Annotated in this window: 108 protein-coding genes and 1 tRNA gene (1 of these 109 running past the window's edge); 63 read left to right on the top strand and 46 right to left on the bottom strand. The window is 28.0% G+C overall.

The features are described from left to right. Nucleotides 1–992: the 3' portion of an aminotransferase class V-fold PLP-dependent enzyme gene (locus KO506_RS08760; RefSeq protein ID WP_215994527.1), read on the top strand. Its footprint begins 223 nt before the window's first position; only the last 992 of its 1,215 coding nucleotides appear in the window; its start codon lies off the left edge, out of view; the stop codon is at nt 990–992. Between the two features lie 59 nt (nt 993–1,051). On the opposite strand, the gene KO506_RS08755 is transcribed toward KO506_RS08760, so the two are convergent. After that, nucleotides 1,052–2,551 carry a G-D-S-L family lipolytic protein gene (locus KO506_RS08755; protein ID WP_215994526.1) on the bottom strand — a complete coding sequence of 500 codons (1,500 nt, stop codon included), beginning with the start codon at nt 2,549–2,551 and terminating at the stop codon, nt 1,052–1,054. A gap of 19 nt (nt 2,552–2,570) precedes the next feature. After that, complete coding sequence (locus tag KO506_RS08750; RefSeq protein ID WP_215994525.1) at nt 2,571–5,369, bottom strand: TonB-dependent receptor; 2,799 nt, start codon at nt 5,367–5,369, stop codon at nt 2,571–2,573. 189 nt (nt 5,370–5,558) lie between these two features. Between KO506_RS08750 and KO506_RS08745 the strand changes: the two genes are divergently transcribed. Together KO506_RS08745 and serS are read left to right on the top strand one after the other, a co-directional pair. Further along, the gene (locus tag KO506_RS08745) at nt 5,559–6,497 is read left to right on the top strand and encodes a bifunctional riboflavin kinase/FAD synthetase (protein WP_215994524.1); all 939 of its coding nucleotides are present in this window, start codon (nt 5,559–5,561) and stop codon (nt 6,495–6,497) included. Nucleotides 6,498–6,619: 122 nt separating this feature from the next. Continuing rightward, complete coding sequence (gene serS, locus KO506_RS08740) at nt 6,620–7,894, top strand: serine--tRNA ligase (protein ID WP_215994523.1); 1,275 nt, start codon at nt 6,620–6,622, stop codon at nt 7,892–7,894. Between the two features lie 60 nt (nt 7,895–7,954). Here serS and KO506_RS08735 read toward each other — a convergent pair whose 3' ends face one another. Continuing rightward, nucleotides 7,955–8,098 (bottom strand): hypothetical protein, encoded by a 144-nt coding sequence (locus KO506_RS08735; protein ID WP_215994522.1) that lies wholly within the window; start codon nt 8,096–8,098, stop codon nt 7,955–7,957. Between the two features lie 126 nt (nt 8,099–8,224). On the opposite strand from KO506_RS08735, the gene KO506_RS08730 reads away from it, so the two are divergent. The 5 genes from KO506_RS08730 (at nt 8,225) to mgtE (ending at nt 13,714) form a co-directional block, all read left to right on the top strand. Continuing rightward, on the top strand, nt 8,225–10,033 hold the full coding sequence (locus tag KO506_RS08730) for a tetratricopeptide repeat protein (protein ID WP_215994521.1): 1,809 nt from the start codon (nt 8,225–8,227) through the stop codon (nt 10,031–10,033). A gap of 72 nt (nt 10,034–10,105) precedes the next feature. Further along, a complete protein-coding gene (locus KO506_RS08725; protein ID WP_215994520.1) occupies nt 10,106–10,435 on the top strand; it encodes a DUF4286 family protein in 330 nt (109 codons plus the stop codon). A gap of 12 nt (nt 10,436–10,447) precedes the next feature. Continuing rightward, the gene (locus KO506_RS08720) at nt 10,448–11,569 is read left to right on the top strand and encodes a tetratricopeptide repeat protein (RefSeq protein ID WP_215994519.1); all 1,122 of its coding nucleotides are present in this window, start codon (nt 10,448–10,450) and stop codon (nt 11,567–11,569) included. A 2-nt stretch (nt 11,570–11,571) separates the two neighbouring features. Then, the gene (rsmA, locus tag KO506_RS08715) at nt 11,572–12,375 is read left to right on the top strand and encodes a 16S rRNA (adenine(1518)-N(6)/adenine(1519)-N(6))-dimethyltransferase RsmA (protein ID WP_215994518.1); all 804 of its coding nucleotides are present in this window, start codon (nt 11,572–11,574) and stop codon (nt 12,373–12,375) included. Continuing rightward, nucleotides 12,365–13,714 (top strand): magnesium transporter, encoded by a 1,350-nt coding sequence (gene mgtE / locus KO506_RS08710; protein WP_215994517.1) that lies wholly within the window; start codon nt 12,365–12,367, stop codon nt 13,712–13,714. The genes rsmA and mgtE overlap by 11 nt, the downstream gene beginning before the upstream one ends. Before the next feature lie 126 nt (nt 13,715–13,840). Here mgtE and KO506_RS08705 read toward each other — a convergent pair whose 3' ends face one another. Continuing rightward, the gene (locus KO506_RS08705; RefSeq protein ID WP_215994516.1) at nt 13,841–14,374 is read right to left on the bottom strand and encodes a TrmH family RNA methyltransferase; all 534 of its coding nucleotides are present in this window, start codon (nt 14,372–14,374) and stop codon (nt 13,841–13,843) included. Between the two features lie 124 nt (nt 14,375–14,498). Between KO506_RS08705 and mutS the strand changes: the two genes are divergently transcribed. Together mutS and KO506_RS08695 are read left to right on the top strand one after the other, a co-directional pair. Next, a complete protein-coding gene (gene mutS, locus KO506_RS08700; protein ID WP_436836411.1) occupies nt 14,499–17,072 on the top strand; it encodes a DNA mismatch repair protein MutS in 2,574 nt (857 codons plus the stop codon). Further along, nucleotides 17,072–17,533, top strand: a complete 462-nt coding sequence (locus KO506_RS08695) for an RNA methyltransferase (protein WP_215994514.1) — start codon at nt 17,072–17,074, stop codon at nt 17,531–17,533. Before mutS ends, KO506_RS08695 begins: the two co-directional genes overlap by 1 nt. 142 nt (nt 17,534–17,675) lie before the next feature. Here the strand turns inward: KO506_RS08695 and KO506_RS08690 are convergent, their stop codons facing one another. Beyond that, nucleotides 17,676–18,173, bottom strand: a complete 498-nt coding sequence (locus KO506_RS08690) for a hypothetical protein (RefSeq protein ID WP_215994513.1) — start codon at nt 18,171–18,173, stop codon at nt 17,676–17,678. 270 nt (nt 18,174–18,443) lie between these two features. Between KO506_RS08690 and KO506_RS08685 the strand changes: the two genes are divergently transcribed. After that, entirely contained in the window at nt 18,444–18,725 is a 282-nt protein-coding gene (locus KO506_RS08685; protein WP_215994512.1) for a Sec-independent protein translocase subunit TatA/TatB, read from the top strand. A 1-nt stretch (nt 18,726) separates the two neighbouring features. Here KO506_RS08685 and KO506_RS08680 read toward each other — a convergent pair whose 3' ends face one another. The 4 genes from KO506_RS08680 to KO506_RS08665 all read right to left on the bottom strand — a co-directional run bounded on the left by KO506_RS08680 (nt 18,727) and on the right by KO506_RS08665 (nt 20,842). Beyond that, a complete protein-coding gene (locus KO506_RS08680) occupies nt 18,727–19,368 on the bottom strand; it encodes an O-methyltransferase (RefSeq protein WP_215994511.1) in 642 nt (213 codons plus the stop codon). Nucleotides 19,369–19,500: 132 nt separating this feature from the next. Continuing rightward, the gene (locus KO506_RS08675; protein ID WP_215994510.1) at nt 19,501–19,764 is read right to left on the bottom strand and encodes a hypothetical protein; all 264 of its coding nucleotides are present in this window, start codon (nt 19,762–19,764) and stop codon (nt 19,501–19,503) included. 3 nt (nt 19,765–19,767) lie between these two features. Further along, nucleotides 19,768–20,334: a sigma-70 family RNA polymerase sigma factor gene (locus tag KO506_RS08670; protein ID WP_215994509.1), complete on the bottom strand. Its 567-nt coding sequence runs from the start codon at nt 20,332–20,334 to the stop codon at nt 19,768–19,770. Nucleotides 20,335–20,362: 28 nt separating this feature from the next. Next, entirely contained in the window at nt 20,363–20,842 is a 480-nt protein-coding gene (locus KO506_RS08665) for a nuclear transport factor 2 family protein (RefSeq protein ID WP_215994508.1), read from the bottom strand. A gap of 137 nt (nt 20,843–20,979) precedes the next feature. Between KO506_RS08665 and panB the strand changes: the two genes are divergently transcribed. From panB to KO506_RS08635, 6 genes are all read left to right on the top strand, one after another. Further along, nucleotides 20,980–21,798: a 3-methyl-2-oxobutanoate hydroxymethyltransferase gene (gene panB, locus KO506_RS08660; RefSeq protein ID WP_215994507.1), complete on the top strand. Its 819-nt coding sequence runs from the start codon at nt 20,980–20,982 to the stop codon at nt 21,796–21,798. A gap of 339 nt (nt 21,799–22,137) precedes the next feature. Beyond that, nucleotides 22,138–23,076, top strand: coding sequence for a 2-hydroxyacid dehydrogenase (locus tag KO506_RS08655; RefSeq protein WP_215994506.1), 939 nt, complete (start codon nt 22,138–22,140; stop codon nt 23,074–23,076). 24 nt (nt 23,077–23,100) lie between these two features. Next, entirely contained in the window at nt 23,101–23,556 is a 456-nt protein-coding gene (locus KO506_RS08650) for a DUF1801 domain-containing protein (protein WP_215994505.1), read from the top strand. 6 nt (nt 23,557–23,562) lie between these two features. Next, nucleotides 23,563–23,949 (top strand): VOC family protein, encoded by a 387-nt coding sequence (locus KO506_RS08645; protein WP_215994504.1) that lies wholly within the window; start codon nt 23,563–23,565, stop codon nt 23,947–23,949. Between the two features lie 38 nt (nt 23,950–23,987). Beyond that, nucleotides 23,988–24,347 (top strand): hypothetical protein, encoded by a 360-nt coding sequence (locus KO506_RS08640; protein ID WP_215994503.1) that lies wholly within the window; start codon nt 23,988–23,990, stop codon nt 24,345–24,347. A 4-nt stretch (nt 24,348–24,351) separates the two neighbouring features. Further along, on the top strand, nt 24,352–24,750 hold the full coding sequence (locus tag KO506_RS08635; RefSeq protein ID WP_215994502.1) for a DoxX family membrane protein: 399 nt from the start codon (nt 24,352–24,354) through the stop codon (nt 24,748–24,750). A gap of 144 nt (nt 24,751–24,894) precedes the next feature. Here KO506_RS08635 and KO506_RS08630 read toward each other — a convergent pair whose 3' ends face one another. From KO506_RS08630 to KO506_RS08610, 5 genes are all read right to left on the bottom strand, one after another. Then, nucleotides 24,895–25,752, bottom strand: a complete 858-nt coding sequence (locus KO506_RS08630) for a class I SAM-dependent methyltransferase (RefSeq protein WP_215994501.1) — start codon at nt 25,750–25,752, stop codon at nt 24,895–24,897. Nucleotides 25,753–25,865: 113 nt separating this feature from the next. After that, nucleotides 25,866–27,743 carry a tRNA uridine-5-carboxymethylaminomethyl(34) synthesis enzyme MnmG gene (gene mnmG, locus KO506_RS08625; protein WP_215994500.1) on the bottom strand — a complete coding sequence of 626 codons (1,878 nt, stop codon included), beginning with the start codon at nt 27,741–27,743 and terminating at the stop codon, nt 25,866–25,868. A gap of 29 nt (nt 27,744–27,772) precedes the next feature. Beyond that, on the bottom strand, nt 27,773–28,195 hold the full coding sequence (ybeY, locus tag KO506_RS08620) for an rRNA maturation RNase YbeY (RefSeq protein ID WP_215994499.1): 423 nt from the start codon (nt 28,193–28,195) through the stop codon (nt 27,773–27,775). Next, complete coding sequence (locus tag KO506_RS08615) at nt 28,192–29,667, bottom strand: hypothetical protein (RefSeq protein ID WP_215994498.1); 1,476 nt, start codon at nt 29,665–29,667, stop codon at nt 28,192–28,194. The genes ybeY and KO506_RS08615 overlap by 4 nt, the downstream gene beginning before the upstream one ends. Nucleotides 29,668–29,669: 2 nt before the next feature. Continuing rightward, nucleotides 29,670–33,053, bottom strand: a complete 3,384-nt coding sequence (locus tag KO506_RS08610) for a DUF4175 family protein (RefSeq protein WP_215994497.1) — start codon at nt 33,051–33,053, stop codon at nt 29,670–29,672. 161 nt (nt 33,054–33,214) lie between these two features. Between KO506_RS08610 and KO506_RS08605 the strand changes: the two genes are divergently transcribed. The 5 genes from KO506_RS08605 (at nt 33,215) to KO506_RS08585 (ending at nt 38,237) form a co-directional block, all read left to right on the top strand. Next, nucleotides 33,215–34,069, top strand: a complete 855-nt coding sequence (locus KO506_RS08605) for a hypothetical protein (RefSeq protein WP_215994496.1) — start codon at nt 33,215–33,217, stop codon at nt 34,067–34,069. A gap of 99 nt (nt 34,070–34,168) precedes the next feature. Further along, a complete protein-coding gene (gltX, locus tag KO506_RS08600; protein WP_215994495.1) occupies nt 34,169–35,689 on the top strand; it encodes a glutamate--tRNA ligase in 1,521 nt (506 codons plus the stop codon). 3 nt (nt 35,690–35,692) lie between these two features. Next, nucleotides 35,693–36,235: a hypothetical protein gene (locus KO506_RS08595; protein WP_215994494.1), complete on the top strand. Its 543-nt coding sequence runs from the start codon at nt 35,693–35,695 to the stop codon at nt 36,233–36,235. 160 nt (nt 36,236–36,395) lie between these two features. Beyond that, nucleotides 36,396–37,319, top strand: a complete 924-nt coding sequence (locus KO506_RS08590; RefSeq protein WP_215994493.1) for an SPFH domain-containing protein — start codon at nt 36,396–36,398, stop codon at nt 37,317–37,319. A gap of 117 nt (nt 37,320–37,436) precedes the next feature. Further along, a complete protein-coding gene (locus KO506_RS08585; RefSeq protein ID WP_215994492.1) occupies nt 37,437–38,237 on the top strand; it encodes a LytTR family DNA-binding domain-containing protein in 801 nt (266 codons plus the stop codon). Nucleotides 38,238–38,746: 509 nt separating this feature from the next. Here the strand turns inward: KO506_RS08585 and KO506_RS08580 are convergent. The 4 genes from KO506_RS08580 to rnr all read right to left on the bottom strand — a co-directional run bounded on the left by KO506_RS08580 (nt 38,747) and on the right by rnr (nt 42,349). Beyond that, entirely contained in the window at nt 38,747–38,941 is a 195-nt protein-coding gene (locus KO506_RS08580) for a Sec-independent protein translocase subunit TatA/TatB (RefSeq protein ID WP_289851794.1), read from the bottom strand. 42 nt (nt 38,942–38,983) lie between these two features. Continuing rightward, on the bottom strand, nt 38,984–39,673 hold the full coding sequence (locus tag KO506_RS08575; protein ID WP_215994491.1) for a head GIN domain-containing protein: 690 nt from the start codon (nt 39,671–39,673) through the stop codon (nt 38,984–38,986). Between the two features lie 123 nt (nt 39,674–39,796). After that, entirely contained in the window at nt 39,797–40,120 is a 324-nt protein-coding gene (locus tag KO506_RS08570; RefSeq protein ID WP_215994490.1) for a YbjQ family protein, read from the bottom strand. Nucleotides 40,121–40,129: 9 nt separating this feature from the next. Next, nucleotides 40,130–42,349 (bottom strand): ribonuclease R, encoded by a 2,220-nt coding sequence (rnr, locus tag KO506_RS08565; RefSeq protein ID WP_215994489.1) that lies wholly within the window; start codon nt 42,347–42,349, stop codon nt 40,130–40,132. 538 nt (nt 42,350–42,887) lie between these two features. Here rnr and KO506_RS08560 point away from each other — a divergent pair. From KO506_RS08560 to KO506_RS08550, 3 genes are all read left to right on the top strand, one after another. After that, a complete protein-coding gene (locus KO506_RS08560) occupies nt 42,888–43,061 on the top strand; it encodes a hypothetical protein (RefSeq protein WP_215994488.1) in 174 nt (57 codons plus the stop codon). 675 nt (nt 43,062–43,736) lie between these two features. After that, nucleotides 43,737–44,165 carry a ribose 5-phosphate isomerase B gene (rpiB, locus tag KO506_RS08555; protein ID WP_215994487.1) on the top strand — a complete coding sequence of 143 codons (429 nt, stop codon included), beginning with the start codon at nt 43,737–43,739 and terminating at the stop codon, nt 44,163–44,165. Between the two features lie 157 nt (nt 44,166–44,322). Beyond that, entirely contained in the window at nt 44,323–44,769 is a 447-nt protein-coding gene (locus KO506_RS08550; protein WP_215994486.1) for a GNAT family N-acetyltransferase, read from the top strand. Here KO506_RS08550 and KO506_RS08545 read toward each other — a convergent pair. From KO506_RS08545 to KO506_RS08535, 3 genes are read right to left on the bottom strand one after another with little or no spacing between them, the layout of a single operon-like run. Beyond that, the gene (locus KO506_RS08545) at nt 44,766–47,255 is read right to left on the bottom strand and encodes a TonB-dependent receptor (protein ID WP_354667550.1); all 2,490 of its coding nucleotides are present in this window, start codon (nt 47,253–47,255) and stop codon (nt 44,766–44,768) included. The genes KO506_RS08550 and KO506_RS08545 overlap by 4 nt on opposite strands. Nucleotides 47,256–47,283: 28 nt before the next feature. Continuing rightward, nucleotides 47,284–48,198 carry a FecR family protein gene (locus tag KO506_RS08540; protein ID WP_215994484.1) on the bottom strand — a complete coding sequence of 305 codons (915 nt, stop codon included), beginning with the start codon at nt 48,196–48,198 and terminating at the stop codon, nt 47,284–47,286. Between the two features lie 57 nt (nt 48,199–48,255). After that, nucleotides 48,256–48,765, bottom strand: coding sequence for an RNA polymerase sigma factor (locus KO506_RS08535; protein ID WP_215994483.1), 510 nt, complete (start codon nt 48,763–48,765; stop codon nt 48,256–48,258). Nucleotides 48,766–48,930: 165 nt separating this feature from the next. Here KO506_RS08535 and KO506_RS08530 point away from each other — a divergent pair, with 165 nt between their 5' ends. Next, nucleotides 48,931–49,983, top strand: a complete 1,053-nt coding sequence (locus tag KO506_RS08530) for a hypothetical protein (protein WP_215994482.1) — start codon at nt 48,931–48,933, stop codon at nt 49,981–49,983. 94 nt (nt 49,984–50,077) lie between these two features. Further along, nucleotides 50,078–50,860 (top strand): membrane metalloprotease, encoded by a 783-nt coding sequence (locus KO506_RS08525; protein WP_215994481.1) that lies wholly within the window; start codon nt 50,078–50,080, stop codon nt 50,858–50,860. A gap of 175 nt (nt 50,861–51,035) precedes the next feature. Here the strand turns inward: KO506_RS08525 and KO506_RS08520 are convergent, their stop codons facing one another. From KO506_RS08520 to KO506_RS08510, 3 genes are read right to left on the bottom strand one after another with little or no spacing between them, the layout of a single operon-like run. Then, nucleotides 51,036–51,605 (bottom strand): pseudouridine synthase, encoded by a 570-nt coding sequence (locus KO506_RS08520; RefSeq protein WP_252726824.1) that lies wholly within the window; start codon nt 51,603–51,605, stop codon nt 51,036–51,038. A 32-nt stretch (nt 51,606–51,637) separates the two neighbouring features. After that, nucleotides 51,638–53,092, bottom strand: a complete 1,455-nt coding sequence (locus KO506_RS08515; RefSeq protein WP_215994480.1) for an ArnT family glycosyltransferase — start codon at nt 53,090–53,092, stop codon at nt 51,638–51,640. A gap of 46 nt (nt 53,093–53,138) precedes the next feature. Beyond that, nucleotides 53,139–53,930, bottom strand: coding sequence for an aldose 1-epimerase (locus KO506_RS08510; RefSeq protein ID WP_215994479.1), 792 nt, complete (start codon nt 53,928–53,930; stop codon nt 53,139–53,141). Nucleotides 53,931–54,042: 112 nt separating this feature from the next. On the opposite strand from KO506_RS08510, the gene recA reads away from it, so the two are divergent. Together recA and KO506_RS08500 are read left to right on the top strand one after the other, a co-directional pair. Then, the gene (gene recA / locus KO506_RS08505; RefSeq protein WP_215994478.1) at nt 54,043–55,050 is read left to right on the top strand and encodes a recombinase RecA; all 1,008 of its coding nucleotides are present in this window, start codon (nt 54,043–54,045) and stop codon (nt 55,048–55,050) included. A gap of 74 nt (nt 55,051–55,124) precedes the next feature. Next, entirely contained in the window at nt 55,125–55,664 is a 540-nt protein-coding gene (locus KO506_RS08500; protein ID WP_215994477.1) for a GNAT family N-acetyltransferase, read from the top strand. Between the two features lies 1 nt (nt 55,665). Here the strand turns inward: KO506_RS08500 and KO506_RS08495 are convergent, their stop codons facing one another. The 4 genes from KO506_RS08495 to KO506_RS08480 are packed head-to-tail and all read right to left on the bottom strand — an operon-like array spanning nt 55,666 to nt 57,519. Next, nucleotides 55,666–55,818, bottom strand: coding sequence for a PspC domain-containing protein (locus KO506_RS08495; protein ID WP_215994476.1), 153 nt, complete (start codon nt 55,816–55,818; stop codon nt 55,666–55,668). Nucleotides 55,819–55,843: 25 nt separating this feature from the next. Further along, nucleotides 55,844–56,209, bottom strand: coding sequence for a hypothetical protein (locus KO506_RS08490; RefSeq protein ID WP_215994475.1), 366 nt, complete (start codon nt 56,207–56,209; stop codon nt 55,844–55,846). Nucleotides 56,210–56,212: 3 nt separating this feature from the next. Beyond that, nucleotides 56,213–56,644, bottom strand: a complete 432-nt coding sequence (gene dut, locus KO506_RS08485) for a dUTP diphosphatase (protein WP_215994474.1) — start codon at nt 56,642–56,644, stop codon at nt 56,213–56,215. Between the two features lie 2 nt (nt 56,645–56,646). After that, complete coding sequence (locus KO506_RS08480; RefSeq protein WP_303436420.1) at nt 56,647–57,519, bottom strand: alpha/beta hydrolase; 873 nt, start codon at nt 57,517–57,519, stop codon at nt 56,647–56,649. Between the two features lie 98 nt (nt 57,520–57,617). Between KO506_RS08480 and KO506_RS08475 the strand changes: the two genes are divergently transcribed. The 3 genes from KO506_RS08475 (at nt 57,618) to KO506_RS08465 (ending at nt 60,710) form a co-directional block, all read left to right on the top strand. Continuing rightward, entirely contained in the window at nt 57,618–58,613 is a 996-nt protein-coding gene (locus KO506_RS08475) for an NAD(P)H-dependent glycerol-3-phosphate dehydrogenase (RefSeq protein WP_215994473.1), read from the top strand. A gap of 148 nt (nt 58,614–58,761) precedes the next feature. Beyond that, nucleotides 58,762–59,421 carry a hypothetical protein gene (locus KO506_RS08470; RefSeq protein WP_215994472.1) on the top strand — a complete coding sequence of 220 codons (660 nt, stop codon included), beginning with the start codon at nt 58,762–58,764 and terminating at the stop codon, nt 59,419–59,421. Nucleotides 59,422–59,423: 2 nt separating this feature from the next. After that, nucleotides 59,424–60,710, top strand: a complete 1,287-nt coding sequence (locus KO506_RS08465; RefSeq protein WP_215994471.1) for an MFS transporter — start codon at nt 59,424–59,426, stop codon at nt 60,708–60,710. A gap of 19 nt (nt 60,711–60,729) precedes the next feature. On the opposite strand, the gene KO506_RS08460 is transcribed toward KO506_RS08465, so the two are convergent. Then, the gene (locus KO506_RS08460; protein ID WP_215994470.1) at nt 60,730–61,491 is read right to left on the bottom strand and encodes a DUF547 domain-containing protein; all 762 of its coding nucleotides are present in this window, start codon (nt 61,489–61,491) and stop codon (nt 60,730–60,732) included. Nucleotides 61,492–61,513: 22 nt separating this feature from the next. On the opposite strand from KO506_RS08460, the gene KO506_RS08455 reads away from it, so the two are divergent. Both KO506_RS08455 and KO506_RS08450 read left to right on the top strand, forming a co-directional pair. After that, on the top strand, nt 61,514–62,218 hold the full coding sequence (locus tag KO506_RS08455; RefSeq protein WP_215994469.1) for a TIGR04283 family arsenosugar biosynthesis glycosyltransferase: 705 nt from the start codon (nt 61,514–61,516) through the stop codon (nt 62,216–62,218). A gap of 9 nt (nt 62,219–62,227) precedes the next feature. Beyond that, nucleotides 62,228–62,875, top strand: a complete 648-nt coding sequence (locus KO506_RS08450) for a CPBP family intramembrane glutamic endopeptidase (protein WP_215994468.1) — start codon at nt 62,228–62,230, stop codon at nt 62,873–62,875. 46 nt (nt 62,876–62,921) lie between these two features. Here KO506_RS08450 and KO506_RS08445 read toward each other — a convergent pair whose 3' ends face one another. The 4 genes from KO506_RS08445 to glpK form a co-directional block, all read right to left on the bottom strand. Continuing rightward, the gene (locus KO506_RS08445; RefSeq protein WP_215994467.1) at nt 62,922–63,260 is read right to left on the bottom strand and encodes a hypothetical protein; all 339 of its coding nucleotides are present in this window, start codon (nt 63,258–63,260) and stop codon (nt 62,922–62,924) included. A gap of 142 nt (nt 63,261–63,402) precedes the next feature. Continuing rightward, complete coding sequence (locus KO506_RS08440; RefSeq protein WP_215994466.1) at nt 63,403–65,049, bottom strand: glycerol-3-phosphate dehydrogenase/oxidase; 1,647 nt, start codon at nt 65,047–65,049, stop codon at nt 63,403–63,405. Between the two features lie 4 nt (nt 65,050–65,053). After that, complete coding sequence (locus KO506_RS08435) at nt 65,054–65,596, bottom strand: pyridoxamine 5'-phosphate oxidase family protein (RefSeq protein ID WP_215994465.1); 543 nt, start codon at nt 65,594–65,596, stop codon at nt 65,054–65,056. 14 nt (nt 65,597–65,610) lie between these two features. Beyond that, entirely contained in the window at nt 65,611–67,095 is a 1,485-nt protein-coding gene (gene glpK, locus KO506_RS08430) for a glycerol kinase GlpK (protein WP_215994464.1), read from the bottom strand. 79 nt (nt 67,096–67,174) lie between these two features. On the opposite strand from glpK, the gene KO506_RS08425 reads away from it, so the two are divergent. Beyond that, complete coding sequence (locus KO506_RS08425; RefSeq protein ID WP_215994463.1) at nt 67,175–68,650, top strand: Na+/H+ antiporter NhaC family protein; 1,476 nt, start codon at nt 67,175–67,177, stop codon at nt 68,648–68,650. Between the two features lie 44 nt (nt 68,651–68,694). Then, nucleotides 68,695–69,183: a hypothetical protein gene (locus KO506_RS08420; protein WP_215994462.1), complete on the top strand. Its 489-nt coding sequence runs from the start codon at nt 68,695–68,697 to the stop codon at nt 69,181–69,183. Between the two features lie 21 nt (nt 69,184–69,204). Here KO506_RS08420 and KO506_RS08415 read toward each other — a convergent pair whose 3' ends face one another. Together KO506_RS08415 and pheS are read right to left on the bottom strand one after the other, a co-directional pair. Next, nucleotides 69,205–69,600, bottom strand: coding sequence for a hypothetical protein (locus KO506_RS08415; RefSeq protein ID WP_215994461.1), 396 nt, complete (start codon nt 69,598–69,600; stop codon nt 69,205–69,207). Between the two features lie 134 nt (nt 69,601–69,734). Beyond that, on the bottom strand, nt 69,735–70,754 hold the full coding sequence (gene pheS / locus KO506_RS08410) for a phenylalanine--tRNA ligase subunit alpha (RefSeq protein WP_215994460.1): 1,020 nt from the start codon (nt 70,752–70,754) through the stop codon (nt 69,735–69,737). 207 nt (nt 70,755–70,961) lie between these two features. Here pheS and gdhA point away from each other — a divergent pair, with 207 nt between their 5' ends. From gdhA to KO506_RS08340, 14 genes are all read left to right on the top strand, one after another. Then, nucleotides 70,962–72,305 (top strand): NADP-specific glutamate dehydrogenase, encoded by a 1,344-nt coding sequence (gdhA, locus tag KO506_RS08405; protein WP_215994459.1) that lies wholly within the window; start codon nt 70,962–70,964, stop codon nt 72,303–72,305. Nucleotides 72,306–72,391: 86 nt separating this feature from the next. Then, nucleotides 72,392–73,015, top strand: coding sequence for a LysE family translocator (locus KO506_RS08400; protein WP_215994458.1), 624 nt, complete (start codon nt 72,392–72,394; stop codon nt 73,013–73,015). Between the two features lie 107 nt (nt 73,016–73,122). Continuing rightward, nucleotides 73,123–73,962, top strand: a complete 840-nt coding sequence (locus KO506_RS08395; RefSeq protein ID WP_215994457.1) for an alpha/beta hydrolase family protein — start codon at nt 73,123–73,125, stop codon at nt 73,960–73,962. Between the two features lie 150 nt (nt 73,963–74,112). Then, complete coding sequence (locus KO506_RS08390) at nt 74,113–74,874, top strand: YHYH protein (protein WP_215994456.1); 762 nt, start codon at nt 74,113–74,115, stop codon at nt 74,872–74,874. A gap of 17 nt (nt 74,875–74,891) precedes the next feature. Beyond that, nucleotides 74,892–75,572 carry a toxin-antitoxin system YwqK family antitoxin gene (locus KO506_RS08385; protein ID WP_215994455.1) on the top strand — a complete coding sequence of 227 codons (681 nt, stop codon included), beginning with the start codon at nt 74,892–74,894 and terminating at the stop codon, nt 75,570–75,572. 85 nt (nt 75,573–75,657) lie between these two features. After that, the gene (locus KO506_RS08380; RefSeq protein WP_215994454.1) at nt 75,658–76,626 is read left to right on the top strand and encodes a YHYH protein; all 969 of its coding nucleotides are present in this window, start codon (nt 75,658–75,660) and stop codon (nt 76,624–76,626) included. Nucleotides 76,627–76,635: 9 nt separating this feature from the next. Then, nucleotides 76,636–77,268 carry a hypothetical protein gene (locus tag KO506_RS08375; RefSeq protein ID WP_215994453.1) on the top strand — a complete coding sequence of 211 codons (633 nt, stop codon included), beginning with the start codon at nt 76,636–76,638 and terminating at the stop codon, nt 77,266–77,268. A 93-nt stretch (nt 77,269–77,361) separates the two neighbouring features. After that, nucleotides 77,362–78,444 carry a DNA polymerase IV gene (gene dinB, locus KO506_RS08370; protein ID WP_215994452.1) on the top strand — a complete coding sequence of 361 codons (1,083 nt, stop codon included), beginning with the start codon at nt 77,362–77,364 and terminating at the stop codon, nt 78,442–78,444. Nucleotides 78,445–78,524: 80 nt separating this feature from the next. Next, complete coding sequence (locus tag KO506_RS08365; protein WP_215994451.1) at nt 78,525–78,977, top strand: GNAT family N-acetyltransferase; 453 nt, start codon at nt 78,525–78,527, stop codon at nt 78,975–78,977. After that, a complete protein-coding gene (locus tag KO506_RS08360; protein WP_215994450.1) occupies nt 78,978–80,087 on the top strand; it encodes an NAD(P)/FAD-dependent oxidoreductase in 1,110 nt (369 codons plus the stop codon). It abuts the gene before it with no gap. Nucleotides 80,088–80,106: 19 nt separating this feature from the next. After that, the gene (locus tag KO506_RS08355) at nt 80,107–80,643 is read left to right on the top strand and encodes a YceI family protein (protein WP_215994449.1); all 537 of its coding nucleotides are present in this window, start codon (nt 80,107–80,109) and stop codon (nt 80,641–80,643) included. Between the two features lie 234 nt (nt 80,644–80,877). Then, nucleotides 80,878–83,280 carry a chondroitinase-B domain-containing protein gene (locus tag KO506_RS08350; protein ID WP_215994448.1) on the top strand — a complete coding sequence of 801 codons (2,403 nt, stop codon included), beginning with the start codon at nt 80,878–80,880 and terminating at the stop codon, nt 83,278–83,280. Nucleotides 83,281–83,291: 11 nt separating this feature from the next. After that, a complete protein-coding gene (locus KO506_RS08345) occupies nt 83,292–83,744 on the top strand; it encodes a GreA/GreB family elongation factor (RefSeq protein WP_252726823.1) in 453 nt (150 codons plus the stop codon). Between the two features lie 38 nt (nt 83,745–83,782). Next, entirely contained in the window at nt 83,783–84,658 is an 876-nt protein-coding gene (locus KO506_RS08340; RefSeq protein WP_215994447.1) for a helix-turn-helix domain-containing protein, read from the top strand. Nucleotides 84,659–84,834: 176 nt separating this feature from the next. Here KO506_RS08340 and KO506_RS08335 read toward each other — a convergent pair whose 3' ends face one another. From KO506_RS08335 to KO506_RS08325, 3 genes are all read right to left on the bottom strand, one after another. Next, nucleotides 84,835–85,773: an ABC transporter ATP-binding protein gene (locus KO506_RS08335; RefSeq protein WP_215994446.1), complete on the bottom strand. Its 939-nt coding sequence runs from the start codon at nt 85,771–85,773 to the stop codon at nt 84,835–84,837. A 6-nt stretch (nt 85,774–85,779) separates the two neighbouring features. Next, nucleotides 85,780–86,262, bottom strand: coding sequence for an ABC transporter ATPase (locus tag KO506_RS08330; RefSeq protein WP_215994445.1), 483 nt, complete (start codon nt 86,260–86,262; stop codon nt 85,780–85,782). Between the two features lie 88 nt (nt 86,263–86,350). Next, nucleotides 86,351–86,962: a thioredoxin family protein gene (locus KO506_RS08325; RefSeq protein ID WP_215994444.1), complete on the bottom strand. Its 612-nt coding sequence runs from the start codon at nt 86,960–86,962 to the stop codon at nt 86,351–86,353. A gap of 214 nt (nt 86,963–87,176) precedes the next feature. Here KO506_RS08325 and KO506_RS08320 point away from each other — a divergent pair, with 214 nt between their 5' ends. Next, on the top strand, nt 87,177–87,830 hold the full coding sequence (locus tag KO506_RS08320; protein WP_215994443.1) for a hypothetical protein: 654 nt from the start codon (nt 87,177–87,179) through the stop codon (nt 87,828–87,830). Then, on the top strand, nt 87,827–88,345 hold the full coding sequence (locus KO506_RS08315) for a nuclear transport factor 2 family protein (protein WP_215994442.1): 519 nt from the start codon (nt 87,827–87,829) through the stop codon (nt 88,343–88,345). The genes KO506_RS08320 and KO506_RS08315 overlap by 4 nt, the downstream gene beginning before the upstream one ends. Here the strand turns inward: KO506_RS08315 and KO506_RS08310 are convergent. After that, nucleotides 88,342–88,812, bottom strand: a complete 471-nt coding sequence (locus KO506_RS08310) for a regulatory protein RecX (protein WP_215994441.1) — start codon at nt 88,810–88,812, stop codon at nt 88,342–88,344. The genes KO506_RS08315 and KO506_RS08310 overlap by 4 nt on opposite strands. Before the next feature lie 116 nt (nt 88,813–88,928). Here KO506_RS08310 and KO506_RS08305 point away from each other — a divergent pair, with 116 nt between their 5' ends. Continuing rightward, nucleotides 88,929–90,344 (top strand): hypothetical protein, encoded by a 1,416-nt coding sequence (locus tag KO506_RS08305; protein ID WP_215994440.1) that lies wholly within the window; start codon nt 88,929–88,931, stop codon nt 90,342–90,344. A gap of 11 nt (nt 90,345–90,355) precedes the next feature. Continuing rightward, nucleotides 90,356–92,341, top strand: coding sequence for a caspase family protein (locus tag KO506_RS08300; RefSeq protein WP_215994439.1), 1,986 nt, complete (start codon nt 90,356–90,358; stop codon nt 92,339–92,341). A 1-nt stretch (nt 92,342) separates the two neighbouring features. On the opposite strand, the gene KO506_RS08295 is transcribed toward KO506_RS08300, so the two are convergent. Further along, nucleotides 92,343–93,269: a hypothetical protein gene (locus KO506_RS08295; RefSeq protein WP_215994438.1), complete on the bottom strand. Its 927-nt coding sequence runs from the start codon at nt 93,267–93,269 to the stop codon at nt 92,343–92,345. 104 nt (nt 93,270–93,373) lie between these two features. Here KO506_RS08295 and KO506_RS08290 point away from each other — a divergent pair, with 104 nt between their 5' ends. The 3 genes from KO506_RS08290 to KO506_RS08280 are packed head-to-tail and all read left to right on the top strand — an operon-like array spanning nt 93,374 to nt 99,273. Next, on the top strand, nt 93,374–94,486 hold the full coding sequence (locus KO506_RS08290) for a CHASE2 domain-containing protein (RefSeq protein ID WP_215994437.1): 1,113 nt from the start codon (nt 93,374–93,376) through the stop codon (nt 94,484–94,486). Then, nucleotides 94,462–95,184 (top strand): hypothetical protein, encoded by a 723-nt coding sequence (locus KO506_RS08285; protein WP_215994436.1) that lies wholly within the window; start codon nt 94,462–94,464, stop codon nt 95,182–95,184. Before KO506_RS08290 ends, KO506_RS08285 begins: the two co-directional genes overlap by 25 nt. A 12-nt stretch (nt 95,185–95,196) precedes the next feature. Beyond that, a complete protein-coding gene (locus KO506_RS08280; protein ID WP_215994435.1) occupies nt 95,197–99,273 on the top strand; it encodes a caspase family protein in 4,077 nt (1,358 codons plus the stop codon). 12 nt (nt 99,274–99,285) lie between these two features. Here KO506_RS08280 and KO506_RS08275 read toward each other — a convergent pair whose 3' ends face one another. Both KO506_RS08275 and KO506_RS08270 read right to left on the bottom strand, forming a co-directional pair. After that, nucleotides 99,286–100,995 (bottom strand): DUF6531 domain-containing protein, encoded by a 1,710-nt coding sequence (locus KO506_RS08275; RefSeq protein WP_215994434.1) that lies wholly within the window; start codon nt 100,993–100,995, stop codon nt 99,286–99,288. Then, on the bottom strand, nt 100,992–104,024 hold the full coding sequence (locus KO506_RS08270; RefSeq protein ID WP_215994433.1) for a tetratricopeptide repeat protein: 3,033 nt from the start codon (nt 104,022–104,024) through the stop codon (nt 100,992–100,994). Before KO506_RS08270 ends, KO506_RS08275 begins: the two co-directional genes overlap by 4 nt. Before the next feature lie 145 nt (nt 104,025–104,169). Between KO506_RS08270 and KO506_RS08265 the strand changes: the two genes are divergently transcribed. Both KO506_RS08265 and KO506_RS08260 read left to right on the top strand, forming a co-directional pair. Then, nucleotides 104,170–104,565 carry a hypothetical protein gene (locus KO506_RS08265; RefSeq protein ID WP_215994432.1) on the top strand — a complete coding sequence of 132 codons (396 nt, stop codon included), beginning with the start codon at nt 104,170–104,172 and terminating at the stop codon, nt 104,563–104,565. A gap of 10 nt (nt 104,566–104,575) precedes the next feature. Further along, a complete protein-coding gene (locus KO506_RS08260; RefSeq protein WP_215994431.1) occupies nt 104,576–105,124 on the top strand; it encodes a hypothetical protein in 549 nt (182 codons plus the stop codon). Nucleotides 105,125–105,207: 83 nt separating this feature from the next. On the opposite strand, the gene KO506_RS08255 is transcribed toward KO506_RS08260, so the two are convergent. Genes KO506_RS08255 through KO506_RS08240 form a run of 4 tightly spaced genes read right to left on the bottom strand, consistent with a single transcriptional unit; the run spans nt 105,208 to nt 111,822 of the window. Continuing rightward, complete coding sequence (locus KO506_RS08255; RefSeq protein WP_215994695.1) at nt 105,208–108,693, bottom strand: efflux RND transporter permease subunit; 3,486 nt, start codon at nt 108,691–108,693, stop codon at nt 105,208–105,210. Nucleotides 108,694–108,699: 6 nt separating this feature from the next. Continuing rightward, entirely contained in the window at nt 108,700–109,875 is a 1,176-nt protein-coding gene (locus KO506_RS08250; RefSeq protein ID WP_215994430.1) for an efflux RND transporter periplasmic adaptor subunit, read from the bottom strand. Between the two features lie 10 nt (nt 109,876–109,885). Beyond that, nucleotides 109,886–111,217 carry a TolC family protein gene (locus KO506_RS08245; protein WP_215994429.1) on the bottom strand — a complete coding sequence of 444 codons (1,332 nt, stop codon included), beginning with the start codon at nt 111,215–111,217 and terminating at the stop codon, nt 109,886–109,888. A 5-nt stretch (nt 111,218–111,222) separates the two neighbouring features. Beyond that, nucleotides 111,223–111,822 carry a TetR/AcrR family transcriptional regulator gene (locus KO506_RS08240; RefSeq protein ID WP_215994428.1) on the bottom strand — a complete coding sequence of 200 codons (600 nt, stop codon included), beginning with the start codon at nt 111,820–111,822 and terminating at the stop codon, nt 111,223–111,225. A 127-nt stretch (nt 111,823–111,949) separates the two neighbouring features. Between KO506_RS08240 and KO506_RS08235 the strand changes: the two genes are divergently transcribed. The 4 genes from KO506_RS08235 (at nt 111,950) to KO506_RS08220 (ending at nt 114,986) form a co-directional block, all read left to right on the top strand. Next, the gene (locus KO506_RS08235) at nt 111,950–112,921 is read left to right on the top strand and encodes a polyprenyl synthetase family protein (RefSeq protein WP_215994427.1); all 972 of its coding nucleotides are present in this window, start codon (nt 111,950–111,952) and stop codon (nt 112,919–112,921) included. 62 nt (nt 112,922–112,983) lie between these two features. After that, nucleotides 112,984–113,057: transfer RNA gene (locus KO506_RS08230), tRNA-Ile, on the top strand. 247 nt (nt 113,058–113,304) lie between these two features. Further along, nucleotides 113,305–114,543 carry a site-specific integrase gene (locus KO506_RS08225; protein ID WP_215994426.1) on the top strand — a complete coding sequence of 413 codons (1,239 nt, stop codon included), beginning with the start codon at nt 113,305–113,307 and terminating at the stop codon, nt 114,541–114,543. A 182-nt stretch (nt 114,544–114,725) separates the two neighbouring features. Then, nucleotides 114,726–114,986: a helix-turn-helix domain-containing protein gene (locus tag KO506_RS08220; RefSeq protein ID WP_215994425.1), complete on the top strand. Its 261-nt coding sequence runs from the start codon at nt 114,726–114,728 to the stop codon at nt 114,984–114,986. Nucleotides 114,987–115,343 lie beyond the last annotated feature (357 nt).

The following is a 115,343-nucleotide window of genomic DNA, read 5'->3' as shown; positions in this document are numbered from 1 at the left end:
TACAAAAACATTTTAATGCCAAAGAAGCGTATGAAATCATTTTAACTTCGGGTACAACACATAGCATAAATATGGTTGCATCAGGATTTGCATCTCTTTTAAACAAAGGCGATGAAATTATTGTTTCTGCCTTAGAGCATCATTCTAATATTGTGCCTTGGCAAATGTTATGCGAAAAAACTGGAGCCATTTTAAAGGTGATTCCTATGACTGATGAAGGTAGTTTAGATATGGAAACTTATCATAAATTATTGAATGATAACACAAAATTGGTTTTCTCAAATCACGTTTCTAATGCCTTAGGAACCGTAAATCCTATTGAAGAAATTATAGAAGCTGCACATAAAATTGGTGCTGCTGTTTTAATAGATGGTGCACAAGCAACACCACATATAAAACCAGATGTACAAGCCTTAAATGTTGATTTTTACGTGGCTTCTGCTCATAAATTATGTGGCCCAACAGGAGTTGGAATGTTGTATGGAAAACAAGAATGGTTAGAGAAATTACCTCCTTATCAAGGTGGAGGCGAAATGATTGCTACAGTTTCTTTTGAAAAAACTACTTATGCAGGTTTGCCTCATAAATTTGAAGCAGGAACGCCTAATATTTGTGGTGGAATTGCTTTTGGAGCTGCAATTGATTATATGAATTCTGTTGGTTTTGATGCTATTGCAAAATATGAAAATGAGCTTTTAGAATATGGAACATCAGAATTATTAAAAATTGATGGTTTAAAAATCTATGGAACATCCGCAGAAAAAACAGCAGTTATTTCTTTTAATGTTGATGCTATTCATCCTTATGATATTGGTGCAATTCTAGATAAATTAGGTATTGCTGTAAGAACTGGGCATCATTGTGCGCAACCTATTATGGATTATTATAAAATACCTGGAACAATAAGAGCTTCTTTTTCTTTTTACAATACTAAAGAAGAAATTGATATTCTAGTTGAAGGAGTTAAAAGAGCAAAAATGATGCTCTCATAAATAAGAAAAGGTTGAGAAATTTTCTCAACCTTTTTTTGTGTATAACTATTAAGTAATTTTTATCTTAACTCTGGAGAGTAGTTTGTAGGATAATCTCCTGCAACTGCCAAACCACCTGTAGCAGATGTAAAATTAGAACCAAATTCAGCATCCATAACTGCTAAAATTTTATTTGCCATTAAAGCATATCCTCTAGCTGTTAAGTGCACACCATCTAAACTAATTAAACCACCTGTAACAAGACTTGTAGTTAACGTATAATCATCAAAAGCAATTCCAATAGACGCTTCTTCTAATATGGCTTTAAAATCTACTAAAGCAATGTTTGGATTTGCAGAAGCAATACCAGCAATTGTTGTATTATATGCATCTGTTGCTGTTTTAATAGCAGCTTGTTCTTCTGGTGTAATTACCCATTGATCTGCTAATGGAATAGCAACTCCATTAACTGTTAAAGGATTTCCTGCAACTGCTTCTGTACCTATAAAAGACGCTCCTGCAAGTACAAATAAATCATCTGCAGTACCTTGTCTGTAATTTGGTAAACCTAAGCTCGATAAGTCTGTCAAATATTCATCTTCTATAACAACTGAATTTGTTTCAGATGCTGTAAAATTTATAGTTCTTTTAGCTACTTCATCAGCAGAAATTAAGCCATAAGAAAAAGCTAATTGTAAACCTCCATTATAAGCTGCATAAGCTCCATTTACTGTTGCTGCTGTTGTAGCATCTAAAGGAATAACATCGTGAGTTACAGTTGTAAAATTAGCTAAATTTGTTATGTATGGCACATTGGCTACAACACCTTTTGCTCCATTTGCTGTTAAAGTGGTAATCATTGTATTGAAAATATTAGCAAAAACTACTGGATCTGTAATATCTGAAGTACCATAAGTAGAAGGGTCGTAATTACCTGTTTGATCTACACCAGAACCACCAGAAAGCGCATAACCTAAAACATCATTTCCTCCTATTTCTGATAATGTGAAAAACGTTGGAGCTTGAGCCATAGCATCACCTAAAACTGTTGCAGAAGCACTAGAAGCAATTCTTGCAAAATAAGGATTTGCTAACTGTAATGGCACTCCTTGTAAACTACCATAACCAGAAGCTACAAAATGAAAACTTTTAGCACCTGGTATTCCATAATTATGAACACTACTTGTTATTACATTTGTAGTTTCTGTAGTAGGTGTTGCTGGTAAAGTTGCTGGTCCTGATCCATCAAAATAAAATCGAGGTCCTTGAATTTGTGTTCCACCATATAATAACCCTCCAATATTATCATTCATTAATGGTTGATTAAAAGTAGAACCAAACTTACTCGCTAAAATATTTGGAAACGAATTTTCTTGAGCAGCTATAAAAAGCGCATTATCTGTAAAACCTGCTGTAAATGATGCTCCTATAGAAACATAAGAAGAAAAATCTAATCCGTTTGTATTTAATGCAACTTCTGCTGCAATTTCTTCTGGTATGGCATCTAAATCATTATTAACATCACAAGAAGCAATGCTTAATGATAAAACAAACAAACCTATATATTTAAAATTTTTCATAAAGTATCTTAATTATTTTTTAGTTATTAAATGTCCAAGAAATATAGTACTGAGAACCAATAGCTCCAACACCTGGTGCACTAAAGTATTCTTGACCTGTTAAATTAGCACCTCCTAATTTTACTACTGATTTCCATTTTGGAATAGTATAATTTACTTGAGCATCTAAAACTGTTCTATCTTCTATTACTGTATCGTGAAAACTAGATTCCCATAAATACTCATCTTGCCATCTTAAGTTAACATTAAAGCCAAAGTTCTCAAATAAATCAGTTTTACCAAATTGAACTTTTACTTTATGTTCTGGAGTATTAAAACCTGCTTCAAAATCTGGGTCTGTAGATTGATCGAAATCAAATTTAGCGTAAGTATAATTTAAACCTAAACTAAATCCGTTTAAAACTTTTGTATTTAAACCAATAGAAGCACCATAAGAACTAATATCTGCAGCAGAATTAGTATATGCAGAAAATACAGCTCTATCTCCATTTTGTAATGCTAATAAAGAAAGAGTATTATCACCAACTTGACCATATAAAGGAACAATAACATTTTTAGATGAAATAAAATCTTCATAACTGTTATAGTAAGCACTTAAATCTACTGTTATATTAGATTCTCCTGTATTTACTAAACCTCTATACCCTACTTCATAGGCAGTTACTTTTTCTGGTTTTACTAAACCTGTTTGTGCAACTTCAGGAGCGCCTGCTAAAACAGAGGCTAAAGAAAATGCATTTTCGTAAGCTGCTCTACCCACAATTGTAGCTGTTGTAGAGCCTGTTGTAGCTTGTCCTACACCACTTAAAGTAATAGCTGGGGTAGAATAACGATCTAAATTGTCTGGTGCAGAACCTACTAAATAAGCACTACCTGCATTTAAACCAATGTATTGATCTTGTGTTGTTGGGTTTCTAAAACCTGTTTGAAAAGAAGCTCTAAAATTTTGATTTTTATTTTCGCCTGCTGCAAAAGCTAAAGAAATTCTTGGAGAAAAATTACCATCAAAATTTTGTGCTTTATCATAACGTAATGAAGCTGTTAATTTTAAACGATCTTCTTCTAAAAATTTCTTTTGCATTTGAGAATATACACCATATTCATCATAATCAATTGGCCCATCGTAATCTGTAAAAATACTTCCCATTGAATTTAAAGAATATCTTCTATAAGAACCACCAACTTGTACCTCTGCCCAATCTACAACATCTTGAAAGTTATAATTTGCATCTGCATGATATAATTTTGTTTGATCTTGAAACTTAGATCCTGTAACTAAGTCTGGGTCTGAAGTAACTTTATCAAAAGCAGCTTTAAATTCTGGAGTTCCAGGCTCATACCTACCTGTTTCTGCTGTTTGTCTTGCCACAGCATGTGCTTCATCCGAAGTTAAACCTCCTAAAGTACCTAAAGCATAAGCACCTACATATTCACCAAACCAAGTATTATCATCTTTCCACTCTCTGTTGATGTTAATTGCTGCAAAACGAGTATCAAAAGAATCTCCAGCATCTTCACTTGTTAAATACCCTCTAACAAAAAAGTTTTTACCCCTAAATTCTAATTTGTGTTGTTCCATTAAAAAGTTGGTAATATTATATCTATTTAAACCTTGATAAATAGTGTTACCTATACCAACTTTCGAGTTCCAAATAATCTCTAAACGATCGTTACCAAAAGGTCTATAATTAAGAGAGGCACCAACCTTAATGCTCTCTGCATTATAGGTCATTAAATCTTTTTCATCATAACCAGTTCTACTAATATTTTCACTTGGTACTAATGCTGCTGCACCACTTGGTAAAACTCCTAAAGTTTCTAAGGCTTGAGCAACACCATTTATGTTTGTAGAAACCTCATCTCCATAAACATTTAAACCATCGTAATTTCTATCAGAATTTCTATCTCCAGCAATGTACTTACCATTAGATGTATTTCTATAATCTGTAGCATACCATTCTGTACCATCTAAAGCAGAAAACGTAACTTTAGCCGCAAATTTTTCTGAAAAAGCATGTGCCATTCTTAAATTAAAATCTGTGTAAGAATTGTCTCCTGCTGCTTCTTGACTTGTTAATCCAGTTTTTAAAGAAATACTAATTCCTTGATCATCGAAAGGACTTTTACTAGTCATAAACATAATACCATTAAAGGCATTTGCTCCATAAAGTGCAGAAGATGCTCCAGGAAGTAATTCTACAGTTTTTACGTCTAACTCAGACATACCCAATAAATTACCTAATGCAAAATTTAAAGCTGGTGATGAATTGTCCATACCATCTACCAACTGCATAAAACGTGTGTTTGCAAATGTTGCAAAACCACGAGTATTTACAGACTTAAAAGTTAAACTGTTAGTATTAACATCTACCCCTTTTAAGTTTTCTAAACCATCATAAAAAGAAGGTGCAGAAGTATTTTTAATAGCTCTACTATCCATTCTTTCTACAGTAACTGGAGACTCCATAATACGTTCTGGTGTTCTTGATGCAGAAACAACAATTTCATCTAAAGAAGTTTCGTTTTCTGTTAAACTAACTTCTACTTTTTGATTGTTTTTTGTAATCTCTACATTTACTTTTTGAAAACCTAACATAGAAATTTCTATTGTAAAAGGAGGAGTATCTGTAACTTTAAGCGAAAAATTACCATCAAAATCTGTAGTTGTACCTACTGCTTTTCTAGAAATTTTAATGTTTGCTCCAGGAAGTGTTTCTCCTGTTTTTGCGTCTTTAACTGTCCCAGTAACAGTGGTTTGACCCACCATTGCTAAACTACCAAAAGCTATAAACGCAATAAGTAAAATCTTTTTTATCATAATTTGAATTAATTTGTTAACTAATATGCAAAATACGATTTTTTTTGAATTTCTGAATAAATCGTTAAATATTTTATCATTTTAACAAATTCGCTCTACATTAATTATCATATAAGCACATTAAAACAAATTTTTTATTTGCTTTTTTCACTTTGCAATATTGTACATTTGTAGTATAAATTTTTGTTTTTGAAAATAGTACAAGACATATTAAATTTTACCTCTACAACACAAACTTTTGTTACAATTGGTACCTTTGATGGTGTACATTATGGTCATCAAAAAATAATTGAAAAACTAGTTTTAGAGGCTAAAAAAGCGAATAAAAAATCAGTACTACTTACCTTTTTTCCTCACCCAAGAATGGTGTTACAAAAAGATGCATCTATTGAGTTGATTAACACCATAGAAGAGCGTGCTTTTTTGTTAGAAAAAACAGGTTTAGATTATTTGATAATTCATCCTTTTAGCAGAGAATTTTCTAGAACTTCTGCTTTAGAATTTGTAAGAGATATTTTAGTAAATCAATTAAATATTTCTAAATTAATTATTGGTTACGATCATCATTTTGGAAAAAATAGAGAAGGTAATATTACTCAGCTAACAGAATATAGTCATTTATATGATTTTAAAGTCGAAGAAATTCCTGCACAAGATATAGATGATGTTTCTGTAAGTTCTACAAAGATTAGACGCGCTTTACACGAAGGTAACCTAAAAACTGCCAATAATTATTTAGGATATTACTTTATGCTAAATGGAAACGTAGTTAATGGCAAACAATTAGGTGGAAAAATTGGCTACCCAACAGCAAATATAGATGTTAAAGAAACCTACAAATTAATACCTAAAACAGGTGTTTATGTGGTTAAATCTTTAATTGATGAAAAAACTGTTTTTGGAATGATGAATATTGGTAATAGACCTACTGTGGATGGAAATCATCAAACGATTGAGGTTCATTTTCTTGATTTTAATGAAGATTTGTACGATAAAAACTTAACTATAGAATTGATTTACTTTTTACGTGATGAAGAAAAATTTGAATCTTTAGATTTGTTAATTCAGCAACTTAAAAAAGATGAAGAAACTACACGAAATTATATTAAAAAAAATAAGCCCCTTTAATTCTCCAAAGGGGAAAAATCTATCGTGTTAAAATTTCTCTTTTTTAGAAATTAAGATCAATTATTATTCGTGTATTCATGGCAATTATATTATATATTTGCTGTTTTAAATTTCTACAGAAAATGTTACAAGTACACTTTATTAGAGAAAACAAAGCAACTGTTTTAGAAGGTTTAGCAAAACGTAATTTTGCTGATGCTGAAACAATTATTGAACAAGTTTTAACTGCGGATGAAAACAGAAGAGCAACTCAGGTTGAACTAGATAACACTTTAGCAGAATCTAATAAAATATCCAAAGAAATTGGAAATCTGTACAAAAGTGGAAAAGCACAAGAAGCCAATGTTTTAAAAGCTAAAACTGGTGAATTAAAAGAAAGTTCTAAAGAATTGTCTGAAAAACTAACAGTTTATGCTGATGAGTTACAAGCGCTTTTATATCAAATACCAAATATTCCACACGCTTCTGTAAAAGAGGGTACTTCTGAAGAGGATAATGAAAACATTTTTAGTGAAGGTATTATTCCTGATTTAGGTGATAATGCACTTCCTCATTGGGAATTAGCAAAAAAATACGATATTATTGATTTTGAATTGGGTACCAAAATTTCTGGTGCTGGTTTTCCTGTTTATAAAGGTAAAGGAGCAAGATTACAACGTGCTTTAATCAATTATTTTTTAGATAAAAATACAGCTGCTGGCTATACAGAAGTGCAAGTACCACATTTGGTAAATACGGCTTCTGCAACTGCAACTGGGCAATTGCCAGATAAAGATGGCCAAATGTATCATTCTACCATAGATGATTTGTATTTAATACCAACAGCAGAAGTGCCAATTACTAATATTTTTCGTGGAGATTTAGTGCAAGAATCAAATTTTCCAATCACTTTAACTGGTTACACACCCTGTTTTAGACGTGAAGCTGGTAGTTATGGTGCTCATGTTCGTGGTTTAAACAGATTGCATCAATTTGATAAAGTAGAAATTGTAAGAGTAGAACACCCAGAAAATTCTTACAAAGCTTTAGATGGAATGGTTGAGCACATTAAAGATATTTTAAGAGAACTTAAATTACCTTATAGAATTTTACGTTTGTGTGGTGGAGATACAGGTTTTACATCAGCATTAACATTCGATTTTGAATTGTTTTCTACTGCACAAGACAGATGGTTAGAAATCAGTTCTGCCTCTAATTTCGAAACTTTTCAGGCAAATAGATTAAAACTACGTTTTAAAAATAAAGAAGGTAAAAGCGAATTAGCGCACACGTTAAATGGTAGCTCTTTAGCTTTACCACGTGTTTTGGCTGGAATTTTAGAGAATTATCAAACAGAAGATGGAATTCAAGTTCCGGAAGTCTTGATTCCTTATACTGGTTTTGATAAAATTCAATAGATTTAAGTTGGCAATATTCAGTAAAAACTGATTGTAAACTGAAAACTGATAAATTATTTATTAGTTTAAAGCTACTGCTAGCATTAATCTTTTGTATTTATTCATTTCTAAAAGCGCATTGAAATAAGCACTTATTTGTCCGTTTTTCATAAACTCAATTGAGTCTTGTTTTGCGTTCTCGTATTTGTTGGTTAGCTCGTTCATAATATTAGTTTTTTAATTGGTTGTATACCCTAAAGACAACTTTCGTGCCAAAACGTTACAAGAATTGTCAGAAATATGATGGGTTTAATATAAAATTAACATTTATGTTAATTATCTTTGAATTGTATGAAGCACCTTTTGTTCACCATTTTCCTAGTAATTAGCTGTTTTTCTTTTGGTCAGAAAAAAGAAGATCAGAATAATTTTTTCTTGGCAGAAACTTATTTTAGACAAGGAGAATATGAAAAAGCGACACAGATTTATCAAAAATTATACGAGAAAAGTTCTTTTAATACCACATATTTAAATCGATTAATTACCTGTTATCAAGAAACAGATAAATTTGAAACTGCTGAAAACCTACTAAAAAACAAACTAAAAGAAAACCCAACTCAGAGTTTTTTATATGTTTTTTTAGGATATAATTTTGAAAAACAACACCTTAAAGAAATTGCAAAAACCAACTACGAAAAAGCAATAGCTTCATTAAATTCTAATGGTGCTTATGAAGGCATTATAGGTCGTCTTTTTAAAGATTACAATCTTTTAGACTATGCTATTTTAGCATATGAAAAAGCCATGGAAAGTAATGAAAATTCAAATTACAATTTTCAAATAGCACAGATTTATGGAGAAAAAGGTGATTTTAAGTTAATGTTTGAGTCGTACATAAATTTAGTTGATAAAAACGAAAATTATTTAAACCTAATTCAGAGATATGCCAGCAAATACATAACTGATGATGCAGAAAATGAAACCAATATTTTATTCAGAAAAACCTTATTAAGAAAAGCTGCAAGCAAGCCAAAAGACGAATGGAACATGCTGTTAAGTTGGTTATTTGCCCAACAAAAAGATTATGGAAAAGCCTTAATTCAAGAAAAAGCATTGTACCAAAGAAGTGCATCAGATTTATCTGAAATTTTTAGTCTAGGTAAACTAGCTTTTGATAATAAAGATTACGAAGCTTCTGAAAATTGTTTTAATTTCATTGATAAAAATTCGTTCTTAAAAGAAGAAAAAATTGAAGCTAATTTATACTTAGCAAAAATTGCTGTTGCAACAAAAAACCCAAACACTGAAAAATTATTTCAAGCGTTATTTAAACAGTTTGGTAAAAATCAGCAAACTATAGATTTACAAGTAAATTATGCAGATTTTTTAACCTTTCACAAAAATCAACCAGAAAAAGCAACCACAATTTTAAAAGAAGCGTTAACCTTTTCTAAATCTAAATTTGATAAAGGAAGCATCAAACTAAAATTAGGTGATGTCTTGGTTTTTAGAGGACAATTTAACAAGGCCTTAATTTACTTTTCTCAAATTCAAACACAATTAAAAGGATCTGAATTAGCACAACAAGCACGTTTTAAAGTAGCACAAACCAGCTATTTTAAAGGCGATTTCGATTGGGCAAAAGCACAATTAAAAGTCTTAAAAAGCTCTACAACACAATTAATTGCTAATGATGCTGTAGATTTATTTTTAAAAATTACAGATAACGAACCTGTAGATTCTATTCCTTCTGGTTTAAAACAATTGGCAAAAGCAGAATTGCTGTCTTATCAAAATAAAAATGCAGAAGCATTAAAAGAGATAGACAACTTATTTTCATCCAAAGAAATATTAATTAATGGTTTAATCCCTGGAGAGGTAATTTATGATGATGTACTTTTGTTACAAGCAAAATTATTGATTAAACAAGAAAAATATTTAGAAGCAATTGCGAGCTTAGAAAAAATTATTGCTGCAGATAATCAAGGTTTTTTAACAGACGATGTTTATTTTTTAATGGCAGAAACGTACAACGAAAAGCTAAATGATACTGAAAAAGCACAAGAATATTATCAGAAAATAATTTTCGATCATCCTTCTAGTATTTATTTAGTTGATGCTCGAAAAAAATATCGTAAATTAAGAGGAGACACAATTTAGTTTGTGCTTTTTAGCTTGATTTTTTAAAACAACAACTAAACCACCAACAAAAACCATTACTAAAAACGAACTATGTACATATACAACGTAACTATAAATATAGATGATGCTGTTCATGATGAATGGTTAACTTGGATGGAAAATCATATTTTAGATGTTTTAAATACAGGTAAATTTCAATCGGCTAAATTTACCCAAGTTTTGGTTGATGAAGAAATGGGTGGCAAAACCTATTCTGTGCAATATACAGCAGAAACCAGAGAAGATTTAGAAGATTATTACAATGAAGATGCAGACGATTTACGCATAGAAATTGCAAAAAAATTTGGCAATAAAATGTTAGCTTTTAGAACTGAATTAAAGTTGATAAAAGAATTTTATCCTACAAACGTTAGTAATTAACCTTTAAAATAGATGATTAAGTTTTTTAGAAAAATTCGTCAAAAACTCTTAAAAGAAAATAAATTTAAAAGTTATTTCTTTTATGCTTTAGGAGAAATTATTTTGGTTGTAATCGGAATTTTAATTGCGTTACAAATCAATAATATAAATGAAAACAATAAAAAAGACGAAATTAGAGAAACTTACTATAATCAAATTCTTCAAGATTTAAGTAAAGATGATCAATATTTAAAAACAGAAATTAAAAATTTAAACGTTAATATTGATCTTTATAAAACATATAGAGCAAATTTTGCTAAACAAAAAAATTTAAAAGCACTTGTGCTTAGCCAACTTAAACTAAATTACTATTACCCTTATTTAAAATTTAATACCAACACTATTGAAACCTTACAATCTACAGGAGATATTAAATTAATGCCAGAAAAAATTAGAAATAAATTAATAGATCTAAAAAACGAACAAAATGTTTTTATAAGCATAACCTCTGGTAATTATGATAATTTTGCAAAAGGACTTATAGAAGCTACAAAACTAGGTTTTACACCCAATGTTATTTTAACTCAAAAAGAAATTGGGCAAAAAAGTATTTTTAAAAATTTAAATGTAGAAGCTAATTTAGATGAAATTGCTTTAATTGTAAATGCTGCTTATAATTTAAAAAACATAACAGAAATTGATCAAGTAAGAGGGTTTGAAACAATGTTAAATGAAATTAATGTGTTATTTAACTTAATAAATAATAAACTTAAAAACCCTTATCCTTCTATTGATAGAGTAATTGACCAAAAGATAAAACTAGAAAAGCTATTAAAAGATGGTAAATCTATAGATGAAGTTATAGTAATTGTAAAAAAACAAGACAAAAATAATTCTATTTACACAATTTCAGAAAACTATATTAATTCTTTGGGTTATGCATATCTTAATGCAAATCAAAAAGAAAAAGCTGTAAAGATATTTAAACTTAACATAGAATTATATCCAAAAGCTTGGAATACGTATGATAGTTATGGAGAAAGTTTATTAAAGATTGGCGATACTTTAAATGCTATAAAAGCTTATAAAAAATCATTAGAGTTGAATCCAAAAAATGAGGTAGCTCAAAAAATAATTTTAAAACTAAAGTCATAAAAATGAGTGTTAAAGCAAAAAAACATTTAGGTCAGCATTTTTTAACAGATGAAACCATTGCAAAAGATATTGCAGATGCTTTAACTGAAAAAGGATATGATAACGTCTTAGAAATTGGTCCAGGAATGGGTGTTTTAACCAAATATCTTTTACAGAAAAAAGTGAAAACTACTGTTTTAGAATTAGATAGAGAATCTGTTGCTTATTTAAAAGATGTTTTTCCTGTAGAACACCTCAACTTAAATACATCCAAAGAAAAATTTGCGATTATAGAAGGCGATTTTTTAAAACAAAATATCGAAGATATTTTTAATAAAAAACAAGTAGCTATTATTGGTAATTTTCCATATAATATTTCTACTCAAATTGTTTTTAAAGCCATAGAATACAGAGATTATGTACCAGAATTTGCAGGTATGTTTCAAAAAGAAGTAGCTAAAAGAATTGCAGAAAAAGAAGGTTCTAAAGTCTACGGAATTCTATCTGTTTTAACACAAGCTTTTTTTGATGTAGAATATCTTTTTACAGTACCACCAACTGTATTTAATCCACCTCCAAAAGTAGATTCTGGTGTAATTCGTCTTATCAGAAAAAAAGATTATTCTTTACCTGTAGATGAAAAATTATTTTTTAGAGTGGTTAAAACTGCTTTTAATCAAAGAAGAAAAATGTTACGTACCAGTTTAAAGTCCTTTAAACTTTCGGATACGTTAAAAGAAGACCCTATCTTTGCGCGAAGACCAGAACAATTATCGGTTTTGGAGTTTATTTCACTCACGCAAAAACTCGCAGAAAATGGTATTTGAAATCACTGACGAATTTCTAGAAAACCTTTCCACACTTATTAAAACCAACAACGATGCTGCAATTACCAAATTGTTTAAGGAGGTGCATTATGCAGATGTTGCAGAAGTTTTAGACGAAGTAAATTTCGAAGAAGCTATTTATATTATCAAGCTATTAGATAGCGAAAAAACATCTGAAATTCTTACGGAATTAGAGGATGATATTCGTGAGAAAATTCTTGAAAATTTATCTGCACAAGAAATTGCAGATGAAGTTGGTGAAATGGATTCTGATGATGCAGCAGATATTATTGGAGAACTTTCAGAAGAGCGCCAAGAACGTGTAATAAAAGCCATAGATGATGATGAATTAGCAGCAGATATAAAGGAATTACTTTCTTATGGAGAAGATACTGCTGGTGCATTAATGGCAAAAGAATTGGTAAAGGTTTATGAAACTTGGACAGTTGCTGGTTGTATGCGAAGAATTCGTGGTCAGGCCAAAGACGTTACTAGAGTTCATTCTATTTACGTTGTTGATAAAGAAGATAAATTGGTAGGTAGATTGTCTTTAAAAGACTTAATTATTGCCAAATCAGACCAACATATTGCAGATATTTTAAAAACTAAAGTAGATGCTGTAAACGTACACGAAGATGATGAAGAAGTAGCCAAAATTATGGCAAAATACGATTTAGAAGCCATACCAGTTGTAGATGACAACAACGTTTTATTAGGTAGAATTACCATTGATGATATTGTTGATGTTTTAAAAGAAGAAGCAGACAAAGATTATCAATTAGCAGCAGGTTTAACGCAAGATGTAGATTCTGATGATAGTATTCTAGACCTTACAAAAGCACGTTTACCTTGGTTGTTTCTAGGTTTAATTGGTGGTATTGGAGCCTTTATAATTATGGAAGGTTTTCAAGGTGTTTTCGAAAAATACGCATCATTATTCTTTTTTACACCTTTAATTGCAGCAATGGCTGGTAATGTTGGTGTACAATCATCAGCAATTATTGTACAAGGTTTAGCCAACGACGATGTAAAAGGAAGCATTAACAGTAGGTTAATAAAAGAAATGTTATTAGCTGCTTTAAACGGAATTATTCTAGCCATTTTTCTTTTTCTATTTGTTTGGGTTTACGAAGGTAAAATAAACACAGCCTTAGCCATTTCTAGCTCTTTAGTTATTGTAATTATTGTAGCTGGTTTAATTGGTACTTTTGTGCCTTTATTCTTAGATAAAAGAGGCATAGATCCTGCAATTGCAACTGGGCCATTTATTACAACATCTAACGATATTTTCGGAATTTTAATTTACTTTATGATTGCAAAAATGATTTTAGGAATTTAGTTTTTTAGAAGCTATTTCCAGCTTTCATTACTCGCTTTTTTGTAAAAACAAAAAGAGCTCAAACATGCCATTCAAACTGGGCTAAACTTGTTTGCTAACTTTTGGTTTTTAGATAAAATTTCAAGCTTATAAACTTCTAATCTTCGTAAACAAATCCCAAATTACAACACCAGTAGTTACAGAAATATTTAAAGAATGTTTGGTGCCCAATTGCGGAATTTCAATACAAAAATCGCTGGCATTTACCACTTCTTGTTGTACTCCTTTTACTTCATTACCCATTACAATTGCATATTTCTGATTCTTTTCAGGCAAAAAAGCATCTAATTTTGTAGAGTTTTCAGCTTGTTCAATGGCCAAAACTTTAACTTTTGAATCTTGTAAATTTTGAACTACTGAAAGTGTACTTTCAGCATATTCCCAATCTACAGATTCTGTAGCACCCAAAGCCGTTTTATGAATGTCTTTGTTTGGCGGAGTTGCACAAATACCACATAAATAGATTTTTTCAATCAAAAAAGCATCACTAGTTCTAAACACAGAACCAATATTATTTAAACTTCTAATGTTATCTAAAACCACAATAATTGGTGTTTTTTCAACGGCTTTAAATTCATCAACCGAAATTCTACCTAACTCGTTATTTTTTAATTTCCTCATATCTTGTGAATAAGTTCACTGCAAACTGCTACTGTAAACTGCCTACTAATTTTTACCTTCGCAAAACTAATTGAAAATTTCCAAAAACTTGGCAAAACAGAAAGCGAAAAAGGTAACTCCTTTAATGAAACAGTACAATACAATCAAGACAAAATATCCTGATGCTATGTTGCTTTTTCGTGTTGGAGATTTCTACGAAACTTTTGGTGATGATGCTAAAAAAGCAGCACAAGTATTAGGAATTACTTTAACAAAACGTGGTGCAGGTTCAGATTCTGAAACGGCTTTGGCTGGTTTTCCTCATCATTCTTTAAATACCTATTTACCAAAATTGGTAAAAGCAGGAATGCGTGTTGCCATTTGCGATCAATTAGAAGACCCAAAAATGACCAAAACCATTGTAAAACGTGGAGTTACAGAATTGGTTACTCCTGGAGTTTCTTTAAATGACGAAGTTTTACAAAGCAAAAGCAATAACTTTTTAGCGGCTGTTCATTTTGATAAAAAACAACTCGGAATTTCATTTCTTGATGTTTCTACTGGCGAATATTTAGTTGCTCAAGGAACATCAGAATATATTGATAAATTACTGCAAAATTTCAGCCCAAGTGAGGTTTTAGTTCAGAAACAAAACAAACAAAAATTCTTAGAACTTTTTGAAAATAGGTATTACACTTTTTATTTAGACGATTGGGTTTTTCAAAAAGAATATGCTAACGAAACTTTACAAAATCATTTTGAGGTAAAAACGCTTAAAGGATTTGGTGTTCAAGATTTAAAAAACGGAATTATTGCTGCTGGTGCAGTATTGTATTATTTATCAGAAACACAACATAATCAGTTAAAACACATTCAAAATATCAGCAGAATTGCTGAAGATAATTATGTTTGGATGGATCGTTTTACAGTACGAAATTTAGAATTGTACAATCCAAATTCTGTAAATGCAGTTACGCTTTTAGATGTAATTGATAAAACCATTTCACCTATGGGCGGAAGACTTTTAAAACGTTGGTTAGCTTTACCTTTAAAAAATATTGATGAAATTAAAAATCGTCATGAATTGGTAAAGTTTTTTATAGATTCTGATGAATTTTCGCAAACTGTAACTTATCAACTAAAACAAATTTCAGACTTAGAAAGACTCATTTCTAAAGTTGCAACAGGCAAAGCTTCACCAAGAGAAATTGTGCTTTTAAAAGATTCGCTAAAAGCAATTTTACCTATAAAATCAGCATCAGAAAAAAGTAAAAATAAAGCTGTTCAACAGCTAGGAAAACAACTTCACACTTGTGAAGATTTAATCACAAAAATTTCTGAAACTTTATTTGATGATGCTCCTGTAAACATCAATAAAGGAAACGCAATTGCCAATAATGTACATCAAGAATTAGATGATTTACGCGCAATTTCATCATCAGGAAAACAGTTTTTAGATGATATGTTAGCGCGTGAAACTGAAGCAACAGGAATTACAAGTTTAAAAATTGCGTTCAATAATGTTTTTGGCTATTACATTGAAGTTAGAAACACACATAAAGATAAAGTTCCTGAACAATGGATCAGAAAACAGACCTTAGTTTCTGCTGAAAGATACATTACTGAAGAGCTTAAAGAATATGAAACCAAAATTTTAGGTGCTGAAGAAAAAATTGCCAAATTAGAACATGAAATTTTCTCGAAACTGTTGCAATACATCATTCAATTTGTAGATGTTGTGCAAGAAAATGCGCAAATCATTGCAAAAATAGATTGTTTGTTATCTTTTTCTGTATTGGCTGTAGATAATAATTACGTTCGTCCAATTATGGATGAAAGTACTGATTTAGACATTAAAAACGGTAGGCATCCTGTAATTGAAAAACAACTTCCTATTGATCAAACCTATATTGCTAATGATGTTGTTTTAAACAGAAATCAGCAACAAATTATTATGATTACTGGGCCAAATATGTCTGGTAAATCAGCTATTTTAAGACAAACTGCTTTGATTGTTTTATTGGCGCAAATGGGAAGTTATGTGCCTGCGCAAAATGCAAAAATCGGCATTGTAGATAAAATTTTTACAAGAGTTGGTGCTAGTGATAATATTTCTATGGGTGAATCTACGTTTATGGTAGAAATGAATGAAACTGCATCTATCTTAAATAACGTTTCTGAGCGCAGTTTAATTTTGTTAGATGAAATTGGTAGAGGAACCTCTACTTATGATGGTATTTCTATTGCCTGGGCAATTTCTGAGTTCTTGCACGAACATCCATCAAAAGCAAAAACATTATTTGCTACACATTATCACGAATTAAATGAAATGACCACAACTTTTGAGCGCATTAAAAACTTTAATGTGTCTGTAAAAGAATTAGAAGACACTATTATTTTCTTACGTAAATTGGTTTCTGGAGGTTCTAATCATAGTTTTGGAATTCATGTAGCTAAACTAGCAGGAATGCCAAATATGGTGATTCACAGAGCCAATAAAATACTAGCACAATTAGAAAAAAATAATAAAAATGATGAAGTAAAGGATGTTTTAAAACAAACGCAACACGAAGAAATGCAACTCAGCTTTTTTCAGTTAGATGATCCTTTATTAGAAAATTTAAGAGACGAAATTTTATCTACAAACATTGATACTTTAACACCAATTGAAGCTCTAATGAAGTTAAATGAGATTAAGAGAATGTTGGTAAAAAAATAATGGTAAATAATTTAGAACAAGGCTTTTTTGGAATAGGAATTCAAAATGGAAAAACGCCTGAAAACTTAGGTGTTCTTTGGAGATCTGCCCAAAATATGGGTGCAAGTTATATTTTTACTATTGGTAATAGATATGCAAAACAAGCTTGTGATACTCATAAAGCAACTGGTGCAATGCCTTATTTTCACTATAAAAACTTCGATGATTTCTTTAATAATTTACCAAAAGGTGCAATGTTAGTTGGTGTAGAATTAGATGAAAAATCAGTTCAATTAGAGTCGTTTAAACACCCTAAACGTTGTGTATATTTACTAGGAGCAGAAGATCATGGATTATCGAAATTAGCTATTGAAAAATCGCATCATTTAGTAAAATTTAAATCTGAATTAAGCTTAAATGTTGCTGTAGCTGGTAGCATTGTAATGTATGATAGACAAACTAAAATAAATCTTAACTTATAATAAGTCTTTCCTCTTTTTTGCTATTTATAATATTGTCAATTTCATTTATAGAATATTAAAGTTTATAAAAAAATAAAACCTAAAAGCATATAGCCTTTAGGTTTTAGATTCTAGGGGTGTTTTAGGGGTAATCAAATATTTTCTAAATAGACCTCTTTAATCTTAATAATTCGTTAGTAGCATTGATGTAGCTATTATAAATTGCTTCATTTTTTATTAGCTCATCAAAAGCATATTGTTGGTCTCCAGAGTTACTAATAACTTTATCACCATTTTCTAAAATTGTGTTTTTAAAGTTATCACCAGAAACAAGACCTTCTATAGCAATTGCATCTTTGTATTTTTTAATCTGAATGTTTTCTTGAGTAAGTAAACTAGTTCTACCTGTAGATTTCTCTGTAATATAAACTTTGGCGTTTATATTACTACCACCTCTAATTTTTTTAATTAGTTGTGTTTCTACATTAAACATAAAATCGCAATCAGGTCTGCATTCAGATTGTTGCTTTTCTAAAATTTTAGCTATGTCTAATTCGTTTAAATCTAGTGCTGGTTTTACAGGAGAGTTTTCAATTGTATTAAATGATAATATACCAATTAATACCACAGCTAACGCTGCGACTTTTTTTAGGGGTTTCATTATAAGGGGTTTAAGGGTTACTGTAGCAAAGTTACACTTTTTTATAATATATGCAAATGAGCTAAAGTAAAAAAAACGTTAATAAAAAGTAAAGCTAAAACAAACTTAAATAATTGTTTTTAAACCACTTAAACCATTAATAATAGGTGAAATTAAAAATAAAATTTAAAAATAATTTAAAAAAGGACTGTAAAAATGCGAAATAAAAGCAATTTTTAATATAATTTTTTTTAAAAATCTAAAGTAATAACCATTATCTTTGCAATAGTTATGAACATACATTTCTTATTTATTGGTGCTCCAGAGGTTTTTATTATTCTATTAATAGTAGTAATGGTTTTTGGTGCAGACAAAATTCCTGAAATTGCTAGAGGTTTAGGTAAAGGCATGCGTCAAGTAAAAGATGCTACAAATGATATTAAGCAAGAAATTAATAACAGCTCTAAAGAGTATGGTGTTGATACTGATATTGCCAAAAACATTAACAAAGAAATTAAAGGTGTTAAAGAAAATATCGACGATTTAACTGGGCCTATTAAAAGAAATATGTAGGTTATTTTACTCTACTTACAGTTAAACCATCTCTTATTGGTAATAAAACTGTTTCAATTCTATCATCATTATTTAGTAAAGCATTATACTCTAAAAGTATTTTTGTGTCAGTATCTTTAGGGTTTAAAGTTTCTACAACTTTACCACTCCATAATACATTATCAGATAAAATAATTCCTCCAGGATTCATTTTATCAATAATTAAATGAAAGTAATTGATGTAATTCGATTTATCTGCATCAATAAAAACCAAATCGAAATTCTCTTTTATCTCTGGGATAATTTTTGTGGCATCTCCAACAATCTGTGTTATTTGATTTCTAAAACCCGATTTTTCGAAATACTTATTTTGTAAAGTTTCTAGTTCTTCATTTTTATCAATAGTAATTATTTTACCTTTTGTTGATAAACCTTCTGCCAGACATAAAGCAGAATAACCTGTATATGTACCAATTTCTAAAATGGTTTTTGGTTGAATTAACTTTGATAGCATAGACAATACTCTACCTTGAAAAGCACCACTTAACATTCTAGGATTTAAAACCTTTTGCCAAGTTTCTTTACTTAATTCTTTTAAAATTATAGGTTCTTGTTGTGAATGATTTACAACATAGTTGTCTATTTTTTCTGGTAAAAAATGCATTTAATAAATGGTTTACAGGTAATAAATAAGCTTTCAAAAATATAAAAAAACGGAATCTATATCTCTATAAATTCCGTCAATCTAACAAAAAATCAAAAATACGGTTTTGAGAAAACCGAAAAAAAACTTCTTCTATACTTTAATATTTTTTAATTGCTCTTTTAGTGCTAATTTATCCTCTTCACTCATACAGTGTTTTAAACTTTTGCAGCTTTTAGAATGACTTTTATAAATTTTAGTCAATTTCATATTCTGTTTTGTGTATTTAAAACAGATTCTACAACTTAAAAAGTGAAGGTTTAATTTAACTTTTTCTAAAAATGTAGCTTCACCATATTGATTTTTGTCACAAATGGTAGTTGCTTCATCGCAAGTTAAAATAAATTTTTTAAACATATCTTAATTATTAAACCAGTTATCTTCCATACACTTCCTTAATTGTGTTCTGGCTCTGTGTATGATAACCCATAAATTTGACGCTGAAATATCTAACTCCTTACAAATTTCTTCTGTTTCAAATTCTTGAATGGTTTTCATTCTAAAAACCATTCCATATTTATCAGGTAAATTATCTATACAAACGTCTATTTGGCTTCTTAACTCTTCATTTTCTATTGTTTTTTCAGAAGCATTATCCCAACTTTGTGGTACTCTTTCTTCTAGCCAACTTCCTTCATTTTCTCCATCACTATAAAAATTCATTCTAACTTCAGCTTGTCCTTTTTTAGAATTAATTTTTCTGTAATGATCTATTACTTTTCTTTTTAAAATAGAAACCAACCAGGTTCTTTCTGTAGATTTTCCTTGAAAATTCTTAGCAGATTTAAGCCCTGCAAAAAATGTTTCTTGTACCAAATCTTTTGCTAAATCACTGTTATTAACACGTACAACAGCATAATTAAACAGGTAATCTGCATAATTGTCTATCCATTTATCTGGTGTTAAAGTAACTTCTGTTTGAGGCATTTTAAATTTTAAAAGACCAAATATAATGCTATTTTTTTTCTTTTAAGGCTTTACAATTTTCTCTTCTTCGCATATCTACCAAATATATAATTTCCCAATTGCCATTATTGTTAAATAATTGAAAAGAATTGGCTCCACAATGACTAAATTTTCCATTAAAATAAAACTCATAAGGTGTCCATACAGAAGCCAAATTTTCATCAATTTTAATATCAATAGAAAGTAGTTTTTCTAAATAAATATCTTCTAATTTCTTATTTGCAACAGATATTAACAATTTTTCTTTAGTATCTGTTTTTAACATATGTACACCTTCTTTATTGGTAGATGTTGTTTGTATTTTAATGTTCTTATGCAAAGTACTTTTAAGCAAGGTACTATCACCTTTATGCAAACCTTCAAAAAACGTTTCTATTACTTTTTTAACAGCAGTTTCTTCTGATTTTTGTTGAGCAGAAATGGTTACAGAAAAAATAAGAATTACTAAATAAGTAATAATTTTATGCATTATAAATTTAATTTAAAATTATAAATTTAATTAAAATATTGAATAACAATAGTTAAGAAAACTTTATTAACGAAATATTAACTGGCTAAACATCTGTTTTATTTATTACTTTTACCAAAGTCTAAAATTTAAATAATATGTCATTAGGAAAAAAACAGTACAAAAGAATTACTGTAAAATCATTGGTAGATATGAAAGCAAATGGAGAGAAAATTTCTATGCTAACAGCTTACGATTATACCATGGCAAAAATTTTAGATAAAGCAGGTTTAGATGTACTTTTAGTTGGTGATTCTGCCTCTAATGTTATGGCTGGTCATGAAACTACTTTACCTATTACTTTAGATCAGATGATTTACCATGCAAGTTCTGTAATTAGAGGTATAGAACATTGTTTAGTGGTTGTAGATTTACCTTTTGGTAGTTATCAATCAGATCCAAAAGAAGCTTTACGTTCTGCAATTAGAATTATGAAAGAATCTGGTGCACATTCTATAAAATTAGAAGGTGGTAAAGAAATAAAAGAGTCTATAAAACGTATTTTAAATGCAGGAATCCCAGTAATGGGTCATTTAGGGTTAACGCCACAATCTATCTATAAATTTGGTACTTATACAGTAAGAGCCAAAGAAGAACAAGAAGCAGAAAAATTAATGCAAGATGCCTTAATGTTAGAAAAAATAGGATGTTTTGCAATTGTTTTAGAAAAAGTACCTGCTGCTTTGGCACAAAAAGTTGCAGAAGCTATTTCTATACCAGTTATTGGAATTGGTGCAGGAAATGGTGTTGATGGTCAGGTTTTAGTTACCCATGATATGATTGGAATGACTCACGAATTTAACCCAAGGTTTTTGCGTAGGTATTTAGATTTATTTGCAGATATGACTGGCGCTTTTAAAAGTTATGTTCAAGATGTAAAGTCTGGAGATTTTCCTAGTGATAAAGAGCAGTATTAATGCCCATCCTAACCTTCCCAAAGGGAAGGAAATAAATTTAGAATAACTAATGGATATTTCTGAAAAAATTTATTTCACTCTATATATTTTATTCTCTCTTTTTATTGCATTCTTATATGTAATTTTTCTGAAAAAATATGTTCGTAATTTTATTTTTAAATTAAATAAAGATTTAATTCCGTTATTTGATTTAGTCTTAAAAGTTTTTAGCTTTATGATTTATTATATTTTGCCATTAATGGCTCTATTTTTACTGATTACAAAATGGATTAAATAAATGCTATCAAAATTTAGTTCCACTCTAAAAATCTAAAAGTCCAACTATCTAATAATCTGTATATGAAAATTCTACACTTAGATTCAAATCACGCTTTATTAATAAATCAATTGAATGATTTAGGTTTTACAAATGATGAAGACTATACTTCATCAAAACAAGAAATCGAAGCAAAAATTCATTTGTATGATGGTTTTATCATTAGAAGTCGATTTAAAATTGATAAATCTTTTTTAGACAAAGCCACAAACCTAAAATTTATTGGTAGAGTGGGTGCTGGTTTAGAAAATATAGATTGCGATTATGCAGCATCAAAAAACATTGCTTTAATTGCTGCTCCAGAAGGAAATAGAAATGCTGTTGGCGAGCATTCTTTAGGTATGTTATTATCACTTTTTAATAAATTAAATAAAGCAGATAGCGAAGTTAGAAATGGTAAATGGTTGCGCGAAGAAAACAGAGGAATTGAACTCGATGGAAGAACTGTAGGCTTAATTGGTTATGGAAATATGGGGAAATCTTTCGCAAAAAAATTACGTGGTTTTGATGTTGATGTTATTTGTTACGACATAAAAGCTAATGTTGGTGATGCCAATTGTAAACAAGTTACTTTATCAGAATTACAAGCTAAAGCTGATGTTTTAAGTTTACACACTCCACAAACTGAGCTTACTAAAAACATGATAAATGCAGATTTTATCAAGAATTTTAAAAAGAGTTTTTGGTTGATAAATACTGCACGTGGAACATCTTTAGTTACCAAAGATTTAGTTGATGCTTTAAAATCAAGTAAAATTTTAGGTGCTGGATTAGATGTTTTAGAATATGAAAAATCGTCTTTCGAAAACTTATTTTCTGATGATAAAATGCCAGAAGCTTTTCAATACTTAATCAATTCAGAGAATGTGCTTTTATCTCCTCATGTTGCTGGCTGGACAGTTGAAAGCAAAGAAAGATTGGCACAAACAATTGTTGATAAAATACAAGCAAATTTTTATTAACTTGTTGTCATCAAAATTGATGTTATGCAATACAAAGCAAATTCACCAGAAAATTATATTTCTCAAGTTCCAGAAGAACGAAAAGAAACTTTACACAAATTAAGAAAAACCATAAAAGACAACTTACCTGATGGTTTTGAAGAAGGTATGCAATATAACTTTATCAGTTATTTTGTACCTCATTCTATTTATCCAGATGGTTATCATTGCAACCCAAAAGAACCTTTACCTTTTATGAGTTTTGCATCACAAAAAAACTCTGTTAACTTTTATCATTCAGGCATATATGCTAACCAAGATATTTACGATTGGTTTGTTGCAGAATATCCAAAACATTGTAAACGTAAATTAGATATGGGTAAAAGTTGTGTGCGTTTTAAAAAAATGGAAGAAATTCCTTATGAATTAATTGCAGAATTAGTTCGTAAAATATCTGTAAACGATTGGATAAATACATACGAAACTACTATAAAAAAGTAATAAAAAATGAAAAATAGAGTTACAGGAATTGGTGGTTTATTTTTTAAATCTGAAGATCCAAAAGCAGCAAAAGATTGGTACAAAAAGCACTTAGGTTTTAATACTGATGATTGGGGTTCTACCTTTTGGTGGAAAGACAAGCAAGGCAATGACGCTTCTACCCAATGGAGCCCTTTTGCCCAAAAAACAGATTATTTTGAACCATCAAAAAAAGACTTTATGTTTAACTATAGAGTCGAAAATTTAGTAGAATTGTTATCAGAATTAAAAAAAGAAGGTGTTACTATTGTTGGTGAAATACAAGAATTTGAATACGGTAAATTCGGCTGGATTTTAGATAACGAAGGTAATAAAATAGAACTTTGGGAACCTGTAGATCAGGCTTTTAAATAAATTTAATAAGTAATTAATTAACTATAAATCAGATTATTATGTTGTATAAAAAAGGTAATTTATACCGTAAACCAATTCAACAAAGCGCACAAAACTTTAGCGAAAACACACAAGATAGTACCTCTAAAATTAAAGACGGTGCTAAAAATGTAATTGATGGTGCAAAAGAAAAAATCAGTGAAACTTTTACTGATGAAAACATAGAAAAAGTAAAACAAAAGGCAACTGAATTTACAGATGATGCAAAAGAAGCTTTTGATATTATATCTGAAAAAGGATCAGAATTTGCACATGAAGCTGCAGAACATTTAGCTGATTTTGCAGAAGATGCTCAAGAAGAAATTAAGGAAGCTACTGCAAAAGTAAAAAACTTCTTAAAGAAGATTACTAGTAAATAATTAGATGAAGTTTTTATCCAACTATCCAACAGAAGTTTTAATTCTCTTATTTTTAATAATAACATTTTTTCTATCTTCTGTTGAAAAGTTGTTTGATTGGAAAGGCAATGTTTCTTTTATTAAAGATCATTTTAAAAACTCGCCTTTAAAAAATAGTGTTCCTTTATTATTAGCGATACTTTTAGTTATAGAAATAATTGCATCTATTTTAATGATGATAGGAATTTATCAAATTTATAATTCTGAAACAAAAGAAATTGCTTTACTAGGTTTAGAGCTTTCTGCAATCAGTTTAATTTTTATGCTCATTGGGCAACGTCTTGCAAAAGATTATCCAGGTGCAATGAGCTTAGGTGTCTATTTTATCATTAACCTTTTAGGTGTATATTTATTAAATAACTAAAATCTATTAATTTATAAATTCAGTATAATTTTTAACTATATAAAAAGCCCTTAAAACTTAAGTTTTAAGGGCTTTTATTTTTTTATTAAGGCATTTCTACTGTTTTAAAAATAAATTAAATTTTAAACTATTTAAAACCCGTTTTTACTTCTTTTTAAGTACATATATTAAAGAAGAATACTCATTTGTGCTTTTTGCACTTAAATTCGATTTGAATCCTTTTAAAAATGCGGAAATTGGTTTCATAGTACCAGATTTATATTTTTCACTTAACAAAGAAACATAATAAGCATCAAACTTCATTGGTAAACTTTTTTCTACAATCATATTTTCTTTTGAGAATAATTTAGCAATTGATGTTTGAGAAAAATGCCATAAATGTCTTGGTACATCAAAAGCAGCCCAAAATTGTTGATAATGTTTTGCATCGTAACTTTTATAATTTGGCACAGCAATAATCAATTTACCATTTTTAGTAAGTAAGTTATTTAAAGTTGAAATATACTCTTCTAAATTTTCTACATGTTCTAAAACATGCCAAAGAGTAATTACATCAAATTGATTATTATTGAATTTTGATAAATCTTCTTCTAGAGAAATCCCTTTTTTTAAAGCAATATTTCTTGCTCCAAGATCTGGTTCTGATCCAAAAACATTCCAAGAATTAGTTGCACAAACTTTTAAAAAATCTCCTGTACCTGCACCTACATCTAAAATATTTTTTGAAGAAGTATTAAAAGAATTAATCAATTTTAGTTTTCTTTTTAAGGTGATGTTTTTTACAGATTGATAAACTTTATCAAACAAAGATTTTTTAGAATCTGTATGAGAAATATAATCTTCGCTTTTATAATAATCTCCTAAATTTTCAGGAACAGGAACTGTAACTAACATATCAAACTCCTCATTCTTTTTTACCTGATAAACTTCACCAGAAACTGTGAAATCTTTACAATCTAAAAAAGGTTTTAAATCTTTATAAAAATCAATTTTGTTATTCATTTCTAATCATCTTAAAATTGAAATTCCTGCCTAAGCAGGAATTAAATATTGTGTTATTCTTTTAATAAATTTTAATTTGTTCCACGAGGAACATCTATAAAATTACAGATAAATTACCTACCCATATAAACTAATAAAACTGAAATATCACTTGGTGAAACTCCACTAATTCTACTTGCTTGAGAAATTGAAGTTGGTTGAATTTTACTTAATTTTTCTCGAGCTTCAAAAGATAAAGATTTTACTTTTTGATAATTAAAACTAGAAGGAATCATTACATTTTCTAATCGATTTAACTTATCAGCATTATTCTTTTCTTTAGCTATGTAACCTGAATATTTTAAGTGGATTTCAGCTTGTTCTATTACTTCTTTATCTATAGCATTATCTACTAAAAAAGTACTTAGTTTTTCAACATTCTTAAAATCAGAAAAACATAATTGTGGTCTAGCAGCAATTTTAAAAAGCTTCATAGATTGATTAACTAAAGCCAAATTTTTAGCTTCTAAAATAGGATTTATTTCTTCTTGCTTAACACTTGTCTTTTCTAAAAACTGAATTAATAAATCTGTTTTTCTTTGCTTTTCTAAAACACGATCCATTCTTTCTTTAGAAGCTAAACCAAGTCCAAAAGCTTTAGGTGTTAATCTTAAATCTGCATTATCTTGTCTTAATAAGGTTCTATATTCAGCTCTAGAGGTAAACATTCTATAAGGCTCTTCTGTACCTTTTGTAATTAAATCATCTACTAAAACACCAATATAAGCTTCATTTCTTTTTAAGATAAAAGGCTCTTTTTCTTGCACCTTTAAAGCTGCATTTACACCTGCCATTAATCCTTGAGCAGCTGCTTCTTCATAACCTGTTGTACCATTAATCTGACCTGCAAAGAATAAGTTTTTAATCAATTTAGTTTCTAAAGAATGTTTTAATTGCGTTGGTGGAAAATAGTCATATTCTATTGCATAACCATATCTTAAAAACTTTACATTTTCAAAACCTTCTATAGCTCTTATAGCTTTATCTTGAATATCTTCTGGTAAAGAAGTTGAAAACCCATTTACATACATTTCGCAAGTTGTCCATCCTTCTGGTTCAACAAAAATTTGATGTCTTTCTTTAGTTGCAAAACGATTAATTTTATCTTCTACAGAAGGGCAATATCTTGGCCCTGTAGATTTGATTCTACCATTAAACATTGGTGATCTATCAAAACCTTCTTTTAATAATTCATGTACTTTTAAATTGGTATACGTTAAGTAGCAAGATCGTTGTTTTACCAAATTTTTAGTTACTGGTAAATAAGAAAACTTCTCAGTATATTCATCTCCTGGTTGTTCTAACATTTTAGAATAATCTAAAGATCTACCATCTACTCTTGGTGGTGTTCCTGTTTTCATTCTACCAGATTCAAAACCTTTTGCAACTAAATCTTCTGTTATTCCTGTTGATGCTCCTTCTCCTGCTCTACCACCTCCAAATGTTTTCTCTCCAATATGGATTAATCCATTTAAAAAAGTACCAGCAGTTATTACAACCGTCTTTGCTTTTATTTCTAAACCTAGAGCAGTTTTTACACCTATAATTTTATCATCATCAAACAATAAACCATTTACAGAATCTTGATAAAAATCTACGTTTTCAGTTTGCTCTAACATCGTTCTCCAAGCTTCTGCAAACTGCATTCTATCTGATTGAGCTCTTGGACTCCACATAGCAGGTCCTTTGGATTTATTTAGCATTTTAAACTGAATAGCTGTCTTATCTGTAACTATTGCACTATAACCTCCTAAAGCATCAATTTCTCTTACTATTTGTCCTTTTGCAATTCCACCCATTGCAGGATTACAACTCATTTGTGCAATGTTTTGCAAGTTCATTGTAATTAATAAAGTGTGTGCACCCATATTTGCAGCAGCAGCAGCAGCTTCACTTCCTGCATGCCCTCCACCTACTACAATAACATCGTATGTTGTTGAAAATAAACTCATTTTTTTATAATAGTTCCACGTGAAACTTTTTACTTTTTTTCTAAATTAAATAATGATAAAGCTTTGTTTTCTTCACTTCTCATTTCTTCTTTTTCGTCTTCGGATTTATCTTTGAAACCCATATAATGTAGAACACCATGAATCATTACTCTGTGTAATTCATCATCAAAAGAAACCTTAAAATCTTTTGAATTATCTTCTACTCTCTCTATAGAAATATAAATATCCCCATTAATAAGCTTACCCAAAGAATTATCAAAACTGATAACATCAGTTAAAGTATCGTGTTGTAAAAACTCAACATTTAATTTATGGAGATAAACATCATCACAGAAAATATAATTGATTTCACCAATTTCAAAACCTTTATCAATAACAATATTATTAATCCAATTTTCTAAAATTTTCTCGTCTTTTAAATTGAATTCTGTTTCATAATTAAACGTTATCATTTTATAGTATTTGTTTGAATTACAAATTTTTTATTCTTTTTATCATAAGCAATAAAGCGAAAACTATCTTTTAAGAAACAACTAGATTCATTAGAATAAGTGGAGATTTCATCTAGTTTGTCTATATATTCTTTTTTATCAATTTCTTTGTAAATAGTTTCTGGTAATTCTTCATTTATAAGATCTCCATTTAAATCTATTAATAATTCGAAAAAACGTTTTTCTTTTAAAATTATAGCGTTTTCAAACACATAATCATCTACAACTCTTGGGCCAAAACCTGTAGGTATATTTCTTTGAATATTCTGTTGTATCATTTGCATTTGTTGTTGTTGCATATGCCACATAAACTGTTGATGATGCCACCACCAATTGTAATTATAGTTGTATGAAATATCTACATAATCTACCCTAACTCTAATTTTATCTGATTTAGTTTTATTGGCAGTTATTGTAGCATTATATTTATTTTTACCTGCATTTTTTAAAAATTTTTCTATTCCATGAAATTCTGGATTTCCCTTAATTTTATTAGAAAGTAATTCATCAAAAGCAATTACATTTAAAGATTTACCAGTATTTACATCAGCAATATTAATAAACCCAGCTTTTTTAGAAAGTGCCAATTGAAAGAGTTTATCTTTAGTAAAAAAAGAAGTTGCTTTTTTAAACTTCTCTCCATTTGCATTTTCAAAAGTAAAAAAAACAGGTTTTAATGTTGATTCACTCAAATTGAATTTTAGTAATTCAGTAATATTTGCTTTTTTATTGTTTAAAGGAATTCCACCAACGTTAAAGTTAAAAGGTTCATCTGAATCTCGAGTGAAAAAAAGTGTATTATTTTCAAAATACAAACGAACTTTATTAGTAGAACCATTTGCCACAAACTCATCTGTTTTTATTGAAGTAACAGATTCATTTTTAAAAAATCTTTTTACATCAGAATCTTTATCTAAAGCTAACTCTTTAGAATTTGGTTTATTATTACCAACAAAAGAAGAAACTATAAAAGCATCGTCTGTTTTATAAATTAAAATAGATTGATCTTTTTTTCTAATTGATGTCATAAAATCATTATGAGAAACAGCTTCAAACTCTTTTTTTTCTTTATTTTTAAGATTATAATGTACTGTTTTAACGAAAGACTCCTTTTTTATTTTATAACTTAACAATAAAGATAAAATATTATTTTTTTGATGAAAAGAAACCACTCCATAAGATTTTTCATTTATTAAACTTGGTAATTCAACAGAGGTATTACCATCAAATAGATATGAGAAAACTTTATAGTTTTTTGTTTTTTTGTTTTTTGCAAAAATTAAATGAAAAGAATCTTTGTCTGATAAATCTCCAGAAAAGGTGTTTTCTGTTTTAAATTCTTTTGGTATTGTTATTTCGTTAAAGACATTATTATTTGCATTTACTAAACTTGTAAAAGCACAAAAGAAAAATACAATAATTACTTTTTTCATAACTAATCCTTTTTAGGGTCAGAAAAATACTCTCTGACCTTATTTTTATAATTTTGCTGCAAAGGTAAGGATTGTCTATTTAATATTTCTATTTGATTGTAGAACTGCTGTTTAAATTTAAGCGCTTTTACTTTGTTTCTTTGAGTTTCTTTTTGATTTGTATTTGATTTACGCTTTTTATCTCTTCCTTGTTCTAAAGCAGCTTTATCAAGTTTTAATAATTCGTAATTTAAATTTTGCATTTTTTGGAGTGTTGCTTCATTAAAACCTTTTTCTAGAATATCATTTTCTAATTCTTCCATAGATTTTAATGCTTTTTTTGCATTTCCATTTCCTCCTTCTATTCCGTTTTCACTTTCTTTAATTGCATTCTGCAATTCTTCTCTTAATTGAGATTGTTGTTTAAAGATTTCATACAATTCACCATCTAAATCATCATTAGAACCTTCTCCTTCTCCATTTTTTTGTCCGTTTTTACCTTCACCTGGTTTACTTCCTTTTCCACTACTACCCTTCTTTCCTTTTTCTCCTGGCTTACCATTTTCATCTGGTTTATTACCTTCTTTACCTTTACCCTTTTCATCACCCTTTTTCATTCCATCTTTCATCTTCTTAGATAAGCCTTCCTGCTTTTTAATTAAATCTGGTAAACTAAAACCTTGTCCTTTTCCTGGTTTTCCTTTGCCCATTTTCATTGACATACTGTTCTTCATATTATTTAAAATATTACTCAAATAATCTGCCAAATTATTAGTAGCTGTCATTACATAACGTTGATTAGAAATTCCGTTATTAAATCTATTTTCAGAAAAATTATATAAAGATTGATCTAAATTGTAATGTGCAGAAGAAAGATCATCTTGAATTTTAGTTGAAATTTTAGGAACACGCATTGCTAAAACATACAAACTATCATCTATATGTTCAAAATATCTTTTTATTTCATTTTGCTTTTTTAAGTCTTTACCAAAGTCTGGATGTGTTGTAGATGTTTCTGTAAACTTGTCCATTAATTGTTCTTGTTGAAAAGAAAAAATAACTAAGTTTTCCAAAATTTTACGCAAGTCTTCCATATTTTCTTCCATAGATTCACTTTGCATATCCATCATAGATTTTTGCATTTTTGCGCTCATCTTTTTCATTTTTTGTGATGATTGCTTCTGACTTTGTTTTGCTTGTTTTGAGTTTTGTTGTTCTAAATTTTCTTCAGATTTTTTAAGCTCATTATCAATATCTTCTTTCTCTTCATCAACATCTGGCAACTCCATTGGATCTTTTAAATTTTCATTGTCTTTATTGAGTTCTTCCAATTCTTCTTTAATATCGTCAAATTCTTTTTTGATGTCTTTTTGATCTTGTAAACTACCATTTTCTTCCTTTTCTAAATCTGTTTGCTTTTTAGATAACTCTTCTATTTTATTTGCAATTTGCATAGTTTTTTGTTCAACATAAAAACGTTTCACCATTTCTAAAGTTTTCTCTAAACTACGCTGTTGTTGTTTATTTTGTTGTGCTAATTCTTTGGCCTTTTTTACAAGATCTTCTTTATTAAGTTTATCAGCCATTTTCTGAATTTCGTCCAACAATTTTTGTTGCTTTTCTAACTTTTTAAGTTCCTTAATTCGTTCTTTTAAATCTTCTTTTTTTTCTTGTAAATATTCATTTTTTTCTTCCTTTTCAACTAAGTTTTCTTGAAGTTGATCAGTTTGTCTTTGCATCATTTTTTTATACTGTTCTTGACGCTTAATAAAACTTTCTACTTTCTTTTTATCGTTCCAATTAATACTTTTTTTATTCTGTAATTCTTGTTGAATATTTTCTAATTGTTCTTGTTGCTTTTTTTGTTTTTGAACAGAATTTTCTAAATCGTTAATCGTATTTCTTTGTTCTTGTAAAAGTTGATCTTCTAATTCGTCTTCAGTATGTTGTCTGTAATTAAAAATCTTACTTTTGGTTGATTTATTTCCATTAACATAATCATTATCAGTAACTTGAAAATATAATTCATAATTAATTCCTTTCGATAAATTTAATCCGTCAGGAAATTGATAAAAGAAATTTTGTATATTTTGATTGCTTATTTGAAGGTTAAATAACTCTTTTATATCAGAATTATTTACATCATAATAAACCAATTGTAAATTACGTAAACCATAATCATCAGAAATCTGACCAGCAAATTGAGCAACACCTCTTGTAATACTATCAATATTAGAAGTTACAGAAATCAACGGGAATTCATCCTTAATGACATCCACAGAAAATTGTAAATTCTCGTAATTTTTTAGGTTTTTGTTTGATGATGAAATTTGATAAATTAAAGCATTTCTAACTTGTTTCTTATACTCAAAATTATCCGTAGATATTTTAGAAAAAGAATCACTTATATTTTTATTGATGAAAGCCAAACTATCTGTTTGATTTGTTTGAACCAACCAAGTAATATTTGTGCCTTCAGGAACAATTAAATTTCCTGAATTTTGAATGGTTTCATTTCTCCTTCCTAAATATTTAGGGTATTTTAAGTCTAATGAAATGTTGTGAATTGTTGGTGTGCCTATAACTTCAATCTTATAATCTTGAGATTGAATTCCATTTGCTTCAACATAAAAATTAATGGGCTCTTGAACATCTGTAAAAGTATATGAGAAAGATGAATTACCATTATTTTGCAAATAATATTGTTGATTATTATAAATTATTTTTGCTTCATTTGGACTAACATTTCCTATTGTTTTCGCATTAATTGTAATTGATTTTCCTTGTATAACTTGTAAACTTTGATTAGCAATTGAGAATAAAAATGGTGCTGGAGGATTGTAAGCAGTTCTGTAATTTACTACACGATCTAAACTCTGAGTTAAAGAACCATTTGTAATAGTAAACAAACTTATTACATAAATTAAAATAGGTACAATTGCATATTTTAAATATTTAGAATTCTGTTTAAAATCTATTGCTTTTACAAAAGGAATAGGATTTAGTTCTTCAGATTTTTGATTAATACTCGCTAAAATTAAATCAGATTGTTTTGCATTTTCTTTAAGTTGTAAAACATTTAACAGCTTATCCCCTACTTCTGGAAAATGAGCTCCTATAATTTTTGAAGATTCTTCTAAAGAAATTCCTTTTCTAAAACCAATCAATTTAAAAATAGGAATGGCAATAAATTTTATCAGTAAAAAAACTTCTACAATTATAAACACCCAAAACAAAATAGTTCTAGCAGTTGGTTTTAGCCACAAAAAAAATTCTAAAAAAAGCGTAAAAAAGAAATATAAAAAACCTAATGAAAAAAATAGAATTATTCCTTTTATCAATTCACTTGTGTAAAATTTTCGTGTAAACTGATTTAATTTGTGCTGTATGTTTTCGAATGCTTTCATAATCAACTAATAAAAATAATGTATTTGACAAGATCATCCACAAAATAATTGTTAAAACAATTATTTACGCAACCAATATCAAAATTATGTATCTTATAAAAAGAAACCCTTGTAAGTATTTAAAATGGTTTTCTACTAACTAAATATTAAAAACTAAACTTATGCTAAACCTTACCAAAATTGTATTTCTACTTTTAAGTATTTCTGTATTTGCTCAGGGACCTTGGACACAAGAAAAAGGAAAATTTTACACACAACTTTCTTTTACAACTATAGCTAATTATGATAACTTTTTTGGTGATCCTGATTATACAATAAATGGAGAAATATCTGATAATACTTTGCAATTCTATACAGAATATGGTTTAACAAATAACACAACTCTAATTGTAAATGCACCTTTAAAATTAATTTCAATAAACGATTTAAAATATCTAGATCCTGCAATAGATTGTTTTGGAGATTGTTCACAAACAATAAATGAAACTAAAACTGCTTTAGGAAATATTGAAATTAGCCTAAAACATAATTTCTATAAAAAAGATTGGTTGTTATCTGGGCAATTTTCTTTAGAAACAAATACAAGTACTTTTTATAAAAATTCGGGTATAAGAACTGGCTATGATGCTTTTACTTTAACTCCCCTATTTTTAGCAGGTAAAAGTTTTACTAATTCTTATTTGCAATCTTTTATTGGTGCAAAAATTAGAACCAATAATTATTCTAACAACTTTAAAATTGGTGGAGAATATGGTAAAAAACTAGGAAATAAATTTTGGCTAATAGGATTTTTAGATATTGAGAAATCTTTTAAAGACGGAGATGTTAATTTACCTGATAAAAATTTGGTAACTTCTTTATATGTAAACGATCAAGAATATGGAGTTGTTGGTGTAAAAGCAATAGGAGAATTCACAAAAGATTTTGGTATTACAGCAAGTTTACCAACTGCTTTTTTTGGCAACAATGTTGCTAAACAAATTGCACTAAGCATAGGTATTTATAAGAAATTTTAGATTTCTTATACTCTTTAAAATAATAAATTAAAAGCCTTTTATTAAGGCTTTTTTTTATGCATATAGTAAAGTATCTTTGCTGTTTAAAATTAAAACAGAATGGAATCTAATGTTCGTGTGCGTTTTGCACCAAGTCCTACAGGACCTTTACATATTGGAGGTGTAAGAACTGCCTTATATAATTATTTATTTGCCAAAAAACATAATGGTACTTTTATTTTAAGAATAGAAGACACAGACCAAACACGTTATGTTGCTAATGCAGAGCAATATATAATAGACGCTTTAAAATGGTGTAATATTCCTTTTGATGAAGGACCTGGAAAAAACGAAAAATTTGGACCATATAGACAATCTGAACGTAAAGATATTTACAAAAAATATGCAGATATTTTACTAGAAAAGGGTAAAGCTTATTATGCTTTTGATACTCCAGAAGAGTTAACTGCTCAGAGAGATTTTAATGCCTCTAAAGGGAAAATGTTTATCTATAACTGGCAAAATAGACAAGAAGGTAAACTTGTAAACTCTTTAGTATTATCTGAAGAAGAAGTACAAAAAAGAATTGATGCTGGTGATAAATATGTAATTCGTTTTAAAATTCCAGAAAGTGAAATTTTGTATATGCAAGATGAAATTAGAGGAAGAATTACTATTAAAACAAACACATTAGATGATAAGGTTTTATTTAAATCTGATGGAATGCCAACCTATCATTTAGCAAATATTGTTGATGATCATTTAATGGAAATTAGTCACGTAATTAGAGGTGAAGAATGGTTACCATCTATGCCTTTACATGTATTATTATACAGAGCTTTTGATTGGGAAGTTCCAGATTTTGCACATTTGCCATTAATTTTAAAACCAATTGGTAAAGGAAAGTTAAGTAAAAGGGATGGAGATAAATTAGGTTTTCCTGTGTTTCCTCTAGAATATACAAATGAAGAAACAGGTGATGTTTCTAGAGGCTATAAAGAAGATGGTTATTTTGCTGATGCTTTTATAAATATGTTGGCCTTTTTAGGATGGAACCCTGGAACACAACAAGAAATTTTTTCTTTAGAAGAATTAACTCAAAAATTTGATTTTGAACGTGTTAATAAAGCTGGTGCAAAATTTAATCTTGATAAAACAAAGTGGTTTCAGCAACAATATATGCAAACCAAAGATGATGCAGAATTAGCAAATTTATTTATGCCAATTTTAGAGAAAAAAGGGATTAATAAAAACATAGAAGATGTTAAAAAAATAGTTTCTACTGTAAAAGAAAGAGCTGTTTTTGTTGATGATTTTTTAGGATTAGCTATTTTCTTTTTTGAAACACCACAAGAATATGATGCAAAATCTGTAAAGAAAAGTTGGAAAGAAGGAACTACAGATTTAATGAAAGAATTAATTACTGTAGTTGCTAAAATTGAAGATTTTTCATCAAAAAATACAGAAAAAGAAATTAAAGAATGGATTACTAGCAAAGAAATTGGTTACAGCAAAGTAATGCAACCTTTACGTTTATGTTTAGTAGGTAAATTAGCAGGCCCACATTTATTCGATATTATTGCAATGATTGGTAAAGACCAAACTATTTTAAGGTTAAAAAATGCAATAGAAAAATTATAAAAAATGAAAAAATATATCATCGCAATTTTTGTTTTTACAACACTACAAAGTTATAGCCAGTATAACAACAATGGTATGAGAAATCAGGGTCAAAACCAAATGATGCAAACACCTGATAAACCTGCAGACCCAGATTTTAAAATAGAAAGATATTTAGGAATTGTGATTTATGATATAGAAAAAGCAGCTAAAAAATCTGGCATAAAATTATCTTCTGATGAAGGTAAAAAGTTTTCTAGCCTTTTAACTACTTATAATAAAGAAATAAAAGATATTAGAAGAATTAACAGTTTTACTTTAAAAAGCACCAAAGAAATGATAGATAATTATCAAAAAAATGTGGCAAAAACTGGTGATTTTTCTAATCAAACAAAAGTTAGATTAGAAATGGCAAGTAATTTAAAACCTATTTCTGATACTTTAAAAAAAGAAGATAAAGAATTAGATAAATCTATAAAGGCTCTTTTATCAGAAAAACAATATAAAAAATGGATTAAATACAATAGAAAAATCTATAAAGTGTTTCCTAAAGAGAAAAAGGAATAATTCAATTTTTAAAACAAAATAGCCCTAAAATGATCATTTTTAGGGTTTTTTATTGATAAATATTACAAAATGTAACAATTTTAAAAAATTGCGTCTTATAGATAATACTCTAATAAGTATCTTTACATTAAATTGATTATTAACACTAAAACTACTAACTATGATTTCTATTTTTCCAGTAATAATTGTATTGATTGCAGTTGTTATTTTCGCATCAATATTTACAGTTAAACAACAAACATCAGCTATTATAGAACGATTTGGTAAATTTAATGCCATAAGACAATCTGGTCTTCGTTTTAAAATTCCTTTAATAGATAGAATTGCTGGTAGATTAAGTTTAAAAATTCAGCAATTAGATGTAATTATAGAAACTAAAACTTTAGATGATGTATTTGTAAAACTTAAAGTTTCTGTACAATACAAAGTTATTTATGATAAGGTTTACGATGCTTTTTATAAGTTAGATTATCCTCATGATCAAATAACATCTTATGTTTTTGATGTAGTAAGAGCAGAAGTGCCAAAAATGAAATTAGACGATGTATTTGTAAAAAAAGATGATATTGCAATTGCTGTTAAATCAGAATTAAATGATGCCATGTCTGATTATGGTTTTGATATTATTAAGACATTAGTAACTGATATAGATCCAGATGCGCAAGTAAAAGAATCTATGAACAGAATTAATGCTTCTGAGCGTGAAAAAATTGCTGCACAATTTGAAGGTGATGCACAACGTATTTTAATTGTAGAACGTGCAAAAGCTGAGGCAGAAAGTAAACGTTTACAAGGGCAAGGTATAGCTGACCAAAGACGTGAAATTGCACGTGGTTTAGAAGAGTCTGTAGAGGTTTTAAACAAAGTTGGTATCAATAGCCAAGAAGCATCTGCATTAATTGTTGTAACACAGCATTATGACACTTTACAATCTATAGGTCAAGAAACTAACAGTAATTTAATATTACTACCAAACTCGCCACAAGCTGGTAGCCAAATGTTAAATGATATGGTTGCAAGTTTTACAGCTAGTAATCAAATTGGTGAGGCTATGAAAAATGCAAAACCTAAAAAGATTGATTAAAAAAGACTTTTAAACAAAACTAAAAAAGCGCAAAATGATTATTTTGCGCTTTTTTTTATAACTTAGTTTATCCTTTTTAATTAAAATTTTACCCCTTTGATTAATCCAATTATAAAATTGTTCAAAAGAAAGCTTAATCTAGAACCTTATATTAATAACAAACTTGCCATAACAGCATTACATGGAGTATTTGTTTTTATCTTTTTAAACCTATTTAAACCTTTTAATTTAGATGTTTTAAAAGAAACTTTATTTGGTTATAGTTTAGTTATAAGTTCTTTAACCTTTCTAGTACCTTTTTTACTTTTATTAATTTTAGATAAAACAAATTATAAAAAATTATCTGTAGCTACTTTTCTAATTGTACTTTTTTGTTTTTTATTTATTTACAGTTATATTTTGTGGTTTTTTAGCGGAATTTATAAAGATGAATTTAATTTAATAAAGTTAAGTTTTGGATTGTTTTATAAGTATTCGTCTAGTCTTGCACTTATATCTATGCTATTTTTTGTTATCGTAAACGAAAGAGTAATTCGATTTAAAAGAAAGAAGCGTGTTTTTACTAAAAAAGAAGAAAGCATAATTATATATTCTGAGAATAATAAAGAAAATATAAGCATTGAAATAGCTAATTTAGTTTACATAACAATTGCAGGTAATTATGCTAGCTTTTTTGTAAATACAAATAAAGGAATAAAAGAAATTGTTTTAAGAAACACTCTATCTAAAATACTTAAGCAAATACAAGAATATCCTAATATTTTTAAATGTCATAAATCTTTTATAGTAAATACCAAACATATTAAATCTATATCTGGTAATGCAAGAGGTTATTTTTTAATTTCTGATAAAATAGATATTAAAATTCCTGTTTCTAGAAGTATTAAGAAAAAAGATTTAGAAAAATTAATAGAATAATACCTTCCCATTTATCCCAAAACCCCTTTATACAACCCTTTAAGGGCTTTTTTTAATATTATATAAATAAAAAAAATTACTTTTGAAGTATGAAATTATAATGGTAATTGTTGGGGGACAATTATCATTAGAAAAATAAAGCTCAATTTGATGATTCAAATTGAGCATTTATTTTTTAAGATTGTATATTATTAATAAAATAAAAAAACACTTAAATATTACAGTGTTAATAATTTTATAAATGATTTATTATTGAATATAATATTATTACTACAAATATTTTATAATATCAAAATTTTAATAATTAATCAATAACAAATATTTAATAATAAAAAACAATTTCACTACTTAAAACCTTATAATTCAGAACATTTTGTAGATTTATCAATATAATAAATTATATTTGTAAAACTATTAAATTAAAATATTGGGGGATTTTTTTAATTTAAAACAAAAAGCTCTGTTTGCATGCAAACAGAGCTTTTACTTTATATAACGTCTATGTTATTTTACTTTTTTTCTTCTAGTTGTTCTTCTTTTTCTTCATCTTTAGTAGCCTTTTTAAACTCTTTTATACCACCACCTAAACCTTTCATTAGCTCAGGAATTTTTTTACCACCAAACAATAGTAAAATTGCAATTGCAATAATAATCCAAGAACCTCCACTAGGCATTCCTAATAAATATATATTTAAAGTATTCATTTTTCTAAATTTTAATATAACAAAGATACAAAAAGGATTCTATTAATCTCTTTTTTGTATAATACCACCTATTACTTTTTTGTCTTTTAACACTTCAGGATTTCCTTTGTAAAATATTGAACCTCCAAAACTTACTTTTGCATTTAAAGTTTCTCCAGCTAAAATTTCTGCTTTTGCTCCTGTACCCGCTTTTACGTTTGAGTTTGCTGTAGCTTTTAAATCAAAACCATTATAAATTCCGTATAAATCTACATCTACAGTTTGGTTTTTTGTTGTACCAGATAATTTAATAATACCTCCAGAAGATGTTTTAACTTCTAAATGTTTCACTTTTACCACTAAATTTACAAATGCTCTTTCTTGCGATTTTACTTCTAAATGATTTTGATTAATTTCTTTACCAGTAATTGTAGCCCCTTCATTAGCATCTATAGTATCAATACTTTTAGAATAGTATAATTTTACTAAAACCTCTCCATTTGCTGCATTATTTTCTGGTTTTAAAGAGAAAGGTAAAGAAATTTTTAAAGTGTTGTTAACGTTCTTTATTTTAACTTTTTCAGATTTTAGACCTGTAATTTCTATTTTAGATTCGTTAGATTTTATTAATTCTAATTCTATACCATTATAAACTTTTAGAGTAGAAAAATCTCCTAATTTTTTGTTTACTGTAGATTGTGCTACAAATGATAAACTCATCATTAAAACACATATAAATATTATTTTTTTCATTTTATTTAGGTTTGATTAATGTACTTAAATCAATAAGCATACCACTATAAAGACATTTTGTTTTATTTATTGTGGTAAAGATTAAAAATTTAGTGAGAATTATTTATATTCTCACGTTAATTTTTAATCTACTTTAACTGCTGTGCCTGTTATAGATACTAATAAAGTTGATGAATTTGCAAGTGGTTCTACATCTAATTGAATACCTACAACAGCATTTGCACCTAATTTAGTAGCATTATCTTTTAAATTTTGAAAAGCTTTTTCTTTTATAGACTCTAATCCTAAAGTATATTTTTCATAATATTTAGACATACTAAACATATCTTTAAAAGACAATTTTGTACCATTAGAAGTATAACTAGAATCGTAAGCAGAACCTGTTACAATACCTAAATAATCTATTATTTTAAAATTTTCTATGTTATTTGTTGTCGTTAAAATCATAATATTTTATTAATCTTCAATTAAATTAAAATCTAAATGTTTACGTTCTAAATCTGTCTTTTTTACTTGTACTTTTACATCATCACCTAATTGATATAAATGTTTAGTAGACTGACCTACAATTGCATATTGCTCTTCATCAAAAATATAATAATCACTTTTTATATCTCTAATTCTAACCATTCCTTCGCATTTGTTTGCTGAAATTTCTACATAAATTCCCCATTCAGTAACTCCAGTAATAACACCATCAAAAATTTCATCTTTATGATCTTGCATGTATTTAACTTGCATGTATTTTATAGATGATCTTTCTGCTTTAGATGCTAATTCTTCTCTTTTTGATGAATGTTTACACTTTTCTTCATAAATTTCTGCTTTTGGGCTATCTCCACCATCTAAATAATGCTGCAGTAATCTATGTGTCATTACATCTGGATAACGTCTAATAGGCGATGTAAAATGGCTATAATAATCAAAAGCCAAACCATAATGGCCAATATTTTGAGTGGTATATACAGCTTTAGACATAGATCTAATAGTTAAAGTTTCAATCATGTTAGATTCTGCTTTACCATTTACATCATTTAATAACTGATTTAAAGATTCTGAAGTAGATTCTTTTGTATCTGTATTAATTTTATATCCAAATTTGCTAATAATGTTTTGTAATGATGCTAATTTTTCTATGTTTGGTTCATCATGTACTCTGTAAACAAAAGTTTTATTGGTTGCTTTTCCTTTAGAAAAACCAATAAATTCTGCTACTTTTCTATTGGCTAATAACATAAATTCTTCAATTAGTTTATTAGCGTCTTTAGATGTTTTAAAGAAAACTCCTATTGGGTTTGCTTCTTCATCTAAATTGAACTTCACTTCTACTCTATCAAAAGAAATTGCACCAGCTTTCATTCTCTTTTTTCTAAGAATTTTAGCCAATTCATCTAACTTTAAAGTTGCTTCTACAACTTCTGGTTTTACCTCATAAGAAACATCTGTAATAGAAATATCTGCAGGCATTGTATAAGGTTTTACATTATCTGAAAGTTTTACGTTTTCTATAATACTTTGTGCTTCTTCGTAAGCAAAACGTTGGTCTGAATAGGTTACTGTTCTACCAAACCACTCTCCTACTATTTGTGCTTTTTCATTAATTTCAAAAACAGCAGAAAAAGTTAATTTTTCTTCATTTGGTCTTAAAGAACAAACACCATTACTTAACATTTCTGGTAACATTGGTACTACTCTATCAACTAAATAAACAGAAGTTGCTCTTTCATAAGCTTCATCATCTAAAATAGTTTTGGGTTGTAAATAATGCGAAACATCTGCAATATGGATTCCTATTTCGTAATTACCATTTTCTAGTTTGGTAAACGATAATGCATCATCGAAATCTTTTGCATCTTTAGGATCTATGGTAAATGTTAAATCGCCTCTCATATCTCTACGTTTGGCAATTTCATCTTCAGTAATTTCTATGGGTAAATTTTGTGCTTCTTTTTCTACTTCTGGTTCAAACTCATAAGGTAAATCGTATTCTAATAAAATAGAATGCATTTCTGTATCATGATCACCAGGTTTACCTAAAACAGTGGTTATTTTACCAAATGGATTTTTAGAATTTTCTGGCCAATCAGAAATAGTAGCTTGCACTTTATCTCCATGTTCTGCTCCATTCATTTTATTTTGAGAAATAAAAATATCTGCATACATTTTATGATTATCACAAATTACAAAACCAAAGTTTTTACTCTTTTGTAAAACACCAACAAACTCAGTTTTTGCACGTTCTATAACTTCTACAACATCTGCTTCTAACTTTTTACTTCTTTTACGTTGGTAAACATATGCTCTTACAACATCTCCATGTAATCCTTTACCTAAGTTTATGTTTGGTATAAAAATATCGTCTTCATAATCATCAGAAATAAAATATCCATTTCCACTAGAGGTTACATCTAATGTTCCTATAGAATATTTACGGTCTTCATTTATTTGATATTTACCTCTATCTATTTCTTTAATTTTTTTTGTTGCAGTTAATTCTGCTAGTTTTTTTAATATTTGGGTTTTTCCATCAGTATCAGAAACCCCTAATTTGCCAGCTATTTGTTTATAATTATAAAACTTTGTGCTGTCTTCATTTAAAATTTTAAAAATATTTCTAGTTAAGTCTTTAATAACTTTTCCTTTTTTCTTAAATATTTTCTTTTTCTTTCTTTTCATTTATTCTTACTTCTATTTTATTTGATACCAAAATACAATTTTTTATAACCATTGTTTATTAAAAAAGAGTTATCAATTTATTTTTATATTGAGGTAGTCTTGTTTATTATATTTTTTCATGTCTCATTTATAGACATTTAATACTAAAAAATCTTGATTTATAAACAGCATTCCTATTTTTAGAAATCGGAATTTTTCTAAAAAATTAAGAGAATTTTATCTATTTAAAAAACATAAAAATTTCGTGTATTCTTTTGTTTTATACAGTATTCTAAATACAAAATTGAATTGGTTGCGTATGCAATTCTAAAAGGTTTTAGAAATATTATTTTGGATAGCAGAGATAGAACACTACAATTAAGTAGTTTACAAAATAACAGTGCAAAGATAGATAAAAACTTCGGATATAACTATTGCTTTTCTTTCTCTAAAATTAAGAAAATTTAAGAATTTCTCATTTTTCTTAAAATTTTCTTAAAAAAATTGTAACGTTTTCTTAAATACTACGTCTTTATAATAACAACAACAAAGTTTTAAGATGAAAAATCTACGTAAAATAATCGCTCTATTTGCACTTATATTCCTAACAGGAATTTATATAAGCGTACAGATTATTAACGGTTCACTACAAAAAGACATGCCTCCTAAAGAAACTGTAGAGATTCAGAAAGATACTCTTTATTTATTAGAAGCTGAAAAAAAAGCGGTTTAAGCTTTTATTCAAAAACCAATTTTACATTTTTTAGTATTCTTTCTTTTTTCAAAAATTACATTTTCAATTTTTAAAAGTTTCAACAGTTATCAACATTCTATATTATAATTATTTTTCTTTTTAAAAATTTTAAAAAACAATGATGTTTATAATAGTATGTGAATAGCTACTATAAAAAATCTCTTTTTTATTTTTTACTTTGAGTTATTAAAAATCATTGACAACTTATAAGTAACTTAAAAGCTTATAAATCAATTTAAATTTAGAGTTATTAACAATAGTTATAAACAGTAGTTAACTTAAAATTCTTAATAGTTAACAACAAAATCTATGTAAACAAATTGTAAATTTTATGTTGATAAACTTTTATCAAAAACTTAAAATAAAATTTGCATATGTCAACCAAGAGCTTGTATTGTTATAAATAATAAGAATACCAAATAAAGTTTCCTATTTTTAATCATAAGTTCTTAACATTTACTTAAAACAGTTAAAAGCTTTAAAAATAAACAGTTATTAAAAAATGATAATTTTTAAATGTTTATAACTGTTGATAACCGTTAATTTCTATATTTTTGCCAGCCTAACTAAGTCATTGCGAATGTAATGAAGAAATCTTTAAATAAAATTACAGATTACTTTGTAAACTCGTAAAAACAATTAAATAAATAAATTATGACAATTGCCATTGGTAATGATCACGCAGGTACAGAATATAAGTTCGAAATTATAAAACATTTAGAAAAAAAAGGATATACTGTACTTAATTTTGGTACAGATACTAACGATTCTATGGATTATCCTGATGCTATTCATCCAACAGCAGATTGTGTTGAGTCTGGTAAAGCTGAATTAGGTATTATTTTATGTGGTTCAGGTAATGGAGCACAAATGACAGCTAATAAACACCAAGGTGTAAGAGCTGCATTGTGTTGGAATAATGAGTTGGTTACTTTAACAAGACAACATAATAATGCAAATGTACTTACAATTCCTGCGCGTTTTGTGTCTTTACAACAAGCTATAGGTTTTGTAGATATTTTTTTAACTACTGAATTTGAAGGTGGTAGACACGCAAATAGAGTTGGTAAAATTTCTTGTTAATAAAAACTTCTCGATACAAAATTTCAGAAAAAGAAATTTCACTCGAAGTGACTGTACGTTAATTTATATTACTAAGAAGTGTTGTCAGTTCGAGTAATTTCGATTTTTATCGAAATTGTATCGAAATTGTATCGAGAACATTTATAATGTTATAAAAATGAATTTCATCATAAAATCTTTCCAAGAATTAACAACTACAGAACTGTATTCTATTTTACAATTACGATCTGAAGTTTTTGTGGTAGAACAAGATTGTGTGTATCAAGATGTAGATTTTAAAGATCAAAAAGCAGTACACATTTTCGGTTTTAAAGACGATAAAATTGTGGCTTATACTCGTATTTTTAAACCTGGTGATTATTTTAATAATGCTAGTATTGGTAGAGTAGTAGTTGCTGAAAAAGAACGAAAATTTGGTTATGGACATCAAATTATGAAAGCATCTATTTTAGCTATTAAAGAGCATTTTAAAGTAGATTTAATTACAATTTCTGCTCAAAAATATTTAAAAAAATTTTACGAATCGCATCAATTTAAACAAATAGGAGAGGAGTATCTTGAAGATGGTATACCACATATTAGAATGGATAGAATAGCTTCTTAAAATTGTACTCTAAAACTTAAATTTGGGGTAAAAGGCAATGAATAATTATTGATTCTTTTTACATTATTTGTGTTTGTTTCATCAACAATAAAATAAGAATCAATTATATTTTTACGATCAGTAATATTTGTAATTCCTAAACGAATTGTAGATTTTACATCTTTTGTAAAATCAAAATTATAGCTTCCAGAAAAATCTAATCTAAAAAAACTATCTAATCTTTCTTTATTTGGGTTATCATAATTTATAATAATTCTATTGCCATCTTGTATGGTTTCATTACCATCTATTGGTTTTGTAAATGGTTTACCAGAACGTAAAACGCTACCTAAAGATAGTTTAAATTTCTTTGTAAAATTGTAATTAAAAGCTGTACTTACAGAATGTTTAATATCTAAAGTATTTGCAAAAGTTTCTGGATTAAAAATATCGAAAGTATAATTATTACTAGAATAAGTATAACTTAACCAGGTACTTATGTTTTTAGTTTGCTTGTTTACTAAAAACTCAATTCCTTTTATTTCGTAATTTCCTATAGAATTTAAAGTTTGTGTATTGTTATAAAAACCTTGATTATCTGCAGTAATTCCATCAATTTTTTTATAAAAAGCAGTAACATCAAAATACAATTTATTTAAGGTGTATTCTATACCAAAAGATGCTTGTTTACTTTTTACAATAGGTGTATTTACATTATCAGCAAGAATCCATCTTCGTTTTTCTATTCCTAAAAAATTTTCTTCAAAATCTATTTTTTGAGCTGTAGTTTGGTTTTTAAATTCACCCTCAAGTTTTAAAGAAAATTCGTTATTTATTTTCTGTCGGATGTTAATTCTAGGTTCAATTACAAACTTTTGAAATTCAAAAAAATAGTTAGTTCTTAACCCAAAACGTGCATAAGTTTTCTTTTTCTGATATTCTAATTCAGAATAAAATGCACTTTTTAACAACACATCTTTTACTGTTGTAGAAAAAGTAGGTGCGTTTACTGTAGTTGTATTTCTGATGCCAATTTCGTTAAAAACAAGACCATTTTTAAAATGAAAAACATCAGAAAATTCATATTTAGAATCTAGCTTTATTTCTGTTTCTAAAACATTATTAAACTGTGTTTGTAACTGATCTGAATCTTTATTATAATCGGATGAATTTATTTTATAATCAGAAAAAAATGCAGAAAAAGTGGTAGAAAATTTAGTGTTCCAATCTGCATTCCAATGAATATTTGCACCTAAATTTTCTTGTTTTAAGGTGCTATTCTCTTCAATGGTTATGTTGTTAGTTGTATATTTTTCTAAGTATTCTAAATTGTTTTTTATGTGGATAAAATTTGCTCTAATAGAATGATTATAATCAATATCATATAAAAATTTAAATGAATAATCGTAAAAATAAAAATCTGATTCTGAATTGTTTACACTATTAGAAGCTACAGAATTATCTTGAAAACTTCTAGAAAAATAGTTGTTATAAGTAGGTGTATTTATTAAATCTGTAAAAGATCTTCTACCAGAAATATGTAGTTCCATATTGTCTTTAAGTGGCACTTGTACAAAAGCATCTGCACTTAATAAATTAAAACCTGCACCTCCAGAAAATTCATTGGTAATTCTATTAGCAGTTTCCATATTAATGGTTGATGAAACTCCGTCTGAAAACGCAGTACTTGTACCGTTTTTAGTAACTGCTACTTTCTTTGTTAAATACGGATTATAAGCAGAAATTAACCCAAAAAAATGACCTGAATGATACATTTTTATACCATCCCAAAGCATTAAATTTTGGTCGTTAGTACCTCCTCTAACATTAATATTAGAAACACTTTCGTTTATACTTTCTATACCAGGTAAAATTTTGATGGTTTTTAGAATATCGGGTTCTATTAGTCCTGGTAAAATTCCGAATTTTTCTGTGTTTAATACAGTGGCACCATCAGCACTTTTTTGTAAGCCAGAAGTTAAAAATCTTGGCATTGTAATTTCTGATAATTGCTCTGTTTCTTCTTCTAAAAATATTTGTTTACAACCTGTAGAAAACAATTCTTTTGCAGCAATTGTTTTGGTTTTAAAACTGATATACGAAAAGCTTAATGTGGCATTTACAGGTACATTGTGTAAATAAAATTCACCTTTTTGGTTGGTGGTTGTACCTAATTTATAGCCATCTACTTTAACAGTTGCCAGTAAAAGTGGTTCTAAAAAGTTGGCGTCTATAATGATTCCGCAAATAGAAATTGATTTATTTAAAAACGAAACAGTTACATATCTGTTGTCTAATGTTTTAAATTGTAAAAAAGTGTTTTTATTTAAATAAGTTAAAAGCTGATCTATGGAAATTCCTTTTTTTGGGGGATTTACAAAGAGGTCTTTTACATCATTATCAGAATAAGAAAACTTAATTTCGTAGGTTTTTTCGAGTTCAATTAATAAGGTTGAAAGTGCTACTTTATCAGAAGAATTTTGAGCAAGAGCAATACTTGTTATCAACAAAAAATTGATAAAAAAAACCTGAAATTTATTTACCATAATTAAATATAGTAATTGTTTTTTCTTCTATTTTATAAGATAATTGTAGTGGAATTGTAACAGATTGTAATGCTAAATTTACATCTGTATGCGTAAAACCACCTGAGTATAATGTTGCCAAATTAACCTCTTGGGTTTCTATAGTATAACCAAACTGATTTTCTAATTCTTCTAATACAATTTGTAGTGGTGTACTTTTAAAATTAGACTCTTTTTGTAACCAAGATTTTTCCTCAATATCAAACGTAGTATTTGTATCAATTACACCATTAACTACTTTAAAAAGAGTTCCTTTAGGTAATTTAACAAGGGTATCTTTATAAGCAACACTTACTAAACCTTCGTAAGTTTTTACTTCAAAATAATTAGCTCTTTCTTTTACATTAAACTTTGTACCTAAAACAGTTACGTTTCCAATTTCTGTACTTACTGTAAATTTTTTTCCTTTATTAACTTTAAAAAAAGCTTCACCATCTAAAGATAAATTTCTGTTTTCATCCCAACTTTTTTTACCATAAGAAATCTCTGAATTCGAATTTAAAATTACTTCTGAATTATCTGGTAAATTAAATGTTTTTGTTTGTGCAAATTCGGTTTTAATAGTAGCCTCTTTGTTAAAAAAGATAAAATAAGAACTTATCAATAAAATAACAATAGCAGCTGCATATTTGTACAATTGTTTAACGTTAAAGGCAACAACTTTACCTTTTTTAGCTTTGTTTTGCGTTCTTAATTTAAAATCTGCTAAGGCTTTATCAACATCAACTTTTGGTGGCTCTATTTGAGAAGAATAATGTGCAATTTTTTCTAAAGTTTTAAAATCTTCAGTTTCTTGTAAGCGCAGCAATTCTTCATCAGAAGATTCTTTGTTAAGCCATTTTAAGATGTCGTTATTATTTTCCATTTATATCTCTATGTATAAAACAATTAAAAAGTATTTTACCCTACTTTAAAAGCTATCTTAAATTCCATCAATTTTTGTTCTTAATTTTTTTAATGCTGATGACATCCTTTTTTCTACTGCTTTTTGCGAAATAGAAAGTATTTCTGCAATTTCTCTGTATTTTTTTCCATCAATTCTGTTCATCAAAAAAACCTCTCTTTCACCTTCTGTTAAATCTTCTATGGCTTTTTTAAGTTTTAATTTAAACTCTTCTTCTTCTAATAAATATTCAGGACTTTGGTTGTTAATATCTAAATAAGGACTGCTTTTAGCATATTCAAATACTACTTTTTCGTGTTTGACTTTATTTAAAAAAAGGTTGTTAACAACTGTAAATAAATACGATTTTGCTTTGGTAAAATCTATTTTAGAACAGTTTTCCCAAATTTTAATAAAAGCTTCTTGTGCTAAATCTAAGGCCGTGTTTTTATTTCCAGATTTGTAGTATGCAAAATTACTAGAAGACTGTATATGAGCTGTATAAAACTCATTAAAATAAATTTCATCGCAAAGAGATTTATCAGTCATAAATAGAAATTAGGTAATAAAAATATAAAAATTTCAATACAAAGGTAGGGTAAATAAATGTTTAGTTGTTTTACTAGCAGAAGATCTAAAAAATTAGTTTTTCTAAAAAAAAGTAGGGTAAAATTAAATAAAGTTGTTTTACTCATAACAATAAAATCAATTAACATGAAAACATTAAAATTAATAACAACAATTGCTTTAACAGCAACTTTAGGTTTTAGTTCTTGTCAATCAGATGATAATACAGAGGTAGGTACAAACCCTAATGCAAACTCTTCTACATCTACAACAGCTTCTAATTATGAAAGAGCTGCAATGAACGATGGTTCTAATGATGATTTTTTAGATGGTAATGCTTGTACAGAATTATTATTTCCGTTAACAGCTACTGTAAATGATCAACAAATTACTTTATTAAGTAGTTTAGATTTTTCTGCAGTTTTAAATATTTTAGGTGAATTTAATGATGATTCTGATTCAGTAACATTTAATTTTCCTATTAAAGTAAGATCAAGTAATTATACAGAAGTAACTGTTAATAACCAATCAGAATTAGATGCTTTAAATGCAGAATGCGAAAATGCAGAAGAAGAAGGTAGAGATGCTATTTCTTGTATAGACATTAATTTTCCGGTTACAATGTTAACTTACGATATTAGTCTAGAACAAACAGGTTCTGTTGTTTTACAATCTGAACAACAACTATACAGTTACATGACAAGTTTAGGATCTGACGAACTTTTTGCAGTAAATTATCCTATTAGGACCACTTTAAGTAATGGTACAGAAATTCAAATTACTAGTGATGCAGAATTTCAAAATGCAATTTCTGATTGTGTACAATATGAAGATGAAAAAGACGATGCTGCAAATACTGCTGCAGAAGCAGAAGCTGTTTTAAGTGGTACAAAATTTAAAGTAGAAACTTTTATTAATAATGGTGTAGATACTGCAAACGATTATGCAGAATGGTCTATAGAATTTACTAATGATTTTAAAATTGTAGCTACTAATTTTGTGAATTCTGCATTAGGAGAAATAGAAGGAACTTATTCTGTTAGTTCAGAAACAGAAGCGTTTGTTAATATAAACTTTGCAAGTAATACAGCTTTAAGTGCTTTGGGGAATAACTGGGTTATTAGCACTTACAGTACAACTTTAATTACTTTACAAAGTACTACAGACGCTTCTGTAACTTTAGCTTTTAAAAAGCTATAATTAAAAATTATTGAAAAAGAATAGTTAGTTAGTTTTCTTTACAACTGCTATAAATTACTTAGTGGTTGTAAAGATTTTTTTAAAAGGTAAGTAGATGAAAAATATTTTTGTAAAAGTAGTATTAGTTTGTAGTATCTTTTTTTCTTGTTCATCAGAAACAGAAAATATTACTGATAATGAAACAGGAGAAATCATTAATGAAGCTTTAAATAGACAAGCAACAGGTGCTTCTGCAAACGATTTACTTTCTGCAGATTCTTTTAAAAAATTGATTGTAGAAATGGCTTACATAGAAGGTTTTGAACCTACAACAACCGCTATAAATAATTTTAAAAGTTTTATAGAAAATAGAATTAACAAACCAGAAGGAGTAACGTTTATTACCAAAGAAATACCAACAACAGGTAAAACAGAATATACATTAGATGAAGTTGTTGATTTAGAAAAAGAATACAGAACCCAATACAATTCAGGTGCTACAATTGCAGTTTGGGTTTTATTTATTGACGGAAAATCGTCTAATGACACAAGTTCTGGTTCAATTTTAGGCTCAGCTTATTGGAATACGTCTTTTGTTATTTACGAAGAAACTATTCATGGTTTAAGTGATGGAACTTTTGAACTTGATAGAAGTTTGCTAGAATCATCAGTAATTAACCACGAATTTGGCCATATTTTAGGGTTAACAAATTTAGGAAGTGATTTACAAAGCGATCATGAAGATGAAGAACATCCAAAGCATTGTAATGAAGAAGATTGTTTAATGTATTGGGCTGCAGAATCTAGTCAAGGAATTGGAAACATGCTTTCTGGAGGTTCTGTACCAACTTTAGACGCACAATGTTTGGCAGATTTAAAGGCTAATGGAGGTAAATAATTTAGGGTAAAAAGTATTTATTTATCTTTCTTTTTTTTCGTCATTTTATAAATTAAGAAGCCAAAAGCAACTAAAAAATGAAGAATTATAATTGTAGCTATAATGTATAAAGTGGTGTTAGAGTTTTCCATAGCGCAAAATTAGAAAGTAGATTTTTCTTAATATGTAATAAATGTTACATAAAACCATCTACTTCTAAAACCTTTCCATTTGCTAAATTATCAATCTTAATTTCGCCAATTCTTACACGAATTAATCGTAAAGTAGGAAACCCAACAGCGGCTGTCATTTTTCTTACTTGTCTAAATTTTCCTTCTGTAATTATTACAGAAACCCAACTTGTTGGGCCATGTCTTTCATCACGAATTTTTTGACTTCTTAATGCAAATTTAGGATCATCAATTAAAAAAGCTTTACCAGGTTTTGTGGTGTATTTTTTACCCTCGAAACCAATTTCTACACCATTTTTTAATTGTTCCATTTCTTTTTGAGTGATGATCCCATCAACCTGAACATAATATTCTTTTTCGTACTTATTACTTCTAATTTCTGCAGATACTTTGCCATCTGTGGTTAATAAAAGTAAACCTTCAGAAGCAAAATCTAAACGACCAATTGCCATAGTTCCTTCAGGAAAATCGTGTAATTCTCCTAACAATTTTTTCTTCCTTTTGGTTTGGTTGTTTATAAATTGAGACAAATAACCATAAGGTTTATGCAATATAAAATGACGATGTTTTATCAAGATAAATAAACTTTTAAAAAGCAAAAATACGTTTACTTAAACACACCTTTGTACAAATAATACGCTTTAATTTTATAACCGTATTTTTCTATGTTTAAAGTATCTACAAAAGTTATTTTGTTGAATAATGCCTTAATTTCATCATTTAACATAACACCATCATTTTCATCAGTTAAAATAATACCTTCAGTATTGGTTTTATATTGTACGTTTTTACTCCAATAATCAAACTGATCAAATCGTTTAGAATATGAAAATATTTTTGGATTATTTAGCTCAAAAGCCAATAAAGATGCACTTCTGTAATTAGAAGTTACAATTGGAATTGTTTTAGATGTTTGCAGTTTTTTAACTTCATTTCCTATTTTTTTCCATCCATAATGATAAATATTATCTCTGTCAGAACCTCCAAAAACTGATGTTAAGGGTACAACACCAAAATGAAAAATAATACAAAAAACACCAAAAGCAGAATAACTTAAAGTGATTATAATTTTCTTTTTTTTGATGATATAATTACTTGCTAAAAATGTGATAAATAACAAGCCAACAATGTTCCAATAAAACAAAACATTAGAAAAAAGCGAAAAGAATAAAAACACAATGGACGATGCAGAAAAAATGGCAATTGCAAATTTGGTGTACACAATTTGATAAGAAGATTTATTTTCTAACTTTTTAAAATCTTTAAATACCTTAAAAATTGCCCAACAAAAAAATGGTGATAACATTAAAATACTGCCAAAAATAAAGCCCAAATAATTTCCTCCAAACAAATTAAATTCATTAATAATTGGGTCTAAAGTTCTTTGTTGAATATTAAATTCGAAAGAACCAAATTTGTTTTTTGTGTTCCAATAAATAATAGGCGAACTTAAAATAGCAACAATTAATAAACTTATATAAAATCGATAATCTTTAAATATTTTGTGAAACTTCTTGTTTAAAATGAGCAGAAAAAAGATTCCTAAACCTAAAAAAACTGCATTGTATTTCGATAAAATAGCCAAACCAAAAAAGAGACTTCCTAGAAAAATATCAGTAGTTTTCCCTTTTTTATCCAACCAAATATCATTTAAAAAATTGATAAAAAAATATCCAGAAATTATGCAATTTGTTATTAACAGATAATCGTTCCAAGCATAGGTTGTAAAAAGAAAAAACAAAGGACAAGCAAAAAATAAACCTATTGCTAAATTTTTATTTTTGAACGCTAATTTTTTTGCAAATTGATGTAAAATATAACCAATTATAAAACAACAAATAATAACTGGTAATCGTAAAGCAAAATAAGAAGTGCCAAAAATCTTAGAAAATACAGCTTGAATCAATGCTTGCAAAGCAGGATGATCGTGATAAGAAATATCTGGGTATTGCCCCCAAAACCAATAATAAGCTTCATCTACATTCGGAAAAACAAAAAACCAATAATAAATTTTACAAATTAGTATAACAGCAAACAGAAAAAATAAAAGATCCTTTTTCATACTAAATAAAAAATTTTAGTTGCGTAAAAGAATCAAAGGTGATAATTTATAAAACCTTTATTGTTACTGAAAAGTTATTTTTACCTTTAGATAAAGTCATATTTTCTTCCGAAAATTTCTGATCTGTGTAAGAAGTATATTGAGTTATTGGCTCAATACAAAGCATGTTATCAACTTCGGTCCAAAGCATAAAATTGTTAAAACCATCAGTTGTAATTTCTACATCGTTTTTAATAGTATTTTTTAGAATTATTTTATCTGTACCTAAAACAGGAAATGCATTAGAACCTGCTTTGTAAATATCTGCTAAAGTTATTTTTTCATCACCAGTTTCTAAAGTTTCAGTACCAGTGTCTGATAATAAAAAAGCAGGATGATAACCCAACATAAAAGGCATATTTTCATCAGAAGTAATGATAAAATCGATAGTTAAAACGTCGTTTTCTAATTTAAAATTCTTTTCGAAAGTAAAATTGAAAGGCCATTTTAAAAATTCTTCCGTAGATTTTTCAGGAAACTTACTGTTCTTGATTTCAGTATCTTTTTTATATTTTTTGATAAAATTTGCACTTGTTTTATCAGCAGAAATTAATTCATAATCCATTTCTCTTAACAAACCATGCTGATCTTGAATAGCATCACCATTTTTGGTGTGAACTCTAAAATTATTTTTAGCAGTTGGCCCAATTACAGGAAACATTTCATCGTCAGATTTTCGCCAACCTTTATTTCCTTTTTGATGAATATATTCTTGATTATCTTTTTGATAACTAATTAATTCTCCTTTTTCTATGCTAACAGAACTGTTTAAATCATTTAAAAAAACAATAGAATCCATACTTTTACTTTTTGTGTAAAAATACTACAAAATAGCCAAAAATTTATTAGGAAAGTAGAAGTTGTTTTTTGTAACTTGTGCAACTGAAAAATTTAAAAATTAAGCATAATTTATGGCAGCAGATAAAGAAAAGGCAGCAAAACTAAAAGCCCTACAACTTACTCTAGATAAGCTAGATAAAACGTATGGTAAAGGTTCTGTAATGAAATTAGGAGATGTAGTAACAGAAGATGTAGATGCTATTTCATCTGGTTCTTTAGGGTTAGATTTAGCTTTAGGAGTTGGTGGTTATCCAAGAGGTAGAGTTATTGAAATTTATGGTCCAGAATCTTCTGGTAAAACAACTTTAACTATACACGCAATTGCAGAAGCACAAAAAGCAGGTGGTATTGCAGCATTTATAGATGCAGAACACGCTTTCGATAAGTTTTATGCAGAAAATTTAGGTGTAGATATCGATAATTTAATTATCTCTCAGCCAGATCATGGTGAGCAAGCTTTAGAAATAGCAGACAATTTAATAAGATCTGGTGCAATAGATATTGTTGTAATTGATTCTGTTGCAGCGTTAACACCAAAATCTGAAATTGAAGGTGAAATGGGTGACTCTAAAATGGGTTTACATGCACGTTTAATGAGTCAGGCATTACGTAAATTAACAGGTACAATTTCTAAAACTAATTGTACAGTTATCTTTATTAACCAATTAAGAGAAAAAATTGGAGTAATGTTTGGTAATCCAGAAACAACAACTGGTGGTAATGCATTAAAATTCTATGCTTCTGTACGTTTAGATATTAGAAGAAGAACGCAAATTAAAGATGGAGATAGAGTTATTGGTAACAGCACCAAAGTTAAAGTTGTTAAAAATAAAGTAGCACCACCTTTTCAGATTGCAGAATTTGATATTATGTATGGTCAAGGAATATCTAAAGTTGGTGAAATTTTAGATATTGGTGTAGAATTAGGTATTGTAAAGAAAAGCGGTTCTTGGTTTAGTTATGGAGAAACTAAATTAGGACAAGGAAGAGATTCTGTAAAAGGCTTAATAAAAGATAATCCAGATTTAATGGAGGAGTTAGAAAAGAAAATAAAAGAAGCTATTGAAAATCAAGATTAAGTATTAAAAGTTCTAACTATTATTAAACTGCTATTGGAGTAATCAACCAGTAGCAGTTTTTTATTTTTTATGAAATGATTAAAATATCAGAAAATTTATTTTTAAGAACAATTACTAGTAATGATACAGTAACTCTTTTTAAGTTGATGAAAGAAGTATATCCTGCTGCTTATCATCATTTTTGGGAAGATTCTGGAGATTGGTATGTTAAATCTCAATACAACAAGGAAAATGTTTTAAAAGAGCTAGCTCAGCCAAATTCAGACTATTATTTTATTATTTTTGATGATGAAATTATTGGTAATTTAAGAATTATTTGGAATGAAAAGTTAGCAGGTTTAGAGGAAGATAAACAGGTTAAATTACATCGAATTTACTTGCATCAAAAAACACAAGGAAAAGGGTTAGGCAAAAAAATACTTAATTGGTTAGAAGAAGATTTAATAAAAAGAGGCTATAAAATAATATGGCTTGAAGCTATGAATGCACAGCCACAAGCCTTTGAGTTTTATAAAAAGCTAGGTTTTAAATACCATTCTCACAACTTTTTACCTTTTGATTTAATGTTTAAAGAAATGAGAAAAATAAGTCAAGTTTATAAAAATTTAGATTAAATTATTCTTTAGAAAATATTTTTACCAACCAAAGAATTAAATACGCACCAATACCAAAACCAGCCAATAAAACTGTTAACACAAATAATATTCTAATATTTTTTGCTGAAAATTGTGTTTTTGTACTCAGCCATTCACATACACCTAAAATCATAATTTAAATTTATTTTGTTTATATTTTATCCTTTAAAAGGAGGAATTTCTCTAACTAATCTTTCTATTTCTTTTACAATTTTAATTCTACTTTTAGATTTTAATTCGAAGTATAAATTGTCCCAATCTGCATCAAAAGAAATTTTATGAGTTCTAGAATTTACATTTTTAGTTAAATTAATTACACGTAAATAAAAGTAACCATTTATATCATTTTCTGGCCTAAAATCTAAATTTATAGCACGCATTAAACTATAATTATTTAGGTGTAAAAGAGAGCTAGAATCTAAATAATGCATAGTTTCTTTAGAAGGATCAACTTCGTAGAATAAATTCCATTCTACATTCCAACTACCAGTAATTCTTAAAGGTTGTAATTCAATTTCATCCATTTTTTAAACACCAGTACTACCAAAACCTCCAGAACCACGTTTAGTTTCACTAAGTATTTCTACTTCTTGCCAAATTGCTCTTTCGTGTTTTGCAATGATTAATTGTGCAATTCTTTCGCCATCATTAATCACAAAATCATCGTTTGATAAATTAACTAATATTACTCCAATTTCTCCACGATAATCAGCATCTACAGTACCAGGAGAATTTAAAACAGTAATTCCTTTTTTTGCAGCCAAACCACTTCTTGGTCTTACTTGTGCTTCAAAACCAACAGGTAAAGCAATAAATAAACCTGTTTTTACAATTGCTCGTTCTAAAGGTTTTAAAGTTATAGAATCATCGATGTTTGCTCTTAAATCCATTCCTGCAGCACCTTCTGTTTCGTAATTTGGTGTTGCGTGTTTTGATTTATTTATAATTTGTACGTTCATTGTTATAATTTGTATAAGTAAGTAATCGTATCTAAAAATTCTGCACTCCAAAAGGTTTCATTATGTTGTCCTTTAGAAACAATTTTAGTTTTTATATTTTCTCTAGGAAAACCTGTATTTAGTAAAAGTTTTTCCATTTTTTTGGTGTCTGGTAACATAGTATTGCCTTCATCACCACCAATTAAAAGATAGAGTTTTGTATTTTTCTGATTTCCATTTTGTTTTGCAAAAGCATACACATTATTAGAAAACCAAAATGATGTAGAAAGTGCGCCAATTTTACCAAAAACATCAGGATATTTTAAACCTCCGTAAAAAGAAATTAATCCACCTAAAGAGCTACCAATTATAGCAGTGTGTTTGGCTTTTGGCTTTGTTCTGTAATTTTTATCAATAAAAGGTTTTAACTCATTTACTAAAAAATCTACATAAATTGCACCTTTTCCTCCTCCATATTTTGGGTGAGTCCAAGGTGTGTATTCTTCAATTCTTTTATCACCACCATTTTCTATACCAACTACTATAAAACCTTTTCCAGTATTTTTATAAAGTTCGTTTAGAGTTTCATCTACACTCCATTCTTTACCATAAGCAGCAGTTTCTATATCAAATAAATTCTGAGCATCGTGCATATAAATTACTGGGAATTTTTTAGAAGTAGCATCGTAGTTAGGAGGTAAATAAACCCAAACCTTATGAGATTTATCATTTAAACCATTAATAACAAATTCTTTATCTAAAATTGATGCGTTTTCTGCTCTTGTAGATTTACTATTTACTATTTTGGGTTTAGTTTTTGGTTTTTTTATAGATTGCCCTTTACAAGCAATCATTAAAAGTAAAAAACTGAATAAAAAAGAAACTATTGTTTTCACTTTAAACAAAAATTAGCGTTACACAAATATAATAATTCGCAAATGCATTCATCTATAGATAATACTTTTATTACTTTTGATTTTAAAATGAAACACTAATGGATGAACATCAAAAAATAGCGGTTTTAGGAGGTGGAAGTTGGGCAACAGCCATTATTAAAATGTTGATGGAAAATTTAGATAGTATAGGATGGTATATGCGTAATGAGCAAACCATTAAACATATCAAAGAAAATGAACACAATCCTAAATATTTAAGTTCTGCTGAATTACAAGTAGAAAAACTAGATTTATCTAGCGATATTAATTATACAATTGCTAATTATGATATTTTAATTTTTGCAATTCCGTCTGCTTTTTTAACCATAGAACTCAATAAAGTAAATGCTTCTTTAGATAATAAAACAATCTTTTCTGCAATAAAAGGTATTGTGCCAGAAACAGGTTTAATTGTTGGCGAGCACTTTAATCAACATTTTAATATTCCACTAGAGAATATTGGTGTAATTACAGGGCCTTGTCATGCAGAAGAAGTAGCAATGGAGCGTTTATCATACCTAACAATTGCATGTATTGACGAAAATAAAGCCGAAAAAATGGCAAAAGCCATACAAAGTTGGTATATAAAAGCTACAATTTCTGATGATATTATTGGTACAGAATATGCAGCTATGCTAAAAAATATTTACGCAATTGCAGCTGGTATTGCTCATGGCTTGGGTTATGGAGATAATTTTCAGTCTGTATTAATGAGTAATGCAATTAGAGAAATGAAACGTTTTATAAAAAAAGTACATAAAATGAAACGTAACATTAACAACTCTGCGTATTTAGGCGATTTGTTAGTAACAGGCTATTCTACATTTAGTAGAAATAGAATGTTTGGTAATATGATTGGTAAAGGATATACTGTAAGATCTGCGCAACATGAAATGAGTATGATTGCAGAAGGTTACTATGCAACCAACAGTGCTTATAAAATTAAAGAAGAGAATAAGGCAAATACACCAATTATAGATACAGTTTATAAAATTTTATATAGCAATAAAAATCCTAAAAAGGAATTTAATAAGTTAACCAATAAATTAGATTAATACAGTTTCTAGTTTTTAAAAAGAGTTTTAAACGTGATGTTTAAAATTAAACAATTTGAATATTTAAGGTGTATATTTTCATCTAATCGTTCTAATATATAAAAATTGTTTATTTTTGAACAATTATTTATAATTTTAAACTTTTACTATGAAAACAATACAAGAAGTTGTTGAAAGTACAATTAGAAAAACACCATTTATAGAGGAAGCTTTAAATGAAAAGTTGATAAATGTTTCTTCTTTAGCAAGAATTATTTTACCAGAAGTTTCCGAAATTTTAAAAAAGGATGTAAAAGTTGGTGCAGTAATGATGGCTATTAATAGACTTTCACCTGCAAGTGAGTTACGTATCAGAAAAAATATAAAACGTTTAGCTTTAGATTTAGGTGATGTAATTGTACGTTCTGATTTATGCGATTTTACTTTTAAAAATACACCTTCTTTACTCAAAGAGATCGCAAAAATTTTAACCAAATCTGCAGAGAATTCTGATTACTTTTTAACAGTTTCTCAAGGTATTTTCGAAACAAATATCGTTACAAGTAAAAACTTAAGACCTTACGTAGAAGAAATTTTCGAAGATGAAACACTAACACATAGTATGTTAGAGTTGGCATCTATTACAATAAAGTTGCCAAAAGAAAACTTAGAACAATCTGGTATTTATTACTTTATTTTAAAGCAATTGGCTTGGGCAGACATTCCTTTACAAGAAATTATTTCTACAACAAATGAAATGACTATTGTTGTAAAAGAAGAAGATATTAACCAAACTTTTGCCATTTTAATGGATATGAAATTAAGCTAACTATGGCTAAACAAGACCCTTATGCAGCACTAAGAATAAGAGAATTTAATATTTTTTTATTGGTAAGATTTCTATTAGTTTTTGGGTGGTCTATGCAATTTATTGTTATTGAATGGCAAGTATATTCCATTACTAAAGATCCGCTTTCTTTAGGTATAATTGGTTTAATGGAAATTATACCCGCTTTTTCTATGGCATTATTTGCGGGTCATATTGTAGATCAAAACGAAAAAAGAAACTTGTTAGCCATTTGTACAGCAGCTTTTTCGTTAATAAGTTTGGGCTTGTTTTTATTAACTTCTGATAGTTTTGTTAACAATTGGTCTACAAATTCAATTTTATACTCAATATATGGTTTGGTGTTTTTTGGTGGATTTCTAAGATCTTTTTTCGGACCAACAATTTTTTCTTTAGTTGCACTTTTAGTTCCTAAAAAAATATATCATAATGCTGCAACTTGGAGCACAAGTACCTGGAAAACAGCTTCTGTTTCTGGAGCTCTTTTTGGAGGTTTTTTTATCAGTTGGATTGGTGTTGATAAAACACTTTGTTTAGTCTTTATACTTGTAATTTTATCTTTAATAATCCTTTTTCAAATAAAAAAGAAACCAATTTTAAATACTAAAATTGGTGAGCCAATGATGCAAAGTTTAAAAGTAGGTGTAAAGTTTGTGTTTCAAAACAAGGCAGTTTTAGGAGCTTTAAGTTTAGATATGATTGCTGTTTTATTTGGTGGTACTGTAGCTATTTTATCAGTATTTGCTCAAGATATTTTAAAGGTTGGGCCAGAAGGTTTTGGTCTTTTAAATGCGTCTATTTCTATGGGTAGTATTTTAACTATGTTTATTACAACTTACATTCCCATTCACAGAAACACAGGTAAAAAAATGTTGATTTCTGTCTTTATTTTTGGACTTAGTATTATCGCTTTTGGATTATCATCTATATTCTGGGTAAGTCTCTTAGCATTATTTATAAGTGGTGCTGCAGACGGAATATCTATGGTAATAAGACAAACTATTTTACAATTAAAAACTCCAGATGAAATGCGTGGTAGAGTATCTTCAGTAAATTCTATGTTTGTAGGTTCTTCTAACGAATTAGGTGCTTTTGAAAGTGGTTTGGCTGCTAAATTATTAGGACCAGTTACTGCTGTTGTTTTTGGTGGTACAATGACTTTAATTACAGCTGTTACCACAGGAATTGTAAGCCCCACAATAAGAAACTTAGATTTAACAGAAGATATTGAAGAAAATGAAAATGAATCAGAAAAAGTAAGTACTGAATAATACTTTATTTATAAAATAATTATTTAGGAATTGTTCTAAAATTACCTAAACTTATTGTCCAGTCATAACCTTTAAAATTTAAGTCTTTTGGTTTTTCTGGTGTAATACCATATTCTAATAGAATTTCTTTAGCACCGCATTTACCACCAAAATCTCCACGAAACCAAGACATTAAAGCTACAGAAGTTGCTTCTTTTTCAACTGGTTTATAAGTTGTTTGTTCTTTTAAATATTCAGTGGCCATAAAATCGAGCTCTTTGTATAGATTATTATAAGTATACAAAGCAACAGGAGGACAACTTTTTGCGCCACAGTTTAAGGCAAAATGTATTCTCCAATCTATATTATCTACACGTAATTTACGTTCCCATTTTGGTCTAAACCATTTTCTTAAATAACCTAAACTCCATTTTACTCTAGATTTTCTCATAATATCATGCTCAATATCATCAAAAGATAAAAGTTCACCAGCAATTTTTACTCTAGGTTTTTTAAAAAAAGCACCTCTATTTTCATATTCTGCTGGGTTTTCTGTTAAAGATATTTGAATAAAAGCATTGTAAATATTAATCCAAAAAGCAAGTTTATGTTTGTCTGTTTTTAGTTCTGTAACTAATTCATTTAGTGTGCTTTCAGATAAAATAGCTACTTCTTTATCATAAGGTTTTTTATCAATTATATTTTGTAATAATGTTTGAGAAACATCAATATAACTTGTAGTATTTTGAGCGTTTAAAAATAAAGATGATAAAAAAAATGTAATTATAAAAAACTGTTTCATAGAAAAATACGTATGTTTAAGTATGATGTTAAGTATTATTATTCCTGTTTATAATGAACAAGAAAACCTTATAAAGAGGTTGTCGTTTTTATGTGAAAAAGCTAACAAAAACAATATAGAAATTATTATTGCAAATTCTCCTGAATCTATTGATGAAAGTCAATTAGTTTGCAATAAATATGCTAAAGTTATTCATTTAGATTGTAAAATAAAAGGTAGAGCTGCCCAAATGAATGCTGGTGCTAAATTAGCAAAAGGTGATGTTTTAATGTTTTTACATGCTGATGTAGTTTTACCAGAAGATTTTTATTTACAAGTTAAAACGGCTGTTAATAAAGGCAATAAATTCGGGTTTTTTGCTTATAAGTTTGATGTTAGTACTACTCTTTTAAATTTAAATAGTAAGTTTACCAAGAAAGATGGTTTGTTTGCAGGTGGTGGAGATCAATGCCAATTTTTTACAAAAGAAACATTTAAAGCTTTAAAAGGTTACAATGAAAACTTTTGTATTATGGAAGATTTTGAAATGATGGACAGAATTCGAAAACATAAAATTCCGTTTAAAATTATTCAATCTAAAGCAACAGTTAGTGCAAGAAAATACAATAATAACTCTTGGTTAAAAGTAAATTTAATAAATGGTTATGTTTTTTTAAAGTATAGGTTAGGAGTACATCCAACAAAGTTGAGAAAAACATATAAAAGCTTATTAAGGGAGTCTGTTTAAATTATTAAAATGAGTTCTTTTTTAGAAATACTAAAGCAAAAGAAGTGTAAATTTATAGAAATCTTTTTTCTATTTATTGTTGCGCCTGTAGTACTTTTATTGCCAATTTCTATTATTATTAAAGTAATTTATGTTGGTTTGGGTGTGGTTTACATTACTTTAATTTCCATATTTAAAGAAAAATTTTCTAAAATTAAAACAGATAAAAAATCAAATAAAAAAGTTGTTTTAGAAATAGGAATTCGATTTTTAATTATTGCTCTTTTAACAACGTTGGTTTTATATTATCAGAATAAAGAACAATTGTTTAATGTTATACTTAACAAACCAGATTTATGGTTAAAGTTTAGTGGAGTTTATATCTTATTTTCTGTGATACCTCAAGAATTAATTTACAGAACTTTCTTTGTAAAACGATATCAAAACTTAATTAAAAATAAATGGTTGTTTATTTTTATAAATTCTGTACTATTTTCTTTTGCACACATTTGGTTTCAGAGCTTTACAGTATTAGCGTTTTCTTTTGTAGGTAGTTTACTTTTTGCACATACTTATCTAAAAACTAAATCTAATTGGTTAATTATTTTAGAGCATTCTATTTATGGAGTTTGTTTGTATACAGTGGGTTATGGAGAATTATTTATGTTTCCTGTATAAATAAAAAACCGCTTTTTGATTTTTTCAAAAAACGGTTAGTAAATGCTTATTTTAATAACTTAAGAGCTATTATCGACTTAATTTTAATAACATTTTCAGATATTTCCTCTTCATCATCATCTGTTTCATTGATTTCTTTTTCTACCCAAATTATGGCAAATTTTTTGTTTCGGTTTTCATCATCTTCTAAACTGATATCAATATCATCATTGTAATCGTAAAATAAATATTCATTTTTATCAGCATCAACAAATTTATAATATTGATCTTCTGTTAAGCCTAAAAATGTAGCTGTTAATTTATTCGATTTTTCTTGAACGTTAGTAGTAAAAGAGAAAGACGCAGTAATAAGTAGCACGAATGCTACCACATATAATTTTTTCATTTATTTATAATTTTTAAGTTGTTTTTAAAATATAGTAGCCATTCTTTTTCTTAAAAGAACATGCTTTTTTTCGGAGTAAATTGAACTATATTTTCATAGGCCTAAAAATTATAAAATAACTATAGTAAATGTAATCTATTTTTTAATTGAATGTACAAGCTAATGTTAAATTTTTATCTAATTCTTGTAATTTTTTTTCAGTGGTATTATCATCCCAATGAAACTGATTTTTAAATAGTTGTACTACATAATCTTTATGAAAATCTACACTTTTTGTGTCAAAAAATAAACGACCAGTTCTACGCATAAAAAAATCGGTTGGACTGCAAGCCATTTCATAATTTATAGCAAACCAAACTTCTGCATTTATCATTTTTTCTTGCATATTATCATGCATTAAATCATCAAATTTTTGAAGGATAATATCTGTCTGTTTTCCATAATTATGTACTAAATATTCAGCATCTTTTCTGTTAAAATCTACTTCTGCAATTCTATTCTGTATAGCATCAGTATAACTTTTAACTTCATCGTAATTTTTAAAAGTACCACCAGAAAGCACAATGTCTTTGGTTTTAATCTCTTCGAATTCTTTGTTAAATCTGCGTTTGTATTTTTTATCAACTAAACCTACAATACGTTCTGCCATTTTTCTGTAGCCAGTTAATTTACCACCAGCAATAGAAATTAGTTCAGTGTCAGACACAAAAATTTCATCTTTTCTAGACAATTCAGAAGCCGATTTTCCTTCTTCGTGAATTAAAGGTCTTAAACCAGCCCAAGAAGATTGAACATCATCTAAAGTTAAATTGATGTCTGGAAACATATTATTTACAGCAGAAATTAAATACGTTGCATCTACTAAATTGGTGTTTACGTTTTCTTTATCTAGTTGATAATTGGTGTCTGTAGTGCCAAAATAAGTTACTTTTCCACGAGGAATTGCAAACATCATTCTACCATCAGGAATATCGAAATAAACAGATTGCTTTACAGGTAACTTTTCGTGAGCAACAACCAAATGAACACCTTTGGTTAAGTGTAAACGTTTGCCTGTTTTTGAGTGATTAATTTGTCTTAATTCATCTACCCAAGGTCCACAAGCATTTACTACATATTTTGCCTTTATAGCGTAGTTTTCATCAGTTAAAACATCTTTTACATTAGCACCAACAACTCTTTTATCTTCATAAATAAAATCGGTAGCTTCTGTATAATTAATGATTTTTGCATCGTAATTTAAAGCTGTTTTTAAAACCTCTATTGTTAAACGAGCATCATCTGTTCTATATTCTGCATAAAAACCAGCACCATTTAAAATCTTTTTAGGTAGTAAAGGTTCTTTCTTTAAAGCATCTTTTTTAGAAAGCATTTGTCTTTTATCTTCACCTTCTACAGAAGCTAAAATATCATAAACTTTTAGGCCTACAGAAGTTAGCCAAGAACCATAAGTTCCACCCTCTATTAAAGGTAAAATCATTTTTTCTGGCACTACTAAATGAGGTGCTAATTTGTGCACAATTGCTCTTTCTGTACCTACTTCTTTAACCAACCAAAAATCGAATTGTTTTAAATAACGTAAACCACCGTGAATTAATTTTGTTGATTTGCTCGAAGTTCCTGAAGCAAAATCACCTTTTTCTATTAAGGCAACTTTCATACCTCTAGAAGCTGCATCTAAAGCGATTCCTGCACCTGTAATTCCACCGCCAATAATTAAAATATCAAACTCTGTTTCTTTTAAGTTTGATGTAATTTCTGCTCTTTTAAAGTAAGAAAAACTGCTCATAATTTTAGTCTAAAATGTTTGTTGGTAAACCATCAATACTAGTTTGATTTTTATCTTTCCAATAGTTTGCAATGCCTTCTTTGCCTTGTTCTGTAGCCCAGTCATTCAATTCATTTCTTTCGCCTTTGTAATCAAAAAAAGGAATAGACATTCCACAAGAAGTTTGTGCAGAATCTACAGTAATATCAAAAATTTGACGTGTTCCTGGAGTTTCTGGAAACAATTGAATTAATTCATCCCAAGAAGTATCTCCTTCTTTAATTTCTTTGCCTTTTCCGTACAAACGCAAAATATTAGGAGCACCTTCAAAAGCACAAAACATAATTGTTATGCGTTCATTTTCTAGTAAATGAGCTGCAGTTTCATTGCCACTTCCTGTAACATTGAGCCATAAAACTCGGTTTTCATTTATCACTCTAAAAGAATCCATGCCTTTTGGTGATAAGTTTATTCTACCAGAATTAGGAGCAGTTGCCACAAAGAATATTTTTTGAGCTTCGATAAATTTTTGAAGTCTTGAGGTAATTTTAGTATAAAATTTTGACATATTTTTTTAGATTTTTAATCGATCCAATTTTTAGAACGCTCAACAGCTTTTAGCCATTTTTTATAAAGACGTTCTCTTTTTTCTTCTGATATTTTTGGTAGAAATTCTTGGTCTATTTTTTTATCGGTTTCAATATCTTCTAACTGCCATAAACCTACACAAATTCCTGCTAAATATGCAGCACCCATAACAGTAGTTTCTGTATTTTTTGGTCTGTCTACAGCTGTGTTTAAAATATCTGCCTGAAACTGCATTAGCAAATTATTTGCACTTGCACCACCATCAACTTTTAAAGCTTTTAAAGGAATTTCTGCATCATTTTGCATGGCAATTAACAAGTCTTTGGTTTGGTAAGCTAAAGATTGTAAAGTGGCTTTTATTAAATGATTTTTACCTGTATCTCTAGTTAAACCAAAGATTGCACCTCTTGCATACATATCCCAATAAGGAGCACCTAAACCAGCAAATGCAGGCACTACAATTACAGGGTTTTCTTCAGCTACTTTTTCTGAAAAAAACTCACTTTCTTCAGCAGATTCTATAATTTGTAATCCATCTCTTAACCATTGAATTGCAGCACCAGCAACAAAAACACTGCCTTCTAAAGCATAATAGACTTTGTTGTTAATTCCCCAAGCAATTGTGGTTAGTAAACCGTTTTTAGAATATTGAGGTTGTGTGCCTGTATTCATCAATAAAAAACAACCTGTACCATAAGTGTTTTTGGCTTCGCCTTTTTTAAAGCAAGTTTGTCCAAAAAGCGCTGCTTGTTGATCGCCAGCAATACCTGCAATCGGAATTTTACATCCATCAAAGATAAAATCGCCAAAATGAAATGATGAAGGTTTTACTTCTGGCAACATTTCTTTCGGAATTTTTAATGCTGATAAAATTGTTGCATCCCAACACAAATTGTTAATATCAAAAAGCATAGTTCTAGATGCATTGCTATAATCTGTAGCGTGTATTTTTTTATCAGATAAATTCCATAAAAGCCAAGAATCTATAGTACCAAAAAGTAGATTTCCTTTTTTAGCTTCTTCTTTTGCGCCTTTTACGTTTTCTAAAATCCAATGAATTTTTGTGCCAGAAAAATAAGCATCAACCACTAAACCTGTTGTTTTTTTAATGTGATTTTCTAATCCTTTTTTCTTTAAATTCTCACAAATATTTGCGGTTCTTTTATCTTGCCAAACAATAGCATTATAAATTGGTTTTCCTGTGTTTTTATTCCAAATTACGGTAGTTTCTCTTTGATTTGTAATGCCTAAACCTACAATATCTTTAGGTTGAATATCGGCTTTTTGTATCGCCTTTTTTAAGGTTGATAATTGTGTTTCTAAGATTTCTGAAGCATCATGTTCTACCCAACTTGATTCTGGAAATATTTGTTTAAATTCTTGTTGTTCAATAGCAATAATCTCACCTTTTTCATCAACAATAACAGAGCGTGAACTTGTAGTTCCTTGATCTAAAGCTAAAATATATTTTTTTGACATTTTTGGTAAAATCGGATTCACAATTTACAAAATAACAAGTATATAAATTATTACCTTTAGCAAAATAAAAACTCTTTTTATGGAATATGGATTTTTATCAGTAATACCACCAATTATTGCAATCATTTTAGCACTAAGAACCAAGCAAGTTTATATTGCCTTGTTATTTGGAATTTGGTTTTCTTGGTTGATAATTAAAGGCTGGAATCCTTTAGAAGGAACTTTGGCAATGATTGAAGGAATGGTAAACGTTTTTCAATCGAAAGGAAATACAAGAACTATTATATTTAGTGCTTTGGTTGGTTCTTTGTTGATATTTATTCAATATTCTAGAGGTGTAGAAGGTTTTATTAATATTATTAATAAAAAACTAGTAAAATTAGAAAACAAGAAATCTGGTTATAGTAGAGTAATGGTTCAAATTTTGGCAACTTTTACTGGGTTGTTATTATTTGTAGAAACTAGTATTAGTTCTTTAACTGTAGGTACTTTATACAGACCAATTTTTGATAAATTAGGAATTCCAAGAGAAAAACTAGCATACATAGCAGATTCAAGTTCTGCGCCTTCATCAATATTAATTCCTTTTAATGCTTGGGGTGCATTTATTATGGGTTTGTTGTTAACACAGGGAATTGATAAACCATTTTCTGTAATGATAGCTTCTATTAAATATAATTTTTATCCACTTTTAGCAATCGGAATTTTATTCTTTATCATCTTATCAAAAAAGGATTTTGGATTGATGAAAAAAGCCGAAAAAAGAACCAAAGAAACAGGTTTGTTAATGAACGAAGGTTCTAAACCAATGGTTTCTGATGAGGTAACTTCTTTTCCGCCAAAAGAAGGTATAGAAGCTAAAGCATATAATATGATTGTGCCACTTTTGGTGATGGTTTTAATGATGCCTATTAACTTAATTTATACAGGTTGGGATGCTGTAAAAGAAGCAACATCATTCTTAAATCACGCTTCACAAGCAATTGGTGAAGGTTCTGGTTCATCATCTGTTTTATATGCTGTAATTACAGCTATTTTAGTAGCAATGATAATGTATTTTATACAAGGAATTATGAAACCAAAAGAAGCTGTAAACCTAACTTTAAAAGGAATTAGCGAATTAATGCCTTTGGCTTTATTAATGTTATTGGCTTTTGCAATTGGTGATGCTTGTAAAGTTTTAGATACTGGTAATTACGTAGCAAATATTACAGAAAGTTGGTTATCTCCAGAATTGCTGCCTGCTGTAGTTTTTATTGTGAGTTCTTTTATTGCATTTTCTACAGGTACTTCTTGGGGAACTTTTGCGATTATGTTGGCAATTTCTGTACCTATGGCTAATATGCATAGTGCAGATTTAACGATTGTGGTTGCTGCAACTTTAGGAGGAGGAATTTTTGGAGACCATTGTTCGCCAATTTCAGATACTTCAATAATTTCATCAATGGCTTCTGCTAGTGATCATATAGATCACGTAAAAACACAACTGCCTTATGCTTTTTTTGGTGGTGTAATTACAGTGATTTTGTATTTGGTTATTGGGTTTTTTGGGTAGAAAATTGATTCTGAATTTGTTTAATAATCGCATATTTTTTTAAAATGAAAAAGGTTAATATTATAAAGAAAACATCAAAATCTATTACAGATAGTGCAGATCAAATTTTTGAGCAATTTAAAAATGGAGTTTCCAAAATAGGTGATTTAGGAACAAATACTAAAAACAAATTTATCGATTATGTAAAAGATGTTTTTAATGTGTTGCCACTTTTAGAAAAAGCAGGTTTTAGAACCAACAGATTAATTGTTGGTGTTTCAATTCCACCTTCTGTAGAAATACATTTTAGTCGTTTTAAAGAAGTTGATAAAGAAGAAATTGATCTTTTATATGAGGAATATAAAGACAAGAAAATGTTTAAGATGATATTGAAAGCATTATTAATGTCTAATGAATTTCAATCAAAATTATCTTCAGAAAGTTTAGTCTTTGCAGAAACTTGTATAGAAATTTCAATTCCGCCAAAAGTGAGTATTAAATATCTAAATAAAGAGGTTGCTAATATTCATAAAATAGAAGCAGATTTTGATTAAAAATAGTTAATCAATAAAATTTTAACTTGCCAAAATCCCACGTTTTTTAATTTCATCAATCATTCTTAAAGAACCTTCTTTAATCGTGTTTTCTTTAAACATATATGTTTTTTCATACAAAGTATTCCCCTCAAAAAAAGTAACTTGAAAACGATTATTTAATTTGAATAATTCTGGCTGAATCAACTCAATCTTAGCAAAAGAATTTGCTGGTAGTTTGTCTAACTTTTTACGGAATAAAGAAGATATTTTGGTGTCAGAAAATCCTTGTGTAACAATTACCATCATTTCTAAATCAACATTTTTGTTGTTGATGATATACACGTTCCAATCATCAGTTTTATAAATATCATTGTATTCATAAACAACTGCCATTTCTACACCTGTAACTTCTGGTATTTTTATGTCTTTTTTCATAGCCCCCTTTCCCCAAAAGGGAGAAATTATTTGGTAATTATAGTTTTAAAAATTTAGCACCATTCATAGTTAAAAAATCTAATTTTACATATAAATTGGAGTTCCTTCACTTTGAGAAGGCTAGGATGGGCCTCTTAAATTACACTCTTAAACTGCTCTAAGAAACGTTTATCATTCTCATAAAACATTCTAATATCTGGTATTTGATACAACAACATTGCAATACGTTCTATACCCATTCCAAAAGCATAACCAGAATATTTTGTAGGATCTATGTTTGCGTTTTTTAACACATTTGGGTCTACCATTCCACAACCCATAATTTCTAACCAACCAGTACCTTTTGTAATTCTGTAATCAGTTTCAGTTTCTAATCCCCAGTAAATATCTACTTCTGCACTTGGCTCAGTAAACGGAAAATAAGAAGGTCTTAATCTAATTTTAGATTTACCAAACATCTCTTTTGTAAAGTATAAAAGCGTTTGTTTTAAATCCGCAAAAGAAACATCAGTATCAATATACAAACCTTCTACTTGATGAAAAATACAATGAGCTCTTGCAGAAATATCTTCGTTTCTAAAAACTCTTCCAGGAGAAATAGTTCTAATAGGTGGTTTGTTATTTTCCATGTAGCGTACTTGCACAGAAGATGTGTGTGTACGTAATAAAATATCTGGATCTTGTTCTATAAAGAACGTGTCTTGCATATCTCTTGCAGGATGATATTCTGGTAAATTTAAGGCAGTAAAGTTATGCCAATCATCTTCAATTTCTGGTCCTTCAGAAACTGTAAAGCCAATTCTATTAAAAACTTCAATAATTTGGTTTTTTACCAATGATATTGGATGACGTGAACCTAACTCAATTGGTTCAGAAGGTCTAGTTAAATCACCATAAACTCCTTTTTCTTCAACAGCGCTTTCTAAAGATTCGTTTAATGCAGCAACTTTACCTTCTGCAGCATTTCTTAATCTATTTAAAGCTTGTCCTAAATCTTTTTTTAAAGCAGCATCAACATTTCTAAATTCAGAAAATAAACCTTTAAGTAAACCTTTGCTACCCAAATATTTAATTCTAAATGTTTCTACTTCATCTTTAGTTGTTGCTTTAAAAACTTCAACCTCACCAATTAATTCTTTTACTTTATCTAACATTTTTAAATAAAATTATGTTGCAAATTTAAACTTTTTTAGAGAGTTTAAGATTGCTTTTATTAATAAAAGAGTCAACTCAAACGAAATCGATTGAAATAAGGGCAATTAAATATATTTAAGAAAACTTTTGTATTTTATCATATTGAAAAATAACTATCTTTGCAGCATTAAATTTTATTAATATCATAATAAAGTATGGAAGAAAATATGAAATCCAAAATTGATGGCTTTATGAAGTTGGTAGAACAACGTAATGGTCATGAACCAGAATTTTTACAAGCTGTACAAGAAGTTGCAGAAACTGTAATTCCTTATATCATTGATAATGATATTTATTTTGGGAAAAACATTTTATTAAGAATGGTAGAACCTGAAAGATTAATTTCTTTTAGAGTTTCTTGGGTAGATGATGATGGAGAAATTCAAGTAAATAGAGGATATAGAGTACAAATGAATTCTGCAATTGGGCCTTACAAAGGTGGTTTGCGTTTTCATCCAACAGTAAATGCTAGTATTTTAAAGTTTTTAGCTTTTGAACAAGTATTTAAAAACTCTTTAACAACTTTACCTATGGGTGGAGGAAAAGGAGGTTCTGATTTTGATCCTAAAGGAAAATCAGACAACGAAATTATGCGTTTTTGTCATGCTTTTATGAGCGAATTATTTAGACATATTGGGCCAAATACAGATGTACCTGCAGGAGATATTGGAGTTGGTGCTAGAGAAATTGGTTTTATGTTTGGTATGTATAAAAAGTTAAACAATGAATTTACAGGTGTATTAACTGGTAAAGGTCAATCTTGGGGGGGTTCTTTAATTAGACCAGAAGCTACAGGATATGGAAATGTATATTTTGCACAAAATATGCTAAAACGTAAAAACGATTCTTTTGAAGGTAAAACAGTTGTAATTTCTGGTTCTGGAAATGTTGCACAATTTGCTGCAGAAAAAGCTATAGAGTTAGGAGCTAAAATTTTAACTTTATCAGATTCTGGAGGTTATATTTACGATGAAGAAGGTATAGATACAGAAAAATTAGAACACGTTATGTTTATTAAAAATGAAAAACGTGGTAGAATTAGTGAATATATAGAAAAATATCCGTCTGCAAAATATGTTGCAGGAGAAAGACCTTGGTCTGTAAAATGTGATATTGCTTTACCTTGTGCAACTCAAAACGAGTTAAATGGAGAAGAAGCAAAAGCATTAATCGAAAATGGTTGTATGTGTGTTTCTGAAGGTGCAAATATGCCTTCTACACCAGAAGCTATTCACGAGTTTAATAATGCTAAGATTTTATTTGCACCAGGAAAAGCATCTAATGCTGGTGGTGTTGCAACTTCTGGTCTAGAAATGTCTCAAAACTCTTTAAGAATTTCTTGGTCTAGAGAAGAGGTAGATAATAGATTAAAAGATATTATGGAAGATATTCACGATTCTTGTGTAGAATATGGAGCTAATGAAGATGGTTCTATAGATTATATTAGAGGCGCAAATATTGCTGGTTTTGTTAAAGTTGCAGATGCAATGTTAGCACAAGGTATTATTTAAGAAAATCTTTTTTGAGTTATTATATATTGTAAACGCATCAATTTATTGATGCGTTTCTTTGTTTCTTTGCTATATAATAACAAACTATGAACTTTCTTATCTGCTTACTTTTAGGTTTTGTAATTGCTTCTTTAGGTAGTATTACACCTAGTTTTTTAAATTTAACAGTTGTAAAATATAGCCTAAGAAATGGTAAAAAATCTACTTTCTACCTAATATCTGGTTACGCAACAGTATTGTTTTTTCAGGCAAATTTAGGTGCTTATTTGGCAAACATTTTAATGAAAAATTCAGAATATATCACCTTAATTCAACAAATAGGAACAGGTATATTATTTCTATTATCTGTTAATTTTTTTCGAGTTTATTATTCATCCAAAGAACAAAAAAAGGAAAAAGAAATACCAAAATCTAAATCTTATTTCTACGGAATTTTAATGTCGTTACTAAATATGATGGCCATTCCTTTTTACTTTACGTTTATATCGCTTTTAATTGGTTTTGAGTATTTTAACTACAGTTATTTAAATGCATTTTATTTTTCAATTGGTTCTACAATTGGTTCTTTTACGCTCTATACAATTTATGCTATTGTTGCTAAAAATATAGAACACAAGCTAACCTTCATAGCATCTAAGATGGATTTTATCTTAGGATGTTTAACCGGTTTTGTAGCTATAGGTAACTTAATTTATCTATTTAATAAGTAGTTTTTGCACAACAACTTAATTATTAGTTTGTTCGTCTAATTTAAAGATGATGAATGTTTGCTTTTTGTATCTTAACTTTAATTAATTTTGTAATATAATTTCTTCGGATGAAAATACTTAAAAATATAATTGTTGATGGCAATCATCAAAAACCAATAGTTACAGATGTTTTTTACAAACCTACAAATCAACCTAAAAAAGTAGTTATTTTTTGTCACGGTTATAAAGGTTTTAAAGATTGGGGACCTTGGAATTTAGTAGCAGAACACTTTGCAAAAGCCGATTTTTTCTTTATAAAATTCAATTTTTCTCATAATGGAGGCACAATAGAGCAGCCTATAGATTTCCCAGATTTAGAAGCATTTGGTAATAACAATTATACCAAAGAATTAGACGATTTAAAGTCTATTATTGATTGGATCTCTAATGATAACACTTTTAAAAACGAGGCCAATATTGATGATATTTCTTTGATTGGACATAGTAGAGGAGGAGGAATTGTGTTATTAAAAGCCAATGAAGACAATCGTGTTAAAAAAGTAATTACACTAGCAGCAGTTTGCGATTTTGGCAAAAGAAGCTCAACTATTGGCGATTTAGAAAACTGGAAAAAAAACGGAGTTAAATATGTTGTTAATGGAAGAACAAATCAGCAAATGCCTCATTTTTATCAGTTTTATGAAAATTATAAATTAAATGAAGCTCGTTTAAGTATTCCGAATGCAGTTAAAAATTTAGATATTCCACAGTTAATTATTCACGGAAATAAAGATGATGCTGTTTTTATATCTGAAGGAGAAAATCTAAAAAAATGGAATCCAGATGCACAATTTAAGGTTATAGAAAACGCAAATCATGTGTTTAATGTTTCTCATCCTTGGAAACAAAATAATTTATCTAAAGAACTAAAAGAAACTGTAGAATTTTGTTTTAAATTTTTGAATTAACATACAACTCTTATTCAATAGATTTAAAAATAGTGTTGCAATTTCTTAAATAGAAAAACGATTAATTTTTAAGACATTCAAAAAAAATAAAAATTAACGCAAGTTTTTTATTTGTTCTACATCTAAATATTTTAGATAAAACAAAAAACAATGAAAAAATTAATTTTTCCAATGTTTTTCTTGGTTTTTTTTGCTTGTTCAAGTGATAATGAATCAGAAACAACAACAATTATTGATGAATCTTCAGTAGATATTACATCTGTAGTTCAAGCTAACTTTACTAATAGTTATACTAACGATGTTAGCGTTGCTGTTAGTGGAGATTATATAACAATTTCTAGTACAGGTTTACCAGATCATAAAACTCCATATTGGGGTTCAGGTCATGAAATGTATGAAGATTTTCCAGGGACAAACCACGCCAATGCAAACACAAGTATGGTTGCTCATAATTATGCAATGACAATACCTATTTATCCTCAAGAGGCAATAAATAAAGAAGAAACAGAACTAGGTGCTGTAGGTATGGCTTTAAATGGAGCTCCAATTTATAATGATTATGAAGGAAGTGGGGTTTTAACAGAAATTGCTTGGAGTACTTTTGACTCAACAGGCGCACATCCAGGTCCAGGAGAAGATTATCATTACCATTGTGAAGGAACTTATCTAAGTGTAGATGAAAACAATTTAATAGGATTTCTTAGAGATGGTTTTCCTGTTTATGGAAGAAAAGATGCTGATGGTTCTTATCCAAATGATTTAGATGAAAATGGAGGTCATACAGGTACAACAAATGATTTTTCTGATGAAATTTACCACTATCACATAAGTAGTGAAGAATATTCTACTTCTGGTTTATTTGTTATTAAATCAGGAGCTTATCATGGAACCAAAGGAACATTTACACAGTAAATTAATACTATTTTAAGATGGCAAATTTTCACCAAAATAAAAATGAATTAAGTAATTTTATATATATAATTACTGTTTGTTTTTTTATATTGATAAGTTGCCAAACTAAAAAAAATAACATCCTTAAAGCTGAGGACAAAAAAGAAGATTCTTTTACAGAAATTATAAACATACCAAAAGATACTATAGACTTTAAGAACCCTAATGTATCCCTAACAAATGGTATTTATTATTTAAATGATAAAAAATATTCTGGAATCATTTACAAAGAACAAAAAGGGTTTAAAGTAAAAACCTATAGCTCTGTTTTTAATGGGAAATTAAACGGAATTTATAGAAGTTTTTATGCAAATGGTAACCCTTTTGAAATAAGAAGTTATAAAGAAAATGTTTCTGTAGGAAATCATTTTGGCTACTGGAAAGATTCAAAGAAATTAAAGTTTTCTTATAATTATCAGAACAATAAAAAAGAAGGTTTTCAAAAAAGTTGGTATTCAAATGGCAACATCGCTTTTATTTATAATTATAAGAATGATAAACAAGATGGTTTTCAAAAAGCATGGAGATTAAATGGAAGTTTATATCGAAATTTTCAAGTTAAAAACGGAATTAGATATGGGCTTCAAAGATCAAAATCTTGTTATGAAGTAGAAAATGAAGAAATTAAAATTAGAACCATGGCTACAGTAATTAAGTAATCTTTTTAATTTTAATAAAAGAACAATAATAATTTACACAAGTTTTTTTTAAAAATGACATCTAACTAAATAAAACAACAACAACATGAAAAAATTATCAAATTACATAACATTGTTTGCATTATCATTTATGATTTTTGCATGTTCAAGCAATTCTACAACAGACATAGAAGAAGAAATAACAAGCGATTTAGTTGTTGTAGATGTTGATGAATCCTTATTTTTAACAGCAGGGTTATCTGAAACAATAACTATTGAATCTAGAACAATGTCAGATGGATCAACTGCAGATTGTTATAAAATTGTTGTTACTGGTTTAGCAACAGATCATGATATGGGTCCTTGGTGTCCTAGTAATATTTCTGATGATGCATCAGCAGGAGGAATCTGGTTAGAAGGTGGAGAAAAATATGATGTAGATGGTTCATTTATCGAAAATTTAGCAACATTTTATTCTGATAGTACTTGGTCAATGTACGATAGTTCTACAGGAGAAATAACAAAAACTGAATCTAAAGAAGATTGTGCAAATGCAGCTATTCCAGATGTTGGAGATGATTATAAAAATTATTGTGTAGAATGCTTACCTTCTTATTTAGAAAGCATTACAAACACATATTACATTCCTGTTACACCTGTAGAAGCAAGTTCTCCAACAGCATTTGGATCAGGACCAATGTCAACAGGACCAAGTGTTAGAGGATTGGCTTTTAATGGCGTTGTTTTTGATGCACCTGCACCTGTAAGTAATATTTTAGGCGCATATACATTAGCTCCTTTTGATGATGCTGGAGGACATATAAACTTAGCAGCAGGTTATCATTATCATGCAGCTACAGGAATAAGCACTCAGATTGAACAAACAGATGGTCATACAGGTATGATTGGTTATGCTCTTGATGGTTATGGAATGTATAACTATGATAGCTCTATACTCAGTGATTTAGATGAATCTCTTGGGCATTATGATGAAACTAGAGGTTATCACTATCATGTAGATTATGCAGGAACAAATAACTTCATTAATAGTCTTCATGGAGTATACGCAAATTAAAGATTTTTAATGAAACAACTCCTAATAATAATATCAGTTTTGATGAGTATAACCACTTATGCTCATCAATCTAATTTATCAACAGTTATTTTTTCGCAAGCTGATGATGGTAAGTATATAATACAAATAAATAGCTCATTAACTGCATTTGAAGGCGAAATAGAATACCATTACACAAAAGATTCTTATAAAACACCAGAAGAGTTTAAAAGACTAGTTATTCAATATTTTGAAAAAAACTTTTCATTTTCTATAAATGGTGTTGATTCATTAAAACTTGTAAACCCAGCAGTAATTTTGGGTCATGAAACCAAATTATTAGCTGAGGTTATTGGGGTACCAAAAGACATTAAATCATTATATTTAAAAAATAGGATGTTCAAAGATATGCGATCAAACAAAAGTATCGTCATTATGTTAATAGAAGGGTTTCCTAAACAAAAATATGTTTTAAATAATGACAATAACCAACAAGTTAAATTAGTTTTAGAAGACGGTATCTGGAAAAACCTAGAAACTTCTTCTTCTTCTTTCCTCTATTCAAATAATAGCATTTTTGTAGGTCTACTAATTTTAATTTCTATTACTGTTGTGGGTTTTTTCTTAAAACGAAAAAAATCAGTCAATTTTAAAAATGACTAATTCCAATAAATAATTTAGACTTGAGTTTTTTTATTCTTTTTTCTAAAGTCCATTTAATTTCTTCTTAACAGGAACTTTCTGTATTTTCGAAAGATGGAATTACAACCTCCTTTTCGTAAAATTATTCATGTAGATATGGATGCGTATTATGCATCTGTAGCGCAATTAGATAATCCTGAATTGAGAGGAAAAGCAGTTGCTGTTGGTGGAGGAGGAGATAGAGGAGTAGTTTCTGCTGCAAGTTACGAAGCGCGAAAATTTGGCGTAAAATCTGCAATGAGCAATGTATTAGCCAAGCAAAAATGCCCACATATTATTTTTGTGAAATCCGATTTTGCTAGGTACAAAGAGCTCTCTTCAAAAATTCGAGAAATTTTTTACGATTATACAGATTTGGTAGAACCTTTGTCTTTAGATGAAGCTTATTTAGATGTTACCGAAAATAAAAAAGGAAATCCGTCTGCAAATGATATTGCCAAAGAAATAAGACAACGAATTTTTGAAGAAACTGGTTTAAGAGCATCAGCAGGAATTTCGATCAATAAATTTATTGCAAAAGTTGCTTCGGATATTAACAAGCCAAATGGACAAAAAACGGTTCATCCTGATGAAGTAATTCAATTTTTAGAAGAATTGCCTGTCAATAAATTTTATGGAGTGGGTAAAGTTACTGCTGCAAAAATGTACAATTTAGGCATTTTTGTGGGCAATGATTTAAAACAAAAATCATTAGAAGAACTTACAAATCTCTTTGGCAAATCTGGCAAACACTACTACAATATTGTGAGAGGTGTTCATAACAGTCTAGTAAAACCTAACAGAATTAGAAAATCAGTTGGTGCAGAACGTACTTTTTTTGAGAATATTTCATCAGAAATTTTTATGTTAGAAAAACTAGAAAATATTGCTGATGAGATTGAGAAACGAATGCTAAAATCGGAAACCAAAGGGAAAACCATCACTTTAAAAATAAAATATTCAGATTTTACACAACAGACCAGAAGTAAAACTGTACATCATTTTATGAGTAAAAAGAAGGAGTTTTTTCCTATTGTAAAAGAGTTATTATATCAAGAAAAACTAAAAAATTCAGTACGTTTATTGGGTATTTCTTTTGGTAATTTAAACACCATAATTAAAGACCCTGTTTGGGTTCAATTAAAATTTGAATTTTAATAATTAAACTAATTCTTTTCTGAAAATTTTACCTTGAGCTCAGTTGTAAAGGTGCTTTCAGAATCTTAATAAATTAAGTTATGAAACTACGTATTTTAAGAACAAATTCAGAAAACCAAGACTTTATAAATCTAGTAAAAAAGTTAGATACCTATCTTAAAATAACAGATGGAGATGAACACGATTTTTACAATCAATTTAATAATATTGATGTTCTAAAATATGTGGTTTTAGTTTATTTAAATGATATTGCTGTTGGTTGTGGAGCAATTAAAAAAATGGATAATTCTGCTGTTGAAGTAAAACGAATGTTTGTTTCTTCGGATAAAAGAGGCAAAGGAATTGCACAAAAAATACTCACTGAATTAGAAGTTTGGACAAAAGAATTGGGCTATAAAAAATGTGTTTTAGAAACAGGTAAAAGACAAGTTGAAGCCGTAAATTTTTATCATAAATGTAAGTATAAGGTAATTCCTAATTACGGACAATATGCAGCAATGGAAAATAGTATTTGTTTTGAAAAAGTGTTATAAATGAAGTACAGCTATTGGGAACTTAAAGAATGGTTTACAAACCTCGATTTTACAATTGTGGGTAGTGGAATTGTAGGCCTAACTTGTGCTTTAGAACTTAGAAAAAAATATCCAAAAGCTAAGATTTTAATTGTAGAAAAAGGAATGTTACCTCAAGGAGCAAGTACTAAAAATGCAGGTTTTGCTTGTTTTGGTAGCTTATCAGAAATTATTGATGATTTAAATAATCATACAGAAGAAGAGGTTTTTAATTTAGTTGATAAACGTTGGAAAGGTTTACAATTATTGCGTAATAATTTAGGTGATAAAAATATCGATTTTCAACAAAATAAAGGTTTTGAATTGTTTAAAAATCAGGCTTTATTTGAAACCTATTTATCAAAAAAAGACGAAATAAATAAGTTGCTAAAACCCATTTTTAAAGAAGATATTTTTTCTATTTCTGATAATATCTTCGGATTTCAAAAAGTTCATCAAAAATACATTGCTAATCATTTTGAAGGTCAGATTGATGCTGGAAAAATGGCTAGTAAGTTACTTTTTAAAGTACAGAAAAACGGAATTAAAATCCTAAATAATATCACCCTAGAAAGTTTTAAGGAAAATAACAATCAAGTAGATCTAAAGACGGATAAAATCAACTTTAAAACCAACCAACTTTTTATTTGTACCAATGGTTTTGCAAGTCAATTATTAGAAGAAAAAGTGAAACCTGCAAGAGCACAAGTTTTAATTACAAAACCGATTAAAAACTTACAGGTTAAAGGTACTTTTCATCTAGATAAAGGTTTCTATTATTTTAGAAATATAAACGATAGAATTTTATTTGGTGGTGGCAGAAATCTCGATTTTAAAACAGAAGAAACAACAGAATTTGGGCAAACAAAAATTGTACAAAACGAACTTGAAAAAATTTTAAAAGAAACCATTTTACCAAACACTAAATTTGAAATTGAACACAGATGGAGTGGAATTATGGGTGTTGGAAATCAGAAAAAAGCAATTGTTAAACAACTAAGTAATAATGTGTTTTGTGGAGTTCGTTTAGGAGGAATGGGAATAGCAATTGGAAATTTAATTGGGAAAGAACTGTCAGATTTACTATCTTAGAGCTTTAATTTTCCCCCAAATGTTAAAACGTACTTTATTTATTGCCCTATTTGTGCTTTCATTTTCCATAAATTCTCAAGAATGGAATCAAAACGATGAAGCAACCAAAGTTATCTTTTCAACTAAAAAATTTCAAGTAAAAGTAAAAGGTATTTTTAATGATGTAAACATACAAACAAACTTTAATTCTAGTGATCTAGAAAAAAGTTATGTGAATGTAAAAATTTGTTTAAAATCTATTTCTACAGGTAAAAAAGGTAGAGATAAAAAGATTTTAAGCAAAAACTTTTTCTACGAACAAAAGCACAAATTTATTGAAGTAAAATCTTCTAAAATTGAAAAAAGAAAAAATGGAGAAATTATTCTTTTAGCTGATGTTACTATTAAAGGAATTACTAAAGAATTACAAATTCCGTTACAAGTTTCTGAAGATGATAAAAACATTTCTATAGTATCTAACTTTAAAATTAATAGAGATGATTTTAAGGTTGGTGAAGGTAGTTTAGGAATGTCTAAATCTGCAAATATTGTAGTTGCTTTTAGTGGAACTAAGTAGTAATGTTAAGTAAAATGTTGTTTTGTTTACAATTATATTTTTTTAAATTAATTTTTACAGATTCAGTTTTTAATAGCAAAATATAGATTCTGCAAACAACTTTGGCAAATTTATTTCTTGAATACCATTGCTTTAAAAGAAACAATCATTACTTTTTTACCTAAGGTATTGAAGAATATTTATTTTGTGACTATATTTACAGAAATTGGTTAACCAATTTAAATAAATGTAAATATGAGATCTATAAAACATAAAACCTGTGCCTTTTTATTAATTTTAGTTTTTGTAATTACTTCAAAAGCTCAAACTGTATCTAATAGTACAGAACTTCAAACAGCAATTTCTAATGCTACAGCTGGGTCAGAAATTTTATTAGCAAATGGTACATGGAATAATGTTTTTATAGAGATTAATAAAAATGGTACAGCTGCGCAACCAATTATAATTAAAGCTCAAAATCCAGGAGCTGTTTTTATGACAGGAAATTCCAGAGTTTATATGAGAGGAAATTATATAACTGTTTCTGGTTTGGTGTTTCAAAACCCTTCCAATTTAATTGCTGACGATTCTACAATTGAACCCATTTTTGAGTTAAACCAATGTGATAATTGTATAGTGACTAACAATAAGATTGATGCTTATAATGGTACAGATGCTCAAAAAACATTAAAATTTAAATGGATTTATATAGTTGATGGCAAGTACAACGAAATTTCGCACAATTCTTTTATTGGCAAATATGGTGTAGGTAGTATTATAAATGATAATCGATCTTTAGCAAATGAAGATTATTTAAAAATTCATCATAATTATTTTGCAGATAGAGTTCCTGTAGATAACGATATTAATGGTTTAAATGATCAAGATGCCATAAGAATAGGTACAAGTACAACTTCCTTATCAGATTCTTATTCAGAAGTATATGACAATTTTTTTTACAATTGGTCAGGAGAAGTCGAAATCATATCTAACAAAAGTGGAAAAAATAAATATCACAATAATACTTTTAGAGATTATCAAGGAACATTAACCTTAAGGCATGGAAATGGTTGTGAGGTTTTTAACAACTATTTTTTTGCAAATAATAACACCTTTACTGGAGGTGTAAGAATTATTGGTGAAGATCATAAAGTGTATAACAATTATATAGAAGGTATCAATTCTTTTAAACCAACAGGTTCTTCATCAAATGTTACAGGTGGAATTAATGTAATGAATGGAGTTACAGACCCAGAATTAAATGAGTATTCTCAGGTAAAAAACGCTATAATCGTTAATAATACAATGGTAAATTGTGATTATGCTATAAGAATTGGAACATCATTAGGAGGTACAGAAGAGCCTGTAAACTTAACTGTTGCGAATAACATAATGTACAATACAAGTATAAATGCTTATCAAATAAATACAAATCCAACAGGTACTTTTTTATCAGAAGGTAATATTACCAACTTAACAAATACAGATATTCTAGATGATGGGAGTTTTCATAGATTAACTAGTGTAAGTTTGGCTGTTGATGCTGCAATTGGTACTTATTCATTTGTAACAGAAGATATTTTAGGTGGTGTAAGAGATACAAATGTTGATGCAGGTGCAGAAGAATATGGTGCAAATGGAGATAACTTACCATTTACAACTGCAGATGTAGGTGTAAAAATCGGATTTTTGTCTTCTCAATCTCCTTTTTTAAATTCTTCTTTACAGGATATTAGTTATATTATTTCTGGAGGTACAATCAATTTTGATGTGAGTTCAAATATTAATTGGTTAATTACAGATAATGCTGATTGGTTAACTTTAAATGTAAATAACGGAATGAATGGTGCAACCATTTCTGCAACAGCAACAACCAATAATTCTGGAGCAAATAGAACAGCAACAATAACTATTTCTGAAGATGGAGGGGAATTAAGCCAAACAATAAACGTTACGCAATCTGATGGTTCTTTTGGTTTTAATGATGCAGTAGAGCTGACAGGTATTACAGTTACAGGAGTTGGTACACAAGATGGAGGTGTAAACTTACCAGAAAACACTTTAGATGGTAATGATTCTACAAGATGGTCTGCAAATTCTACAGATGGTTCTGCATATTTAACGTACGATTTACAATGTAAAAAATTGGTAACTGAGGTAAAAATCTATTTCCATAAAGGAGATTCAAGAACATCAGAATTTAAAATAGCAACATCTACTGATGGTACAAATTTCACAGATGTTACTAACGTTATTTCAAGTTCTGGAAACACAGTTGGTTTTGAGAGCTTTCCTTTTTCTCCTTTTCAAGAAGTTCAGTTTATTAGAATTTTTGGGTATGGAAACTCTGAAGGTAGTGGATGGAATAGTTATGAAGAGGTTCAAATTTTTGGTGATGATACCTGTGCTTCACTTTCTGTAAACGATAATTTATTTAATGATAATAAAATTACTTTTTATCCTAACCCAACAAGTCAAATATTAAATTTAGAGGCTATTAATAAAATCGGTTTGGTAGAGATATTTGATTTAAAAGGAAAAAAAATAATCAGTAAAAGATTTAATAATAATAAAGCAATTATTGATGTAAATTTTTTATCAAAAGGATTTTACATTATTAAAACTAACAATAGTTTTAGTAAATTTATTGTTAATTAAAAACCCTTTATTTGATAGATTTAAAACAAGAACTTTTTAAGCAATGTGCTGTGTTTGTAAATAAACGTTCGCAAACCGTAGAAGAAATTATATCTTCTAATCAAAAAGCATTGCAATCAGAAACTAAAAGTTCTGCTGGTGATAAGCACGAAACAGGTAGAGCAATGTTGCAGCTAGAAATGGAAAAAGCGAGTCAGCAATTGGCTGGCATTTCTGTAATGAATCAAATTTTAGCTAAAATAGATGCATCAAAAACATCAGATATTGCACATTTAGGTAGTATAGTTATTACAGAAAAAGCCAATTATTTTTTAAGTATTTCAGCAGGTAAATTAACTGCTTTTGGTAAGGATTATTATGCAGTTTCTGTATCATCACCAATAGGTAAAATTTTGTTGGGCAAAAAAGTAAACGAGGAGTATTCTTTTAATAAAATTAATAATAAAGTTATTTTGATAAAATAATTAGTAATTTTAGGTGCTATTAAAATATTCCCCCAAAAATGTCTACATCTACATTACAAAATAATTACAATTTAAACTTTTCAATATCTAATTTTAATATTCTAAAAATTGAAGATTTATTAGAATCAGAAATTATAGAAACCATTACAAAAAACCATAAAGTAAGTACTTTTTCTTTACTTTTTATTACTGAAAACATAGGTAGACATTCTATAGGTTATAAAGATTATTATTTTACAAAGGGTACAATTTTAGCCATTAGAAAAGATAAAACGCATCATTTTTATAATAACAAAAATGTTAGAGGCTATTTCTTACTTTTTAAAGAAGATTTTTTAAATAGTTATTTAAACCAAAGAGAAATTTCTAAAACAATTCAAATGTTTAATGAAGTGCTTTCATCGCCTAAAACACAATTAAAAGAAGAACAGTTTAATGAGGTACTTTGTTTTTTTGTACAAATAGAGAAAGAGTTTACAGAAAAATCAGACGAATATTCGCTTAAAATAATAAGAAGTTTATTACATATTTTAATAACTATAATTCATAGAATAAAGTCTATGGGTTATAATAAAGTTCAATTAAGTAATTATTTAAAAGAGTTTATTAAATTTCAAAACTTGTTAGAGAGTGACTATAATAAGAGTAAAAAGGTAAATTACTATGCTAATAAATTAGGTTTTTCTACAAAAAAATTAAATACAATAGTACAATATATTGCAGATAAACCTGTAAAAGCTTTTATAGATGATTTAGTAATTATAAAAGCAAAAAGCTTTCTTTTACACTCTAATTTATCTGTTAAAGAGGTTGCTTTTAAGTTGGGTTTTAAAGATCCAACCAATTTATATAAGTATTTTAGAAAACATACTCAGTTTACGCCAGAAGCTTTTAGAAAAAGATATAGAGAATAAATTTTCTCATTTTTACAGTTTAAATGCTAATAATTACCCTGTTTTAATATGAAATCCTATTATTTTTGTAGAGTACTTACTTTTTAATAAAGAAAATTATATCCCCCAACTTTCTTTCAGAAAATGCATTAGGGGGTATTTTCCAGAAAGCATATAATTCCAATCACCATTATTCATTAGAATTTTGGTGATTTTTTTATTGAAACATTTACAATTTCACTTTTCTTTAAAAAAGAATTATGACTCAAAAATACAGTCTGATTATTCAAATTTATTTCAATTAACCAATAATTACCTTTAAAATAAGAATTTAAAACAGTTGCTTTTAAGTTAGCGTTATTTGTAATTTTTATTTGATGAGGGTATAACAAACAAACTTTGTTGTTAATTGTAATTTCATTAACATCATCAAATAAAGCAGCCACATATTTTTCTTTAGGGTTGTTGTAAATTTCTTTAGGATTATTGTTAGCTATAATTTTATGATTTCTGATAACTATTAATTGATCTGCAAAAGAAAGTGCATCATTTTTATCATGCGTAGCAACAATACAAGCAATATTTTTTTCTTTTAAATAACCAAATAAATTTCTTCTTAAAGTGTTTTTTTTAAAGTTGTCTATTTGTCCAAAAGGCTCATCTAACAATAATAATTCTGGTTCTTTAGCTAAGGCTCTAGCAATGGCTACTCTTTGTTTTTGCCCACCACTTAAATTTTTAACTTTAGTATTTGCAAAAGCTTTCATTTCTATTACATCTAACAACTCTTGTGTTCGTTTTTCACTTTCTTCTGGATAAAAACGAGATAAGAATTTTTTAATATTTTCAGAAACAGAAATGTAAGGCATTAAATCAAAATCTTGAGCCACATACTTAAATTTCTCAAAACCAGGAACCAGATGAAAAGAAGGACCTAAAATTTGCTTATCGTCCCAAAAAATATCACCTTTTTGTAAATCTAATAAACCATAAATTGTTTTTAATAAGGTCGATTTTCCACAACCACTCTCGCCCATAACACACAAATGCTCCCCTTTTTTTAGAGTGAAGTTGAAGTTTTCTAAAACAGTTTTGTTTTTAGAATAACCAAAAGAAATGTGATTAACTTTAAGCATAAAAATCTATAAGAAACGATTGTACCAACTCTCTTCTATTGGTATTTCCCAATTGTTTTTAAAGTCGTGATTGTTGGCAATTAGATTATCAAAAATGATAGTTTTACCAGTAAGTGCTTTATTTTTAAGTAACTTTTTAAAGTCTTTAAGTTCTTTATATTGTACAAACTCACCTTGTTTAAAACAAACATTCATTTTGTCTAAAAGCTCTATATCATAAGTTTGTTGTAGTTCTAAAATAAAGGCAACAGAAGCATCAATATCTGCATTTGTTAAAGGCGATTTTTCATCATCAGCAATAAAAACGATAAATCTATTGTGTAATAATTGATAAGAAGCAGTAAAGTTTTCATCACCTTTTTTCCAATTATCAACAAACGATTTTACTTTATTTTCTAAAGTTTCAATTTCTGTTTTGTAAAACTTTCTGCTAGATGGGTATACCCAAACTTTTGCATCATCAGAAATCGATTTATAATCTACAAACATAAGTTGTTTTTAAGACTACAAATATACGCAAAGAAAAACCGCAAATCTTAAAATGAAATTTGCGGTTTTTTAAACTGTTTTTTTTAGTTTAAACTTCTTTTAAAGACGTTTTTTGAATCATTTTCACAAAATCATCTTGTGTACTTTTACCTTTGTCTTTGTTGTACCAAACTTGTAAATCTTGTTTAAATTGGGCATCTATTACACCATGTTCTGCTTTATAATCTGCAACCATTTTTGTTGCAACAGTTGGTCTTGGTCCCCAAGTATTAATCACATTATTTTCTTTATCTAAAGCAATTAATTTTGGTATAGACCTACCACCATTTGTTAAAAACAAATCCATTAAATCTAAATTGTTATCACGCAAAACAATTTTTAAATTTATGTTATCATTTAAATTAGCCATTTTGTTAATAACTGGTAAATTTTGTGCAGCATCACCACACCAACCTTCTGTAATTACTAACCAAGTTTGTGGCTCATTTAATAATTTAATTTCTTTAGCAGTTTGTTCATCAATTTTAATTGTTTTGTCTAAACGTTTCATTCTTCTATCATTCAACAAACTATAATTTGTTAAAGCTTCAGATTGGTTTGGCCCAGTAGCTTTACCTTCAGAAAGTAAATCACTAACTAAATTTCTATATTCTTGGTATGTATAAGTGTTCTTTAAACTATTTTCGATTATATTTTTCATTTCTCTAAATTTTAAAACAAAGATACACTTCGTTATTTTTTTAAACTGTAACCATTGTTACAATAAATTGTTTTTTTAAATAGACGAAATAATTTTAAAATCTTACACATTAGGTTTAACTTGATTTTTAGTAATTACGGTTTCTAAAATTTAAGGATTCCATAAGAGCATCAACTTTAAAAAATGTTTATTTTTACAATCTTAATTCTACATTGTGAAATATTTTTATTCATTTATATTACTTCTTTTTATTTTTTCTTGTGATAAAAATCAGGACCCTAAAAACAGAGAAGATAGGCCAAGACCACTTTTAAGTATCGTTCACGAATATTCTGCAATACAAAAAGTAAAACCAAATTTTGAGCAAGATATTGAAGGTTGGAAAGAGCTTAGAATAGTAGAAGATTTTTTAGGAAGGTTTAAAAAAGGATCTCCTTATGAAGTTTTAAGTAATGCAACAGAGCTAAAAGGATTGGCTAAAAATTTAAAAGATAGTATTAAACCAATACTTTTTGATGAAAACCCTTCTTTTGATGTAAGAGTTAATATTTTTTACAACGAAACGTTACGATTAGCAGACATGACATCTATACCTGCAATTAAAGCAGAAGAAGTTAACGTACAAACAGAAAAAACACTTGATGCTTTTTCTGCAATTAATGCTAAAATAAATACTATTTTATCTAAAAAACGTTTTGAAGAAGCAATTGATGTAGATGTAATTTTTATAGGTTTAGATTCTACAAAAATGGATAGTGTTTCTAGAAAATCTGTAGATAAAAGGGTAAGAGAAAGGGTTGTAGAAAATGATGTAAAAAAGAAAACACTTCCTAAACTTAATAAAAATTTAAAAAAGAAAAGACAATGAGAAATTTTATAATAGTAACCTTTTTTACGTTTTTAATAGTTTCTTGTAAAACAGCTCAAAAAGCAATTTCTGAAACAGATAAAACTACTATTAAAACAGAAATTAATCAAGTTTTAAACAATTGGCATTTGGCAGCAACAGATGCTAATTATGATAATTATTTTGGAAAAATGGATAGTATTTCTGTTTTTATAGGTACAGATGCTTCAGAAAACTGGACCAAAAAGCAATTTGCCAATTTTAGTAAACCTTATTTTGATAAAGGCAAAGCTTGGGATTTTAAAACTCTAGAAAGAAATGTTTATGTAAACGAACAAGGAAATTTTGTTTGGTTTGATGAGTTGTTAAATACTTGGATGGGAACTTGTAGAGGTTCTGGAGTTTTAGAGAAAAAAGAAAATACTTGGGTAATTAAACATTATGTGCTTTCTGTAGCTATACCTAATGATGACGTACAAGCTGTAATTGCTGCAAAGAAAAAAAATGACAACCTTTTTTTAAAGAAGTATAATTAAGAAATTACTTCATTTACCACTTTATAAATCAACTCAGATTCAAAACCTTTGCGCATTAAAAAATCGATTAGTTTTTTCTTTCTTTTATATTGATTTGGTTCTGATATAACTTCGTTTCTGTTTTCTGTAATTCTGTAAATTGAATTTAAATATTCTTGCTCATCAATTTCTTTTAGGGCAGTTTTTATGTTGTAAGCAGAAATATCTCTAAATTTTAGTTCTCTTATAATTCGTTGTTTTCCCCAATGTTTAATTCTAAACTTACCTCTTGCAAAACTTTTTGCAAAACGCTCTTCGTTTAAAAAATTGTCTTGCATTAAAGATAGTAAAATCATTTCTCTAGCTTCAGAAATAAGATTGAACTCTCTCATTTTTTGTTCTACTTCTTTATGACATCTATCTTGATAAATGCAATATTGCTCAAGTTTTCGTTTTATTTCATCAACAGTAAAAACTTTTTTTGTCATTAAACAAACTTACAAAAAGGTGTAAAACCATCAAATTATTTATACTTACAAGTGAGTATTTCTTTTTATTTTAAAAATGTTATTTTTAGGCGTTTAAATCAATCAAAAAATCTATAATGAAAAAAATTTTAAGTTTATTTCTCGTTTTTTCTGCAACCGCAATTATATCACAAGAAAAATATAGAGTTACTTACAATTATCAAACAGAAGTTATTAATTATTATAAGTTAGATAAACTTAATAATATAGAAGATACACTCAAATCACCTAAATTTAAGCGAAATAGTTTAATAGAATTAAGATTAACAAATGTAAATCCGTTTGCTGTTAATATAAAAACAGACGTAAAAGAAGAAACGATTCACCCAAAAATGAGTGGTTTTAATTTTAGTTCACTTTTAGGTAATGTAAATTCTTTATCTGGCGAAAGTTTAAATTTAAATGTAGGTAGTGTTGCAGGCGAGAACTCCTTTTTATCTAGAGGTAAAGATCCACAAGCAGCAAAATCTAGAGGCGATAAACTTAGCAATCAATTTTCTGATTTAAATAAATTAACAACAAATATAGATGCTATAGAAGCTTCTTTTAGGTCTAATTTATTAAATCCTAATTTCGATAAAACAGAAATTCTTAAAAATTTAAAAGAGTCATCTTCTAAATTTATGGATGCTAGAATACCAAATCCTAAAGAAAATTATTATACATTTTTATATAACTTAGACAATGCTGTAAAAGAAGATACTAGAGAATTACAAAATGAAATTGCCAATATTAGTTCTGAAATTGATGAGACTTTAGATAGCGAAAAACCAATGTCTAGAGGCGAGTTAGTGCAAACCAATAATGCATTTAAAAATTTAGAAGCATTAAAATTGAGTCTAAATGCCAAACAAACTAATACTTCAGAAAGTTTAAATACAATTAAAAACCTATATACAAGTTTAGAAGCTTCTAACTTTGAACAAACCTACGATTATATTATTGAGGCAGATAAAGTAGGTATAGAACTTAAATTTATACAAAGCGAATTGGCACAAACAGAAGGTGCAGAAGCTAACTTGATAAAAACAAGAAGCTTGAATCTATTTTCTAAAGGAGGTTTTAAAATTAACACAAGTGTTGCTTTAACTTTAAATAATTTTGGTTCTAAATCTAAAGAGTTTTTTATAGACGAAAATAATATTATTGGAGAAGATACTGGTAATGGTTCAACTCCAAACCTAAGTACAATGATTAATTTTTATCCAGTAATTAGCGAAAGTTTTAATATTGGAGGTTCTTTTGGAGTATCAATTCCTGTGTCTGGAGAAGCAAGAGGTATTAACTTTTTGTTAGGTCCAACAATATTTTTAGGTAGTAAAAGTAGGTTGTCTTTATCTGGTGGAGTAGCTTATGGTACAGTAACTAAGTTAAAAAACGGATTAGAAGTAGGTGATACTGCTACTTTTACGGATATAGATTTATTTACCAAATCTGTGTATGATTTTGGATATTATTTCGGAATTTCATTTAGCCTTTTCGAATTGAATTAAAATAAATAATTATGAAAAAGATTTATTTCTTACTCCTTTTATTCTGTGTTATTGGTTTTACAAAAGCACAAGAAAGCACTACAACAAAACATGCATTAATTATTGCTATTGGAGATTACCCAAGAAGTACAGGTTGGGGTGCAATTAGTTCTGCTAACGATGTTCCTTTAATTAAAGAAACCTTATTAAGACAAGGTTTTAAAGAGGAAAATATAACTACTTTAATAGACAGAGAAGCTACCAAAAAAGGAATTTTACAAGCATTTAAAGAGTTAAAAGAAGATAAAATAAAAAAAGGCGATGTTGTTGTTGTACATTATTCAGGCCATGGACAACCAATTTTTGATAGTGAAACTGAAGGTAAATTAGATGAAGCAGATGATAAAGATGAAGCCATTGTGCCTATAGATGCTATGGCTTCTTATTCTTACAATTACAAGGGGCAAAACCATATTAGAGATGATGAATTGGCAAATATTACAGCAGGTATAAGAAATACTTTAGGTAAAGATGGTCAGTTATTACTATTATTAGATAGTTGTCATTCAGGATCTTCTGCAAGAGGAGGTAAAGCAAGAGGAACACAAACAGTTTTTGCACCTGAAGGATGGAAAGCAAGCAAAGATGCAAAAGCAACAGGTAGTGACATGTTTGATGAGGTTAAAGTAAATAAAAACTCAGCACCTTATATTTTAATTTCTGGTGCATCTGCAGACGAGTTAAATTACGAACATCCTGATGGTTATGGAGCATTAAGTTACGCTTTTTCAGAAGCCATGAGTGACTTAGGATCTAACTTTACCTACAGACAATTATTTGATGTTATTTGTGCTAAAATGAATACTTTTTCGCCAAATCAGCATCCAGGGATTGAAGGCGACCAAAATATTAAACTGTTTAAAAATGAATATGTAAAACAAGAAGAATATTTTAAAATAAAGAATATTTTAACAAGTAATGCTGTAAAAGTTCAGGCAGGTAAATTGCAAGGAATATTTAAAGGAACAACCGTTTTTTTAATGCCTGTAGGTTTAAAAGAAATGGATTCATCAAAAATTTTAGCGAGAGGAAAAGTAGTCTTAGCAAAATTTAATGAAAGCAATATTTTGTTTGATAAAGATCTTAAAAGCAAAAACGAAAAAGATTATAATATTTATATCAATAAGAAAAGTTATGGAGAAATTTCTTTAAATGTTTCTTTTGATAAAAGTGTTAAGAACACCAAATTTAAAAAAGAAATTAAAGACTTTTTAAACGAAACAAAACTTGGTAATCTTGTAGACTCTATAAAATCTGATGTTATTTTAACAGAGAAAAACAATACTTTTAATTTGTTTACATCTAATGGATACACACCAATAGAAGAAAATATAAGTCTAGAAAAAGTTGCAAACTTAAAAGAATCATTATCTACCTATGCACATGGTTCTTATATGAAAAAGTTAAATTTTAACAACAAAAAATACGAATTTACCTTTAGAGCATTACCCGTAAAATTAAATATTATTACTGAAGAAAATGAAATTGGTGAGCCAGAAGAGTTAATAAAAAATAATGTTTTAACTATTGTACCAGGTAAAGACAGATTAGTTTTCGAAGTAACAAATCACTCAAAAAAAGATTTGTATTTTACTATAATAGAAGTGAATTCTAAAGGAGAAATAAACAGTATTTTTCCTAGTGAAGGATTTGAAATGAACAACCAAGAAAGACTTATTAAAAAAGGAAAAACAGTACTTTTTGATGATAAAATAATGAGCTATGGTCCACCTTATGAAAAGTTGGTTTTAAAATGTATTGCTTCTCCTTACCCTATAAATATTGCATCAACCATAAAAAATAGAGGTGTTTCTGGAGAAAGAGGTACAAGCAATCCTTTAGCTAATTTTATGAATAGTACTTTTTTAAATTCTAGAGGGCAAGAAGGTGTTATTGTGGTTTCTGATAAAGTTGATGGCTATACAACCGAAATAATTTATGAAATTGTAAAGGAGTAATTTACTCTACAATTTTATTAATAGTTGAAGACCCATTTTTAATAATAGCACTTTTATTATCACTTAAAATAGAAGGTAATTTGTTTAAGTATTTACTCTTGTTGCCTTCATATTCTTCTAACTGTACATTTACTTTTATAACACCATAAGTGGCATTTTCTTCTAGCTCAGAAAAAATAGGAATGTCATAATACCATTTAGTTAAAATAGGTTCATCAATTTGGTTTTCATAACCATATTTAATATTTTTAAAATCGTATTCTTGCTCAATTAAAGTTGCTGTTTGTGGTGAGCCATCAGTACTTCTCCATTGGCCTTCTATAGAAATTAAAACACGAGCATTTAAGTTTTCATCCTTAAAAACTTTTGTTTTAGAGAAAAACACTCTTAATTCATTAAAACTTAAACGAGTTACACCAGGGTTATCTTTATCACTTTCAAAATTAATAACTGCATGAAAGTTTAATAAATCTTCATTTTCTTTTGGAAAAATATCTTCCATAATTAAAGAAGATTTTGCAATTCCTCTAGATTTTTGTTCAGGTTTTATTTCTCTAGTCATTATAGACTTCATCTCCGCTTTTTGCTCAGCCTCAATTGGATTTGCATATTTTTTTAATTGAATACCAGTATAAGTTTTTGCAATTTCGCCACTAAAATTATTGTAATAATCGTTAATAGAAATTGAGTTGGTGTAGGTGTTTATTAGTTTTTTAGTAGAATTATCAACCAAATATTTAGCCCCCATAAAAAGACCTTCTATGGCTGTATCTACTAAACTACCTCTAGATTTTGGCTTTGTTAACTCAACAACAAAATTTTCATTAGAAGGTATGTTAGATCTTTGATGACTTGCACAAGAAGAAAATAATAAGGTTAAAACAAAGAAACTTGTAATAATTTTAAGTGTATTTTTTCTAAAAGTCATAGTTATCATTTTTGTAAAAATAAAGAAAGTTTCTTATAAAATACAACAAGTCAATAAATTAATAAATTATTGATTATTTTAGCCTAAAAGCAACTTTAAGGGTAATGAAATCAGCATTTAAGCATACCATATTTACATATATAGCACTAGGTTTGTTGTCTTTTATATTTTTTAATATTTCTGTTTTTGACTTTATAGAAGATGCTTTCGATGATTTTAGTTACTTAGATTTAGTACAATCTAAAAACATATTTAAATATGATAAAGTAAATTCTGATATTATTCTTGTAAATATAGAAAACAGAGATAGAGAAGAATTAGCTTTTTTAATAGATCATTTGGCAAATCAATCTCCAAAAGTTATTGGAGTAGATGCTGTTTTTAGAGAACAAAAAGATCAGTTTAAAGATTCAATTTTGGCATTAACCATAAAAGAACATCAAGATTTGTTGGTGGGTTCTTTTGTGTATCCAAATATTCAGAATCACAAAATGTTTGCTTTTTCTAATCAAGGGTTTGTTAATTTTAATCCGGTAGCAGATAAAAACAATGTAATTAGAGATTTTGTAACCCAAAAAGATAGTCTTTCTTCATTTTCATATCAAATAGCTTCTAAAGCCTCTAAAAAAGAAATTGCTATGAATTCTGGTGTTAGGCCTATTAAATATTATGGTAATTATCAGCAGTTTTTGCACATGAGTTTTAATGATGTTATGTTACAAGAAACCATACCATATTTAAAAAACAAAGTAGTTATTTTAGGTTATTTAGGATTGCCTTTAGGAAACGTAAATGATATTTTAGACAAGAAATTTACACCTATAAATACAAATTTTACAGGTAAAACAATACCAGATATGTATGGAGTTACAGTGCATGCAAATATTATAAACTCTTTAATTAAGGAAGATTTTATTAAAGAAACACCAACTTTTATTTTAATAATAATTAACCTTATAGTTACTTTTTTAACCTCTTGGTTGTTTGTAATAATTTACAGTAAAGGTTTTACACATGAAACATTAATAGAAAAAGTATTTCAATTAACCTATTCTATTTTAATGATTTGGATATCACTTTTACTTTTTACAAAAGGGATAAAATTTTCTGTAGCACTCATAATTTTGTGTCCTGTTTTGGCTATAGAAATGATGCCTTATTCTGAATTTTTTAATAATTTACCCATAAAAAAATGGCTTTCATTCAAAAAAAAATAATCATTTTTTGTTTAATATTTTGTGCAATTAACACTTTTGCACAATCACAATTAGTAGTTTATCAAGTAAAAGGTAATGCTACTTTAAAAGAGACTAAAAAGAAGGTATTTGTGGGTTCTTTAGTTGATGTAAAATCATCTTTAACTATTGCAAACGGAAATGTAATTTTATTAGACAATGCTTCGAATATGTATCAAATATTAGACAAAGGCACATATTCGTTTCATCAAATTAAACAAAAAAAAATAGCAAATAATTCAAAATCCGTTAGTAAAAGATATTTGAGTTATGTCTATAAAAAGTTTTTAAAAATAGAAGAAAAAAAGAGTATTTATGGAGCTGTTTTTAGAGGAAACGAATTCTTAAATTCACCAGAAAACTATGCTTATTTTACTTCTAATTCTTTTGTAAATTTTAATTGGAATTCAACTGGAGAAAAAGAATTTTACCTTTGGATTATAAACACAGAAACCAACAATATTGCAGGTAAATACAGATTAGATTATGCCAATAGTTTAGGTGTTTTATTACCATTAAAAAAAGGTGTTTATAAATGGACAGTTACCACAGAAAACTCTTTAGATAGTAACAAAGTCTTTAATGTTTTTGAAATAGTTTCTGAAAAAGAATTTCATAAAAGAGAAAAAGATACACTTTACAAATCTAAAAAACAGGTGGATTTACTATTAAAAAACTAAAAATGAAAAGCTATGAAAAAGAACAAAAGAGCATTATTTTTTTATGTATTTATCCTTTTAGGCTTAATAAATAAAAGTTATTCTCAAGACACATATAAGCTTCATTTAAAAGATCATCATTCAGATCAAATTACAGATATTCTCGTAACAAAAGATGGTGAAAGAATAATAACAATTGATAAATCTGGAAAAATATTAAAATACAACACAGACAATTTTAGCTATCATAGTACCTTAAAAAAAAGAAACAATTGTTTAATTGAAAGTCCACGTTTAATTTTTGATGGAAAAGGTTTGTTTTTTAAAAGTAAAGATTCACTCTGGATTCTAGATTCAAAAGGTAAAGTTTTAGTAAAAAACGTATTTAAAGGCAATGTTATCAGTAATAAAAAAAGCCCTTTTACAATTATTTCTGAAAGTAACACAACAGCAACGTCTTTTTTGGTTAGCGTTTTAAATGATAAATTTCAACTATTTAAATCTTTTAAACCAAATACAAATGTAAACGTTGCAACCATTAATAAAGATAGTACACATATTGCTTATTTAGAACAAACTAATCTTAAAAGCCAAAATTTAGTTTATAGAGATTTACAAAACAACCAAATACTTTGGCAAAGTAAAGTAGAAGATATAAACGAAGTTTTATATCCCTTTTTTAATGAAAAAATCAACAAATTATATACGATAACAATAAACGATAAAGAGAATATTTTATCTGTTTTTAGCTATACAAATGGCAAAAGAGAAGCAAAACCAGAGGTAACAATTCCTTGGTTTTCTACCGTTTTTTCAACCTCAATTGTTGATGATTTTTTAGATAAAAAGAAAATAATTATAACAGATAAAAGTAATTTTCCTAAAAATCCAATTGTTTTAAGTTTAGAAAACAACAAGCTTACTTTAAGTAATATAAATATTAAAGAAGGTGCGTATTCAGGAGGTTTTATTAGCAATAATAAATTGGTAACTTCTAATGTTTTTAATACTTATAATTCAATTGCTAATTTTACAATTTCTACCATTAAAAACAGAAAAACAGTAAATTCTTACCCAAATTTTCCTCAAAAATTTTATGAAGGTATTTTTTTACCTGATGATAGTTTTTTAGTACAAGGTTCTGTATTAAAAAAATCAAATTTTTTAAGTAATTATGAGTTACAGGTAAAATATTTTACTTCTGGCACATTTAATAATCGTTTTAATACACTAAGTTTTAAAGATTATTTAGAGGTAAATCATAAAGTTTCATTTTATACAGACAATCCTTTTTTTGATAAAAAAACAGGTTTAGTAGTATTTAGAGGTTCTGATTTAAGTACAAACCAAAGTTATATTTTTAAGTATAGTTTTATAGATGATAAAGTAACCAAACTCTATAAAATAAAAGATAAATATTTTAGTATTATAGATTTTGATGCAACTTCTAACAAATTACTTTTAAGCCCAAAAAAATACTTTAATACAGGTCATACAAAGCCTCAACCTTTGGCTCTAGTAGAAAATAATGTAGTGAAAGAGTTTACTGGGCTGTATAAATTCGCAAAATTTTCTGAAGGAGCAAAACATATTTTAACCATAAATGATGAAAACCTAGCTCAGGTAAGAGTAGATATAAAGACGATTATTTTAGAAGAAAAACTTAAAAACACACACTTTCTTCTACATAAAGCAGAAAATGGTTTTGTTGTGAGTTATAAATATTTTTCACAAGAAAAATATGTGTTCGAAAATGAAAGTATATTTTTTGTACCTAATGATGATGATACTTTTAAATCAGAAAAAAAACCATTTATTTATGTTAATGAGTTAGATTACAAGAATAACAAAATAGCATTGGTAATTGAAAATGTTGGTGTTATTGTAGGTGAAAAAAGAATTGAAAAAGATTATTTAGAACCTATTAAATCTGTTTCCTTTAACAAAGACGCTAGTAAATTAATGATTAGTTATGCTAATGGTAAAATTAGTGTAGTAGATACAGAAACATTAAAAGAAATTGGTGGTATGTTTCATCCATCAGAAAAAGAACATGTTTTTTACGATGCTAATAATCATTATTTTAGTAACACAAATGCTAATGATTTTTTGTTTGTTACTAAAGATGATAAAAAAATATCACTTAAAAATGCAGATCAAAATCTTTATAAGCCAGCAGAAGTATTAAATGTTTTTGGTAAGCCAAATCAAGAATATTTAACATTGCTAAAAAAGGCAACTTCACTAAGAATAAACAACAATACTTTTGTTGAAGTAAAACCAAATAATCAATTAAAAAATACGAATAAAAAAGGAGATTTATACGTTTTAAGTATTGGTGTTTCTAAATACAAACAAGAAGCTTACAACTTAACTTTTGCAGATAAAGATGCTTTTGATATTGCCAATTTATATGGCAAGTTAGATTCTGTTACTATCAAAAACTTTAAGGATGATTTTTTGAGTGATAAATACATATTACAAAATCTAGAAAACAATAATTTATCTAGTATCAATAAATATTTGGGTGAATATACTTCTCTTGGCAATTTGTACTCTGTAGATTTAGATGGTGAAATTTGGTTAGAAATTAGAAATGAAAATTTTTTTATTTGGAATTTTAAAACTCAAAAGGTTGATAAGATAAATCTGCCAAAAGATTTTAAAATAGATCTTTATTCAAATCAACAAATTTTTATAGCTCCCAATAAAAATGAATTTTATGTTAGATCTTCTAATAATAAAATTTATTCATATAATTTTAATTCAAAAAAACCAGAAGAAGTTCTTTTACCATTTAAAAAAGATGAAGTTGACTTCAGTAAAATACAACCTTTAAAAAATGGTAATTGGTTTTATTTTACAAAACTTACTAATAAAAACGAATTCCAAACAATTATTGCAAACGATAAAACGAATAAAAAAGACACAGTAACTTATAAAACAGATAAGTATATTTTTTCTGATGAAGTAATTTCAATGGAAAGTTGGGATACTTTAGGTGCAAATTTTAAATCATTATCAAATAATGGGAATTATTTATTGTTTTCTGGATATGATGATTTTTTATATCTACAAAAATTATCTAAAGATGAAATTCCAACAAAAATTCCTATAAAAACAACATACAGTGATAAATTTTCTATTTCTGATGATGGTAAGAAAATTACAGTTTTAAGTAGTAAATTAAATGAATTTAGATTTAAAATAACTACTTATAATTTAGAAGGTACAATTTTAAAAACCAAGACATTTATTGATAAAGAATATAATATTGAAGGAATGTATATCGTTAATTCTATTCCAAAATTTATAAAATCTTCACCTTCTTTAGTGAGCGATTATAACTATATAGGTTTTAGTTCAAACAAAATTTTATCAGAATCAACCCCATTCTCTTTTAATAAAACCTTTGTTAAAAAAATAACAAATAAAGAGGCTACTAAAGAAAATATTGAATCAGAAATAATTGACTTTTTAAAGAATACAAAACAAGAAGATCAGGTAATTATTTTTATTGCAGGTCATGGAGTTTTAGATAAAAAGAACAATTATTACTATGCACCTCATAATATGGATTTTAATGATGTTACTAAAAATGGTGTTGCATTTAAAACGCTTATTAATAGTTTATCTAGCACCAAAGCCATAAATAAATTATTGTTGATGGATACTTGTCATGCAGGTAATACTTTAGATATTGTTGATTCTAATAATAACAAAACAGCTGTTAGTGAGCAAGGAAAAAGAGGAACTGTAACACAAACCAGCAAAAAAGCACCTAAGTTTAAAATGTCTGATATTGTATCTACTTTATTCGATGATTTTTTATCTAAATCTGGTGTAACTATTTTATCAGCTTCTTCTGGTGCAGATGTTGCTTTCGAGAATAAAGAATTAAGTAATGGTGCTTTTACCTCTGCTTATTTAAAAATTTTAAAAAGTAAAATGGGTGTTTATAGAGTTACTGAAGAAGGTATTCAAAAAACCATACCATTAACTGAAGATTTTATAGCAGAAGTTTTAAAAGAAGTTATAGAATTAACTAAGGGTAAACAAATACCAGATATTAGAGAAATTAATAAAAATGTTATTCTAAAAGCTTGGTAAACTAGTGTTCTTTTACATATTTAAATTAACTCCAGATGGTTTTACCAATTGCAATAAGCTCTGGAAAGCTTGCGTAACTTGTAAAGCCATTTTATGACCATCTTCGCTGGCTACACGTTCTATTTCACCATATTTATCATAAGTAACATTTATGGCGCCAACATCTTTCATTTCTATTTTAATAGGCTTTCCTATTTTATTGTATAAAAAAGTTAGAGTTCTAGTTTTGCCTGTTGTTTTATTACCATCAGTCATTGTTGTAATTTTATTATTAACATCGTAAACTAATTTAACCCACTGATTTTTATTTTTTTGCACGTCTGTTAAGTTCAAATTTTCATCATACGTAAACTCAAAAATACCAGAATCATTTTTTACATAGGTTAATTTTTCTGATGTTGGGTGGTATTTCATAGCAATAGAATCTCCTTTTGTAGAATGTTTTTCTATTAATAAACACCTGTTATTATATTTAAAATTGGTGGTGTGTTTACCTCTAGAAATTTCTATAGGTTTGCTGCAAATTTCATCATATTCTGTGGCTGTTTTTATCCCATTTATGGTGGTAATAATTTTTTTTGAATAGGTTTCTCCATTTCCTTTAGCTCCTATAAAGTATTCATAAATGTTGGTTATTAGTTTTTCATTGTATCCTTTTTTGGTAACCTTGGTTGCATAATGATTGTCGTCTTTTGTACCATCTTCTTTATAAAATATAGGGTATTCGTAAGAAATAGTATCTCCTTTTCTGTCTGTTATACTTTTTATATAAGATGTTTTTGGGTGATAAGACATTAGCTGTACATCTTCTTTTTGTCCAAGTTGTCTAACAGGATTATAGAGAATTTTTGTTAGATTTTTATTTTCATCATAAGTATAGCCATAATGATTGTATGCAATGTCTTTATTATAAATTAAGGTATTATCATCATATTTATAACTAGAACTTTTTTCAGAATCTATGTTTTTAAAGTAAATTTTGGTTACAAAGCCATCTTTATTAGTTTCAAAAATTAATTCAGTTCCATCACCAGTTATCATTTTAGAAATAGTATTGTTGGTGTATTCTAAAATTGTAAAATTACCATCACCTAAATCGTATTTAATTAATTTGCCATTAGTATTAAAAACTTCTCTTTCGTTTTTGTTTTTTTGATTTCTAACAAAACCTTCTTTAGTTAGCGTAATTTTTTGATTACCCCTTGTAAAACTTTCCCATTCAGAGCCAATAGGAAAATCTGTTGGATATTCTAATAAGCCTTTTTTAACATATTTATCCCATTTATCTAAACGCGTATTTATGTCATTTTTTAAGGTATTTATTTGGTTTGTAATCGCAGTCGGATTCATTTCTAAATCACCTTCTTCTTGCATTATTTCTATTAAATCATCTATCATTAATTGCGTTAAATCATCAGAAATAAAATTAGAAGAATAAACAGTTTTTCCTCCTGCACCATATTCTTTTACCCTTAAAGTTCCATCAGGATAAACCGTAATTGAGGTTTCAAATTTTGTACCCCAACCAAAACCAAACAAACCTATTTCTGTAGATTTAGAATTGTAAGTTCTTGTAATTTTTTTAAAAGCAGAGTTATAATTTTTTAATAAAACATCTGTATAAGAAATATAGAAATTACCATTTTTAAGATTAACCCCAGCATTTAAACTAAAACTTATAAGTGCTATAATTAGTAAATTAATTATTGTTTTATTTTTCATTCTTGTAATTTTTTAATGATATTAATTGCTGAGTTGCTGTATTTTCTCTTTAAATAAGTATCTCTTAATAGTAAAGGGTTTATAGTATTTAGTAGTTCTTTTGCTTCTTTATTTTTATTTTCTAAGGATAACAAAAGGACCTGCAACATTGCATTTGGTATTGGGTTTGTTTTCTTATATTCTGCGAAGTAAAATTTTGCTTTCTCTAAATTTTTAAGATCTAAATAAGCTTTTATAAACAACTCGTATTTTTTTATTTGCCAACTTTTAGATGCAGAAAAGCTGTTTAATTCAGTAATTAAATTGGATGAATTTTTCAATTCATTTGTAAGATAAGCCAATTCTAATTGCATAAAAACGGTTTCTATATTACTGTCTAAATTATTGGCCTGTTCTAAGATGTTTTTGGTTTCCTTTACATTATTTTTTCTTTTTGCTTTTCTGGCCTGCAGTAAAAATAGTTTAGAAAAATTGACTGTTTTATTTTTATATGGATTGTATTTGGCAGATAATTTAAAGTACTTAGAGGCATTTTTATAATCTTTGGTAACAAGTTTACTGTAGGCTAAATTTAAATAACCATTAGCATAAGTGCTATCTACACTTATTGTTTTTTGATAATATTTTATAGCTTCTAAATACTCTTTTTGGGCATAATAAGTATTCCCTAAAAGATTGTATAAATCTGGTGCTTTGCTATTTCTTTTAATAACTTTATTTAGCATATCTATAGAAACATCAAATTTGTTTTCTGAGTTTAACAATTCAATTAAACCTTTATAAGCAGGCATATAAAAGGAATCTATTTGTAAAGATTTTTCGAAATATTGTTTTGCAAGAGATTTTTTGTTTAAACCAGTATTGTAAAAACTAGCTAAATAGTAATATGAACTTGCTTTTTTAGGATTGTTTTTTATACCATCATTAAAAGAAGTCAAGGCTTTTTCATTTTCTTTTTGTTTGTAAAATAACCAACCTCTACTTGCATAAGACCAAGTATAAAAAGGATTGTTTTTTATAGCAATATTAAAAAGACTATCTGCCTTAATTAAATCATTATCGTTTTTGGGAAAACGTCTTAAAAAACCAGCATACTCTGCATATCCTTTAGATAAATAAGGTTCTAATTCTATTGCTTTCTTTAATAACTTTACTGCTTTTTGTGGATTTATACTTTCATCAATTAAAAGATTAGCATAATCAAATAATGCGTTTACATCTTTAGGGTCTTTTTCTAGAGCTTTTAAAAAATACGTCTCAGCTTGTTTTATATTCCCTTTTCTTTTATAAAGTTTCCCTAAATTTCTGAGGGATATTGATAAATATTCTCCACTTTGTTTTTTTACTTGATGATAGTAATATTCGGCTTCTTGATACCTACCTAAATTTTCTGCAACTGCGCCTAAATTATGGTTAGCATTTTTATTTTTAAGATCTTTAGATAAAACCTTATTAAAATATTTATTTGCTAAAGTATAATCTGTTTGTTCATAATAATTTACACCAAGATTATTAATAGGAAAATACCAAGTAGGTATTAATTGGTTAGCTTTTTTATAATTTTTTTCTGATTCTTTATAATCTTCTTCATAATTTAAAACGATACCTAAAGCATTATAAATATAAGCCGCTTTTTTTTCTTTTTGCAGAGCTTCATTCAGTTTTCTTTTTGCAACAGGGTATTTGTTAAACTGTTTATTTTTTATGATAGCATAAGCTTCTAAAAAAAGCTTACTAGTTAAAATTCGGTTGTAACTATAATTGTCTTTGTCTAATAAATCTAAACAAATTTCAAGGTGTTTAGCATTCTTTGTAAATACGTTTCCATTTGGTAAGTTTTCTACATTACCTATATAATCATTAATTAAAAGTTGAGGTTTTATAGAGAGAGCTACAACCAACTTATTTTTCATTAATTGAATAACACCATCAGCAATTTTTTCTTCTTTTATGGCTTCTTTTATGGTTTCGTAAGCACTAGAAGTTTTACCATAATAATTTTTATTAGCTAAAGCATTATTAAATTGTTGTATCAATTTAGAGTTTAAATCTAAACCTTTTTCGTTGGTGTTAGCATTGCTTCTAGAGGCCAAAATATTTTTTATTCCTGACGGATTTTGAACCTGCTCTAAAGCCTCTTTTTTATCTAAAGAAAATACTTCTTTAAAAATATCTGCAGAAGATTTAGATTTTACAATAGGTGTTTGTTTGTTATTGGTTGCAGAATTTACAGTTGTATTTAAAAACATTTGCAACTCAAAAGATTGTAGTTTGTTATCTTGTACTAAATTGTCTGCTGCACCCATTAAACCCAAAACTAAATAATAAGTAAAATAACCATGACCAATTTTGCCTTCGCTTATTTTTAAATTATCGCCTTCGTAAGACAATTCATTAGGGTTACAGCTAAGTAATTTTGTGGAATTTTGTAGATATTTATTAAATGTTTTTAGATTGTTTTGTGTACCATCTGCAGATAAATAACCAGACCTACAAGCATCTAAAATTAAGGTTATTTTAGCTTCTTTACTCGCAATTTCGTTAACAGTATTACTAATGTTATTAAAAGGGATTACACCTTGAGTGCCATAAAATTCTCTATTCTGATTTACGTCATAAGCCAATAAAAAACCCAATTGTTCTTGTACATTATCTTTATCTACAACATCTCCATGGCCAGCAAAAAACAAATAGATAATATCATTTTTTTTGGCACTGTTTTTTAAGTTTTTAAGACCTGTTAAAATATTAAAAGAATTGGCATCTTCATTAGTAAGCAGAGTAATGTTTTCTTCTTTAACCTTTTCTATTTTAGTTAAATAGCTTTTAAAAAGTTCAGCATCATCATCTGCATATTTAAGAGTTAAATTAGATGAACTGTAATCAGAAATTCCGATTACCAAAGCTCTTTTAACTCCCTTAATTGTATCTTTTTTATTACTTGTTGTAAGTGTTCCTCTAGATCCGTTTTCTTGCGCAAAAAAAGGTAAAACAAACATCAAGAAAATTAAAAAAAAGATTTTTTTCATAGATTGTTTTTTCTGATGTTAAATTTAATGAAAATTTATTTGTTTAAAATAAACAACTTATTATTCAGTAAATTTGAGAGTTAGAGGTTTTTATTAAGAAATAATAGAAGTTAATTTATTTTATACTTTTACTAAAATTAGAAATATGCAAACTAGAGATTATGATGATTATGTATATATTTCATCTACAGAAGGTTTTAGAAAAGTAGATGATTCTGGTAGTAAAATTGATGAGAATCAAAAAACTGATGGGTATTGCAATTTATATGCAGACAATATTAGTTTGAGTTATTTGCATAGTATGAGTGATATTCAAATAAATGCAATCCATTATTTTGAAGAAAATTATGAAGCAATTTTTAAAGTTTTGTTAGCACATTTGTCTAAAAAATATAAAAATCCAAAACTAGAATTAGGTTTTAGTTCTATGAATGTTTTACATGAAGATAAAAATGAAATGTGTTTTACAGTTTATACGTTTATAGATAAAGAACAAAATAAAATTCATCTTAAAATGCATAAAAACGAACTATCAATTTAATTTAAAATAGATGCTCTATATTAAGTTTACAATAACAGAATTAGAAAAATTTAAAGATTTTAAAGTAGTTTACAATCATATGGATGCTTTTAGAATTGGTGAATATGAAGAGGAAAAACTAGAAATAGATTGGGAAACTGCAACAGAAGAAGAAATTGATGCGTATTTCGATGAAGACAGGCCAAAAAGGAAATTGTTTGCTACTCTTTTTCCTGAGTATGCTAAGCAATTTTTAGAACGCTATTTTTCTTTAGAAAATGCTAAAAGCCAATTAATTAATGAATACAACCTTTCTTTACTTAATTATTTAGAAGATGGTTTTGAGGTTAATTTAGATAGTTTAGAAAAAACAGAAAACAACAAAGGAATCGTAAAATTTTCGACTGGAAATTATCCTTTTGGTGGTATAGATCGTTTTTTAATGACTTTAAAAGCTTTTGATTTACAACCAACAGAATGTTTTGGTGGTTTTGATGTTTTCGAATTTAATTGGACTTCTGATTTTGAATATGAAGCGCAGATTTTAGAAGAAAAGACAAAATTGTATTTAAAAAGGTGATAAGACTTAAAAAAAGGGCCAAAATCATTATAATTTTAACCCTTTTAACTAACTACTAACTAAAAAATATTTTTTCTTCTTTTTTAAGAAGCTATTGCTTTAGGTGCTGTTTTTCTTTTTAACCACATTTTAAATTGTGTAACTAAGAAGAATAAAATTGGAACTACAATTAAAGTTAAAAATGTAGCAATCAACAAACCATAAATTACTGTCCAAGCTAAAGGACCCCAGAAAACAACGTTATCACCTCCAAAATAAATATGAGGATTGTATTCTGTAAATAAAGTAAAAAAGTTAATATTTAAACCAATTGCTAACGGTATTAAACCTAAAATTGTAGTAATTGCAGTTAATAAAACTGGTCTTAAACGTGCTCTACCAGCTCTAACTATAGATTCGAATAAATCAGTTTTTTCTAAATATTCATTTTCGCCTAAACCTAATTCATGCTTCTTTCTATCAATCAATAATTGTGCATAATCTAATAATACAACTCCGTTATTTACAACAATACCAGCAAGAGATATAATACCCATCATTGTCATCATAATAACAAAAGAACTACCAGAAATAACGATTCCTCCAAAGACTCCAATAAAACTTAAGAAAATAGCAATCATAATAATTGTTGGTTTAGAAACCGAGTTAAATTGGAAAATTAATATGAAGAAAATTAATGCCAAACCTGTAAAGAATGCACCTACTAAAAATGCCATTTGTTTGTTTTGTTCTTCAATTTGCCCTGTGTAATCAATTTTAATTCCTTCTGGTAAATTCTTAAAGTTTTTCATTTCTGCCTGAATTTTACCAACAACTGCAGCTGCATCTGTTTCTCCAGGAGCTAAAGCAGAATATACAGTAACAACTCTTTTTATGTCTTTATGTTTAATAGCACTAAAACTAGAGTTATTGCTTTGTGTGGCAACAGTAGAAACCGGAATTTCTTTTATTTGTCCAGAAGCCATATCTCTAAAAATAATATTCTGATTAAAAAGAGCACTTGTATTGTATCTGTTTTCTTTATTAAAACGAACATAAATATCGTAATCTTCTCCCTTTTCTTTATAAACACCAGCTTTGCTACCAAAAATAGATGATCTTAATTGCTGCCCAACTTGCCCTGAAGAAACACCTAATTCACCTGCTTTTTTACGATCAACTAAAACCTCCATACCAGGTTTGTCTTTGTTAACATCAATCTTTAATTCGTCTATACCAACAATGCTTTTTGTGTTGATAAAATCTCTCATTCTTTGCGCAGTAAGAATTAACTCAGCATAATCATCACCTTCAATTTCTATGTTAATTGGAGATCCAACAGGAGGTCCGTTTAAATCTTTTTCAACAGAAATTAATACTCCTGGATAAATACCAACCAAGCCTTTTTGCACCTTTTGACGCATTAACTCACTGTCTAAACCTCTTCTATATTTATACTCTCTCATAGAAGCTGTAATTTTACCTTTATGAGGCATTTCTGCAGCAGAACCACCATCAGTTTGTGGGTTTCCTGCACCTTCACCAACTTGAGAAACTAAACTTTCTACCATAAAGTTATGGTCACCATCCATATATTCATCACTATATAAAACGTCTTCAACTTTCTTTTCTATAAGTTTAGTGATTTCATTAGTTTTTTTGATATCTGTACCTTCTGGATATTCGATATAAACAATAATTTGGTTGGGTTTGTTATCAGGAAAAAATTCAACTTTTGTTCTTTGTGTTTTTAAAGACCAACCAAAAGCCATAAAAGAAGCAATTAGTAAAATAAAGGTTAAGGCTACTAAGAAGTATGGTTTTTTACCAGATAATGAGTTTCTTAATCTTTTTTCGTACCAACCTTCTAAAATTGGTAATATTTTATTTTGAAAACTGTTAGACCATCCTCTTAAAAACAATCTATAAATCCAAAGCATAATTGCTGTAAAAATCATTAATGCTCCAAGAGCACTATATGCTCCACCTGTTAATAATGTGATAATTCCAAAAACGGTCATTACACCAGTTAAAATGGCAATTTTTTGCATTGGCATATCTACATCTTCTACACTCATAAATTGAGAAACCAAAACAGAGTTAAAGAAAATTGCGACTAATAAAGATGATCCTAATACTGTAGATAATGTTATTGGTAATAATACCATAAAATCTCCCATAATTCCTGGCCAAAGACCTAATGGAATAAAAGCGGCAACTGTTGTTGCTGTAGATATTATAATAGGAAAAGCAATTTCACTAATACCTTTTTTGGCAGCTTCTACTCTGTTCATACCTTCTTCGTCCATTAAACGATATACGTTTTCTACAACTACAATTCCATTATCTACCAGCATTCCTAGCCCCATGATTAATCCGAAAAGAATCATAGTGTTCATAGTATAACCTAGCATGTTTAATATCATTAAAGACATAAACATAGACATTGGTATTGCAAAACCTACAAATACTGCATTTTTAAATCCTAAGAAAAACATTAAAACAGTTACTACTAAAACAACACCAAAAATAATGTTGTTTACTAAATCGTCTACTTGACCAATTGTTTTGTCTGATTGATCATTAGTAATGGTAACTTTTAAATCTTTAGGAAAATAGTTTTCTTTGGCTTCGTTTACAATTTCTTTAATTTGTTCTGAAGCAGCAACCATGTTTTCTCCTGCACGTTTTTTAACATCTAACATTACAACAGGTTCTCCTCTTTCTCTTGCAAAGGTTGTTCTGTCTTTGTCTTTAAAAGATACAGTTGCAACGTCTTTTAAATAAACAGGATTATTAAATTCTGATTTTATTACAAAATTTTCTAACGCATCTGGCTCATCAATTTCACCAATAATTCTAACAGTTCTTCTTTGTCCACTTGTAATAAAATTACCTGCAGACATGGTTACATTTCCATTGCTAATGGCAGAAGTAATGTCGTTAAAACTAACTTTTGCAGCCATCATTTTATAAATATCTACAGCAACTTCTACTTCTTTTTCTTGTGCTCCACGAATGTCTGCTTGTTTAATTTCTGATAAATCTTCTATTTCATCTTGTAAATATTCTGCAAATTCTTTTAATTTATAAATAGGATAATCACCAGAAATATTAATGTTAGAAATAGGCATTTCTTCAGACATACTTAAATCGAACACATTAGGTTCTATTTTTGCGCCATTAAAAGTTGGCCAATCTTCACTAGAGGTTTCTGTAGAGATTTCGTCTTTAACTTTTTGTTTTGCAAGTTCTACAGAAATGTTTTCATCAAACTCAACAATAACAATAGAGTAATCTTCTTGCGATGTTGAGGTAACTTCTACAACATTACTAACTGTTTTTACTTGATCTTCTATAGGATCTGTAATTAGTTTTTCTATATCTTCTGCTGTATTACCAGGATAAGCAGTGCTAATGTATATTTTAGTTTCTTTTACCTCTGGAAAATTTTCTCTTGCCATGGTTAAATACGCAGAAATACCATAGAAGAATAATACAGCCATTATTACATAAATGGTTGTTTTATTTTGAATTGCCCAGGATGATAATTTAAACTCTTTATCTACTTGTTTTTTTTGTTCTGTCATCATTAATTATTTTATATTGATAACTTTTACAGTTTGTCCATTATTTACACTACGTGCACCTTCATCAATAATTTCTGTGCCTACAGAAAGGTTTTCTAAAACTTCTATATAATTACCTTGTGTTTTACCAGTTCTAATAATTAATCGTTCTGCAACAGCTTCGTTATCTGCATTTTTACCTTTAATAGCATAAACAAATTGCTCACCATTTGCATTTTCTGATATGATACTTTGTGGAATTAAAATGGCTTCGTTTTGCGAATAATCATTTATTTGAAGTTTGGCTGTTAAATTTGGTTTTATATTACCACTTTTATTGGTTACAGGCACTTCTATTTTAAAAGATCTGTTATTAGGATTGATAAAACTACCCACTTGTTTTACAGAACTTTCTAAAGTTTCTCCTAAAACAGGAAAAGAAACTTTTACTTCTTTATTTTTAGTAATACTAGTAATGTATCTTTCTGGCACTTCTGCTTCTACATACATGTTGTTTAGATTCACAATTCTAAAAATTTCTGAACCTTGGCCACCAACTAATACTGTACCAGGTTCTTTTACTACATCATCAATAACACCAGAAAAAGGAGCTCTTACAGAAGCTTTAGACAATTGACTTTTAAGTTGTTTTAATGTATTCTCTTGCGCTTTGTAATTTGTTTTTGCTTGTAAAAACTGAATTTCTGAACCAATTTCTTGATCCCATAAACGTTTTTGACGCTCAAAAGTAGTCTTTGCTAATGCTGTTGTTGCTTCTAATTGTGCAACTTGGCTGCTCATTCCACCATCGTCTATAGTAGCTAATAATTGTCCTTTAGCAACTCTTTGGCCTTCTTTAACTAAAATGGTTTTTAAAATACCAGGCATTTCTGGGTAAACCAAAATGTTTTGTTTAGTTTTTACATTTCCTTGAATTTCTAAGTAATGTGTAAAAACTTCAGATTTTGCTGTTAAAGTTGTTATTAACGGAAGTTTTTTAACAGTATCTTTTTCTGAAATAGCATTGTTAATAGCTTCTAAATCTTGGTTAATAGCTTCTAAATTTGCTGATATTTCTTTCTTTTTAGCTGTTAATTCTTGTAAAGTTCCTGTAGAAACTAAATCTGCTACAGAGGTTGTTTTCTTTTCTCCACAAGAAATTAAAATAATAGTGATTGCTAATAATGAATATATTTTTCTCATTGTGTTGTGATTATTTGATTGGTAAGTTTAATGCGTTTTCTAAGGTTGCTTTTGTGGCAATGATGTTTAACATTGCTTGTACATAGTTGTTTTGTTGAGTGTATAATTGATTTTGAGCCTGAAGTAGATCAAAACTAGTAGTAATTCCTTCATCAAACTTAATTTGTTGTTTCTTTTCAATTCTTTCTGCAAGGTTTAAGTTTTTCTTTGCAGTTTCATAATTATCGATACTTAATTGATAATCGCTTTTTGCACTTTGGGCTGCCAAACTTAATCTTTGTTTGGTTTCTTCTAAACGAATGTCTGCAGTTTCTAGGTTAATTTTGGTTTGTGCTATTTTTGCTTTTCTACCAAAACTACTAAAAATTGGTACGTTTAAACTAACACCTAATAATGATGATTGAAACCATCTTTGTTCGCCTTTAAAGAAAGAAAACTCTTCAGAAAAAGCTTGAGTGCCATAATTTATATAAGCACTTAAACTTGGTAAATTTTTACTTTTTTCTAATTGCATAGTTAAACGTTTCGTTTCTCTATCATTTTCTGCAATTTTAAAATCTATGTGATTGTTTAGTTTAAACTCTTCTACTAATAAATTTAAATTAGTGTTTGCAAGTACTAAAGACTCTAAACTATCAGTTAAAACCAAATTAGTTTCAATAGGGTTACCTAACGAAATGTTTAAAAGTTTGTATGCTATGTCTCTTAACCTTTCTGTGGCTCTAATGTTATTTTCTATGTTACCTTTAATAATTTCGAATTGCTCTACATCTTCTTGCTCAGCTAATCCGTTTTCATAACCTGCTTTTGCTTCTCTTAGAATCCTGTCGTTTACAACATTGTTTCTTTTTAAAATTTCGATGCTTTTTTCTGCAACAAGAACATTACCATAAGCATTAATTATAGCTTCTCTAGTTACTAATTCCGTTTTTTCTTTGGCTTGTTTAGAAATTTTTAAATAAGTTTTAGAAGCTTGTAAACCCACTAAATAAGAGCCATCAAAGAGTAGTTGACTTAAAGTTACTGAGGCATTTATATTTTGTTTTTGTACAAAAACAAACTCTTCATTTACACCATCATTATCAAAATCTAATAAAGTAACAGGCAACTTTAAATATTTTTGATAATCTACAGCTCCGTTAATTTGAGGCAATCCAATTGTGGTGGTTTCCCAAACAGTTTCTTTTGCAACTTTAATATCATTTTCAGCTGCTTTTGTGTTGTAACTATTCTCAATAGCAAAATTGATTGCTTCTTTAAGAGATAGATTCATTGTTTTTTCTTGTGCATTTGTAATCAAGAAAAAACAAGTACTTAAAAATACCAGAATTGTTTTTTTCATTTGTTCTATTTCTGTTTTAGTTGATTTTCTAATTGTTCTAATCCTTTTTCTGTACAAATACCCCTTAAATGATACTCTAAATAATAGTTCATTAGCGTGTTCATAGAATAGTTGTCTAAAGGAAAAAGTTCTTTGTCTTTAATGGTTACCATTCCAGTAAAATAAATTCTAGAGATAAATTCTACGTCTAACTCTTTTCTGTATAACCCTTGTTTTATGCCTTCATTTAAATTTTTAATTACACAAACCTGCATAATTTCGAATTGTTTTTTTCTGATGGATACAAAAATCTTTGGGTAATATTTTTGTAATTGATATTGAGGAGATGATTTTTCGTCTTTTAAATTAGACATAACAAATCGCTTTATATCAAATAATTCTTCAATTGGATTCTTTTTTAAACTACAAATCTGATTGATGCCAGAACTTATGTTGTTAAAAATATGTTCAGTTACAGAAGTTACAAGTGCTGTTTTATTATTAAAATACTTATAAATAGTCTTTTTAGATACACCAAGAGCACTGGCTATTTCATCCATAGTAACACTCTTAAAACCAAAGTTTAAAAAGAGCTCGTTAGATTTTTCTATTATTTTTTCTTTCATAATTCGCGTGCAAATATACACCTGGAAACTTTAGAAACAAAAAAAGTTTCCAAAGTTTTAATGATTTTTTAACATTCGAATTAAAAAGTGAAATTTCTTTACATTATTTTTACAAAAAAATACAGATTTGAACATTTTACATTATCAACAAGAATTTTTAGAATATTTAAAATCAAAAAATTGGATTCAAGAGCCTAAAAACCTTTATGAACCTGTAGATTATATTCTACAATTAGGAGGTAAAAGAATTCGACCAGTTTTAACGCTTATGGCTGCTGATATTTTTTCATCAGACTATAAAAAAGCATTACCAGCAGCATTATCTATAGAGGTTTTCCACAATTTTACTTTGGTACATGATGATATTATGGATGATGCACCTTTAAGAAGAGGTAAAGCCACTGTGCATGAAAAATGGGATATTAATACAGGTATTCTTTCTGGTGATGCTATGTTGATTTTAGCTTACCAGTATTTTGAAAATTACGAACCGATTGTTTTTCAAAAATTAGCAAAATTATTTAGTAAAACAGCATTAGAAGTTTGTGATGGCCAGCAATTAGATGTAGATTTTGAAACCAGAAGTGATGTTACTATTGATGAATATATTAATATGATTCGTTTAAAAACATCAGTTTTAGTCGCTGCAGCTTTAAAAATGGGTGCAATTGTAGCAGAAACAGAAGATAAAAATGCAGATTTAATTTATGATTTTGGTTTAAATTTAGGTTTGGCTTTTCAGTTACAAGACGATTATTTAGATACTTTTGGTAATCCAGAAACATTTGGAAAACAAATTGGTGGAGATATTATTGAAAATAAAAAAACTTTTCTTTATTTAAAAGCTTTAGAAATTGCTAACAAAGAAGATCAACAAAAGCTTCAATTTTTTTACAAACAGAAATTAGAAGAAAATTCAATAAAGATAACTGAAGTTACTAGAATTTTTGAGTTGAATGATATACCACATTTAATAAAAGAACAGATAGCAAATTATACAGAAAAAGCCTTTGATACTTTATCTAAAATGGATATTTCTAGAGACAATAAACAAAACTTAAAAGATTTTGGTTTATGGTTAATGAATAGAACTGTGTAATTATTTGATTTTTTATTGCAAATAATTTAAAATAAATAGTACATTTGCAAACCAAAATTATAGGTCCTATAGCTCAGTTGGTTAGAGCACCTGACTCATAATCAGGTGGTCCATGGTTCGAGTCCATGTGGGACCACTATTAACAAACAATTTTGACGAAAACACTGTAAATATAACGTTTACAGTGTTTTTTTTTGGTTTTATATGTCAAAATAAACAATTTCACTCATTATTAAGGTGTCCATTTAGAGACCATTTCTACACTTTTTTTTATGGACACCAGAAAATAATTATTAAAATTGGTCAAATTTATGCTTTGCGCTTTATTTTATAATTTTTCTCGGGTATTATATAAATAGAATTTCAATAAAATTTATTATAATATGAAAAATGTAAACACATTAATTTATTTAAAAAGCAGAAAAAATAAGAAAGGAGAAAGCCCAATTTACTTAAGGATAACTGTAAATGGTAGAAGAAAGGAGAAGTCCTTAGGCAAGAGTATTAGCTCTAAAAGATGGAATACTGTAAAGCAAAGAGGGAAAGGCAATACAGAGGATATTAGAGAACTAAATAAGTTTTTAATTTCAGTAGAACATTCAGTTTTTATGGCAAGTCAAGAGTTAATAAATAATAAAATTCAGGTCAACATTGAAACACTAATGAATAAATACCTAAATGTTGAGGAAAAAGGACATATGCTAATAGAATCAATTGAAAATTGGAATCTGCGAAAAAAAGCATTAGTAAAAAATAGTACCTACAAAAAATACATTACTTCATTCAAACATGTCAAAAAGTATTTAATGCAACAGTATGGTTTAAGTGATATAGATATTAAAAGAGTAGATAATCAGTTTGTAAGCGACTATGACTATCATTTAAGAACTAAAATGAATATAGATAATAATACCGCTATAAGATATGTTAAAACTCTTGCAGCGATTTTTAAAACCTTTGTGGAAAATGGTTGGCTTGACTCGAATCCTTTTTCAAGTTACAAAAAAACAAAAGTAATTAAAGATGTTGTTTCTTTAACTCAGCAGGAAATAGATGTTATTTACAAGAAAGATTTTGGTAATAAAAGTTTAGAAAGAGTTAGAGATATATTCATTTTTTGTTGTTATACAGGATTAGCGTATTGCGATGTACAAAGACTTAGTGATACACATATAGTGCAAGGAATGGATGGATATAGATGGATAAGAATAAAAAGACAAAAAACTAATGTTTTGTGTGATATTCCTCTCTTTCCTATTGCTGAAGAAATTATTAAAAAATATGAAAATGATAATTCTGTAGTTGTTTCTGGTAGGTTATTGCCCACATTAACAAATCAGAAAATGAATGCATACCTTAAGACTATTGGAGATCTATGCGGAATTCATAAAAAAATACATTTTCACATGGCAAGACATACTTTCGGAACTACAATATTAGCTGCCAATAGGTCACCCATAGAAACGAGTATGAGAATTATGGGGCATAAAACAACATCACAAACAAGACACTACGCAAAAATTTCTAAAGTTATGGTTGAAGAAGATGTTGCAGATTTGAGAAAGAAATTAAAGAAGAGAAATCAATCTTCTGATCAAGGAAATATGAACAAAGCTATTTAATAAGTATAACCATATTAAATCCCTCTTAATTTTTAGTAGAGGGATTTTTTGTACAATTAAATTCTAATCTTAGAAACTATTTTTAATAAATTTTACCACTCAGAAGCATAGTTAATATTTTTTAAAGTATGATAATATAAGAAGCATGCGTATTGTGTGTTGTTTTTTATAAATTTTTAGAAATGAATATTGAAATCGTATCAAGAGAAGAGTTTAATAGTTTTAAACAAGAGGTTTTAGAGGCATTAAAACCAATAGGAAACATAAGTAATAGTAAAAAATACCTTAGATCTGCAGAGGTAAGGAAGTTATTAAATATATCTGCGGGAACACTGCAGAATATGAGGATAAATGGGGATTTACCCTATACTAGAATAGGTTCAACTCTATTTTATGACTATAGTGTAATTTTAGAGATTTTAGAAAAAAATAGTAATAAGTAATAGGATAGAGGTGTAAATACTACTTTATGCCTCTATTATAATTTACTATAAATGGTTATATAAAACTGTAAACATATGCCTTCGCCTTTTAAATATGTTGCTCTATAAAACTAATGACTATTAGGTTAAATAAGTACCTTATTATATAACAAAAAAAGACAGGGTTTTTAGTGTAAAAAAACCTTTCAACATTTATCCTTGAATTCTTAGGCACAACTAACTACAATGTGTCTATTATATTTTAACGAATTGAAATTAATCTGATACATTTTAAAGATGTAGAGAGTGTTATAGCCTTAGCTTAACTGTATATATTAAATTTATATATACCTACAAAAAAGGTTGCATTTTTAAGTT

This window comes from Polaribacter vadi (genome assembly GCF_018861005.1).
Taxonomy (GTDB): Bacteria; Bacteroidota; Bacteroidia; order Flavobacteriales; family Flavobacteriaceae; genus Polaribacter; species Polaribacter vadi_A.
Note: the sequence above shows the minus strand (reverse complement) of the source record. Positions and strands in the feature narration are given on the sequence as shown.

Excerpts from the sequence above, each read along its gene's own strand:
- KO506_RS08755 (WP_215994526.1), bottom strand. The coding sequence starts at position 2,551 with ATGAAAAATTTTAAATATATAGGTTTGTTTGTTTTATCATTAAGCATT.
- KO506_RS08750 (WP_215994525.1), bottom strand. The coding sequence starts at position 5,369 with ATGATAAAAAAGATTTTACTTATTGCGTTTATAGCTTTTGGTAGTTTA.
- serS (WP_215994523.1), top strand. The coding sequence starts at position 6,620 with ATGTTACAAGTACACTTTATTAGAGAAAACAAAGCAACTGTTTTAGAA.
- KO506_RS08735 (WP_215994522.1), bottom strand. The coding sequence starts at position 8,098 with ATGAACGAGCTAACCAACAAATACGAGAACGCAAAACAAGACTCAATT.
- KO506_RS08730 (WP_215994521.1), top strand. The coding sequence starts at position 8,225 with ATGAAGCACCTTTTGTTCACCATTTTCCTAGTAATTAGCTGTTTTTCT.
- KO506_RS08725 (WP_215994520.1), top strand. The coding sequence starts at position 10,106 with ATGTACATATACAACGTAACTATAAATATAGATGATGCTGTTCATGAT.
- KO506_RS08720 (WP_215994519.1), top strand. The coding sequence starts at position 10,448 with ATGATTAAGTTTTTTAGAAAAATTCGTCAAAAACTCTTAAAAGAAAAT.
- rsmA (WP_215994518.1), top strand. The coding sequence starts at position 11,572 with ATGAGTGTTAAAGCAAAAAAACATTTAGGTCAGCATTTTTTAACAGAT.
- mgtE (WP_215994517.1), top strand. The coding sequence starts at position 12,365 with ATGGTATTTGAAATCACTGACGAATTTCTAGAAAACCTTTCCACACTT.
- KO506_RS08705 (WP_215994516.1), bottom strand. The coding sequence starts at position 14,374 with ATGAGGAAATTAAAAAATAACGAGTTAGGTAGAATTTCGGTTGATGAA.
- mutS (WP_436836411.1), top strand. The coding sequence starts at position 14,499 with ATGAAACAGTACAATACAATCAAGACAAAATATCCTGATGCTATGTTG.
- KO506_RS08695 (WP_215994514.1), top strand. The coding sequence starts at position 17,072 with ATGGTAAATAATTTAGAACAAGGCTTTTTTGGAATAGGAATTCAAAAT.
- KO506_RS08690 (WP_215994513.1), bottom strand. The coding sequence starts at position 18,173 with ATGAAACCCCTAAAAAAAGTCGCAGCGTTAGCTGTGGTATTAATTGGT.
- KO506_RS08685 (WP_215994512.1), top strand. The coding sequence starts at position 18,444 with ATGAACATACATTTCTTATTTATTGGTGCTCCAGAGGTTTTTATTATT.
- KO506_RS08680 (WP_215994511.1), bottom strand. The coding sequence starts at position 19,368 with ATGCATTTTTTACCAGAAAAAATAGACAACTATGTTGTAAATCATTCA.
- KO506_RS08675 (WP_215994510.1), bottom strand. The coding sequence starts at position 19,764 with ATGTTTAAAAAATTTATTTTAACTTGCGATGAAGCAACTACCATTTGT.
- KO506_RS08670 (WP_215994509.1), bottom strand. The coding sequence starts at position 20,334 with ATGCCTCAAACAGAAGTTACTTTAACACCAGATAAATGGATAGACAAT.
- KO506_RS08665 (WP_215994508.1), bottom strand. The coding sequence starts at position 20,842 with ATGCATAAAATTATTACTTATTTAGTAATTCTTATTTTTTCTGTAACC.
- panB (WP_215994507.1), top strand. The coding sequence starts at position 20,980 with ATGTCATTAGGAAAAAAACAGTACAAAAGAATTACTGTAAAATCATTG.
- KO506_RS08655 (WP_215994506.1), top strand. The coding sequence starts at position 22,138 with ATGAAAATTCTACACTTAGATTCAAATCACGCTTTATTAATAAATCAA.
- KO506_RS08650 (WP_215994505.1), top strand. The coding sequence starts at position 23,101 with ATGCAATACAAAGCAAATTCACCAGAAAATTATATTTCTCAAGTTCCA.
- KO506_RS08645 (WP_215994504.1), top strand. The coding sequence starts at position 23,563 with ATGAAAAATAGAGTTACAGGAATTGGTGGTTTATTTTTTAAATCTGAA.
- KO506_RS08640 (WP_215994503.1), top strand. The coding sequence starts at position 23,988 with ATGTTGTATAAAAAAGGTAATTTATACCGTAAACCAATTCAACAAAGC.
- KO506_RS08635 (WP_215994502.1), top strand. The coding sequence starts at position 24,352 with ATGAAGTTTTTATCCAACTATCCAACAGAAGTTTTAATTCTCTTATTT.
- KO506_RS08630 (WP_215994501.1), bottom strand. The coding sequence starts at position 25,752 with ATGAATAACAAAATTGATTTTTATAAAGATTTAAAACCTTTTTTAGAT.
- mnmG (WP_215994500.1), bottom strand. The coding sequence starts at position 27,743 with ATGAGTTTATTTTCAACAACATACGATGTTATTGTAGTAGGTGGAGGG.
- ybeY (WP_215994499.1), bottom strand. The coding sequence starts at position 28,195 with ATGATAACGTTTAATTATGAAACAGAATTCAATTTAAAAGACGAGAAA.
- KO506_RS08615 (WP_215994498.1), bottom strand. The coding sequence starts at position 29,667 with ATGAAAAAAGTAATTATTGTATTTTTCTTTTGTGCTTTTACAAGTTTA.
- KO506_RS08610 (WP_215994497.1), bottom strand. The coding sequence starts at position 33,053 with ATGAAAGCATTCGAAAACATACAGCACAAATTAAATCAGTTTACACGA.
- KO506_RS08605 (WP_215994496.1), top strand. The coding sequence starts at position 33,215 with ATGCTAAACCTTACCAAAATTGTATTTCTACTTTTAAGTATTTCTGTA.
- gltX (WP_215994495.1), top strand. The coding sequence starts at position 34,169 with ATGGAATCTAATGTTCGTGTGCGTTTTGCACCAAGTCCTACAGGACCT.
- KO506_RS08595 (WP_215994494.1), top strand. The coding sequence starts at position 35,693 with ATGAAAAAATATATCATCGCAATTTTTGTTTTTACAACACTACAAAGT.
- KO506_RS08590 (WP_215994493.1), top strand. The coding sequence starts at position 36,396 with ATGATTTCTATTTTTCCAGTAATAATTGTATTGATTGCAGTTGTTATT.
- KO506_RS08580 (WP_289851794.1), bottom strand. The coding sequence starts at position 38,941 with ATGAATACTTTAAATATATATTTATTAGGAATGCCTAGTGGAGGTTCT.
- KO506_RS08575 (WP_215994491.1), bottom strand. The coding sequence starts at position 39,673 with ATGAAAAAAATAATATTTATATGTGTTTTAATGATGAGTTTATCATTT.
- KO506_RS08570 (WP_215994490.1), bottom strand. The coding sequence starts at position 40,120 with ATGATTTTAACGACAACAAATAACATAGAAAATTTTAAAATAATAGAT.
- rnr (WP_215994489.1), bottom strand. The coding sequence starts at position 42,349 with ATGAAAAGAAAGAAAAAGAAAATATTTAAGAAAAAAGGAAAAGTTATT.
- KO506_RS08560 (WP_215994488.1), top strand. The coding sequence starts at position 42,888 with ATGAAAAATCTACGTAAAATAATCGCTCTATTTGCACTTATATTCCTA.
- rpiB (WP_215994487.1), top strand. The coding sequence starts at position 43,737 with ATGACAATTGCCATTGGTAATGATCACGCAGGTACAGAATATAAGTTC.
- KO506_RS08550 (WP_215994486.1), top strand. The coding sequence starts at position 44,323 with ATGAATTTCATCATAAAATCTTTCCAAGAATTAACAACTACAGAACTG.
- KO506_RS08540 (WP_215994484.1), bottom strand. The coding sequence starts at position 48,198 with ATGGAAAATAATAACGACATCTTAAAATGGCTTAACAAAGAATCTTCT.
- KO506_RS08535 (WP_215994483.1), bottom strand. The coding sequence starts at position 48,765 with ATGACTGATAAATCTCTTTGCGATGAAATTTATTTTAATGAGTTTTAT.
- KO506_RS08530 (WP_215994482.1), top strand. The coding sequence starts at position 48,931 with ATGAAAACATTAAAATTAATAACAACAATTGCTTTAACAGCAACTTTA.
- KO506_RS08525 (WP_215994481.1), top strand. The coding sequence starts at position 50,078 with ATGAAAAATATTTTTGTAAAAGTAGTATTAGTTTGTAGTATCTTTTTT.
- KO506_RS08515 (WP_215994480.1), bottom strand. The coding sequence starts at position 53,092 with ATGAAAAAGGATCTTTTATTTTTTCTGTTTGCTGTTATACTAATTTGT.
- KO506_RS08510 (WP_215994479.1), bottom strand. The coding sequence starts at position 53,930 with ATGGATTCTATTGTTTTTTTAAATGATTTAAACAGTTCTGTTAGCATA.
- recA (WP_215994478.1), top strand. The coding sequence starts at position 54,043 with ATGGCAGCAGATAAAGAAAAGGCAGCAAAACTAAAAGCCCTACAACTT.
- KO506_RS08500 (WP_215994477.1), top strand. The coding sequence starts at position 55,125 with ATGATTAAAATATCAGAAAATTTATTTTTAAGAACAATTACTAGTAAT.
- KO506_RS08495 (WP_215994476.1), bottom strand. The coding sequence starts at position 55,818 with ATGATTTTAGGTGTATGTGAATGGCTGAGTACAAAAACACAATTTTCA.
- KO506_RS08490 (WP_215994475.1), bottom strand. The coding sequence starts at position 56,209 with ATGGATGAAATTGAATTACAACCTTTAAGAATTACTGGTAGTTGGAAT.
- dut (WP_215994474.1), bottom strand. The coding sequence starts at position 56,644 with ATGAACGTACAAATTATAAATAAATCAAAACACGCAACACCAAATTAC.
- KO506_RS08475 (WP_215994473.1), top strand. The coding sequence starts at position 57,618 with ATGGATGAACATCAAAAAATAGCGGTTTTAGGAGGTGGAAGTTGGGCA.
- KO506_RS08470 (WP_215994472.1), top strand. The coding sequence starts at position 58,762 with ATGAAAACAATACAAGAAGTTGTTGAAAGTACAATTAGAAAAACACCA.
- KO506_RS08465 (WP_215994471.1), top strand. The coding sequence starts at position 59,424 with ATGGCTAAACAAGACCCTTATGCAGCACTAAGAATAAGAGAATTTAAT.
- KO506_RS08460 (WP_215994470.1), bottom strand. The coding sequence starts at position 61,491 with ATGAAACAGTTTTTTATAATTACATTTTTTTTATCATCTTTATTTTTA.
- KO506_RS08455 (WP_215994469.1), top strand. The coding sequence starts at position 61,514 with ATGATGTTAAGTATTATTATTCCTGTTTATAATGAACAAGAAAACCTT.
- KO506_RS08450 (WP_215994468.1), top strand. The coding sequence starts at position 62,228 with ATGAGTTCTTTTTTAGAAATACTAAAGCAAAAGAAGTGTAAATTTATA.
- KO506_RS08445 (WP_215994467.1), bottom strand. The coding sequence starts at position 63,260 with ATGAAAAAATTATATGTGGTAGCATTCGTGCTACTTATTACTGCGTCT.
- KO506_RS08440 (WP_215994466.1), bottom strand. The coding sequence starts at position 65,049 with ATGAGCAGTTTTTCTTACTTTAAAAGAGCAGAAATTACATCAAACTTA.
- KO506_RS08435 (WP_215994465.1), bottom strand. The coding sequence starts at position 65,596 with ATGTCAAAATTTTATACTAAAATTACCTCAAGACTTCAAAAATTTATC.
- glpK (WP_215994464.1), bottom strand. The coding sequence starts at position 67,095 with ATGTCAAAAAAATATATTTTAGCTTTAGATCAAGGAACTACAAGTTCA.
- KO506_RS08425 (WP_215994463.1), top strand. The coding sequence starts at position 67,175 with ATGGAATATGGATTTTTATCAGTAATACCACCAATTATTGCAATCATT.
- KO506_RS08420 (WP_215994462.1), top strand. The coding sequence starts at position 68,695 with ATGAAAAAGGTTAATATTATAAAGAAAACATCAAAATCTATTACAGAT.
- KO506_RS08415 (WP_215994461.1), bottom strand. The coding sequence starts at position 69,600 with ATGAAAAAAGACATAAAAATACCAGAAGTTACAGGTGTAGAAATGGCA.
- pheS (WP_215994460.1), bottom strand. The coding sequence starts at position 70,754 with ATGTTAGATAAAGTAAAAGAATTAATTGGTGAGGTTGAAGTTTTTAAA.
- gdhA (WP_215994459.1), top strand. The coding sequence starts at position 70,962 with ATGAAATCCAAAATTGATGGCTTTATGAAGTTGGTAGAACAACGTAAT.
- KO506_RS08400 (WP_215994458.1), top strand. The coding sequence starts at position 72,392 with ATGAACTTTCTTATCTGCTTACTTTTAGGTTTTGTAATTGCTTCTTTA.
- KO506_RS08395 (WP_215994457.1), top strand. The coding sequence starts at position 73,123 with ATGAAAATACTTAAAAATATAATTGTTGATGGCAATCATCAAAAACCA.
- KO506_RS08390 (WP_215994456.1), top strand. The coding sequence starts at position 74,113 with ATGAAAAAATTAATTTTTCCAATGTTTTTCTTGGTTTTTTTTGCTTGT.
- KO506_RS08385 (WP_215994455.1), top strand. The coding sequence starts at position 74,892 with ATGGCAAATTTTCACCAAAATAAAAATGAATTAAGTAATTTTATATAT.
- KO506_RS08380 (WP_215994454.1), top strand. The coding sequence starts at position 75,658 with ATGAAAAAATTATCAAATTACATAACATTGTTTGCATTATCATTTATG.
- KO506_RS08375 (WP_215994453.1), top strand. The coding sequence starts at position 76,636 with ATGAAACAACTCCTAATAATAATATCAGTTTTGATGAGTATAACCACT.
- dinB (WP_215994452.1), top strand. The coding sequence starts at position 77,362 with ATGGAATTACAACCTCCTTTTCGTAAAATTATTCATGTAGATATGGAT.
- KO506_RS08365 (WP_215994451.1), top strand. The coding sequence starts at position 78,525 with ATGAAACTACGTATTTTAAGAACAAATTCAGAAAACCAAGACTTTATA.
- KO506_RS08360 (WP_215994450.1), top strand. The coding sequence starts at position 78,978 with ATGAAGTACAGCTATTGGGAACTTAAAGAATGGTTTACAAACCTCGAT.
- KO506_RS08355 (WP_215994449.1), top strand. The coding sequence starts at position 80,107 with ATGTTAAAACGTACTTTATTTATTGCCCTATTTGTGCTTTCATTTTCC.
- KO506_RS08350 (WP_215994448.1), top strand. The coding sequence starts at position 80,878 with ATGAGATCTATAAAACATAAAACCTGTGCCTTTTTATTAATTTTAGTT.
- KO506_RS08340 (WP_215994447.1), top strand. The coding sequence starts at position 83,783 with ATGTCTACATCTACATTACAAAATAATTACAATTTAAACTTTTCAATA.
- KO506_RS08335 (WP_215994446.1), bottom strand. The coding sequence starts at position 85,773 with ATGCTTAAAGTTAATCACATTTCTTTTGGTTATTCTAAAAACAAAACT.
- KO506_RS08330 (WP_215994445.1), bottom strand. The coding sequence starts at position 86,262 with ATGTTTGTAGATTATAAATCGATTTCTGATGATGCAAAAGTTTGGGTA.
- KO506_RS08325 (WP_215994444.1), bottom strand. The coding sequence starts at position 86,962 with ATGAAAAATATAATCGAAAATAGTTTAAAGAACACTTATACATACCAA.
- KO506_RS08315 (WP_215994442.1), top strand. The coding sequence starts at position 87,827 with ATGAGAAATTTTATAATAGTAACCTTTTTTACGTTTTTAATAGTTTCT.
- KO506_RS08310 (WP_215994441.1), bottom strand. The coding sequence starts at position 88,812 with ATGACAAAAAAAGTTTTTACTGTTGATGAAATAAAACGAAAACTTGAG.
- KO506_RS08305 (WP_215994440.1), top strand. The coding sequence starts at position 88,929 with ATGAAAAAAATTTTAAGTTTATTTCTCGTTTTTTCTGCAACCGCAATT.
- KO506_RS08300 (WP_215994439.1), top strand. The coding sequence starts at position 90,356 with ATGAAAAAGATTTATTTCTTACTCCTTTTATTCTGTGTTATTGGTTTT.
- KO506_RS08295 (WP_215994438.1), bottom strand. The coding sequence starts at position 93,269 with ATGACTTTTAGAAAAAATACACTTAAAATTATTACAAGTTTCTTTGTT.
- KO506_RS08290 (WP_215994437.1), top strand. The coding sequence starts at position 93,374 with ATGAAATCAGCATTTAAGCATACCATATTTACATATATAGCACTAGGT.
- KO506_RS08285 (WP_215994436.1), top strand. The coding sequence starts at position 94,462 with ATGGCTTTCATTCAAAAAAAAATAATCATTTTTTGTTTAATATTTTGT.
- KO506_RS08280 (WP_215994435.1), top strand. The coding sequence starts at position 95,197 with ATGAAAAAGAACAAAAGAGCATTATTTTTTTATGTATTTATCCTTTTA.
- KO506_RS08275 (WP_215994434.1), bottom strand. The coding sequence starts at position 100,995 with ATGAAAAATAAAACAATAATTAATTTACTAATTATAGCACTTATAAGT.
- KO506_RS08270 (WP_215994433.1), bottom strand. The coding sequence starts at position 104,024 with ATGAAAAAAATCTTTTTTTTAATTTTCTTGATGTTTGTTTTACCTTTT.
- KO506_RS08265 (WP_215994432.1), top strand. The coding sequence starts at position 104,170 with ATGCAAACTAGAGATTATGATGATTATGTATATATTTCATCTACAGAA.
- KO506_RS08260 (WP_215994431.1), top strand. The coding sequence starts at position 104,576 with ATGCTCTATATTAAGTTTACAATAACAGAATTAGAAAAATTTAAAGAT.
- KO506_RS08255 (WP_215994695.1), bottom strand. The coding sequence starts at position 108,693 with ATGACAGAACAAAAAAAACAAGTAGATAAAGAGTTTAAATTATCATCC.
- KO506_RS08250 (WP_215994430.1), bottom strand. The coding sequence starts at position 109,875 with ATGAGAAAAATATATTCATTATTAGCAATCACTATTATTTTAATTTCT.
- KO506_RS08245 (WP_215994429.1), bottom strand. The coding sequence starts at position 111,217 with ATGAAAAAAACAATTCTGGTATTTTTAAGTACTTGTTTTTTCTTGATT.
- KO506_RS08240 (WP_215994428.1), bottom strand. The coding sequence starts at position 111,822 with ATGAAAGAAAAAATAATAGAAAAATCTAACGAGCTCTTTTTAAACTTT.
- KO506_RS08225 (WP_215994426.1), top strand. The coding sequence starts at position 113,305 with ATGAAAAATGTAAACACATTAATTTATTTAAAAAGCAGAAAAAATAAG.
- KO506_RS08220 (WP_215994425.1), top strand. The coding sequence starts at position 114,726 with ATGAATATTGAAATCGTATCAAGAGAAGAGTTTAATAGTTTTAAACAA.